The organism is Variovorax sp. VaC1 (assembly GCF_043658315.1).
Classification (GTDB): domain Bacteria; phylum Pseudomonadota; class Gammaproteobacteria; order Burkholderiales; family Burkholderiaceae_C; genus Variovorax.
In genome coordinates this window covers 553,100-666,402 of the sequence record NZ_JBIGLT010000001.1, presented here as the reverse complement: position 1 = coordinate 666,402, position 113,303 = coordinate 553,100, and the positions used below count along the sequence as shown (strand labels likewise).

Below are 113,303 nucleotides of genomic sequence, written 5' to 3'. Positions count from 1 at the left end.
GTGCTGCGCCTGGGCCGCTCGTACCTGGAGTCGGCCCGCCTGCCGCGCGTGGTGCAGCCCTTTCTGCAGCGCGTGGCGGCCGGCACCAACGAGATCGCCTACCTGAGCGTGATGGACGGCGACGAGGTGATCTACATCGCGCGCAACGGCCCCAACCGCAGCATGAGCACCGGCTACGTGCTGGGCGCGCGCGTGCCGGCGCAGGTGACGGCCTCGGGCATGCTGATGCTGGCCCTGCGCAGCGACGCGGAGCTGAACGAATGGCTGGCGACGCGGCAGCTCACCGTGTTCACCTCGCACACCATCGCCAGCATGGAGCGCATGAAGCTCGAACTGGCACGCATCCGCGCACAGGGCTGGGCGCTGTCGGAGCAGCAGCTCGACCTGAACTCGCGCGGCATCGCGGTGCCGCTGCGCGACCGGCACGGCACGCTGGTGGGCGCGCTGAACATCACGATGCCGATGGGGCACGAAAGCTCGGAAGACGCGGTGGCGCGCGTGCTGCCGGTGCTGCGCGAGACGGCGCAGGCGATGCGCAACCTGATCTGACTCCGCATGGCGCGCGCCTGCGCACTCGCAGGCCGAAAGGAGCGCTCACTGGGCGGCGGCGGCCCCCATCCTGCGTTGGATCTCCGAAAACTCGGCTGCCGTGTTCTCCAGGAAGCTGGCCGGCATGATGCCGTAGCGGCCAATCGCCGCCTCGACTTGGGCAAGGCCCACGGTTTCGGCGGCCTCGTAGGCGCAAAGCCCGCGCTCGATACGCTCGGCCTTGTCGGAAAAGTCCTTGAACTGCAGGCCGCCGCCCACGCCCAGGTAAGAGAAAGCGATCTTGGGCCGCATGGCCAACCACTTCACCGCCGGCCAGTCGAAAGCCTCCACCGCCGCCTCGACGGAAGGCGAGACGATCACCGCCTGCTCCCAGAGAAAGAAAGCCTCGAACAAGGCTCTGCGCGCCGCCTTCGGAAAGTCGGACGCCTCGGCGCGCGACCGATGACAGTCGTTCAGCCCGGCCAGCAGAGGGGCCGGAACCAACGCCTCGGCCATCGGCGTGTGGCCATAGAGCTTTGTGAAGTGGTACATGCAGTACGCCTCGGCGCAGACCTCCCTGTTGATTCTTCTGAAGGCATCCGCAAACACCTGGAGCGATGCGCGCTTTTCTTGCCGTCGTCCGGCATGCCCCATGTACTGCAGCGACAGGATTCGCCCCGCCTTCATGCCCCGCGCGAAATAGCCGCTGGCCCACAGCGCGCCGTGCGCCGCGATCAGTGGAAAGACATTGCGCCGGCCTGAATCTTCGTACAGGTGGAAGTACACCGCAGCCCTTTGCGGCAAGTCCGCGAGGCCTCCGGCCAACGCATGCCCGAGGGCTTTGATTCTTCGATGCTCGGCAATCAGGAACGAATCAGGGAAATTCACGGGCTGCTTCTCCTCGGCTCGGGGGTGTTGGCTTTCGGCTTCGCATACTGACAGCATTCCGACAGCATCCGCCGGGCAGGATGCGCGCTTTCAATCCAAAAGCGCTGGAGACAAAGCCCCATGTCCGACCTCTTTTCGAACGACGCCCGCCTGAACCGCCGCCACTGGCTGCAAGCCGGCGGCGCCCTCTCCCTGGGCGGCCTGCTGCCTTCCATCGCTTCGGCGCAAGACACGTGGCCGAGCAAATCGATCCGCTTCGTCGTGCCCTTCGCCCCCGGCGGCAGCTCCGAAATCGTTGCGCGCTCGACGGCCGCCGAACTCTCGCGCACCTTGGGCCAGAGCGTGTTCGTCGACAACAAGCCGGGCGCGGCCGGCAACATCGCGATGAGCGAGGTGGCGCGCAGCACCGACCAGCACACGATCGTCCTCGGCCACATCGGCACGCTGGCGGTCAACCCGTACATCTTTGCCAAGCTGCCCTACGACGCCAACAAGGACTTCAAGCCCGTGAGCCTGCTGGCCAAGGTGCCCAGCCTGTACGTGGTGCACCCGGACGTGCCGGCGAAAAACCTCAAGGAGTTCATCGCCTACGCCAAGTCGAAGCCGGGCAAGCTGAGCTACGGCTCCGCCGGCAACGGCAGCGCCGGCCACCTGGCCTTCGAGTACCTGAAGATGACGGCCGACGTGTTCATGCTGCACGTGCCCTACCGCGGCACCGGCCCGATGGTGACCGACCTGCTCTCGGGCCGGCTCGACGCCTCGGCCATCGGCGCGGCGGCGATCATTCCCTTCATCAAGGCCGGCAAGGTGCGCTGCATCGCCACCGGCTCGACCAAGCGGCTGCCGCAGTTGCCCGACGTGCCGACGGTGGCCGAGCAAGGCTTCCCCGGCTTCGAGATGACGCAGTGGTACGGCATGCTGGCGCCGGCCAATTTCGCGCCGGCCAACCTGGCCAAGCTCTCGGCCGAGACGATGAAGGCGGTGAAGTCGCCCGACTCGATGCAGCGGCTGACGGGCGACGCGGCCGAGGCCGTCGGCAGCACGCCCGAGCAGTTCGCGCAGTTCATCGCGGCCGAGCAGGCGCGCTGGCAGAAAGTCATCGCAAGGGCAAACATCAAGCCAGATTGAGCGTTTCACGCTCTAGCATCGCGCCATGCGCATCCTGCTGGCCGAAGACGAACACACCCTGGGCACCTGGCTCTGCAAGGCGCTGGAGCATGCGGGCATCCAGGTCGAGTGGGTGGACGACGGCCGGCTGGCCGACCGGGCATTGCAGCAGCGCGACCACGATGCGCTGGTGCTCGACCTGGGACTGCCCGGGCTCGATGGCCACACGGTGCTGCAGCGCCTGCGCGAGCGCGACCAGCGGCTGCCGGCGCTGATCCTCACGGCGCGCGATTCGGTGAACGAGCGCGTCGCCTCGCTCAACGCGGGTGCCGACGACTTCCTGGCCAAGCCCTTCGCGCTGGCCGAACTCGAAGCGCGCCTGCATGCGCTGGTGCGCCGCGCGCGGGGCATCGAGCATCCGCGCCTGGCGTGCGGCCCGCTGGTGTACGACGGCGCGCGCCGGCACTTCACGCTGAACGGCGAAGCGCTCGCCCTGTCGCCGCGCGAGCTGGCGGTGCTGCGCGTGCTGGTGCAGCGCAGTGGCGAGCCGCTGTCGAAGCAGCAGATCCTGGAGCGGGTGTTTTCCGACGACGAAGAAGCGCACCCCGAAGCGGTCGAGGTTTTCGTCTACCGGTTGCGCAAGCGGCTGGACGGCAGCGGCGTGCGCATCGTCACGCTGCGCGGCCTGGGCTATGTGCTGGAAGCCGACTGAGTGAGCGTCTTGCCACGCCTGCGTGAACGGTTGCGGCGCGCAAGCCTGTGGCAGCGGCTCGCGCTGCTGCTGTTCCCCGCACTGCTGGTGGTGACGGGCCTGGAGCTGTGGATGACACGGCACAACGCGCTGGCGGCCGCCAACGCGGCCTACGACCGCTCGCTGCTGGGCGCGCTCAAGTCCATCGACGCCAACATCTCGACCGCCTCGGGCGGTCTCTCGGTCGAGCTGCCGTACACGATGTTCGAGTTCTTCGAGCTGACGGCCAGCGGGCAGGTGTTCTTTCGGGTCGCGACCTCCGACGGGCTGGTCGAGCTGGGCAGCGCCGACCTGCCCGCGCCGCCCACCGCCCTGGCGATGGGTGTGCCGACCTTCTACGACGCCACCTACTTCGGCGAGGCCGTGCGGCTGGCCGCCTACCGGCGCGACCTCGACCGCGCACCGGCCGGCAGCACCGGGCGCAGCGTGCTGATCCAGGTGGGCGAGAGCACGCGCTCGCGGCAGGAGTTCAGCGCGCGCTTCGTGCGCAGCGCGGCCCTGCGCGACGGGCTGGTGCTGGCAATGCTGCTGTGCGGTACGGCGATTGCGCTGGCGGCGGCGCTGCGGCCGTTGTCGCGGCTGGCGCGCGAAGTGCAGGCGCGCACGCCCGACGACCTGACGCGCATCGCCGAGGCCGACCTGCCGGCCGAGGTGCGGCCGCTGGTGGCGGCGGTCAACCAGCAGATGTCGCGCACGCAAGACCTGGTGACGCAGCAGCGCCAGTTTCTGGACGACGCCTCGCACCAACTGCGCACGCACCTGACCACGCTGCAGATGCAGGCCGACTACGCCCGGCGCGAGCAAGACCCGGCGCAGGTGCAGCTCGCGCTCGACGCGCTGGGCACCGAGATCGGCCGCGCCACGCGCAGCGCGCAACAGCTGCTGGCGCTCGGCCGCAGCGACACGGTATCGGTCGAGCCTGCCGAGACCGATCTCGCGGCGCTGCTGCGCGAAGTGGCGGTCGACCTGCTGCCGCTGGCGCGTGCCAAGCGCATCGACCTGGGCATTCACTCGCCCGCGCCGGAGTTTCTGGCGGTGGCAGACCGCAGCCTGATGCGCGAGGCCCTGAGCAACCTCGTGACGAACGCCATCGCGTACACGCCGGCCGAAGGCACGATCACACTCTTCGCCGCGGGCGATGCGGCCGGCTGGAGCCTCAACGTCGAAGACGACGGGCCCGGCCTTAGCGAAGAAGAACGCGCCGCGCTCGGCCAGCGCTTCCGGCGCGGCGCGCGTGCGGGCAAGGGCGGCTTCGGGCTCGGGCTTGCGATTGCGCGCTCCATCGCGCAGCGGCACCGAGGCGAGTTGCGGCTCGAGCCGCGCGGGACGGGCACGGGCCTGCATGCGATCATCTGGTGGCCTCGCCCTGCCGCTGCCTGAGCGGCACGACGCATCGACGACCATGCCGACCTTCATTGCCCGCCGCCATGCCCTTCGCGCGCTGTCCGCGCTGCTGATGCCGTGGCCCGGCCTGCGCGCGATGGCTGCGGACGATCCCTCGCAAGGCGCCGCCGAATGCGTGATTCCGGCCAAGGCCGGCGGTGGCTTCGCCCTGACCTGCGCACTGGCGCGCGATGCGCTGCAGGCCGTGCGACCCGGACGCCCACCGCTGGCGTTGCGCTACCTGCCGGGCGGCATCGGCGCCGTGGCCTTCGACCGCATCGCCACCGGGCGCCTCGGCGGGCCGGGCACGCTGGTGGCGTTTTCGAGCGGCTCGCTGCTCAACATGGCACAGGGCCGCTTCGGTCCGCATCCGCCATCGGCCGTGCGCTGGATCGCCACGCTGGGCACCGACTACGGCGTGATCGCGGTGCACCGCGACTCGCCCTACAGGCGCCTGCAGGATCTGGTCGCCGCGCTGCGGCAGGAGCCGTCGCGCATCGCTTTCGGCGCAGGCGGCACCGTCGGCAGCCAGGACTGGGTGAAGGCCGCGCTGCTGGTGCGCGCTGCGGGGCAAGACCACAAGGCCATGCGCTTCGTGTCCTTCGAGGGCGGCGGCGATGCGCTGAGCGCGATGCAGGGCAAGCACGTCGACGCGTTCCCCGGCGATGCGGCCGAAGCGCTGCAGGCCATCGAAGGCGGTGCGGCCGTGCGCCTGCTGGCCGTGCTGTCGGACACGCGGCTGGGCGGCGCGCTCACCGGTGTGCCGACCGCGCGCGAGCAAGGCGTGGAGCTGGTGTGGCCGACCGTGCGCGGCCTCTACCTGAGCGCCGACGTGCCCGAGGCCGCCGTGCGCGCATGGACCAACGCCCTGCGCGAGGCAAGCACCGCACCCGGCTACGCCGCGCTGCGAGAGCGCCACGGGCTCTACCCCTTCGACCTGACCGGCCCCGCGCTCGACGACTACGTGCAGGCGCAGATCAAGCGCTACCGCCAGCTTGCGGACGAACTGGGCCTTCGGCGCTGGCCCCCCTGAACGGAACGCAGGCAAGATCGCGGGCATGACCGAAGACGCCATCACCGACCACTTCATCGACCTTCTGCCCGGCGGCCACTTCGAGGTGGCCGACGACAACACCTTCTTCTTTCACAACGCGGACAACAAGTTTCCCTTTGCCACCCTCGTGACGAAGGACAGCGAGTTCGACAGCGCGTCGAAGCTGGACCGCCCCGGCGTGTTCCGCCTGAACATCGGCGTGGGCAAGGAGACCTTTCACGCGCTGTTCGGCGAGCAGGAGCAGACCGACATCGACTTCACCGCGCTCGACCGGCTGATGCCGCATCCGGTGTACGGAAAGATGTACTGGGTCTGCGTGATCAACCCGAGCGACAAGACCTTCGAGACGATCAAGCCGTTGATCGCGCAAGCCCGCAGCCTCGCGGTTGCGAGGGACAGGAACAAATAGCCCGGCGGCTGTTCCCCGGCTCGCTAGCTCGATGCGCGGGACAGCGTCGCCAGCTTCTTCTTCGCGCTTTGCAGCAGGCCGATCTTCTCGACAGGCAACTGGGCCTTCGTATCCCCGAGCTTGAGGATTTCGAGCGCCGAGGGCTTCGGCATGAGCGGGTCGCGCTGCGTAAGGCCATTGAATCGGGCGTTCGAGATGACGTGCACCTTCAGGTGCCGGTGGATGTTCTTCGACAGCTTCTTGCAGGCGGTCGCCATGGTGGCTTCGTCGGGCATCAACTGGCCGTGCACGACGAGCAGCTCCAGCGTGCCGTCCTTGTCCTCCGCCAGGATGAAGGCGCGCAAGACCGAATCCTTGAACTTGGCGCGCAGCATCGCGCGAACCGGCTCGGCGGCGGCGAACGACTTCAGCGCGATGCTGCGCAGCTCGTCGTGAAAGAGGAAGGCGCGGTCGATCGAGACGGTATCGGCCTCGTCCCCCTTCGGCTTCTGCCGCTTCAGGATGCCGCTGCCGACCAGATGCTCCAGGGTGCGCGCCACGTCGTCGGGGGCGAGCTTGGTTCGCTGGGCCAGCTCGCTGGAAGAAAACTGTTGATCGGGCGCCGCGTAGGCGACCATCAGGAGCTTTTGCACCTCGGGGGCGAAGAGGAAATCTGCGGTGCTCATTGATTCGGTTCTTTGCAAGGGGCCCGCATTATCGGGACACATCGCCCCGCCTGCATCGAAGCCACGAGAGTGGCCGACGAACCTCGGCCCCTCAACCCGCCTTCAGGAACACATCGTGGTCCGGCGCGAAGTTCGCATGCAGCGGCAGCATCGCCCCGCCTAGCGCACAAGCCTGCGCCCCCACCCTGCCCCCGTGCAGATGCGGGCGCCACAGCCCCTCCCAATTGCACTGCGCGAGCGCTGCACGCGTCTGCTCCAGCAGGGCTTGGAGCAATGCGCGCGACATCGAACCGTCCATCACCACGTCGGCCAGATCGAGCACCGCGGTGCTGCTGACGATGGCATGCGCCAGTGCCAGCGATGCGGAGCCGAGCCAGGCCTGGGTCGCTGCGGCAAACGGTGGTTGCAACGCACGGTCGTCATAGGCGGCCGTCGGGTCGAGTCCTTCGTGCTGCAGGCGCTGCTCCAGCTCCCACAGCGAGGCTTCGGCCATCACCTGCGGCGGCAGTGCGCCATCGGCCCGCGCCGATTGCATCGGCAACGAAGCCAACGCCCCGGCGTTGCTGTGCGCCCCCGTGTGCAGATGCGAGTTGATGACCAGCCCGCCGCCCACGAAGGTGTCGACGAAGATGTACAGGAAGCTCTTGAGGTCGTGCCCGCGCCCGCCGACCAGTTCGGCCGCGCAGGCCGCCACCGTGTCGCGCGCAAAGCTCACCGGCACTTCGGTGCGCGCCCGCACTTCGGCCAGCAGGTCCATCTGGTTCCATTCGTCCGACTGCGCCTTGGAAAGGCCCAGCGTACGGTGCCAGCCACCGAGCAGGAACGGCGCGGCCAGGCCCACGCCGACGTTGCGCGCGGCCAGCCGGCCGAGCCCGTCGCGCAGCCGGTGGATGTGCTGGGCAATGGACGGCAGCAACGCGGCCGCATCGGGAAAGTCGTAATTCACTGCGTGGCGCTCGCGCACCTGCGCGGTGAAGTCGATCAGCAGCCACTCGGCACCGCGCCGCCCCACCTTGATGCCGATGGCGAAGGCGCCGTCGGGGTTGAGCGCGAGCGGCACCGAGGGCTGCCCGATGCGGCCGCGCACGCGGCTCTGCTTGACGATGAGCTGGTCTTCCTCGAGCCGCGCGGTGATGAGCCCGATGGTCTGCGCGCTCAGCCCGGTGAGCCGTGCGAGGTCGGCCTTGGGCAGGCTCGTGTGAACGCGCAGTGCCTGCAGCACCACGCGCTCGTTGAACTGGCGCATGCCGACCTGGTTGGAGCCGCGCGGACGCAGCAGGTCGGGCGGGGGCGCCGTGGCTTCTGCATCAGGCATGCGCCTCCGCGGGCAACTGGTCGGCGGTCATGGCGCCGGTCATCACGGCCACGGTGTCGCTCATGCTGATCTTCTTCGGGTTGAGCACGGCCGCGCGCTTGCCCAGGCGTGCCACGTGGATGCGGTCGGCCACCTCGAACACGTGCGGCATGTTGTGGCTGATGAGCACCACGGGCAGGCCGCGATCGCGCACGCGGCGGATCAACTCCAGCACCATGTTGCCCTCTTTCACGCCGAGCGCGGCGGTGGGCTCGTCCATGATGACGACGTGCCGCGCAAAGGCCGCGCTGCGCGCCACCGCCACGCACTGGCGCTGGCCGCCAGAGAGCGTTTCGACCGCCTGCGTCATCGACTGGATGCCGACCTTCAGGTCGGACATGCGCGCCATGCTTTCCTGCAGCATCTTCTTCTTGTCGAGCATGCGCAGCACGTTGCCCAGGAAGCCGGGGCGGCGCAGCTCGCGGCCGAGAAAGAGGTTCTCGTAGATGGTCATGGCAGGTGCCACGGCGAGGTCTTGATAGACCGTCTCGATGCCCGCGCGGCGCGCATCGAGCGGGTTGCGAAAGTGCACTGGCGCGCCGTCGAGCAGGATCTCGCCTTGGTCGGGCACGACCGCACCCGACAGCGCCTTGATGAGCGACGACTTGCCCGCGCCGTTGTCGCCGATCACCGCGAGGATTTCTCCTTCGCGCAATTCGAAGTCAACGCCGTCGAGCGCGGTGACCTGGCCGTAGCGCTTCACCAGGCCCTTGGCCTGCATCACGATCTTGGGGTTGGTAGCTGCGTTCATCAGCGAGCCCCCTTGCGCGAGAGTTGATCGGCGGCCACCGCAAGAATCACGAGCACGCCCGTCACCAGCACCTGGTAGATCGACGACACGCCCATCAGCGTGAGCCCGTTGCGAAACACGCCAACGATGAGCACGCCGATCAGCGAGCCCAACACGATGCCGCGCCCACCAAAGAGGCTGGTGCCGCCGAGCACCACCGCCGTGATGGCGTCGAGGTTCTCGGTCTGGCCCGCATTCGGATCGCCCACGCCGGTGCGCGCCACCGACAGCAGCGAGGCGATGCCGTACAGCACGCCCGCCGCCACGTACACGCCGAGCAGCACGCGCTGCGTCGGGATGCCGACCAGCCGCGTGGCTTCGGCGTTGTTGCCCACGGCATAGATGTGGCGCCCCGCGCCCGTCTCGCGCAGCACGAACCACGCGAGGCCGTAGAGCACCACCATGAGCACCGAGCCCCATGCCACTTCGGCACCGCCGATGGCGAAGGTGGTGCCCAGCCCCGTGAGGCCGGTGGGCAGGTCGGTGATGGTCTGCGACGACGAGTACAGCTGCGTGATCGCGAAGGCGATGTTCAGCGTGCCCAGCGTCACGATGAAAGGCGGCAGCTTGATGCGCGTGACCAGCAGGCCGTTGACGAGGCCGAACAGCGTGGTCACGCCGATGCCGCAGAGGATGGCGACCGGCACCGGCATGCCCAGTTCAGTGGCGAACTTGGTCATGATGATCCCGCCCAGCGCCATCACCATGCCGCACGACAGGTCGATGCCGGCCGTGAGGATGATGAGCGTCTGGCCGATGGCGATCACGCCGACCACCATCACCTGCTGCAGGATCAGCGAGAAGTTCTCGCCCGTGAGAAAACGGTCGGACTGCGTCGCAAAGAAAATGCACGCGCCGAGCAGGGCCAGCCACGGCCCCAGAGCGCCCCACGGAATGTGGTGCGTTGCGGATTTCGCCATCGATGTGCCTCCCTGGGGCTATTTGTTTACTTCTTGCCCCAGCACAGTTCGGCGCCGGTCTTGGTGTCCTTGCTGTCGACACCCGCCACGCTCTTGCCGGCGATCAGCGTCACGCCGGTGTCGACATAGCCGGTGGCCTTCTTGCCAGTCTTGGCGAACTCGACGCCTGCCGCCACGCCCATGGCGGCCATCTTCAGCGGGTACTGCTGCGAGGTCGCGGCGATGATGCCGGCGTTGGTGTCCTTGATGCCCTGGCAGCCGCCGTCGACCGAGACGATCATCACGCCCTTCTCCTTGCCGGCGCGCTTGAGCGCGTTGTAGGCACCGGCCGCGGCGGGCTCGTTGATGGTGTAGACGAGGTTCACGTCGGGTGCCTTCTGCAGGCAGTTTTCCATCACGGTCTGCGCCTTGGCCTGGTCGCCGAAGCTGTCGGCCATGCAGACGATCTCGGGCGCCTTCGACAGCTCGTTCGACTTGGCGTCATTGGCCGCGAGGCCGAAGCCCTTCATGAAGCCGTTGTGGCGTTGCGCGCCCACCGGGTGGCCCGGCAGCAGGTCGAGCGCGACGATCTTCGGCGTCTTGCCGGCCATCGCGGCCTTGGCGTATTCGCCGATCAGCACGCCGGCGGTGTAGTTGTTGGTGGCGAAGAGCGCGTCGGTCGCGTCCGGCGGATCGGCCGGGCTGTCGAGCGCGATCACCATGATGCCCTTGTCGCGCGCCTTCTTGATGGCGGGCACGATGGCCTTGGCATCGCTGGGCGTGATGAGGATGGTCTTGGCGCCGGCCGCGATCATGTTCTCCATCGCGGTGATCTGGCCCGCGTTGTCGCCGTCGGCCTTGCCCGCGCCCGACAGCAGCTTGGCGCCGAGCTTCTTCGCTTCTTCCTGCGCGCCCTCTTTCATCTTCACGAAGAAGGGATTGGTCTCGGTCTTGGTGACCAGCCCGATGACGGGCTGGTCGGCCGCGAAGGCGGCGGATGCGGCCAGGGACATGGCCGCCATGGCCAGGATGGAGCGGGAGCTGAACATGGTTTGTCTCCGTTGGCAGGCGGCCATGCGCCTGCGGTCTGTTGAACCGGACGCGCGCCTTGCAAAGGAAAAAGAAGGCGGGGCATCCGAACGCAGGAGGACTATCGTTCAGTGAGGCGACTAAATCAAGCGGCTTTAGTTATCGAAAACCCGGAGGTCGCGCGGGCCGCATTGCCGGTGCAAATTGCCTTTCGGCTCAACGCGAGAAGTGCTGATCGACGACGTTGCCGGGTGCCTTGTGCAGCAAGAGCCCGTGTGAAAAACAGGCGGCGCATCACATCGGTTGCATGGGCCATCTCGATGGCATCAGAACAAAGTTCGCCCTTCATTACCCGATGCAAGACAACCGATGTACATGGGCCTCACACCGGCGCTTAACCTTTTCGAAACAGTCTTGCGCATTGTCCGAATCCCGACAAAATGGTCTGACCAATTCGGTAACTGCAATTTGCAACGAGAGGAACGGCGGGTGATCGGTGAGCTGACCGGAATACTGAAAAGCCAGCCCGAAATAGCACTCTTCCTCGTGCTTGCCATTGGCTATGCCATCGGCCAGATCCGCTTCGGCCCGATCCAGCTCGGCGGCATCTGCGGCACGCTGATCGCGGCGCTCGTCGTCGGCCAGTTGGGCATCACGCTCGACGACAGCGTGAAGAACGTGTTCTTCATGCTCTTCATCTTCGCGCTCGGTTATGCGGGCGGCCCGCAGTTCTTTGCCAACCTCGATGCCAAGGGCTTGCGGCTCGGGTTGTTGTGCCTCGTTGAAGTCGTCGTGGTGCTCGCGCTGGTGCTGGGCGCCACGCTCTTGCTGTCTCTCGACCAGGGCACGGCCGCGGGTTTGATGGCCGGCGCCGCGACCGAATCGGCGGTGGTGGGCACGGCGACCGATGCCATCTCCAAGCTGGCCCTGCCGCTGGCGGACATCCAGCAGTTGCAGGCCAACGTGGTCACGGCTTATTCGATCACCTACGTGTTCGGCCTGATCGCGATCGTGGTCGCCACGAGCCAGATTTTTCCGCTGCTGCTGCGCGTCGACCTGCGTGCCGAAGCCGACAAGCTCTGGAAGACGATGGGCGGTGGCGGCGACGACCCCGACGCGGCCAGTGCCACGCCCGAGATGGTCGGCCGCGTGTTCAAGGTCACGGTGGGCCGGGGCCGCACGGTCGGCGAACTGACCGCCATCTTCGGCGGGCAGGCGCACATCGAGCGCGTGGTGCGGCGCGGCCAGAGCCTTGCGGTCGAGCCCACGCTGCGGCTGCAGGCCTTCGACCAGGTGCTGGCCATCGGGCGCCGCGCCGCGCTGGTCAACGTGGCCGAGCTGCTGGGCCGCGAGTTCGCGGACACCACGGCCTTCGATGCGGTCGTGGAGACCACCGAGGTCGTGGTCAACCAGCGCGAATGGTTCGGCCGCGAGTTGCGCGCGCTCGATGCGGCCCTGCCCGCAACGGTGCAGATCGTCGGCCTGGCGCGCGACGGCCACGTCATGCCGCTGCTGCACGACGTGAAGCTGCAGCGCGGCGACGTGCTCAAGCTCTACGCGCCCGTGGCCGACATGCACAAGGCGCTGCCGCTGGTGGGGGATCGCGTGATCGTCTCCACGCGCAGCAACATCAGCTTTGCGGCCATGGGCATCCTGCTCGGCGTGTTCATCGGCGGCTTCAGCGTCAAGCTCGGCGGCATTCCGTTCTCGCTCGGCACCGGTGGCGGCGCGCTGCTCACCGGGCTGGCCTTCGGCTGGTACCAGTCGAAGAACCCGCACCGCCTGAGCGTGCCGCCCGATGCGCTCGCGCTCATGAAAGACCTGGGCCTTGCCACCTTCATCGCCTGCGTGGGCCTGGCCTCGGGGCCGCAGGCGCTGACGCTCATCAAGAAGTTCGGCGTTGCGCTGCCGCTGGTCGGCGTGGCCATCGCGGTGGTGCCGGCGACCATTTCGCTCTTCGTCGGCCACCGGCTGCTCAAGCTCGAAGCGCCCGTGCTGCTCGGCGCTATCGCGGGCCAGCAATGCAGCACGCCCGCGCTCAGTGCCGTACAGAACGCATCGGGCAATGCCACGCCGCTGCTGGGCTACACGATCACCTATGCGATCTCGAACGTGGTGCTGCCGCTGATGGGCCCATTGATCGTGGCCCTGGCAGGGTTGGTGCATGCGGCGAAGTGAGGTATTGGCATTGACTCCTTCCCCTTCCGGGGGAAGGCTGGGATGGGGGCAAGCGGCGCTTGTGCAACACGGCTGCGCCCGCTCGATGGCCGTCGTGCCCTCACCCCAACCCTTCCCCGAAAGGGGCGCGAAAAACACAGGAACCTGAAAGGACTTGACCCATGGAATGGCTGCACGAACTCTTCAAGAAGTCGCCGGAGATGGCGCTCTTTCTCTCGCTGGCGGTCGGCTACTGGATCGGCAAGATCAAGTTCGGCAAGTTCCAGCTCGGCGGCGTGGCGGGCTCGCTGCTGGTGGCGGTGATCGTGAGCCAGGTGGGCGTGCAGATCGACGGCGGCGTGAAGGCGGTGCTGTTCGCGCTGTTCATCTACGCGGTGGGTTTCGAGAGCGGGCCGCAGTTCTTCAGCTCGCTCGGCAGGCAGTCGGTCAAGGAGATCATCCTGGCCGCGGTGATGGCGGCCACGGGTCTTGCGACGGTGGTGATCATGGCCAAGCTGTTCGGCCTCGACAAAGGCCTGGCCGCAGGCGTGGCGGCCGGCGGACTCACGCAGTCGGCCATCATCGGCACGGCCAGCGATGCCATCGGCAAGCTCGGGCTCGCGGCGGCCGAGACGGCGCGGCTGCAGAGCAACGTGGCCATCGGCTATGCGGTGACCTACGTGTTCGGCTCCTTCGGCGCCATCATCGTGTGCGTCAACATCCTGCCCAAGCTGATGGGCCGCACCATCCGCGACGACGCCATCGCGGCCGAGACGGCCATGCAGGCCGGCGTGAGGGTGCTGGGCCCTGACCAGGAGGAAGCGGCGCCCTCGCTGGTCGGCCGCATCTACGAACTGACGACCGACCCGAAGCGCACGGTGGCCGACATCGAGAACGCGAACCCGGCGACCACCATCACCATCGAGCGCGTGAAGCGCGCCGGCAAGTTCATCGAAGTCAGCCCCGAGCTGATGCTGCACCAGGGCGACATCGTGCTCGCGGTCGGCCGGCGCGATGCGGTGGTGGGCAGTGCCCCGCTGCTGGGCAAGGAGGTCTACGCGGTCGACGGCATGGAACTCACCCTGCAAAAGCGCGAGATCGTGCTGACCAACAAGGAGTTCGACCACAAGACCGTGGACGAGATCCGCAAGGCCACCGCCGGCGGCGTGCGCCACGGCATCTTCGTGACGGAACTGAGCCGCATGGGCAAGGTGCTGCCGATGCGGCCCGACACCGTGGTGCAGACCGGCGACCTGGTGTCGATCTTCGGTGCCGAGCAGGATGTGAAGCGCGCGGCCGCCATCGTCGGCGACGTGATCGTGCCGAGCGCCAAGACCGACTTCGTGTACCTCGGCGCGGGCCTCGTGGTGGGGCTGCTGGTCGGCCTGCTGAGCGTGAAGGTCGGCAACATCCCACTGACGCTGGGTGCCGGTGGCGGCGCGCTGCTGTCGGGCCTGCTCTTCGGCTGGTACCGCGCCAAGCGCCAGACCTTCGGCGCGCTGCCGCCGAGCGCGGTGCAGTTGCTGAAAGACCTGGGCCTTGCGGGCTTCGTGGTGGTGGTGGGCCTGTCTTCAGGCCTGCAGGCGGTCGAGACGATCAAGCAGCTGGGCCTGACCATCTTCGGCGTGGGCGTGGTCGTGACCATCGTGCCGATGCTGCTGACCATGCTGTTCGGCCGCTACGTGCTTCGCTACAGCAACACGGCCATCTTCGCGGGTGCGTTGAGTGGCTCGCGCAGCGCCAACCCGGCCTTCGGCGAAGTGCTCGACAAGGCGGAGAACACCACGCCCACCGTGCCCTTCGCCATCACCTATGCGCTGGCGAACGTGTTCCTTACCCTGCTCGGCCCGCTGATCGTCGCGCTCGTCTGAGCGCGGCACATCGCGCACGGTGCGTGGTGCGCTGCGGCGCCCTTCTTCTTTTTTGTTCTTTCTTGTTTTCTCTCAACCAGGAGCTTTGCAATGGACTTCAGCGACGTGAAAAAACTCGGTGGCCTGAGCCCCTTCGAACTGAAGGATGCCCTGATCCAGGTCGCCAAGCAGAGCGACCGCCTCATGCTGAATGCGGGGCGCGGCAACCCGAACTTTCTGGCGACCACGCCGCGCCACGGCTTCTTCCAGTTCGGCCTGTTCGCGATGACCGAGAGCGAGCGTTCGTACATCTACATGGAAGGCGTGGGCGGCTTTCCGCAGCGCGAAGGCATCGAGTCGCGCTTCGAGATCTTTGCCAAGGCCCATGCGGGCGAGCCGGGCACGCGCTTCATCGAGGCCGCGGTTTCGTATGTGCGCGACCAGCTCGGCCTGTCGGCCGGCGACTTCATCTACGAGATGTGCGAGGCCATCCTCGGCTGCAACTACCCGGTGCCCGACCGCATGCTGCGCCTGTCCGAGATCATCGTGGGCCAGTACATCCACAAGGAGATGATCGGCACGCACCCCTTCGTAGGCAAGTTCGACATGTACGCGGTCGAGGGCGGCACCGCCGCCATGACCTACCTGTTCAACAGCCTGCGCGAAAACCATCTGCTGCAGCCCGGCGACACCATCGCGCTGGGCATGCCGATCTTCACGCCGTACATCGAGATTCCGCACCTCAACGACTACCAGCTGATCGAGGCGCTGATCGACGCACCGCCCGAGAACAACTGGCAGTTCACCAAGAAGGAGCTGCAGAAGCTGCTCGACCCGAAGGTCAAGGCCTTCTTCCTGTGCAACCCGAGCAATCCGCCCTCGGTGAAGATCAGCGACGAGGTGCTGGGCTACATCGCCGACATCGTGAAGCAGCGGCCCGACCTCATCATCCTCACCGATGACGTGTACGGCACCTTTGCCGACAACTTCCGCTCGCTGTTCGCGATCTGCCCGCACAACACCATCCTGGTGTATTCGTTCTCCAAGTACTTCGGCGCCACCGGCTGGCGCATGGGCGTGGTGGCCACGCACCAGGACAACATCCTCGACCGCCAGATCGCGGCGCTGTCCGAGGCCAAGCGCAAGGAACTGGATGCGCGCTACAGCTCCATCACCACCGAGCCGCGCAAGCTGAAGTTCATCGACCGGCTGGTGGCCGACAGCCGCACCGTGGCGCTCAACCACACGGCCGGGCTCTCGACGCCGGTGCAGGCGCAGATGGTGATGTTCTCGCTGTTCTGCCTGATGGACGAACCGGACGCGTACAAGAAGTCGATGAAGCACATCGTGCTGCGCCGCAAGGAGGCGCTGTACCGCGAACTGGGCCTGCCGCTGGAGGTCGACCCGAACTCGGTGAGCTACTACCACCTGCTCGACCTGCAGGACATCGCCACGCAGATGCACGGCGAACGCTTTGGCAAATGGATCGTGACCAAGCTGCAACCGAACGAGGCGCTGTTCCGCATCGCCGAAGAAACCAGCATCGTGCTGCTGCCCGGCCGCGGCTTCGGCGGCAAGCATGCGTCGGGGCGCGTGTCGCTGGCCAACCTCAACGAATACGACTACGCGAACATCGGGCGGTCGCTGCGCAAGCTGGCGTCGGAGTACTTCGAGTTGTTCGAGAAAGAAAACGGAGGGAGCAAGAGCGCCAAGGCAGCAAAGGCTGGCAAGGGCAGCACGGCAAGAAGCAAGAAAAAGTAGTGCCACGATGCGCCCGCGCCACACGGGCGTTTTCTAAAGGATTACCCGACGTTTTCAAAAGCTTACGTTTCTAATTTCCCGCTTACGATTTGTAGGCCAACAGCCCTTGTTCATCGAGGGCTGCGGCATCTACCAACAAGAGGGAATTTAGTAATGAAATGGTTTTCAATGGCAGCCGGTACGGCTGTCCTGGTCGGTGGTCTGGCCGCGTGCGGCGGCGGTGGTGGCGGAGGCGGTGGAGGCGGCTTCCCTCTTCTCGCCCCCGCCCCCGCGACCCCCGTTGCACTGGCCGTCAACGTGCTCGTGAACGGGAACACGGCCACCGCGGACAGCAACGGCCGCTATGCGGTCAAGCCCGGTGACACGATCACCGTCACCCCCGCCTCGGGCACGGTGGACTGGACGAGCAGCTCGGCACCGTCCGGCGCGATCAGCCTGCGCAATCCGGCGATCTCCAACACCAAGTGGTCGGCGCAGATTTCGAGCAGCACCACCGCCACCAGCGTCTTCACCGTCAGCGCCAAGCCCACGGACCCCAATACCCTCAGCAAGGACACCGTGTTCAACGTGTCCGGCGGCGATGCACGCAACGGCAGCTTCAAGGTCTTCGCAGCCAACGGCACGAAGCAGACGCTGGCGCTCAACTTCGACACCATGTCGTACGTCATGACCGACGAGACCGGCGCCACGTCGTCGGACGGGATCGAGGTCGACAAGTCCGAAGCCGGCACCTACCTGTTCAGGAGCCAGCGCAACGAAGCCGGCAAGGCCATCAACACCCGGTTCCGCATCAATGGCGACACCGTGGTCGGCGCGTTCCAGTTCCGTGTTGCCAAGGTGCCGGGCAGCTACGCGACCCAGCCGTTCGTGGCGCCTCGCGCGCTGGTGACCGACCAGAACGAGATCGACGGCATCTACAACCGGCTGGGCGTGAACCTGCAGGCGACTTCGCGCGCCTCCAACATCCGCCAGGCCCTGATCGGCTTGCACGGCAAGGTGTTCCAGCTGTGCAACGACGCGACCAAGGCGATCGCGGACTGCCTCCCACCGGCCGCGCCGATCAATTACACCGTGTCGCCTGGCGCCACGCCCGGTGTGTGGAACATCGTCAATACGGCAGACCCGACAGACACGGGCGCCTTCTCGATCGCGCGCATCGGCGGCCAGAACGTCTACCTCTCGGCGGGCACCAACCCCCAGCTGCCGAACGACGACGTGTTCCGCATCGGCCTCCCCGAGACCGCGACATGGCCCGTGACGACGTCCAGCGGCGGCGACACCGATGGCACCTGGGGCTCGGCGAACTACGATGCGACGACCTATCAGGCCATCCTCGCTCGGCCGGACACCACGTTCCGCGCGTTCGGTGCGATCCTCGGCTCGGCACGCACCAACATCAACGGCATGAAGAAGTTCACCGACACCACGCCGGCCAACTTCGTTGCCATTCAGAACGGCGTGCTGACCGTCGTGGTCGGCGAGACCGGCGGCGCTTCCACCGGCTACATGCAGATCGGTCTGCACTGACCTGACAGTGCCCCCGGCAGTGACGGAACAGACGGACGTTCCGTCACTGCCTCCGGCGCGTCAGCCTGGCTTGTGGGCCGCGCGCTCCACCCGATCCAGCGCCACCACGCGCCACGCGCACAGGCTGCCCACCACCGCGAGCAGCGCAGCCGCCGCGAACATCGTCCGGTAGCCGAAGGCCTGCGCCACCGCGCCTCCGAGCAACACACCGAGCACGCCTCCGAAGCCATAGCCGATGACGGTGAACAGCGCCTGCCCCCGCCCGCGCAACTGCCCCGGAAAGCGGCGCGACACCACGGCGATGCAGGTCGTGTGATGCGCCGCAAAGCTCAGCGCGTGAAGCCACTGCGCCACGATCAACGCCACGACAAAGCCGCCCAGCCCCGCCGTCAGGCCGAGCCGCGCGACGGCGGCGACGCCGCACAGCAGCATCCAGCGCGGCATCGGCAGCAGGCCGATCAGGCGGCCCTGCAGGAAGAACCAGACGATCTCCGCCACCACCGACAGCGCCCACAGCAGGCCGATGGTGCTCTTGCTGTAGCCGATCGAATCGAGGTAGAGCGAGAAGAAGGCGTACACCGAGAAGTGCGACATCACCTGGAAGAACAGCGCCGCGAAGAACCACCGCACCGCGGGGTTGCGCAGCACCGGCCCGATGGGCACCTTGACGGCGTCGTGCGCGGCAGGCGGCTCGCGCAGGTCGGGCAGCTTCATCGTCGCGACGAGCACGATGGCCAGCGTGCCCGCGGCCCAGGCCGGAAAGTGCTTCATGCCGAAGCGCTCGAACCATTCACCCGCGACGAACACCGTGAGCAGGAACCCGGCCGAGCCGCACAGCCGGATGCGGCCGTAGCGCCCCCAATCGCCGGCCACCAGCTGCGCCATGGCCGCCTCGGTGAGCGACATCATCGAGCTGGTGTGGGTGAACATCACGAGCAGCACCAGCGCGAGCCACCACGCGCCGCCGTGCCACCAGAGGCCGAAGGAGCTGGCCAGCGCCACCCCCGCGCTGAAGCGCAGCAGCTTGACGCGTTGCCCGGTGTGGTCGCTCAGCGCGCCCCAGGCATAAGGCGCGAACACCCGCGTGATCGACTGGACCGAGGCCAGCAGGCTGATGGTGAAGATCGGCAGCCCCAGGTCCTTGAGCCAGAGCGGCAGGTAGGGGTTGAAGAAACCGATGTGCGCGAAATAGCTGGCCGACAGGCCAGCGAATGCCAGCAGATGGCCGCGCCCGGCGGCCACGGACGCCGGCGCGGACACTAGAGGAAGGACGCTTGCGGCGACGTGGCGTCGGTCTTCTCGCCCGGGGTCTGCGACACGTCGCCGCACTGCGCGCGATTGCGCAGCACGTGCTCGATGACGACCAGCGCCAGCATGGCCTCGGCGATGGGCGTGGCGCGGATGCCGACGCAGGGGTCGTGGCGGCCCTTGGTGACGACCTCGACCGGGTTGTTGTGGATGTCGATGGACTGGCGCGGGCTGATGATCGAGCTGGTGGGCTTGATCGCGATGCTCGCCTCGAGGTCTTGCCCCGAGCTGATGCCGCCAAGGATGCCGCCGGCGTTGTTGGAGAGGAAGCCGGTCGGCGTGATCGAGTCGCCGTGCGTGGTGCCGCGCTGCGTGACGCTGTCCCAGCCGGCGCCGATCTCGACCGCCTTCACCGCATTGATGCCCATCAGTGCGTAGGCGATTTCTGCGTCGAGCTTGTCGTACAGCGGCTCGCCCAGGCCGATGGGCACGTTGGTGGCCGTGACCCGGATGCGCGCGCCGCACGAATCGCCGGCCTTGCGCAGGCGGTCCATGTAGGCCTCGAGCTCGCTCACGTCGGCGACGGGGGCGAAGAAGGGGTTGTTGGGCACGTGGTCCCAGCTCTCGAAGGGAATGGTGATCTCGCCGATCTGCGTCATGCAGCCGCGAAACACCATGCCGTACTTCTCGGCCAGCCATTTCTTGGCGACCGCGCCGGCGGCCACGGTGGGCGCCGTCAGGCGGGCCGACGAGCGCCCGCCGCCGCGCGGATCGCGAATGCCGAATTTCTTCCAGTAGGTGAAGTCGGCGTGGCCGGGGCGGAACTGCTGGGCGATCTGCCCGTAGTCCTTGCTGCGCTGGTCGGTGTTCTGGATCAGCAGCGCGATCGGGGTGCCGGTGGTCATGCCCTCGTACACGCCGGACAGGATCTGCACCGCGTCGGCTTCGTTACGCTGGGTGACGTGGCGGCTGGTGCCTGGGCGCCGCCGGTCCAGGTCGCCCTGGATGTCGGCCTCGCTCAAAGCCATGCCGGGGGGGCAGCCGTCGATGACGCAGCCGATGGCCGGGCCATGCGACTCGCCGAAATTGGTGACCGCGAAGAGTGTTCCGAAGGTGTTGCCGCTCATGGCGGGGATTATCCCTACAAAGCGGCGGCCACTCAGTCCGTCGTGTTTTCCATGCGCCGGGTGAGCGTGCCCAGCTGCAGCTCGATGGCGAACAGCCGCTCGTTCAGCACGGCCGTCTGCAGCCGGATCGCCTCGACGATGGCCTTGGTCTGCGGGTCGGTGGTGTTCTCGGACAGTTCCGCCAGGTCGTGCAGCTTCTTGCGCAGTTCGTTGCTCATGAGGGGCTCCGGTGATCCATCGCGTCGTGGAGCCCCAGTATGGGGTTTCGTCAACGCTCGGGCAATGCGGTGGCACCCGGTGCCGGGTGCCACCGCATTGCCCGCTGGCCCCGACGCCGCGCAAGCGCACCGCCACCAGCCCGCCCACGAAGAGCAGCACCGCCGCGCAGATGCCGGCCGTCAGGCGCAGGCCGTGCATCAGGGCATCGCGGGCCGTGTCGAGCAGTTCCGCGCCCGCGCCGCCGGCAAGCTGCCCCGCCAAGGCGACCGCGCCTCCGAGCGTGCTGCGCGCCGCCTCCACCTCGGCCGGGCCTGCCAGCCCCGCCGGCACCGCGTCGGCCATGGTGCTGCGGTAGATGGCGGCGCCGATGCTGCCGAGGATCGCGATGCCCAGCGCCCCGCCGAACTCGGAGCTGGTCTCGGAGATCGCCGAGGCCACGCCCGCGCGCTCCGGCGGCGCGCTGCCGACCACGAGGTCTGTGGCCAGCGTGAACACCGGTGCCAGGCCGAGAGATGAAATCACCGCGCTGGTGACCATCCAGGCCAGCCCGTCGTGCGCGGGAAGCACGATCAGCATGCCGAAGCCCAGTGCCGCCACCGCCAGCCCGCCGCCCATCACGAAGGCCGGGCGCATGCGCCGCGCCAGTGCAGGCACGACCATCGAGCCGACGATGAAGCCCCCCGCGCTGGGCATGCTCCACAGGCCGGCATGCAGCGGCGACAGGCCGAGCACCAGCTGCAGGTACTGCGCGTTGTAGAGAAAGATGCCGAACATCACGAAGCAGGCCAGCATGTAGGCCCCGAGCGAAACGCTGAAGGCCGGCAGGCTGAACAGGCGCAGGTCGATCATCGGGTTGGCCAGCCGCCGCTGCCGGCGCGCGAACACCCAGCCGAGCGCGGCGCCCACGGCAATGGACAGCAGCGACACCGCATCGGGCCCATGCTCCGCCGTCTGCTTGATGCCGTAGATCACGGCCAGCACCGCGCCCAGCGACAGCACCACGCTGAGCAGGTCGAGCCGCGCCGCGTCGGGGTCGCGGTACTCGGGCAGCAGCATCGGGCCGAGCACCAGCAGCAGCACCATCACCGGCACGCCGATCAGGAACACCGAGCCCCACGGAAAGAACTGCAGCAGCACGCCGCCGATCACCGGGCCGATGACCGCGCCCGCCGAAAAGCTGGAGATCCACACGCCGATGGCCACGGTGCGTTGCGCCGGGTCGAGGAACATGTTGCGGATCAGCGAAAGCGTGGACGGCGCCAGCGTCGCCCCCGCCACGCCGAGCAGCGCGCGGGTGGCGATGAGCATGTTGGCGCTGGTCGAAAACGCCGCCAGCACCGAGGCCACGCCGAAGGCCGCCGCGCCGATCAGCAGCAGGCGCCGCCGGCCGATGCGGTCGCCCAGCGTGCCCATGGTGACCAGCAGGCCGGCCACGAAGAAGCCGTAGATGTCGACGATCCACAGCAATTGCGAGGCGGTGGGCTTGAGTTCTTCGCTGATGGACGGAATCGCCAGGTTCAGCACCGTGAGGTCCATCGAATAGAGCATGCACGGCAGCGCGATGACGGCCAGGCCGGTCCACTCGCGTGCCGAGGCACGGACGGGGGGCGATGCGGTGGTGTCGGCGACGCTCATCGACCTCCCTCGTTGCCCTGGCCGCCCGGGCTGCAGGCGATCGACTTGACCGGCCGCAGCTCGATGCTGCTGAAGCGCGCGGAGGGAATGCCGGCCGCGAGCTGCAGCGCTTCTTCTTCGCTGTCGGCCTCGACCAGGTAGAAGCCGCCGAGCTGCTCGCTGGTTTCGGCGAAGGGGCCGTCGGTGACCGACAGCGTGTTGCGGCGCATGCGCACGGTGGCCGCAGTGCCGGCGGGCTGCAGGGCCTCTGAAACGACCAGCTTGCCGCGGGCGTGCAGCTGGGCGTCGTAGTCGATGTGTTCGTTGATGTACATGTCCATTTCTTGCGGCGAGAGATGCCTCGTCTGGTCTTCGGTTCCGTAGATCAAGCAAAGGTATCGCATGCGGTATTCCCTTCTGTATTTCCAATGATTTCAATGGGCCGGACCTCGATGGCGCCGTAGCGCGCCATCGGAATGCGGCCCGCGATCTGGATCGCAGCGTTCAGGTCGCGCGCCTCGATCAGGATGAAGCCGCCGAGCTGTTCGCGCGCTTCCGCGTACGGGCCGTCGACATGCGAGCGCTTGCCGTTGCGCACCTGCACGACCTTGGCGGACGCCACCGATTCCAGCGCCTCGGCGGCGATGAAGTGCCCGCTCGTTTCAAGCTCGCGGTCGTAGGCCATGGACTCTTCGTTCAGCGCCCGGAGCTCGTCAGGCGGCATCGTGCGGATCACCGCTTCGTCGCAGTGAACGAGGCAGAGGTATTTCATGCGGAATCTCCTTGCGGATGGAATGTGGACACCACTGGTCGATTGGCGCTGGCCGAAATCGACAACCCGATGCGACGGGTTCAGCTATTTTTTTCAGCCGGCAAAGAGGCCAGTTGCCGCTCGAGGAATTGCCGCTCGGGCAGCTGGCGAGCCAGCGACAGGGCTCGCTCGTAGGCGGCACGCGCATCGTCGGTGCGGCCGAGCCGCCGGCACAGTTCGGCGCGCGCGCCGTGCGCCAGGTGGTAGCTGGCGAGTTCGCCGCGTGCGAGCAGCGCATCGATCAATGCCAGCCCGGCGGCCGGGCCGTCGCGCATGGCGACGGCGGCGGCACGGTTGAGTTCGGCCACGGGCGAGGGATCGAGCCGCAGCAGCACGTCGTAGAGCCCGACGATCTGCGGCCAGTCGGTGGCGTCGGGGCTGCCGGCTTCGGCATGCACGGCGGCAATGGCGGCCTGCAGCGTGTAGGGGCCGAAGCGGCGGGACAGCAGCGCGCGCTCGACCAGCACCGCGCCCTCCTCGATCTGGCCGCGGTGCCAGAGGCTGCGGTCTTGCGCGTCGAGCAGCACGATGTCGCCTTGCGGCGAAGTGCGCGCGGCACGGCGCGCGTCGTGCAGCAGCATCAACGCCAGCAGGCCCAGCGCCTCGGGGTCGGGCAGCAGGTCGACCAGCAGGCGGCCCAGCCGGATCGCTTCGGCCGACAGGTCGGCGCGCGTGAGGCTGTCACCCGACGAGGCCGCGTAGCCCTCGTTGAACACGAGGTAGACCACGCGCAACACCGCATCGAGCCGCTCGGGCAACTCGGCCAGCGCGGGCACCTGGTACGGAATGCGGGCGTCGCGGATGCGGGCCTTGGCGCGCACGATGCGCTGCGCGACGGTGGGCGCCGGCACGAGGAAGGCGCGCGCGATCTCCTCGGTGGCCAGGCCGCAGACCTCGCGCAGCGTGAGCGCGACTTGCGCATCGGGCGCGAGTACCGGGTGGCAGCAGGTGAACACCAGACGCAGGCGGTCGTCTTCCAGGTCTTCGATGTCGTCGTCCCAGGCGGGTGCGGGGTCGGCCAGCGCGGCGGCGTGCTCGGCCGCGTCGTCCCAGACGGTGAAGCGCGCCTGCCGGCGGATGCCGTCGATGGACTTGAAGCGCCCGGCCGACACCAGCCAGGCGCGCGGGTTCGCGGGCACGCCATCGCGCGGCCATTGCTCCAGCGCTGTGCGAAAGGCGTCGTGCAGCGCTTCTTCGGCCAGGTCGAAATCGCCAAGCAGCCGCACCAGCGTGGCGAAGATGCGGCGCGACTCGGTGCGGTAGATCGCATCGACGGTGTCGGCGACCGAGGGGGTCATGCGCCTCCGTTGCCTTGGCTCTGGTCTTGGCTGAGCCAGCCTTCGAGCTTGACGAGGGCGCCGGTCCAGCCGTGCCTGTGCGCGTCGCGTGCGGCCGCGTCGAAGAACTGTTCGTGCATCAGCACCAGTTCGCAGCCTTCGGCGTCGGGCTCGATCCGCACCGTCACGCGGGATTGGCGCTCCGGCGTGCTGCGCCAGGCCCAGCTGAAGACCAGCTTGCGGTGGGGCACAAGCTCCAGGTAGGTGCCGCTGACATCGTGTGTCTCGCCATCGGCCGCGTGCATGGTCACGCGAAAGCGGCCGCCGACGCGCAGATCGACCTCGGCCAGCGGCACGGCGATGATTTCATCGGGGCCGAACCAGCGCTTCAGCGCTTGCGGGTCGGTCCACGCGCGCCAGACTTTGTCGGGCGAGACGCGGTAGTGCCGGCGGAGGGTGAGCGAGGGGCGCTCTTTCCCGGTTCCTGGGTGGGCAGGGTTTGCCATTCGGTCTCCTCCTGGTGATAGAGAAAGCGCGCCAGTGCATCGAGCCGGTCGGTCCAGAACTTCTCGTAGCGCGACAGCCATGCGGCGGCCTCTTGCATGGGCTGCGGCGAGAGCGCGCAACGCACGACGCGGCCCTCTTTCGTGCGGGCGATGAGGCCCGCGCCTTCGAGCACGCGCAGATGCTTCATGAAGCCGGTGAGCGACATGCCGTGCGGCTCGGCCAGTTCGGTCACGCTGAGGCTGCGCTCGCCCAGCGTTTCGAGCACCGCGCGGCGCGTGGGGTCGGAGAGCGCTGCGAAGACGGCGTCGAGGGTGGCTGTGTCGGATGGGGCTTCCGCCGCTGGGTGAACCATGCGGTTGAGTATCTGGACGGGGGATGGGGGCGTCAAGTTGTCATTCCCCTCCGGTTCTGGAGCGCTCGATACGCGGTCAACCCCACTGTGCTGGCGCAGGAACGCTTTATGCGTGCTGCAACGCAGCACACAACCACGAGCAGAAAAGGAGTTGCCCCATGCTGGACCGTACCGCCACACAGTTCTCCCATGTGAAGCCCGGTGACACTGAATTCGTCTCAGGCGGCCTGCGCGATTTCTTCCTCTACCGCGACCTCGGGATTGCGGAAGCCACCAACGGCAAGGTCATCGCTCACCTGGTCAAGGCCAACATGGCACCGGAAACGGGCACCGGCTGGCACCGTCACGAGGCAGACTTCCAGATCGTGATCATGGTCAAGGGCTGGGCGCGCTTCATGTACGAAGACAAGGAAACGCTGGTCGAGGCCGGCGACGTGGTGCACCAGCGGCCGGGCATCCGGCACTTCCTGTTCGACTACTCGCCCGACATGGAATACCTGGAAATCGTCTCGCCGGCGGACTTCAAGAGCATCGACGTCGAGCCGGTGTGCGAGATTCCGCCGCCGACACCGTGGAAGTAGTGCAGCTGTTCGACGCACATGCCCGCGCCTTCGGACAGATAGAAATCTGTCTTCCACCTGACCTGTAAGGTAAAGATGGCGCGCTGTCTCGCCAGCCAAACACCGGGCATTCGAGAACTTTAAATAAGAGCGATTCGCAGTCAGAATTTCCGCCGGTGGTGCTTTTGTTTGCACCACATTGCCGGGCGCCGTCGCCCGCGCCCCTTCCGGAAAGCCTCTCGAATGACCCGCCTCTCTCGCCCGATGCGCCGCCGCACGCCCGTTGCCCTGGCCCTCGTCGGACTCTTCTCCTCCATCCCCGTCGCATCATTTGCACAACAGGCTGCCCAGCCCACGCCGCCCAGCGCCGCATCGGCCCCCTCGCCCGCCGCGGGCACCTCGGTGCCGGGCACCCTGCGCGAGGTGCAGGTCCAGGGCGCGCAAGACAAGACCGGCTTCGGAGCCAACCCGTCTTCGCTCAACCGCCTGCCGGCCGACCTGCGCGATGCGCCGCAATCCGTCACGGTCATCAACCAGGCGGTGATGCAGTCGCAGGGCGCGACCTCGCTGGCGAGTGCGCTGCGCAACGTGCCTGGCCTCACGATCGGCGGCGCCGAAGGCGGCCAGATCGGCACCAACATCAACCTCAACGGTTTTTCAGCGCGCACCGACATCTTTCTCGACGGTGCACGCGATCGCGCCCAGTACTACCGCGACACCTTCGCGCTCGAATCGGTCGAGGTGCTCATGGGCCCGTCGTCGATGCTGTTCGGCCGGGGCTCCACCGGCGGCGTGATCAACCAGGTCACCAAGAAGCCGTCGCTCACGCCCGCGGGCGAGATCTCGGTGTCGGCCAGCACGACGGGCCTGGTGCGCTCGACCGTCGACATCAACCGGCCGCTGTCCGACACCTCGGCCTTCCGCATCTCGGCGATGGGCCAGCAAGGCGACGCGAGCACGCGCGACCAGACCAAGCTTCAGGACTTCGGCCTCGACGCCTCGGTCAAGTTCGGCATCAACACGCCGACGCAGGTCACGCTCTCGGCGCTCGTGCAGCACAACCGCGACATGCCCGACTACGGCGTGGCGCCGCTCAACGGCCATCCGGTGAAGGTCGGTCGCGACACGGCCTACGGCTTCAACGACGACCGCACGATCTCCGACATCCAGGCCTACAGCGCCGTGGTGCTGCACAAGCTCACGCCCAACACCTCGATCCGCAACCAGACCCAGTACAACGACGTCACCACCGATGCGCGCGAGACCGCGCCGCAAAGCATCGGCACGCTGTCGGCCAAGGGCGTGTTCACGCCCTTCTCCACCGGCACCACCGCCGTGCCGGCCGCCGCCTTCACCACGCTGCCGCTCCAGGGCCTGTGGGTGCGCCAGCAAAGCCATGACCGCACGATTCACGACAAGTCGCTCTACAACCTGACCGAACTCAACACCAAGTTCGAGACGGGTTCGATCAAGCACACGCTGCTGGTGGGCTTCGAGCTGGGCCACGACACCTACAGCAACCAGGCCTACTACCGCAACGGCACCTGCGGCGGCGTGGCGCTGAACCCGGTGGGCGGCACCAGCGGCTATGCGGCCTGCACGCCGCTGCTCTCGCCATTCCAGAGCAACACGCCGATCACGGCGCCATCGCTGCCCGGCAACCTGGCCACCGCCAGCGCCAATACGGTGGCGGGCTACTTCAACGACACACTGGAGCTGACCCCGCAGTGGAAGCTGGTCGGCGGCCTGCGGCAAGACCACTACAGCGCGAGCGTCCAGAACACCATCACGAGCGCGACCACGCTCGCGAGCGAAAGCCAGACGGTCAACTTCACCAGCGTGCGCGCCGGCGCCATCTGGCAGCCGACACCCGAGCAGTCGTACTACGTGTCGTACAGCACCTCGTTCAACCCGTCGCTCGAACAGCTGGTGGCCACCACCGGCAGCACGCTGCCACTGCCCCCGCAGAAGAACAAGGCCTACGAGTTCGGTGGCAAATGGGACCTGAACGACGGCAACCTCTCGCTGACGGCCGCCGCGTTCCAGATCACGCAGACCAACGCGCGCTCGCAGAACAGCGACGGCACCTACAGCGCCACCGGCACGGTGCGCGTGAACGGCGCGCGCGCCGGCGTGGCGGGCCGCGTGACCGACAAGCTGCAGCTGTTCGGCGCCTACACGCACCTGGACGCCACCATCATCGAAGGTATCGCGCCCGGCACGCTCGGCAAGGTGCCCGCCAACACGCCGAGGGACGCGGCCAGCCTGTGGGCCACCTACGCCATCACGCCCGAGTGGGAAATCGGCGGCGGCACCACCTACAGCGCGAAGCGTTTCGCCAACAACACCGACCTGGTCCAGGTCGGCGGCTATGCGCGCCTGGACGCGATGGTGGCTTACCATCAGCCCAAGTACGACATCCGCCTGAACGTGTTCAACCTGGCCAACCGCCGCTACTACGACGCGCTGATTCCATCGGATGGCGGCCGCGCGGTGCCGGGTTCGGGCCGCGCCGCCACGGTGTCGTTCACCTACCACCTCTGAGCCCGCGGGCTGGAAGATCGATTCGCCATGCTGGTGTGCATTCCCGGTGTCCTGGATCGCGAGGCGCTCGCGGCCGTGCGTGCACGGCTCGATGCGGCCGGCGACGCGTGGGTCGATGGCCGCGTCACCGCGGGCCACCAGGGCGCGCCGGTCAAGTTCAACCAGCAGATCGACGAAGGCTCGACGGTGGCGCACGAATGCCAGGCCATCGTGGCCAGCGCGCTCGAACGCCACCCGACCTTCATCAGCGCAGCGCTGCCCAACCTGCTGTACCCGCCGATGTTCAACCGCTACAGCGAAGGCATGCGCTTCGGCCTGCACGTGGACGGCGGCGTGCGCATCGACCCTCGCACCGGCCGCAAGCTGCGCACCGACCTGTCGGCCACGCTCTTCCTCTCGGACGCCGACAGCTACGACGGCGGCGAACTGCAGATGGAAGACACGCACGGCATGCAGACCGTGAAGCTCGCAGCCGGCGACATGGTGCTCTACCCCGCCACCAGCGTGCATCAGGTCACGCCCATCACGCGCGGCGTGCGCGTGGCCTGCTTCTTCTGGGTGCAAAGCCTGGTGCGCGATGCCGGCGACCGCGCGCTGCTGTTCGACATGGACAACGCGATCCAGCGGCTCAACCAGAGCGGCGCCGACGAGTCGGCACGCCGTACGCTGGTGGGCACGTACCACAACCTGCTCCGCAAGTGGAGCGACACCTGACAAGGTGTGAATAAACCTGCTGCGCGCGCCGATCTCGCACCTGCGCTCCTCACCGTACAAAGTACGGCTCCGGTCCTCGATGCAAGCTCGGCGCGCTCGCTGCGGTTCCTTCCCACCTTGTGCGCTGGATAAACTCTCTCCGCTCGAAAAATCGATAACAACCGAGGAGAGAGAACTTGCGTATTCATACTGCCCGCGTCACAGCCGGCTTGCTGCTCGCGTGCGCCGCTTTCGTGGCCCAAACCAGCCACGCGGCATCGCCGTCCGACAGCACTTCAACCCCTGCAACAGCCACTTCCGCCGCCAACGCGCTGGAAGCCGAACAAGAGGCTGCCACCAAGGCTGCGAAGGCTGTTCAGAAAATCGGTCCCGCCGAAATCGCCCTGCGCGACCAGGCCCACCTGCATCTGCCGGCCGGCTACGTCTGGGTGCCCACACCCGCCGCCGCGCAGCTCATGCGCAGCATGGGCAACCGCACCGACGACACCTTCATGGGCGTGATCTTCCCCGCCGACGACGCCGACTGGATGGCCGTGGTGAAGTTCGTCAAAGAGGGCTACATCAAGGACGACGACGCAAAAGACTGGAACGCCGACGACCTGCTCAAGAGCCTGAAGGAAGGCACCGAGGCCGCCAACGAAGAGCGCGCCAAGCGCGGCATTCCGGGCATCGAGGTCACGGGCTGGGCGCAGAAGCCGCAGTACGAGTCCGGGACGCACCGCCTCGTGTGGTCGGCCCTGTCCAAGCGCAAGGGCGGCACCGACGACAACCAGGGCGTCAACTACAACACCTACGCGCTGGGCCGTGATGGCTACCTGAGCCTGAACCTCATCACCAACGCGAAGGACCTCGACAAGTTCAAGCCCGACGCCGCCAAGCTGCTCGCCGCATTGCAGTACGACGACGGAAAGCGCTACGCGGACTTCAACTCGTCCACCGACAAGGTCGCGGCCTACGGCCTGGCCGCGCTGGTGGCCGGCGTGGCCGTGAAGAAGCTGGGCCTGTTCGCACTGGTGCTGGCCTTCTTCGCCAAGTTCGCGAAGCTCGCTGTCGTGGCGGTCGGCGCGGCGCTCTGGGGCATTGCCAAGGTGTTCAAGAAGAAAGAGCCTGCGGTTGCCGCAACGGCACCCGCAAACAACGACACCCTCAACAGCACCACCATCAACAACGCAGGCACCGGCGGCATCAACGAGCCACCGAAGCCGCCAACGACCTGAGCCGCGTCAGCGGCCGGTGAAGCGTGGCGCGCGTTTGGCAACGAACGCCGCCACGCCTTCACGGGCATCCGCGCTGCCCGCACGTTCGGCGAGCAGCTTCTGCTCCATCGCGAAGTGCGCTTCGATCGGCCGGCCCGGCGCGCCAGCGCATAGCGCCTTGATGCCCGCGAACGATGCGCTTGCACCGCTGGCCAGCCGAACCACCAACGCTTCAGCCGCCGCCGCAAGCTCGGCATCGGGATGAACGGCATCGACGATGCCCCATTCAAGGCAGCGCCGGCTGTCGACGGCGTCGCTCAGCATCAGCAGTTGTTGCGCCCGCACCGGCCCGGCACGCCGCGCGAGAAAGTACGAAGCCCCTGCATCGGGCGACAGGCCGATGGCCGCGTAGCCGGTGCGCAGCTTCATCGACTCGGCAGCCAACACGAAGTCGCCGCACAGCGCGAGGCCCACACCGGCACCGCCCGCCGGTCCATTCACGGCCACGACCAACGGCGCGGGGTTCGACGCGAGCCGCAACAGCGCGGGGTGCAGTCCGTCCAGGATCTCGTTCACAAGCTCGGGCAGCTTCTCGCCGGCGGCCACGAACTCTTCGATGTCGCCGCCGGCACAGAACACGCGGCCTTCGCCGGTCAACAGGATGGCGCGGGGCTTCTGTGCCAGCACCTCGTCAACCGCCTGCACCAGTGCTCGCGCGCTCGGCGATGACAGTGCGTTCGCGCGCTCGGGGCGCTTCAGCACGATGCGGCCGATGTCGCTCTGCACATCCCAGGCGATGCCTTCGCTGAAGTTCATCTTGATTGCTCCGTTGTGGGTTTCGTTTTTCTGGCTTGCCTGTTCGAGGATCTTGTTCGGGGCGCGTGCGGATGACACCGGGTACCCCCCTCCGCGAATGTCCCCCGCTTCGCTCCTCCTTTATTTCGCTGCGGGGAGCACCCGGTGCCATTCGCACGAGGGCACGCTGCTGGTGTGCTGCCGATCAACGACTGCTCTGACAACGCTCACGCTGGCGGTGTGCTCCCCGCAGCGAAACAAAGGAGGAGGGGCGATAGCCCGAAGGCCGGGGGACATTCGCGGAGGGGAGTACGCCGTCGGCGCGGGCGCCGCTCTGAACAACCCCGCAGAACCACACCCTAGATACCAGTCAACCCACCCGTGCACATCAACGTCTGCCCACTCACATAGTCCGACTCGGGCGTGCACAACAGGTACACCGCCCCAGCCGCTTCTTCGGGTGTGCCGCCGCGCCCCAAGGGAATCGACTGCTCCATCATCGCCAGCAACCCGGGGTTGATGCCGACCTTGATCTCGCGCCCCTCGATGTTCGCTGTCGACGCTTCAGCCGTGCTCGCGGTCAGCCGCGTCTGGATGAAGCCGAAGGCCACGCAGTTGACCGTGACGTTCAGGCGCCCCCACTCCTTGGCCAGCGTCTGCGTCATGCCGACGATGCCGGCCTTTGCCGCCGAATAGTTGGTCTGGCCCGCGTTGCCGAACAACCCCGCCACCGACGAGATGTTGACCACCTTGCGCACCACGCGCTGGCCCGCTTCGGTCTCTGCCTTCGACAGCGCACGGATCACCGGCTGCGCCGCGCGCAGGATGCGAAACGGTGCCGTCAGGTGCACGTCGATCATGGCGTACCACTGCTCATCGGTCATCTTCTGCACCACGCTGTCCCAGGTGTAGCCGGCGTTGTTGACGATGATGTCGAGGCCCTTGAATTCGTTCACCGCCGTGCCGACGAATCGCTCCGCGAAGTCCGGCGCCGCCACGCTGCCGACGCAGGCCACAGCCTGGCCGCCGGCGGCGCGGATGGCCTGCACGGTTTCTTCGGCCGGTGCGGCATCGAGGTCGTTGACGACGACGCGCGCACCTTCCGATGCGAGCTTGAGTGCGATCGAGCGACCGATGCCACGGCCCGATCCGGTGATGAGTGCGACCTTGCCGCCAAGTTTGGCTGTCATGTGTTCTTGCCTCTTTCTTTCTCTTGTCTTTTCTTGAATGGATCAGCGCAGCGCCACCAGCGCCTCGCCGGCGATGCGGACCTGGCCGTACTGGTTGGCGCTTTGCACTTCGACGCGCACGCAGCGCTCGCCGTCGTGCTGCAGCTTCTCGACCACGCGGCCGGTGCATTGCACCGCATGGCCCAGATGGGTGATGCCCTGGAAGCGCACGTCGAAGCGGCGCAGTTGCGACTGCGGCGCCCATTGCGTGAGCAGCCGGCCGAGCCAGGCCATGCCCAGCATGCCCTGCGCGAACACGTCGGGCATGCCGGCCTTGCGCGCGAAGTCGGTGTCGATGTGGATGGGGTTGTGGTCGCCCGAGGCGCCCGCGAACAACGCGAGCGTGGTGCGGTTGACCGGCGGCAGTTGCAGCACGGGCAGTTCGTCGCCGATCTGGACGGTGTCGTAGGTGATGGCGTTCATGGCGTGGGTGTTCCCTTGGTCAGTGCCGGCAGACGATCACCGTGCGCAATTCGGCCACGAGTTCGTCGCGCTGGTTGGTGGCGCGCGAGGTCTTCACGACGAATTCGAGTGCGCCGTTCTTCTTGTCGTAGATGTCGCTGACGGTGGAGCGCACCGTCACCGTGTCGCCCACGCAGGCGGGGCGGTGGTAGCTGAAGCTCTGCTCGCCGTGCAGCAGCTTCGACAGCGGGATCTGCAGGTCGGCAAGCAATTGGTCCGAGGCGCCGGAGTCCAGCTCGGCCGCGAACAGGAAGGTGGGCGGCGCGGGCAGATCGGGGTAGCCTGCATCGCGCGCGGCAGCGGCATCGGTGTAGACCGGATCGGTCTCGCCGATGGCCTTGGCGAAGAACTGCAGCCGGCTGCGTTCGATGGGAAGCACGGAGGCCGGCAACTCGTGGCCGATCCATTTCTTGTCGATCATGATGGGCTTCGGCCTCAGACGCGTTCGTACAGCGTGACCACGCAGGCGCCGCCCAACCCGAGGTTGTGTTGCAGCGCCATGCGTGCGCCCTCGACCTGCCGCTTGTCTGCGGTGCCGCGCAGTTGCTGAACCAGCTCCGTGCACTGGGCAAGGCCAGTGGCGCCGAGCGGATGCCCCTTCGACAACAAACCGCCCGAAGGGTTGGTGACCACCTTGCCGCCGTAGGTGTTGTCGCCGTCGACCACGAACTTCTCCGCGCCGCCCACCGGGCACAGGCCCAGCGCCTCGTAGCTGATGAGTTCGTTGTGCGCAAAGCAGTCGTGCAGTTCGACCACGTCGATGTCTTGCGGACCCACACCCGCCGCGTCGTACACCTTCTGCGCGGCTTCCTGCGCCATGCTGAAGCCGACCACTTCGCGCATGTCGCGGCTCTCGAAGGTGATGGCGCGGTCGGTGGTCATGGCCTGGGCCTTGATGCGCACGCTGCGGTCCAGGCCATGGCGCTCGGCAAAGCGGGCCGAGCAGATGATGGCGGCGGCCGCGCCGCAAGTGGGCGGGCAGGCCATCAGCCGCGTCATCACGCCGGGCCACATCACAGGCGCGGCCATCACCTCGTCCTCGGTGACGACAGTGCGGAACAGCGCCACCGGGTTGTTCGACGCATGGCGGCTGGCCTTGGCGCGGATCTTCGCGAAGGTAGACATCTGCGTGCCGTACTGCTGCATGTGGGCCAAGCCTGCGCCACCGAAGTAGCGCAGCGCGAGCGGCACCTGCTCGTTGCCGACCAGCTCATCGGTGATCGACTCAAAATGGTCGAACGGACTCGGCCTGTCATTGAACACGGCGCCCAGCGCGCCGGGGCTCATGTGCTCGAAGCCGAGCGCGAGCACGCAATCGGCCGCGCCGCTGGCCACGGCCTGCCGCGCAAGGAAGAGCGCGGTCGAGCCGGTCGAGCAGTTGTTGTTGACGTTGACGACCGGAATGCCGGTCATGCCCACCTCGTACAGCGCGCGCTGGCCAGCGGTGGAGTCGCCGTACACGTAGCCCACGTAGGCCTGCTGTATCAGTTCATAGCCGATGCCGGCGTCCTTCAGCGCGGCGTTGGTGGCGTGCGCGGCCATCTGCGGGTACGGCTGGTTGGCACCGGGCTTGGTGAAGGGGATCATGCCGACCCCGACAACATGGACGTCTTGGCTCATGGAGGACTCCTGGAAGTTGAACGGATGCAAAAAGAAGAAAAGGCTCAGGCCACGCCGCGCTGGCGCCCTTGCCAGAAGGGTTCGCGCAGCTTGGTCTTCAACACCTTGCCGGCGCCCGACAGCGGCAGCGCATCGAGCACCGCCACGCTGCGTGGGCATTTGTAGTTGGCGATCAATGTCCTGCAATGGGCAATGAGTTCTTCGGGCCGGATGCCCTGCCCCGGCTTGAGCACCAGCGCGGCGTGCACGGCCTCGCCCCACTCCTCGCTCGGAATGCCGATCACCGCGCAGGCGGCCACGGCCGGGTGCTGGGTGATGGCGTTCTCGACCTCGGCCGAATAGATGTTCTCGCCGCCGCTGATGATCATGTCCTTCAGCCGGTCGACCACGAAGATGTAGCCGTCGTCGTCCATGTAGGCGCCGTCGCCGGTGTGCATCCAGCCGTTGCGCACGGCGGCGGCCGTCTGCTCGGGCTTGTTCCAGTAGCCCTGCATCACGTTGGGGCCGCGCACGGCCACTTCGCCCACGGTGCCGCGCGGTACCTCGGCGCCGTCGGCATCGACGATGTGCACCTCCATGCAATAGCTCGCGCGGCCGGCCGAGCGCAGCTTGCCGAGCTTGCGGCCCTCGGCCGTGTGGTTGCGCGCCGGGTTGATGGTGGCCAGCGGCGACAGCTCGGTCATGCCGTAGGCCTGCACGAAGTCCACGCCCGGAAAGGCGTTCATCGCGCGGTTCAGCACCGCCTCCGAGATGGGCGATGCGCCGTAGGTGATGCACTTCAGGCTGCTCAGGTCGCGTGGCTCCCGCATCGCGGGGTGGTCGACCAGCATCTGGATCATGGTGGGCACCAGCAGCACGTGGGTCACGCGGTCGTTCTCGATGGCGTTCAGCACGGCTTCGGGGCTGAATGCCGGCACGATCGAATGGGTGTTGCCCTCGAACCAGTGCGGCGCCGCCAGCCCCATGTCGGCCAGGTGGAACATGGGCGCGGCATGCAGGTAGCCGCCGTCGGGTGGCGCCAGGTGCTCGGCATGCAGCGCCAGCCCCGAGCTGCACATGTTGGTGTGGCTCAGCATCACCCCCTTGGGAAAGCCGGTGGTGCCGCCCGTGTAGAAGATGCCGGCCAGGTCTTCGTCGCGGCGCACGACGTCGGGCACCGGCGAGGCCGTGTCGATCAGGCGCTCGTAGCCGTGCATGCCGGCCGGCAGCGCGCCGTCGCCGCAATAGATCACTTCGCGCAGGCTCGTCGCCTGCGCGCGCATCTGCTCGACCATGCCCCGGAAGGTCTCGTCGACCAGCAGGATGGTCGAGCCCGAGTCTTCCAGCGAATAGAGAATTTCGGCGGCCGACCAGCGGATGTTGCAAGGGTTCAACACGCCGCCGCCCCAGGGCACGGCCATCTGGTACTCCAGGTAGCGGTCGGAGTTGAGCGACAGCATCGCCACGCGGTCGCCCGCCTGCATGCCGAGCTGCTGGAGCGCGCCCGCCAGGCGCGCGACCCGGTCGGCATATTCGCGAAAGCTGCGGGTGCGGCCGGCAAAGCGCACGGCCACCTTGTCGGGGTGTTGCTGCACGCTGCGGTGCAGCGCCTGGGTCATGTACATGGTTTGTCTCCGTCTCTCTTTTTTCTGTAGCCGAATGGTAGGAATCAGCTTCCGGCCCGGCGATTGCGCTTCGCTTCGTTCGCATTGCAGAAAACGTCAATCGACACGGTGGCATCCTTGAGGTCTGATCGCTGCGCCATGCTGCAACCGCCCACCACCATTCCGATCGCCTTCGTGCAGGGCATGCTCTCGGGCATTCGCGCCCGGGGCGATGCCGCGCCCATCGACGTCGATGCCGCGCTGGAAGACGCCGGCATCGCACCGGCGCTGCTCGAAGAAATGGGATCGCGTGTCACTGCCGAGCAGTACGTCGCCCTGTTCGCGCTGCTGATGGACCGGCTGGACGACGAAGCCTTGTGCTTTCTCACGCGCCGGCTGCGCCGCGGCAGCTTCGCGCTGATGACGCGCGCCACGCTGGGCGCGCCCACCTTCGAGGTCGCGCTGCGCCGCGTGGCCCACACCTTCAGCCTGCTGCAGGACGACCTGACGCTGGTGCTGCTGCAGGAAGGCCCGCTGGCTGGTTTCGGCCTCCGGCTCAACGACCCGGCCGTCACCCACCAGAACTTTTTGCACGAGCTGATGCTGCGCGTGTACTGGCGGTTGTCCGCCTGGCTGCACGGCGGCCGGCTGGCGGCACGGCGTTTCGATTTCGGCTTCGCGCTGCCGCACTACGCCGACGGATACGCCAAGGTGTTCCCCGGGCCGCTGCAGTTCGGCCAGCCCTGTTCGGCCGTGTGGTTCGACGCCAGCGCGCTCGCCATGCCGATGCAGCGCGACACGCAGGCGATCAACACCTTCCTGGCCGCGGCGCCGGCCAATGTGATCCTGCCCCGGCTGGCGGAGCAGGCGGTCAGCGCGCGCGTGCGCGCGGTGCTGCAGCAGAACCGGCCCGCCTGGGCCGACCTGGCAACGACCGCGAAGGGCCTGAACATGTCGGTCAGCACCCTGCAGCGCCACCTGGCGACGGAGGGCACCTCGTTCCAGTCGCTGAAAGACCAGCTGCGGCGCGACCTGGCCATCGTGCGGCTCAACACCAGCACCGTGCCGCTCGCGACGCTGGCCGACGAACTGGGTTTTGCCGACAGCGCGGCCTTCCAGCGCGCCTTCAAGACCTGGACCGGCGGCGCACCGGGTTCGTACCGACGGGGTTCGTCGCGGGGCCCTTCGACGGAGTGAGTTTTCGGAAACTTCCGAAAACTCTGGCCATCCAGCGCGACAATCCGGCGCATGGCCACCTCCTCCGACCTTCCTTCCCTCAACCGCCAGTTCGTCGCGCACTTCGGCGAGATGGGCAGCAAATGGGGCATCAACCGCACCGTCGGGCAGATCTACGCGCTGATCTTCCTGTCGGAGCGTGCGCTCAATGCCGATGAAATCGCCGAGCTGCTGGAGTTCTCGCGCTCGAACGTGAGCATGGGCTTGAAAGAGCTGCAGGCGTGGCGCCTGGTGCACCTGCGGCACCACCCCGGCGACCGCCGCGAGTATTTCGAAGCGCCTTCGGACGTGTGGGAAATTTTCCGCGTGCTGGCCGAGGAGCGCCGCCGCCGCGAGATCGAGCCCACGCTGTCGATGCTGCGCAACGCGCTGCTCGAATCGCCCACGAGCGATGCCGAGCGCCATGCGCAGGAACGCATGCGCGAAATGCACGACCTGATCGACCGGCTGATGAAATGGTTCGACGACGTGCAGCGGCTCGCGCCCGAAACCGTCATGAAGCTGATGGGAATGGGCGCAACGGTGACGCGGGTGCTGACGCTCAAGGACCGCCTGAGCGGCGGTGGCTCGAAGAAGAAAACGCCCGCGGCCGACTGACGAAGCCGGGCCGTGGGCTGCTGCGGCCCTGAGGCTCTCTGAGCCCCACAGGCCTCATTGGCCTTGCGGGCCTGCCTTAAAGCCGCTCCTGCCCTTCGGACGGCTCAGGCATGCCGAGCTTTTCCTTGCGGATGGCGTCGTCGTCCATGAGTTCGTACCACATGGCATTGAGTACGGCGAAGGCAGCTGCCAGCGGCAGGCCGAGGATCCAGGCGAAGTACCACATGTTTTTTTCCTCCGTTCAGTAGGCGTGGCCGCTGTCGTCGCGGATGGCCTTTTCATCGACCTTGCCCCACAGCACGTGATAGACCCAGGTCGTGTAGGCCACGATCAGGGGAATGAAGAAGGCCGTGACCACCAGCATGATGAACAGCGTGAGGTGGCTCGACGACGAATCCCACACCGTGAGGCTCGCGCGCGGATCGATCGACGACGGCAGGATGAACGGGAACATCGACGCGCCCACGCTCAGGATGATCCCGGCGATGCCCAGCGCCGCTGTCAGCAGCGCCAGCACGGGCCGGCGCAGCACCAGCCCGAGCAGCGCACCCAGCGCACCGACGAAGCCGGCAATGGGCGCCGCGAGTGTCCAGGGGTGCGAGGCGTAGTTGGCCGTCCACGCGCCCGCATGCAACTCGACGGTCTTCAGCAGCGGGTTCGATGGCCCGACCGTATCGACCACGCTGCTGATGCGGTAGCCGCCGATGCTGGTGGCGAGCAGCACGCCCGCCAGCGCATACAGCGCAATCGTGAGTACCGATGCGACGATGCCGTAGCTGCGCGCACGCTCGGCCACCGGCCCGGCCGTCTTGAGCAGGAGCCACGCGGCGCCGTGCATCACCAGCATGGCCACCGACACCAGCCCGCACAAAATCGCGAACGGGTTCAGCAGGCCGAAGAAGCCGCCGTCGTAGAAGATGTGCATGTCGGTGCCGAAGCGAAACGGCACGCCCTGCAGCACGTTGCCCACGGCCACGCCGCAGATCAGCGCGGGCACGAAGCCGCTGAAGAACAGCACCCAGTCCCAGCGTGCGCGCCATTGCGGCGACTCGCGCTTGCTGCGGAACTTGAAGGCCACGGGCCGAAGGATCAGCGCCGTGAGAATCACGAACATCGCCAGGTAGAAGCCCGAGAACGACACCGCATACAGCTGCGGCCACGCCGCGAAGATCGCGCCGCCGCCCAGGATCAGCCACACCTGGTTGCCTTCCCACACGGGGCCCACGCTGTTGATGACGACGCGCCGCTCGACGTCGTTGCGCGCCGCGAACGGCAGCAGCATGCCGCTGCCCAGGTCGAAGCCGTCGGTCACGGCGAAGCCCACCAGCAGCACGCCGATCAGCAGCCACCAGATGAAGCGCAGGGTGTCGTAGTCGAGGAGTGTGTGGAGGATCATGCGGCGCTCCCGGAAGAAGACGAGGAAGGAATGGCCGCGTGGGCCGGTGGAACGTGCGAGCGCGCGTCGCCTTCGTGGGGCGCGTGCTCGGCTTCAGGGCCCTTGCGGATGGCCTTGAGCATCAGCTTCATCTCGATGATGAGCAGCGTGGTGTAGATCGCGACAAAGCCCGCGATGGTCAGCAGCAGCGTCTTCACGCCGAGGTTCGACACCGCCACCGCCGTCGGCAGCACGCCTTCGATCACCCACGGCTGGCGACCGAACTCCGCCACCAGCCAGCCGGACTCGATGGCAATCCACGGTAGCGGGATCGCGAACACCGCGACCTTGAGCAGCCACCGGTAGCGGTCGAGCATGCGGCGCGCCGAGAGCACGAAGAAGGTGCCGGTCAGCAGGATCAGCAGCATGCCGATGCCGACCATCACGCGGAACAGCCAGAACAGCGGCGCCACCTGCGGCACGGTGTCCCATGCGGCCTTGCTGATCTGTTCGTCGGTGGCGGTGCGCGGGTCGTCCACGTAGCGCTTGAGCAGCAGCGCGTAGCCCATGTTGATGCCGTTGTCCTCGAAGTCGCCGCGCACGCCCTGCGTCACCTTGCTGGGGCCACCGGCCTCGCGGATCTTCTGCAGCGCGTCGTAGGCCTTCAGGCCCTCGCGGATGCGGGCTTCGGCGCGCTTCACGAGTTCGTCGATGCCGGGCATCACGGTGTTGAGCGAACGCGTGCCGATCAGGCCCATCACGGCGGGAATGTGGATCGCGTAGTGCGTCTCGCGCGCCTCCTGGTCGGGGAAGCCGACCACGGTGAAGGCTGCGGGCGCGGGCTGCGTTTCCCACATGGCTTCGATGGCGGCCAGCTTCATCTTCTGGTGTTCGCCCGAGAGATAACCGCTTTCGTCGCCGAGCACGGCGACCGACAGCGCGGCGGCCAGGCCGAACGAGGCGGCCACGGTCATCGAGCGCTTGGCCAGCGCGATGTGGCGGCCCTTGAGGAGATACCACGCCGACACGCCGAGCACGAACACGGCCGCACACACATAGCCGGCCGACACGGTGTGCACGAACTTGGCTTGCGCCACCGGGTTGGTCAGCACCGCGGCGAAGTCGGTCACTTCCATGCGCATGGTCTGCGGATTGAAGGCCGCGCCCACGGGGTTCTGCATCCAGCCGTTGGCGATCAGGATCCACAGCGCCGAGAAGTTGGAGCCGATGGCCACGGCCCACGTGGCCGTGAGGTGGCCCACCTTCGAGAGCTTGTCCCAGCCGAAGAAGAACAGGCCCACGAAGGTCGCTTCCATGAAGAAGGCCATGAGCCCCTCGATGGCCAGCGGCGCGCCGAAGATGTCGCCGACGTAGTGGCTGTAGTAGCTCCAGTTCATGCCGAACTGGAACTCCATCACGATGCCGGTGGCGACGCCCATCGCGAAGTTGATGCCGAAGAGCACGCCCCAGAATTTCGTCATGTCGCGCCAGATCACCCGGCCGGTCATGACGTAGACCGTCTCCATGATGGCAAGGATGATCGAGAGCCCGAGCGTGAGCGGCACGAACAGGAAGTGATACAGCGCCGTGACGGCAAACTGCAGGCGCGATAGCGCGACGATGTCGAGGTCCATGGGGGGTCTTCCTTTATGTTCCCTGTTCTGTTTTCTGATCCGGATTCAATCGGGGCGCAGGCTGCGCAACGCAGCGTCGAAGGCTTCGCTGCCCCGGTGCAGCTCGCAGGCGATGCGGCCCTGCGCCATGCACACCAGGCGGTCGGCAAGCGCGGCTTCGCGGCGCAGGTGCGTGGCGATCAGCAAGGTGCGCGGGCCGGCCTGTTCGGCCAGGCGGTGCAGCACGTCGTGGGCCGTGGTGGCGTCGAGCGCCTCGGTCGGTTCGTCGAGCAGCCACAGCGGCACCGGGCGCAAGAGCAAGCGGGCCAGCGCGAGCCGGCGTGACTGGCCGCCGGACAGGCCAAGGCCGCCCTCGCCCAGGCGCGTGTCGAGGCCGGTGGAGAGTGCGCGAACGTCGCGCTCGAGCCCTGCCGCCTGCAGCACGGCCCACAGCTTTTCGTCGGAGGCATGCGGGTCGGCGAGCCGCAGGTTGTCGCGCAGGCTGTCCTGGAAGAGTTCGGTGCGCTGCGTCAGCAGGCATGACGACTGCGCTTGCACGGTACCGGCGCTGGGAGTGATTTCGCCGGCGATGGTTGCGAGCAGCGTGGACTTGCCCGTGCCGCTGGCGCCGATCAACGCGACGCGCTCGCCGGCATGGAGGGTCAGCGAGATGCTGCTCAGGGTCTGGGTGTGGCTGCCGGGGTGCGAAACGCCGACATCGTGCAAACGCAGTGCGACTTGCGAATCGCTGGTTGCGACATCCGCTGCTTCGCCGTCTTCCGAAGCCATGCGCGGCGCGAGGCGGCGGACCGCCAGCCACGTGCGGCCTGCGTCGAGTGCACCGCGGCGCAGTGCGGCGAAGGGCTCGGTGGCGGTGAGCGCAATCAGCAAGGCCAATGCCGCAGCCGGTGCACCGATCAGGCCTTCGCTCACCAATGCACCGACAGCCAGCAGTACGCCCACCAAGGTCAAGGTGCCCGCGCTGCCGTAGGCAAAACCGGCGTTGGCTTCGAGCCGGTTCAAGGCCAGGTCGGCCTTGGCGAGATGCATGTCGGCGTTCATCAGCGCATCGCGCTGTGCATCGATGCGGCCTGTCATCACGAGGTCGGTTTGCCCGGCCACGAGATCGACGGCGCGTGCACGCAGTGCCTCGATGGCATGGGCGCGCTGCACGGCGGGCCGCCGCGCACGCCTTGCAATGACGGCCGCCATGCCCCAGCCGACGACCACCAGCCAGAACGCGAGCGACAGCCCCATGCCTACATGCATGAAACCGAGCACGACGCCCGCAAGCAATGCGGCGCCCAATGCAGCCGCTGCGGGCACGAGCAGGCGCAGATAGAGCGACTCGAGCGCGTCGATGTCGGACGTGAGGCGGAACAGCAGTTGCGCCGGGCGCATCAGCAGTTCGCGCGCGGCCTCGGCCTTGGCCCAGCCACGGAAGAGGCGCACACGCAGTGCGGCGAGCACCGAGAAGGTCGCGTCGTGCGTCACCAGCCGCTCGCCATAGCGCGATGCCGTGCGGCCGAGCGCCAGCAGTCGGATGCCCGCAGAGGGCATGAACACGTCGAAGGTGAAGGCCGTGGCCGCGTGCAGGCCGGCCAGGGCGGTCGCGGTGATGAACCAGCCCGAGAGGCCCAGCAACGCCATGCCCGCGAGCACGGTGACTGCTGCGAGCAAACCGCCAAGCAGCAGCGCGCGTGGCTGTGCGGCGAAGAAAGGACGCAGCACCAGGCGAAGATCGCGCCAACGTGTGGAAGGCTGATTGCTCATGCGGCCTTCTCCAGCGTTTCTGCGCCGAGGTTCACCACGCGGTCCATGCGGGCGGCGAGCACCGGGTCGTGCGTCGCGACGACGAGGGTCTTGCCTTGCGCAAGGCTCATCAATGCATCGGCGACGCGGCTCGCTGTTTCGGTGTCCAGGTGCGCTGTGGGCTCATCGACCAGCAGCAGATCGGCGTGCGGATGCACCGCGATGCGCGCCAATGCAAGCCGCGCCGCTTCACCGCCCGAGAGGCCATGGCCGCCCTCGCCCAGCGCCACGCCGGGATGCGCCTGCGCCACCTCGTCGAGCGAGGCGAAGCGCATCGCGGCGGCGACTTGCGGCGTGTCGATGCCCGTGCGTCCCAGGGTGACGTTGGTTTCGACCGAGCCGGCGAAGACGTGGGGAGCTTGCCCCATCCAGGCCATCCGCTGGCGCAACGCGGCCACGGTGTGATCGGTGAGCGGCACACCGCCGATCGAGATGTCGCCACGGCTCGCGGGCACGAGGCCGGCCAGCAGCGACAGCAACACCGTCTTGCCCGCACCGCTGGGGCCGGTCAGCGCGACATGCTCGCCGGGGGCGATGCGCAGCTCGTAGCCATCGAAGACTTCCGACGGCTCGCCCGGCCATGAAAAATGCAGGCCCTGGACGGCGATGGCGGGTGCGGAACCGGCACTGGCCGAACCCGTGGCGGCGCGCGTCAGCGAGGCGTTGGCGCCGGGCAAGCGCAACGCCTCGCGCTGCAGCCGGTCGAGTGCCTGCAACGCGGCTTCTCCCGCCGCGCGGTCGTGCCAGACGGCCGAGAGTTCGCGCAGCGGCTCGAAGAAAGCCGGTGCGAGCAACAGGACGAACAGCCCTTCGCCCAGGCTCAGTTGCCGACCCCATGCACCGAAGCCGAGCGAGCCCAGCAGATGGAAGCCGACATACACCGCCACCATCGCGACGCCGAGCGCCGAGAAAAGCTCCAGCACGGCCGACGAGAGGAAGGCAATGCGCAGCACGGCCATCGTCCGTCTGCGCAGCGACTGCGCGGCCTCGCCCAGACGCTGCGCCGTGTCGTCCACCGCGTGGAGCGATCGCAAGGTGGCCAGGCCGCGCAGGCGGTCGAGCAGGAAGGCGTTCATGCCGCCCATCTCGACCATCTGCGCCTCGCTTGCCGCCTTGGCGCGCCAGCCCACGATGGCCATGAAGATCGGAATGAGCGGCGCCGCGAACAGCAGCACCAGTGCGGCCACCCATGAGAAGGCGGCGACCGCGCAGAGGATGAAGAGGGGCACGACCATCACGCGCCAACGCGCGGGCTGGTAGCGCACGAGGTACGGCACCAGCGCCTCGGCCTGCTCGGCGAGCACGCTGGCCGCCTGGCCCGAAGGGGCGCGGGCCCGGTCCATTGGCGATCCACCGGCCAGCGCGGCGGCGGTTTGCGCGCGCAGGGCCGTGAGCTGCGTCCTGGCACGGGCGAAGGTGTGGCGGGCGCCCCAGGCCTCGCAGCCTGCCCGCAGCAGTCCGAGCAGCAATATCCCGCAAGCCGGCCACGCGACAGCCGCCATGCCCTGCCCCGCGGCAAGCCCCTGGACCGCCATCGCCAGCAACGCCGCCTGCGGCAGCCACAGCAGCGCGGCCGCACCCTGCACCACGCTGCCGATGTCTGTCGACGCGATGGCCCGCATTGGCGATCGGGGTGCTGGGTGCTTGGTCATTCCTTGGTTTCGTGTATTTTCAGTATTTACTGAAATTTCCACAATCATACCGAAGACGGAGGCAGCTGACGAGCCCGGAGACTGCACGCTCCGGGCCGTCAGCGCAACCCGTTCAGGAAGATTCGGCCAAGGCGCCTGCGCTGGCGCCGGGCACTTTTAATGAGAAACGACTATTCCGCTGACCAGCAGCGCAGCGAACAGCGTGAAGACCGCGCGCCACGACGCCGGACGCACTTCGACCCACCGGTGCAGCAATGTGGCGGCCGCCACCGAGAGCCCGAAGGTCGCCACCAGCCCGATCGCATCGAACCATGCGCCGTGCGGCCCGGCATTCGCGACCAGCGCATTCATCGCGAGCAGCACCGGAAAGTGGATCAGGAACAGCGAATACGACATGCGCCCCAGCCGCTGCAAAGGCACCGCCACCGCCGGCCAGTGCACCGGCGAAAGCCAGCGCCGGCGCTGTGCGACGGCGATGAGCAACGCCGTTACCAGCGCAATGGCGATGCGGCTGCGCCAGTCGATGGCCAGCGCGCCCGCCCCCACCAGCGCCAGCAATGCGACGGCGCTCTGCCACGTGCTGAAGCGCGTCGCGCGCCCGATCCAGAACACCAGCATGCCCAGGCCATAGGTGCCGAAGAAATAGAAGGCCGTGTCGTCCAGCCCCGCATTGCGATTGAACAGCGCGAGCGAAGCCACGGCCAACCCAAACACCAGCGCTACGGGCAACCAGCGTGCCCGCGCATTCATCGGTGCCGAACCCGGCGAACGCTGCAGCATCGCGGGCAGGCCCACCAGCGTCAGCGCCAGTGCGAAGAGCTGGAAGTCGATGGCCACGTACCAGACACCCGTCGACAACGATTCGTAGCCCAGCAGATCCTGCAGCAGCAGCCCGTGCGCGATCAGTTGCCCCATGGTGGGCGACGCGGGCACCACTTCCTCATCGAGCCACGGCCGCACCAGCGCCGCGACCAGCACGCACACCGTAAGCGCTGCCAGGTACGGCATCACCAGCCGGCCGTAGCGCTGCAGGATGCGCGCGACGGGGCGGTCGCAGCGCAGCCGGCCATCCGGCGCAAGGCTCGCAGCCGCAAGAAAGCCGGCGATCACGAGGAACACCTGCACCGCCAGGCGCCCTTCGTTCGCCAGCCATGCAAAGAAATCGGGCGCGAGCGCGTACGCGCCGGCCGGCATCGGGCCGTAGCGCGACAGGTGATGGCCGACGATGACCGCGCAGGCGATGCCCTTGGCCGCGTCGAGCAGCGGCATGCGCCCCAGCGAAGTGGAAGACAACGACCTGCTGGCAGGCTGCAGGTCGCCCGCAAGCGTGGTCAAAGCGCCAGCCGTTGCCTTGCTTCCTGGTATTCGCGCTTGAGCTTCTCGATGAAGGCCGCGGCGCTGGCCACTTCGGTCACGGCACCGATGCCCTGGCCCGAGCCCCAGATGTCTTTCCAGGCCTTGGCCTTGCTGCCTTCGCCGCCGCCGAAGTTCATGGTCTTGACGTCGCCTTCGGGCAGGTTGGCCGGGTCCATGCCGGCCTTGACGATGCTCGGCGCGAGGTAGTTGCCATGCACGCCGGTGAAGAGGCTCGAATAGACGATGTCGTCCGAGGTGCCGTCGACGATGGCCTGCTTGTAGTCGTCGCTCGCGCGTGCTTCTTCGGTCGCGATGAAGGCGGTGCCGATGTAGGCGAAGTCGGCGCCCATGGCCTGTGCCGCGAGCACCGCGCCACCGGTGGCGATGGAGCCCGACAGCGCGATCGGGCCGTCGAACCACTGGCGAATCTCTTGCACCAGCGCGAACGGGCTCTTCACACCCGCATGGCCGCCGGCACCGGCCGCCACGGCGATGATGCCGTCGGCGCCCTTCTCGATCGCCTTCTGCGCGAATTTGTTGTTGATGATGTCGTGCAGCGTCACGCCGCCGTAGCTGTGCACCGCGTCGTTGACGTCGGTGCGCGCACCCAGCGAGGTGATGACGATCGGCACCTTGTACTTGACGACCATTTCCATGTCGTGCTCGAGGCGGTCATTGCTCTTGTGCACGATCTGGTTGATGGCGAAGGGCGCGGCGGGCTTGTCGGGGTTGGCCTTGTTGTAGGCGGCCAGCTCTTCGGTGATCTCGATCAGCCACTCTTCGAGCTGCGCCGCGGGGCGCGCGTTGAGTGCCGGCATCGAACCGACCACACCCGCCTTGCATTGCGCAATCACGAGCTTGGGGTTGCTGATGATGAACAGCGGCGAGCCGATGATCGGCAGCGGCATGTTCGCGAGGACGGGGGGCAGCTTGGACATGTTGTCTCCGGAAATGGGTTTCGGTTTTATAAGAGAGCAAGGCCCCTGCCGCCCGTCAGATGGGCGACAGGGAGGCGGCTCAGAACGCGTCGAGCGCCAGGGCCGTGACGCTCTCGGCGCCATCGACGATGCTGTCGCGGATGCCCGGCACCTTGTTCAGGATGTGCTCGGCATAGAAGCGCGCGGTGGCGATCTTGGCCAGCATGAAGTCGGTGTCGAAGCTGCGCGAAGCCAGGTCCTGCGCAATGATCAGCGAGCGCGCCAGCTGCCAGCCGGCCACGAGGTTGCCCGCGAGCATCAGGTACGGCACACTGCCCGAGAACACGGCGTTCGGCGATGCCTTGGTCTGGCCCGCGACGAAATCGACCACTTCGACAAAAGCTTCGCGCGCGGCCTTCAGGCGCTTGAGTACCGCAGCAGCAGCCGGGTGATCGCTCTTGGCCAGTTCGGCTTCGGTCTTCTCGATCTGCGCGGCGATGGCCTTGGCGGTCTGGCCGCCGTCGCGCGCGGTCTTGCGGCCCACGAGGTCGTTGGCCTGGATCGCGGTGGTGCCTTCGTAGATCGTGAGGATCTTCGCGTCGCGGTAGTACTGCGCCGCACCCGTCTCTTCAATGAAGCCCATGCCGCCGTGCACCTGCACGCCGAGCGAGGTCACTTCGAGGCTCATCTCGGTGCTGTAGCCCTTGACCAGCGGCACCATGAATTCGTAGAAGGCCTGGTTCTGCTTGCGCGCGTCGGCATCGGGGTGATGGTGCGCGGCGTCGTAGGCCGCAGCGGCCACCGAAGCCATCGCGCGGCAACCTTCGGTGTAGGCGCGCATCGTCATCAGCATGCGCTTGACGTCGGGGTGGTGAATGATGGGTGCGCTGGCGTTGATCGAGCCATCGACCGGGCGGCTCTGCACGCGCTCCTTTGCATAGGCGACGGCGTGCTGGTACGAGCGCTCGGCAATCGCGATGCCCTGCATGCCCACGGCGTAGCGAGCCGAGTTCATCATGATGAACATGTACTCGAGGCCGCGGTTCTCCTGGCCCACGAGGTAGCCGACGGCACCGCCGTTGTCGCCGTACTGGAGCACGGCGGTCGGCGAGGCCTTGATGCCCATCTTGTGCTCGATGCTCACGCAGTGCACGTCGTTGCGCTCGCCCAGCGAGCCATCCTTGCCCACCATGAACTTCGGCACCACGAACAGGCTGATGCCCTTCACGCCTTCGGGCGCGCCGGTCACGCGGGCCAGCACGAGGTGCACGATGTTCTCGGCCATGTCGTGCTCACCGTAGGTGATGAAGATCTTGGTGCCGAACACCTTGTACGTGCCATCGGGCTGCGGCTCGGCGCGGCTGCGCACCATGGCCAGGTCGCTGCCGGCCTGCGGCTCGGTGAGGTTCATCGTGCCGGTCCACTGGCCGCTCACGAGCTTTTCAAGGTACGTGGCCTTCAGCTCGTCGGAGCCGGCGGTGAGCAGCGCCTCGATGGCGCCATCGCTCAGCAGCGGGCACAGCGCGAAGCTCATGTTGGCCGAGTTGAGCATTTCACCGCAGGCCGCGCCGATGGTCTTGGGCAGGCCCTGGCCGCCGAAGTCGGTCGGATGCTGCAGGCCTTGCCAGCCGCCCGACACGTACTGGGCGAAGGCGTCCTTGAAGCCCGGCGTGGTGGTGACGGCGCCGCCCTTGAACGACGAGGGATTGCGGTCGCCTTCGATGTTCAGCGGGGCGATCACGTCCTGGTTGAAACGCGCGCACTCCTCGAGAACGGCCTGCGCGGTTTCGAGGCCGGCGTCTTCGAAGCCGGGCAGCTTGGCGATCTCGCCGATGTTGGCCAGGTGTTCGATGTCGAACAACATGTCCTTGAGGGGTGCGGTGTAGCTCATGGTCTTGTCTCCAGATACAGCAGATGTAGAAAGGGCATCGCGAACGATGCCCTCTGGCTCATTGCGTCGATACGGTCAGAGCGCCTTGACCAGCTCGGGCACAGCCACGAACAGGTCGGCCACGAGGCCATAGTCGGCCACCGAGAAGATCGGCGCCTCTTCGTCCTTGTTGATCGCCACGATCACCTTGGAGTCCTTCATGCCAGCCAAGTGCTGGATCGCGCCCGAGATGCCCGCTGCGATGTACAGCTGCGGCGCGACGATCTTGCCGGTCTGGCCCACTTGCCAGTCGTTGGGGGCGTAGCCTGCATCGACGGCTGCGCGGCTGGCGCCCAGGCCTGCGTTGAGCTTGTCGGCCAGCGGCGCCATCACTTCGGTGAACTTCTCGGCGCTGCCGAGAGCCCGGCCACCGGAGACGATGATCTTGGCCGCCGTCAGTTCGGGGCGCTCGCTCTTGGTGACTTCACGGCCCACGAAGCTGCTCTTGCCGCTGTCTGCCACGCCTTCAGCGGTTTCGATCGCTGCGCTGCCACCGGTGGCAGCTGCGGCGTCGAAGCCGGTCGTGCGAACCGTGATGACCTTGGTGGCATCGCTGCTCTGCACCGTGGCAATCGCGTTGCCGGCGTAGATCGGGCGCTCGAAGGTGTCGGGGCTGTCGACCTTGGTGATGTCGCTGATCTGGGCCACATCGAGCTTGGCAGCCACGCGCGGTGCGACGTTCTTGCCGTTGGCGGTCGAGGGGAACAGGATGTGGCTGTAGTTGCCGGCAATCGCCAGCACCTGGGCTGCGACGTTCTCGGCGAGGTTTTCCGCGAGGGATGCGCTGTCTGCGGCGATCACCTTGGAGACGCCTGCGATCTGCGCGGCGGCCTTGGCAGCCTCTGCGGCGTTGGCACCGGCCACGAGCACGTGGACGTCGCCACCGCAAGCCAGCGCTGCGGTCACGGTGTTGAGGGTGGCCGGCTTGATGCTGGCGTGGTCGTGTTCGGCAATAACAAGTGCGGTCATGTTCAGATCACCTTCGCTTCATTCTTCAGTTTGTCCACCAGCGTCGCCACATCAGGCACCTTGATGCCGGCGCCACGCTTCGGGGGCTCGCTGACCTTCAGGGTCTTCAGGCGCGGCTTCACGTCCACGCCCAGGTCTTCGGGCTTGAAGGTGTCCAGTTGCTTCTTCTTGGCCTTCATGATGTTGGGCAAGGTGACGTAGCGCGGCTCGTTCAGGCGCAGGTCGGTCGTGATGACGGCCGGCAGCGTGAGGGAGACGGTTTCCAGGCCGCCGTCGACTTCGCGGGTCACGGTGGCCTTGTCGCCTGCGACTTCGACCTTGGAGGCGAAGGTGGCTTGCGGAAGATCAGCCAGCGCGGCCAGCATCTGGCCGGTCTGGTTCGCGTCGTCGTCGATGGCTTGCTTGCCCAGGATGATCAGCTGGGGCTGCTCCTTGTCCACCAGCGCCTTGAGCAGCTTGGCCACAGCCAGCGGCTGCAGCTCTTCGGTGGTTTCAACGAGGATGCCGCGGTCGGCACCGATGGCCATGGCCGTGCGCAGGGTTTCCTGGCACTTGGCATCGCCGCACGACACGGCGATCACTTCGGTGACCACGCCCTTTTCTTTCAGGCGAACCGCTTCTTCCACTGCGATCTCGTCGAAGGGGTTCATGCTCATCTTGACGTTGGCAATGTCCACCCCGGTGCCGTCGCTCTTCACGCGCACCTTCACGTTGTAATCGACGACCCGTTTGACAGGCACAAGAACCTTCATTGACTTGACTCCATTGGATTGCAAAAAGGGGGCTTCGAGGGCAACCGGTCATTCTAGGACGCGACCTTTGCAGCCTCTCCATTCTTCTTGTTGGCATTCGCGCGCCAATAAAAAAGAACGATCGTGCTTTTCCACGATTATAAGACAGCGTCGGGCGCTGGCGCGACTCCCGGCGGCAAAGATTCCACGCGCAACACGCGCTGCGGATAGGGAATGTCAATGCCCGCACCCCGCAGCCCGTCGAGGATGGCGACGTTGATGGCCGAGCGCAGGTTGTCCTTGCCCTTCTCGGGGTCTGCCACCCAGAAGTTGAGGGTGAACTCCAGCCCATCGGGCGCGAAATTGAGCAGGTAGGCCACCGGCACCGGCTCGGTCATGACACGCGGCTGCGCCTTGGCCGCCTCGCACAGGATGGACTGCACCTGCGCCACGTCGCTCTCGTAGCCGACCACGATGCTGGTCGTGATGTTGAACTTGCGGTCGGCCAGCGACAGGTTTTCCACCCGGCTGGTAATGAGCGATTCGTTCGGCACGATGGCCTCGCGCCCGTTGCCCGCGCGAATGAGCGTGTAGCGCGTCTTGATGTCCGTGATGCGGCCTTCGAAGGTGTCGACCTTCACGTTGTCGCCGATGCGGATCGAGCGTTCGAGCAGGATCACGAAGCCGCTCACATAGTTGGCCGCCAGCTTCTGCAGCCCGAAGCCCAGGCCCACGCCGAGCGCACCGCCGAGCACCGACAGCGCCGTCAGGTCCACGCCCACCGCCGACAGCGCGAACAGCAAGCCGACCAGCAGCAGGAACGCACGCACCGCATTCGAGGCGACCTTGCGCATCGAAAGATCGGTGACGGCCTCGCGCAGGATGCGCTTTTCGATGGTGCTGGAGATCCACAGCGCAATCACCATCACCAGCCCGGCCGACAACACGCCCTGGAAGATCGTCTGCAGGCTCACGCGTGTCTTGCCGAAGGCCAGCGTGATCTCGTCGAGTTCGGCCAGCACCGGCGGCAGCAGCCCGACGATCCACAGCACCGCCGCGATCCAGGCCAGCCACGAGATCGTGCGCTCGATCAGCCGCACGAGGTTCGACGCGGGAAACACCGCGCGCAACACCCGCGCAAACAGCCGGATGACCACCAGCGACAAGAACACCGACACCGCGATGCGCAGCACCAGCACGGGCTGCAGTTCGATCACCGCGCGCCGCGCCAGGTCGGTCAGCACCAGCGACAGCAGCGGGAACAGCAGGCCGTCGAAGGTGCGCTCGCCGAACCAGATCGAATCCTTGGGCTGGTCGCGTCCGAACCATTTGCAGACGGCCCAGGCCAGCGCCACGCAGGCCACGACGGCGGCAAGTTCGATGGCAAGGCCGCGCGCATCGACCTGGCTCAATCGTTGTGTGAAGTCGTTGAAGTTCATCGATTGGGAAAACATGGCGCCGAACGACGCCGGCTGCGTTACAGGTCCGCGAGCACGCGGATATGGGCTTCGACGCTGCGCGCCAGGGCATCGAGGTTGTAGCCGCCTTCGAGCATCGACACGATGCGCCCGCGCGCATGGCGCCTGGCCACGTCGTGCACGCGGCCGGTGATCCAGGCAAAGTCGTTCTCGTTCAGGCCGAGCTGGCCCAGGTCGTCCTCGCGATGGGCGTCGAAACCGGCGCTGATGAAGACCATCTGCGGCTTGAATTCCTCGAGCCGAGGCATCCAGACCGCCTCGATCATCTCCCGCACGTCCATGCCCTTGGTGTAGGCCGGAATCGGAAGATTCAGCATGTTCGACGCCGGATGCTCCGTGCCGCTGTACGGATAGAACGGATGCTGGAAGAAGCCGACCATCAGCACGCGCGGGTCGTTCGACAGGATGTTCTCGGTGCCGTTGCCGTGGTGCACGTCGAAATCGACGATGGCCACGCGGTCGAAGCCATGCACGTCGATGGCGTGCCGCGCCGCGATGGCCACGTTGTTGAAGAAGCAGAAACCCATCGCCTGCTCGCGGCAGGCATGGTGGCCCGGCGGGCGCACCGAGCAGAACGCGTTTTCGATGTCGCCGGCAATCACGGCATCGGTCGCGGCAATCGCGGCGCCGGCGGCGCGGCGCGCGGCCAGCAATGTGAAGCGGGTCAGAACGGTATCGGGGTCGACCTGTGCATGGTCGGGGCCGCCGGCGGGCTCGTCGGCCACCAGACGCTGATGCAGCTCTTCGAGGTGCTCGACGTGCGCCGTGCTGTGCGCCCGGGTGATCTGCTGCAGGGTGGCAAGCGGCACGTCGCGGTGATCGAGCGCATCGCCCACGCCGGTGAGCAACAGGCGGTCTTCGATGGCATCCAGTCGACCGGGGCATTCGGGATGCCCGTTGCCCATGTCGTGCTTCCAGAAGTCGCGGTGTGTGAAGTAGCCTGTCTTGCCCATGTCTCTGTCGCCATGTCTAGACCTCACGCGGCATGGGGCCGCAAGGTCTTACGGTATCGTTTGCATATGGATACAAATATGGACGTTGCTGCGAAGCTAGCCACTTTGCTGAGTCAGCTTAACACGGTGATCGTGGGCAAAGAGGCGCAGGTGCGCGACTGTGTAGCCTGCCTGTTGGCGGGTGGACACCTGCTGATCGAGGACGTTCCGGGGGTCGGCAAGACCACCCTCGCCCATGCGCTGTCGCACACCTTCGGTTTACATTTTTCGCGCGTGCAGTTCACGGCCGACCTGATGCCCGGCGACCTGTCGGGCGTGGCAATCTACGATCGCGGGCAGCAGGCCTTCGTGTTCCACCCCGGACCGATCTTTGCCCAGGTGCTGCTGGCCGACGAAATCAACCGCGCCAGCCCCAAGACCCAGAGCGCACTGCTCGAGGCGATGGAAGAAAAGCAGGTCACCATCGAAGGCGAGACGCGCCCGCTGCCCACGCCCTTCTTCGTGATCGCCACGCAGAACCCGCAAGACCAGCTCGGCACCTTCGCGCTGCCCGAATCCCAGCTCGACCGCTTCCTGATGCGGATCTCGCTCGGCTACCCCGACCGTGCCGCCGAGCGCCAGTTGCTCGCCGGCGTCGACCGCCGCGAAATGCTGGCCAGCCTGCCCGCCCTGCTGACCGCCGGCGAGCTGACCGCCATCCAGCAGCGCGTGCAGCAGGTGCACGCGGCCGAACCGCTGCTCAACTATGTGCAGGACCTGATCGCGGCCACGCGCTCGGGCCGCTGGTTCCTGCAGGGCCTGTCGCCGCGCGCCGGCATTGCCGTGCTGCGCGCCGCCAAGGCGCAGGCGCTGCTGGCCAACCGCAACTACGTCGCGCCCGACGACGTGCAGGCCGTGCTGCCGCAGACGATCGCGCACCGCCTCACGCCCGTGGGCGACGCGGGCCGTGGCGCCGTCGAGCAGGTGCGCGCGATGATCGCGGCCGTGCCCTTGCCGTGAGCCCCCGACCGGCCGCTCCGAAGAGGGCTCGCACAGCCGTGATGAACACGAAGACGAAGGCATTCCGATGAGCGCTGTCGGCGCCCTCCGCTCACGCATCGACGGCTGGTTCCTGTCGCGGCGCCCGCCCTCGGACACGCTGGAACTGACCCAGCGCAACGTCTACATCGTGCCCACGCGCGCCGGCTGGACGCTGGCCGCCACCCTGCTCGTGCTGCTGGTCGCGTCGATCAACTACCAGCTCAACCTGGGCTACCTGCTGACCTTCCTGCTGGCCGGCAGCGTGGCCGTCGGCATGCACGTGTGCCACGGCACGCTGCGCGGCCTGGCCATGCACATGGTGCCGCCAGACGCGCACTACGCGGGCGCGGCGGCCGTCTTCCGGGTGGTGCTGCACAACGCGCGTCGCAGCGTGCGTTACGGCATCGGCATGGCCGTGCGCGGCAGCGGCCAATGGGCCTGGACCGACGTGCCGGCCGAAGGCACGTCCACCGTCGAGATCGCGTTCCAGCCCGAGCGGCGCGGCCTGCATCCCGTGCCGCCGCTGACGGCCGAGACGCGCTTTCCGCTCGGCACCTTCCGTGTCTGGACGGTGTGGCGGCCCGCCGCGCAGATGCTGGTCTACCCCGCGCCCGAGGCACACCCGCCACCGTTGCCGCCGGGCGAGCCGCTGTCCGGGCCGGCCGCGCTGTCCGCCGCGCAGCGCGCGCACGGGGCCGGTGAATACGACGGCGTGCGCGTCTACCGGCGCGGCGATCCGCTGAAGCTCGTGGTCTGGAAGAAAGCCGCGCGGGCGCAGGCAGCCGGGTCGGAAGACCTCGTCAGCCGCGACACGCAACAGACGCAACGCGAAGAGCTGTGGCTCGACGCGCAGGCCACCGGGCTGGCCGATGGCGAGGCGCGCATTTCACGCCTCTGCGCCTGGGTGCTGATGGCCGACCGGCTGGGCGTGGACTACGGCGTCCGGGTTCAGGGGCGCGTCGTGAAGCCTTCGCAAGGCGAGGCCCACCGGCGGGCCTGCCTGGAGGCGCTGGCGCTATGTTGAAGAAGCTCCTGCAGCAGCTCTCGGCCCTCCCCCGGGATGCCAGGGACACGCTCTTTCTGCTGGCTGTCATCGCGCTGATCGTCCTGCCCCAGGCAGACAACATTCCGTGGTGGTGCACGGCCATCACCGCCATGGTCCTGCTCTGGCGCGGCAGCCTCGCGGTGCAGGCGCGCCCGCTGCCCAGCAGATGGTGGCGGGTCGCCCTGCTCGCGCTGACGCTGGCGGCCACCTACGCCACCCACCGCACGCTGCTGGGCCGCGATGCGGGCGTGACGCTCGTCGTCATCCTGCTGGCCCTCAAGACGCTGGAGCTGCGCGCCAGAAGAGACGCCTTCGTCATCTTCTTCCTGGGCTTCTTCGCGATGCTCACGAACTTCTTCTATTCGCAGTCGCTGCTGACCGCCTTCACGATGCTGCTGGCGCTGCTCGGCCTGCTCACCGCGCTGGTCAATGCGCACATGCCCGTCGGCCGCCCGCCGCTGATGCAGGCCGCGCGCACCGCCGGCTGGATGGCCCTGGCCGGCGCGCCGATCATGCTGGCGCTGTTCCTGCTGTTCCCGCGCTTCGCGCCGCTCTGGGGCACTCCCAGCGACGCCATGGCCGGGCGCACCGGGCTGTCGAACACCATGCGCGTCGGCACCATCGCCGAACTCGCGCTCGACGACAGCATTGCCGCGCGCATCAAGTTCGAGGGCAACCGCGCGCCGCCACAGAGCCAGCTCTACTTTCGCGGCCCGGTGCTGGCGCAGTTCGACGGCCGCGAGTGGACGGCCCTGCCATCGTGGCTGCGCGGCGGGCAATGGTCCGCCAACCTGCGCGTGAGCGGCGAGCCCGTGCGCTACGAGGTCACGCTCGAGGCCAACAACCGGCCCTGGCTGCTGACGCTCGATGCGGCGCAGCGCGCGCCCGAAGCCTCGGGCCTTGAAGTCACCGGCACGCCCGACCTGCAATGGCTCGCGAACCGGCCGATCAACGACCTGCTCCGCTACAAGGCCGAGAGCTACACGCAGTTCCAGAGCGGCCCGATCAAGCGCACGGGCGGCCAGTTGCAGGCCTACCTGTCGCTGCCGCCCGGCACCAACCCGCGCACCGCCGCGCTGGCGGCCGAGATGCGCGCCGACCCGGCACTGCACGAAGCCACCACGCAGGCCTTCGTGCAGGCGGCCCTGAAGCGCCTGCGCACCGGCGGCTACACCTACACGCTCGACCCCGGCGTCTACGGCAACGACACGGCCGACGAATTCTGGTTCGACCGCAAGGAAGGCTTCTGCGAGCACATCGCCTCGGCCTTCGTGGTGCTCATGCGCAACCTGCAGATCCCGGCGCGCATCGTGACCGGCTACCAGGGCGGCGAACTCAACAGCGTCGACAACTACTGGGTCGTGCGCCAGAGCGACGCGCATGCCTGGGCCGAAGTCTGGCAAGAAGGCACGGGCTGGGTGCGCGTGGACCCGACCGCCTCGGTGGCACCAGGCCGCATCGGGCAGATGCAGCGGCTGGTGCAGCAGCCGGGCCTGTTCGCCGGTGCCATCGGCGCCATGAGCCCCACGCTCGCGCAGAACATCCGCGCCGCATGGGAGGCCGTGAACAACGGCTGGAACCAGTGGGTGCTCAACTACACGCAGAGCCGGCAGCTCAACCTGCTGAAGAACATCGGCATCGAGGCCCCCAGCCTCGAAGACCTGGCCTATGTGCTGCTGTACCTGCTGATCGGCGCGAGCATTGCCGGTGCGGCCTGGACGCTGTGGGAGCGCAGCCGGCACGACCCGTGGCTGCGCCTGCTGGGCCAGGCCCGCACGCGCCTGGCCAAGGCCGGCCTGCGGCTGCCCGAAACGACCCCGCCCCGCCAGATGGCGCAGGCGGCCGACGCCCGCTTCGGCCCCGCCGCCCAGGCCGTGCGCGACTGGCTGCTCAAGCTCGAAGCCCAGCGCTATGCCAAGGCCACGCCAGAGACGCTCTCGACCCTGCGCCGCGAGTTCCGCCGCCTCAGCTGGCCCGCCGCGAACCCGCGCGGCTGAAACCACATGTGTCCCTTGGGAAGGGCCGCGCGCACGGGCGGCACAATCGGCCTCATGCGATTTTTTCTCCCCACGCCATCCCGCACCGTTGCGGCAGTTGCCCTTCTCGCCGCCTGCTGCGCATGGTCGACAGCGGCTGTAGCCCAGAAGTCTTCCAATGGCCGCGTGGCGAGCAACGCCGTGCGCGGCACCATCCCCTACGCCACGCGCGACGACGCGATGCGATTCGCCGACGAGGTGGCCGAGCGCCGCGGCCTCGACCGCGACTGGGTGCGTGCCACCATCGGTAACGCGCGCTTTCTGCCCAACGTACCGCGCCTCATGCTGCCGGGCCCGGTCGGCACGGTGAAGAACTGGCAGACCTACCGCAGCCGCTTCATCGACCCGGTGCGCATCGCGGCCGGCGTGCGCTTCTGGCGCGCCAATGCCGACACGCTGGCGCGCGCCGAGCAGGTGTACGGCGTGCCGGCGGAGATCATCGTCGGCATCATCGGCGTGGAAACCATCTACGGCCGCAACATGGGCAACTTCCGCGTGATCGACGCGCTGGCCACGCTCTCCTTCGACTTCCCGCAAGGCCACCCGCGCGCCGCCGAACGCGAAGCCTTCTTTCGCGGCGAGCTCGAAAGCTTCCTGAGCACCGAGAGCCGCACGGCCGACGACCCGCTCACGCCGCTGGGCAGTTACGCCGGCGCCATGGGCATGCCGCAGTTCATGCCCAGCAGCATCGCCAAGTACGCGGTCGACTTCGACGGCGACGGCCGCATCGACCTCGTCAACAACCCGGCCGACGTGATCGGCTCGGTTGCCAACTACTTCAAGGCCTTCGGCTGGAAACCGGGCATGCCCGCGATCTACCCGGTGCACTTCGACGAAGCGCGGCTTCAGAAGGGGTTGCTGCTGGCGCCCGACATCCTGCCGACCTTCAGCATCGACAGCTTCGTGGCGGCGGGCGCGGTGCCCGAGGGCGACGGCATTCGGCACAAGGGCCTGCTCGCGCTCATCGAACTGCAGAACGGCGCCGATGCGCCGCCGACCTACGTGGCCGGCACGCGCAACTTCTACGTCATCACGCGCTACAACTGGAGCAGCTACTACGCGATGTCGGTCCTGGACCTCGGACAAGAGGTCAAGGCGGCAATGGAGCAGTAAGCGCCATGACGCCCGAAGCGCTGCACGCGAACTGGACCGAGGCCTGGCGCGCGCTCGGCGTTGCATCTCCCAGCGACGCACTGTGCACCGCGCTGCAACAGCGCTACAGCGAGCCGCAGCGCCACTACCACACGATGCAGCACCTGGGCGAATGCCTCGCATGGTTCGAGCGCGAGAAGGCGAATGCCGAGCACCTTGGCGAAGTGGCGCTCGCGCTCTGGTTCCACGACGCCATCTACGACGTGCATGCGCACGACAACGAAGCGCGCAGCGCCGACTGGGCCCGCCAAGCTTTGATCGAGGCAGGCGCAACCGAAGCAGCCGCCGAACGCGTGCACGCCCTCGTCATGGCCACGCGCCACGACGCGGTGCCCGAAGGCCGCGATGCGGAACTGCTGATCGACATCGACCTGTCGATCCTCGGCGCCGAGCGCACGCGCTTCGACGAGTACGAGCGCCAGGTGCATGCCGAGTACGCCTTCGTGCCCGAAGACGTGCGCCTGCCGCGCCGCCGCGCGATCCTTCAGCGCTTTCTGGACCGCAAGGCCATCTACGCCACGCCGCGCATGCATGCGCAGCTCGAAGCGCAGGCGCGCCTCAACCTGCAGCGCTCGATCACGGGCTGACGACGCTCAGGCGGGCACCAGCCGCCACCACTCGGAGCGCGGCGACTCGCCATTGCGCTCTTCTTCGACGATGCCGAACAGCAGGCCGCCGCTCGACGCGCTCAGCTTCGACAACTGCAGCAGGCGCTGCGGATCGCGGCACAGCATGAAGCTCGCATCGCCCTGCCATTCAAGGCAGCGGCCGACCTCCGCCAGCATCAGCGCGGGCTGACTCTGCATGAAGGTGAACGGCATCGGCAGGCCCGCGTCGAGCTGCGCCAGCCCTGCATGCGTGGCGCCCCAGGCACCGCGCAGGCTGGCCACGCGCAGGCGCGCGTCGTTGGGCAATGCGACTTCGCCCGCTGCATCGAGGCAGCAGCGCGCGCCGTACATCGCAAGCTCGGTCCACAGGCCGACACGGCGCGGGCGACGGCCGATGCGATTCGCCAGGGCATCGCGCCAGTCGGCGGGCGGCGGGTGCGCGACGAAATGCGCGGCGGTGCGCCAGACGGTTGCGGTGCCAGTGGTCATGCGCGCTCGCAATCCCTGAGCACCAACGAGGTGTGCCCGCCGCCGAAGCCGACCACATTCAGCAGGATGTTGCGCAGCACCTGTGGCGGTTGTTCGCCCAGCGTGATGTTCAGTGCTTCGTCCAGCGGATAGTCGATCGCCGGCCAGACGCCGCCTTCGATACAACCCACCAGCAAGGCCAGTTCGGCCGCCCCCGCCGCACCCAGTGTGTGCCCGATCGCCGACTTGAGCGACACCAACGGCGGCAGCGGATCGAACACCTGCCGCAGCGCCTCCACCTCGATGGCATCGTTGACGGGGCTGCCAGCAGCCTGCACCTTGATGAGGTCGATGTCTTCGGGCCGCAGTCCGCTTTGCGCCAGCGCGCCGCGGCACATCGCAAGCACCGCGCTGGCCTCGGTGCCCGAGGGGTTGCGCCCATCGACCACATTGGCACCGCCTGCGAGCTGCCAGCGCGCCAGCTCCGCGCGCAAGCGCAAGGCGGCCACGGCCTCGCCGAGCACCAGCCCCTGGCGCGCTGCGCCGAAAGGCTGCGTGCTGTCGGGTGCCAGCAGTTGCATCGCACCGAAGCCGGCGACGGTGAAGCGGTTGCCCAGCTCGGCACCGATCACCAGTGCTTCATCGGAATCGCCACCGCGAATGAGATCGCACGCGGCCAGCACAGCGTTGAGTGCCGATGTACAAGCCGTCGAAACAGTGAACACCGGCCCCTGCCAATCGAGCGCGCCGGCAACGACCTCGGCAAAGTCCTGCAGGTCGCCGCCGAGCCGCAGGTCTTGCACCGCTTGCTCCATGAAACCGATATCGAGCGACGACGAAGCGACGAACAGCGGCGCGGTGCGGTCGCCCCACTCACCGGTCTGCGCGACCACGCTGCGAACGGTGTCGCACAGCCGCTGCTTCCAGTCGCCCTCCTGCGACGGCAAGGTATAGACCGGCCAGTGAACATCGTCGGTTACGGCGACCAGCGTCGGCGGCACACCACCACGCCGCAATGCAGCCAGCACGTCCTGCATGTCGCGACCCAGCACACAGGCCAGGCCCACGCCAGCCAGGTAGACGCCGCTCATGCCTTGCCCGCTTGCGCCAGGTGTTCCGCCAGATGCGCGATGGAGGTCATGGCCCGGCGCGTTTCCTTGCTGTCGGGCATGCGCACGCCGAAGCGCTGCTGGATCGCCATCGACACCTGCAGGGCATCGAGCGAGTCGAGATCGAGCCGCGCCTCGGGCCCGAACAGCGGCTCGTCGTCGCCCAGGCCGCCGGGCGGCGCGTCTTTTTCAACGGAATCGAGCACCAGCGCTTTCAGGCTGGCGATGAACTCGGCGGAAACGGTGCTCATGACGAAGTACGCCTGCGAAACAGAAAAACAGCCACGATGAACATCAGCGCCGCGAACACGACCAACCGGCCGATCTGCGGCAGCGCGTCAGCCACACCGCCGCCACGCAGCAACACGGTAAGCAGCGCCTCGAGCCCCCAGTTCATCGGCGAGACCTCGACCAGCCGCTGCATGAAGCCCGGCATGACGAACTTCGGCACCATGATGCCGCCCGCCGCCGCCATCAGCACATTGACCATCGGCCCGATGGTCGCGGCTTGCGCATGGCTGCGAACTGCGCACGCCAGCACCAGCGACAGGCTCACTGCCGCCAGGCTCACGGCCGCGAGCGACAGCAGCAGCGCGCCCCAATGGATGCCCGCAAGCGACAGCGCATCGCCGCCGATCAGCGGCATGAACCAGATGCCCGCCGCCAGCATCAGCACCGCCTGCAGCGCGTTCACGCCCAGGTACGGCAGCGCCTTCGAGGCCAGCAGCATGAAGCGCGACACGCCCAGGCTCTGCAGCCGGCCCAACGCGCCCGAGCTGCGCTCCTGCACGAACAGGCTGGAGAGCGAGGCCACCACGAAGAACATGCCGAACACCAGCCATGCCGGCACGTTCTGCTGCACCGAGGTCGGCCGCGGGCCGGTGGTGGAAAAGCGCTCGGCACGCACCATCGCCTGGATGGATGCATCGGGTGCGGGGCTGGCGGTGCCGGGCACCGCCAATGCGAGCCGCGCCTTGAGTTCGCCGGATGCGCCGACAAGCTCTGCGCGCAGTGCGTTGAACAGGTTGGCGTCGATGCCTGGCTCGGTCAGCAACTGGATGCGCGCCTCGGTCGAGAGCGCGGCCGATTCCAGCTCTTGCGACAGGCCCGACTCCATCACGATCACGTACTTGAGCGAACCGTTGCGCAGCCGCGCCTGCCAGTCGGTGCCCAACGGCTGTGGCGCGCCATGGTTGCGCTGCCAGAGCTGCTGCAGCCACTTGGCGGGCGTGGCGGTGTCGCGCATGTCGACGGCGTAGCTCAGTTCGGCGAGCGGCGGGCGGTAGATGTCCTTGAGGGTGAGCGACATCAGCACGATGAAGACCATCGGCATCAGGAACAGCGCGGCCAGTCCGTGCATGTCGCGCACGAGGGCGAGCAGTTCTTTCTTGATGAGCGCGAAGAGCATGTGTAGAAGTCAGTCGCGCAGCGAGCGGTGGGTGAGCGCCATGAAGAGTTGCTCCAGGTCATGGCGGCCGAACTCGGCGTGCCGCACGGCGATGCCTTCGGCTTCGAGCGTGGCCAGCACCGGGCCGGGGCCGGTGCCTTCGTTCAGATGAATGCGCCAGTGCACGCCACCCTGCTCGACCGTGCCGAAGCGCGAGAGCATTTCCACGCTGAGCCCATCGGCGGCCAGCGTGAGCAGCATCGCGCTCTTCGACAGCAGTTCGTCGAGCGAGCCTTCGCGCAGCACGCGGCCATGGTCGAGGATGGCCACGCGGTCGGCGATGGCTTCGATTTCTTCCATGTAGTGCGAGGCGTAGATCACGGCCGCGCCCGCCTGCGCGAGGCTCTTGATCGCATCGAGGATGAACGCGCGCGACTGTGGATCGACACCCACGGTGGGTTCGTCGAACAGCATCAGCTCGGGTTCGGGCAGCAAGGCGATGGCGAGGTTGAGCCTGCGCTTGAGGCCGCCGGACAAGCGCTCGGCGCGCACGTTCGCGAACTGCTCCAGTTGTGCGAAGTGCGTGCAGGTCTCGATTCGTGCCTTCTTACGGCTGCCTGAAAGACCGCCGGCGGCGGCAAAGCACGCGAGGTTTTCGGCGACCGTGAGCATTGGATAGAAAGCCTGGTCCTGCGGCGCAACAGCGATGCGTGTGGGCGTCTTTGCGCGCACCTGCTGCAAAGGTTGGCCGTCGATGCGGATCTCGCCGGACTGCACCGCGAGCGCGCCCGACAGGTGCGAGATCAGCGTGGTCTTGCCTGCGCCGTTCGGCCCGAGCAAGCCGAGCACGCAGCCTCTGGGCACCGCGAGCGACACGTCGGCCAGCGCGGGGGCGTCGGCGTGGGGGTAACGGTAGCTGAGCTTGTGGAATTCAAGCATCGGGCTGTTGTGGGCTGTGTTGCACGCTGTTTGTATTCGAGGCGCTCTTGTTCGGGACGCTCTTTTTCGGGGTGCGTGCGAATGACATCGGGTACTCCCCTCCGCGAATGTCCCCCGCCTTCGGCTCCTCCTTTATTTCGCTGCGGGGAGCACCCGATGCCATTCGCACATGAGCGCTGCCGTTGTGCTGGCCGATCAATAGCCGCTTTGGAGAACGCTCACGTCGATGGGGTGCCTTGCGTAGCGAAACAAAGGAGGAGGCCAAAGGCCGGGGGACATTCGCGGAGCAAGGTACCCCGTCGGCGTGAGCGCGCCCTGAATTGCGCTCCATCAACACAGCACGACGACTAGAGAAACAGGCGTTCATCTCAAGCAACAGCAGCCTTGAGATCACGGAAGAAGCTCTCTTCCTGCTGCGCCTGCTCGCGCAGCTTCGCAGCCAACGCGGCAGGGTCGACCGCTTCACGTCCCTTCACCATCCGCGCCGCCTTCAGCGCGAAGGCACGCCAGCCATCGCCGATGGCGGTGAGCCGGTCGGACATCTGCAGCAGTTGCGGCTTGTCGAGCAGTTGCGCGGCCTCTTGCAGGAAGCCCGCGTAGATGAAGCGAAAGCCCGCGCCACCGGTGCCGATCTCTTCCTGCATGCGGACCAGGTGGCCGATGAAGTCGACGCTGCGCGGATCGGTGGCCGACAGCCGCTGCATGCGGTTGGCCAGCGTGCGCATGCCGCGCACACCGACGATGGGAATGGGCGCGAGCATGTTGCGCACCGTCTTGCGGATGGCCTTGGTCACCGAGGCCGCATCGACCACCTTGCGTTCGATGGCCTGCGGGTAATACATGAGGCCCTTCGGCGCGAGCACGCCCTTGGCGAAGCGCGCGCGCGACAGGTCGCTGCCCGGGCAACGCACGGGCTCTTCGAACACGGGGTCGCTGATCAGGTAGTCGTCGCCGTCTTTTCCGTACACCAGCAGGTTGTGCGCATTGAAGTGGAAGCGCATGTTCGGCGGAAAGTACGGCAGCCAATAAACCGAGGTCTGCAGGCCGACGATCTTCCCGCTTGCCAACAACGCATCGAGGCGCTGCTGCCCGGCTTCGGGGGTGCGGAAGGTCTCGAAGCTGAAGCGCGCGGCCATCGGCGCCAGCAGGCCCTTGATGATGGCCTTGGGCGGCATGCGGTACGAAATGAGCGGCAGGCCCGACAGCTTGATGAACGGCAGGTACGCGAACGACAACGCCGACGACAGGCCCAGCGCCATGCTCTCGGTCATCGGCGCGCCGTGGTGGCGCATCAGGCTGGAGATGACGCCGCTCTCGCAGTGCGCCGCCTGTTGGTGTTGGAAGTTCACGGCAGGCCTTGCAAGGTGGAAACGGGCAGGCCCAAGGCTTCGCCATAGCGCGCCAGTTGGGCTTGCGACAACGCGGAGAAATGGCGCGGCTGCAGGTGGCGGCGCACGCGCCATTGCCAGAAGCCGCTGGTCTGCGACAGCAGCGCCACGTCCATGCGGCGCTCGTACATCCAGTATTCGAGCGGCGAGGCGATGCCGGCCTTCACGCGCTGCTTCGCGGCCTGGGCCTGCTCGACCAGCACATCGACCGCGTGGCTGGTGACGATCTCTTCTGCTTCCCAGCCACGCGAGGTGGTGGTGACGACGCGGCCCTGCGCGTCGCGCGCGTACATCAGCTTGGAATGGCCGTCGAGGGTTGCGTTGCCTTCTTGCGGAACCGCGTCGATGTCCATGTCAGGCCTCCCGCCGGGCCGCCCGAAGGGAGGCCTGCGCCCCCTTGGGGCGCAGCGATACGCGAAGCGATGAGCGTGGGGGTTTCATACGGCCTCCATGTAGATGAAACCGCTGGAGAAGCGGCCGCTTTCGGGCACGAACATCAGCAGCTTCTGGCCCGGCCGGATGCGGCCCGAGCGGAACAGCTCGTCGAGCATGATGTACGGCGACGCCGAACCCGTATTGCCCTTGCTCGCGAGGTTGCTGAACCAGCGCTCGCGCGGAATGTGCAGCCCCAGCGATTCGAGGCACTGGCTCACCGGCTCGACAAAATAGTGTGATGAGAGATGCGGCAGGAACCAGTCGATGTCCTGCGACTTCAGCCCGCGCCGTTCGATCACGGCCGCGAGCGGTTCGCCCAGCGTGGCGCGCACGATGTTTTCGTTGAGCAGGCGCACGTCCTGCTTGACGGCGAAGGTCGATTCGCGCTGCCAGTCCGAAGGCGGGAAGCGCGCCCAGCCGTCGAGGCCGCCTGCGGCATTCTTCTCGGCACCCGCGTACATGCACACCGGCAGTTCGTGCGCGGCCGATGACAGGTCGATCCATTCGACGCGCAGCGACAGCGGCCCGCGCGGCTCGCGCTCCAGCAGCACGGCGCCAGCGCCGTCGGACAGCATCCAGCGCAGGAAGTCTTTCTCGAAGGCCAGTTCGGGGCGCGCTTCAAGTGCTTCGAGCTTGTGTTCGAGTTCGGCTTCGAAGTTGGCGCCACGCATCACGGCGGAAGCCAGCTCGGAACCCGTGGCCACCGCGCGCCGCGCATCGCCCGCGCGCACCGACAGCCACGCGTGCTTGAGCGCGGCGGTGCCGGCCAGGCAGATGCCCGCGCAGGCCACCACTTCGAGCCGGGGCCAGCCGAGTTCGCCATGCACCATCACCGCATGGTTGGGCATGAGCTGGTCGGGCAGCGAGGTGCCGGTGGCCAGGCAATCGACCGGGCCGATGTCGTCGCCCAGCGCGCGGATCGCCGATGCGGTGAGCTGCGCGTTGGTCATGGCCAGCTGGCCGGTGGCGCGGTCGATGGCGTAGTGGCGCGACTGGATGCCGTTGCTGCGAAGAATCAGCCGCCGCGCACGCGAGGCCTTGCCGCCGATGCGGCCGAGGACGTCTTCGATTTCTTCGTTGCTGACCGGGGCAAAGGGCAGAAAGGCAGCGGTGCGGGTCAGGAAGACATCAGTCGTCATAGAGGTGGGAGCGGTCCGTGGCGGAGCCCGACGGGCACTCGAATTGGGCCGTCATTTTAGTCAGCCACCCTCTGAGAAAAGGTCGCAGAAGCGCCTGCAAACTCAGACTGACCGGGACTACCGTCACGATCAGTGCCAGCAGGAAGAGCACGTACAGCAGCAGCAGCGGCTTGCGTGGCCACGCACCGGGGCCGCCGGCCGCCATGATCAGCTTTCCCCACAGGTAGAAGCTGCGGGTGCCGGCCTTCTCGCTGATGAGCAGGCGTGCATTGGCCTGCACCGCGCCCAGGCCCGCCAGCAGCGGCTGCGTGCCGCGCTCCAGGTCGTTGTGCAGTGCATCACGCAGCGCACGCCCGAAACGGACGGTACTGGCGATTTGTCCGGTACTGAGCCCGGCGTCGGGCATGCCCCAGAAGCCGCGCTTGCGGCCCCAGATCAGCCATGCGGGCGTGGTGAAGAAGGTGGCGAGCGTGGGGCCGGGGTCGGTCAGCACCACGTTGTCGATCAGCCGTGCCCCCACGTCGTCGAGCATGCCCTTGAGTTTTTCGTGCGCCAGCAGCCACATGTTGCGGCAGGCGATGACCGTCACTACGGGTTTGCCCTTGAGCAGACGCGCCGCCACGGGTTGCTTGAGAAAAGCTGTGATGGGCTGCGACGGCGCCAGAAACCACACCTGGTACGGCAGGATGACGAGGTCGAAGTCTTCCTCGCCCGTGAGCGACAGCGGCGCCAGCGGTGGCGGCTTCATGTGGGCCGTTTCCGGAAAGGCATCGAAGAAGCGCAGGAAGGGCCAGGGAAACGGGAACGCATCCAGCGGCCGCAGCACCTCTTCATGCACCTGGATCGACGGGTCGGCACGCAGCGGTGCCACGATCTGCTCTGCCACGCTGCCGAGCTGGCCTGACTGCGAGTAGTGGAGAACCAGCACACGCTTGGGTGTGCGTGGGGCGCCGTCGGCGGGGTCTGAAGGGCTGGAAAAGCTTGAGGTCACGTGCGATGGCGTTTCGAGGGCCGTCGAATGTAAGCGAAGCTCCTCTTCAGCGCATCTGCCATTGGTCATGGCGTCGCAACAATCAGACGGTCGACACCCGCTGGCCGGGACACGAAACGCTACATTCGACGGCCAGCCCTTACACCCATGCCCACTTCACCCGCTTCCGTCGAACAACTGATCGAGCTGGCGATACGCCTCGTGAACGCAGGCGATGCGTCGCGTGCGCGACAGCTGTGCGAACACGCGAAGGCCACGCACCCGCCCCACCCCGCCGTGCTTCAGTTGCTGGCACGCCTTCAGATGGAAGCCGGCGACCTTGCACAGGCCCAGGCGTCCATCACCGAAAGCCTCGCGCTGCGGCCGGACCACGGCCCTTCGCTGCTGATGGCCGGCGACATGGCGCGTGCCAGCGGCGACATTCCGCTGGCGCTGCAGCATCACGAACGCGCCGTGGCCTTGCTGCCCGGACGCGAGCAGGCGCTGCACGCACTCGGCACGACGCTCAGGGCCGCAGGCCGATGGCCCGACGCCGCACACGCGCTGCGGCGCGCCACCGCGCTGGCGCCTGCGCGTGGCGCGGCCTGGTTCGAGCTGGCGCTGGTGCTGCAGGACCTGCGCGACTTCGACGGTGCGGCCGATGCGCTGCGGCAGGTGCTGCGCGTCTCGCCGCCACGGGCCGAAGTGGAAGTCAATCTGGGCATCGTGCTGCAGGAGACGGGCCGGATGGACGAAGCGATGCAGGCCTATGGCCGTGCCTATCGCTTGCACGAGAGCACCTTCGGGCGCATTGCGCACGCGCTTTCGACGGCGCCCACCGGACGCCTGTGGCTCAACCTGGACGAGCTGCGCGCGGCGCTGCGAAGCACGCCCGCCTGAGCGCAGCTTCCTGAGTTTCAGCCCGCGCCGCGCTTGCTGCGGAACGACTTCCGGTAGACGCCCGGCCCGGCCATGATCTTGTCGGCCAGTTGCTCGTAGCCCTGCACCTGTGCCGTGCTCATGGGCTCGCAAGACAGGTCCAGCGGCTCGCGTGGCACCGGATAGCACTGCGCGACCGGCGTGCCCCGTGGCAGCACGCCGTTGAATGCGGGATCGGTCCAGACCGCGGGAAAGTTGATGCCGACCTCGTTGAATCGATCCGCATCGACCAGCCCCGTGACCAGCCTGAACGGCAGATCGTCGCGGTTGATCGGGTGAACGGCCATGAGCGACCAGCCCTCGTCGATCTCCACCGTCCAGAAGCTGTTGAACTTGATGGCCGAGCGCGCGCCATGCGCAAGTGGCGAACCGGCGATCTGCTCGGGCACGTGAAAGCTCAGTGGTGCACGTGGATGGCCAGGCACCGACAGCGCGGGCAAGGGCCAGTCCCAGCTGAAGCGCCCAGCCCCGACGGTCACATCGCATGGCAGCAGGACCATGAAGCCGTGCGTCATCGCATCGACGAACGGCGGGCATTGCTTGACGGTGCGGATGCTGCGCTGGTGCACCGGCGAAGGCACCCTGGGCGCCATCCGGCGCAGCCAGTCGGGCAGCGCGGCCTTGGCCGGCACCGGGCGCGGCAGCAGGTCGAACAGCGCGGGGTCGCAGCGGAATTGGATGTTCATGAGGCGGCGGAAGAAAGCCAGAGAGTCCGCGCCATTGTCTTTGCTCCTTCCCCCTTTGGGGGAAGGTTGGGATGGGGGCAAGCGGCGTTGACCGGGCTGACGGCGATAGCACCGAGAGCAATTGATGCGCCGCCGTGCCCCCACCCCTGCCCTCCCCCGGAGGGGGAGGGAGAAAGAAAGGCCTGAGCCTTGTCTACTTACCTGACGCGGCCTTCCTTCCAGGCGGTCAGCAGCTTGTCGTAAGCCACGGTCTCGCCCTTCGGCTTCTCGTTCGCCAGCTTCTTCCACGGGGCCTGCTCGCTGCTCAGCCACTTGTTCGGATCGCCCTTCGCATTGAGCTTGGGCGCGCAGTTGGCCATGCCCGCGCGTTGCAGGCGGCCCATCACGTCGTCCATCTCGTTGGCCAGGTTGTCCATGGCGGCCTGCGGCGTCTTCTCGCCCGTCACGGCCACGGCCACGTTCTTCCACCAGAGCTGCGCGAGCTTGGGGTAGTCGGGCACGTTGTTGCCGGTCGGCGTCCAAGCCACGCGCGCGGGGCTGCGATAGAACTCGATCAGGCCGCCGTACTTGGCTGCGTTCTTCGTGAAGTAGTCCGAGCGGATGTCGCTGTCGCGAATGAAGGTCAGGCCGACGATCGACTTCTTCAGCGACGTCGTCTTCGAGGTCACGAACTGCGCGTAGAGCCATGCCGCGGCCGCGCGGTCAGGGTCGTTGGACTTCAGGAAAGTCCACGAGCCCACGTCCTGGTAGCCGTTCTGCATGCCGTCCTTCCAGTACGGGCCATGCGGGCCGGGGGCCATGCGCCACTTCGGCGTGCCGTCGGCGTTCACCACCGGCAGGCCCTGCTTGATCATGTCGGCCGTGAACGCGGTGTACCAGAACACCTGCTGCGCGATCTGCCCTTGCGCGGGCACCGGGCCCGATTCGCCGAAGGTCATGCCCATGGCTTCCTTGGGCGCGTACTTCTTCATCCAGTCGATGTACTTGGTGAGCGCATAGACCGAAGCCGGCGAGTTGGTCGCACCGCCGCGCGACACGGCCGCGCCCACGGGCGTGCACTTGTCGTCGGCCACGCGGATGCCCCATTCGTCGATCGGCAGGCCATTGGGAATGCCCTTGTCGGCGGCACCGGCCATCGACAGCCATGCATCGGTGAAGCGCCAGCCCAGCGACGGGTCTTTCTTGCCGTAGTCCATGTGGCCATAGATCGGCTTGCCGTCGATGGTCTTGACGTCTTCGCTGAAGAAGGCGGCGATGTCTTCGTAGGCCGACCAGTTGATCGGCACGCCCAGGTCGTAGCCGTACTTGGCCTTGAACTTGTCCTGCAGGTCCTTGCGCGCGAACAGGTCGGCGCGGAACCAGTACAGGTTGGCGAACTGCTGGTCGGGCAGCTGGTACATCTTCTTGTCGGGCGCCGTGGTGAAGCTGGTGCCGATGAAGTCCTTCAGGTCGAGGCCCGGGTTGGTGTAGTCCTTCCACGCGCCCGTCATCTGGTCGGTCAGCGCCAATGCGGTGCCGTAGCGGTAGTGCGTGCCGATGTGGTCGGAGTCGTTGATCCAGCCGTCGTAAATCGACTTGCCCGACTGCATCGAGGTCTGCAGCTTCTCGACCACGTCACCCTCCTGGATGATGTCGTGCTTGACCTTGATGCCGGTGATTTCCTCGAAGGCCTTGGCCAGCGTCTTCGATTCGTACTCGTGCACGGTCAGCGTTTCCGACACGACCGCGATCTCCTTCACCCCCTTGCCCTGCAGCTTCTTGGCCGCTTCCATGAACCACTTCATTTCTTCCATCTGCTTGTCTTTCGACAAGGTCGATGGCTGGAATTCGGTGTCGATCCATTTCTTGGCTTCGGCCTCGCCAGCCCAAGCGCCGTGCGTGGCGAACATCGCCGCCGCCATTGCCAGTGCCGTGTAGCGCATCTTCATGACTGTGTCTCCTCGGTTGGTGCTCCCCGTTGTGTCCTGTCGCGGCTCCGGGGATGCGGAGAGCCGGACGTTTGTCGAAAACCCGTGCGGCTCAGCCCTTGCGCATCACCAAGGCAAGGACGGCCATCGAAATCACGAAGCTGATCCAGATCGAAGGCTCGGCCTCCAGGCTCATCCACTCCTGGAACTTGCCGGCCAGCCCGATGAAGGCCAGGTTGATGTAGGCGGCGGCCAGCAGGCCGATGAAGAGGCGGTCGCCGCGCGTGGTTTCGATCGGCAGCCAGCCGCGCCGCATCGTGGTGGGCGACTTGATCTCCCACACCGTCATGCCGACCAGCATGAGCGCGATGCAGCTGAAGAACACGGCCACCGGGGTGGTCCAGACCATCCAGTTGAACATGCGGTGCTCCTTGACTTAAACGCGGCCCATCGCGAAACCCTTCGCGATGTAGTGACGGACAAACCAGATGACGATGGCACCCGGCACGATGGTCAGCACGCCGGCCGCGGCCAGCGTGGCCCAGTCCATGCCCGAGGCGCTGACGGTGCGCGTCATGGTCGCCACGATCGGCTTGGCGTTCACGCTCGTGAGCGTGCGCGCCAGCAGCAGCTCGACCCAGCTGAACATGAAGCAGAAGAACGCTGCCACGCCCACGCCGGCCTTGATGAGCGGCAGGAAGATGGTGACGAAGAAGCGCGGAAACGAGTAGCCGTCGATGTACGCCGTCTCGTCGATCTCGCGCGGGATGCCGCTCATGAAGCCTTCGAGAATCCACACCGCGAGCGGCACGTTGAACAGCAGGTGCGCCAGTGCCACGCCCAGGTGCGTGTCCATGAGGCCCACGGTGGTGTACAGCTGGAAGAACGGCAGCAAGAACACCGCGGGCGGCGTCATGCGGTTGGTGAGCAACCAGAAGAACACGTGCTTGTCGCCCAGGAACGAGTAGCGCGAGAACGCATAGGCCGCGGGCAGCGCCACGGTGAGCGAGATCACCGTGTTGATCGCCACGTAGATCAGGCTGTTGATGTAGCCCGAGTACCACGACTCGTCGGTGAAGATGCGCGCGTAGTTGGCCCAGGTCAGGTGCTGCGGGAAGAACGAGAAATGCGAAAGGATTTCCTCGTTCGTCTTGAAGCTCATGTTGATCATCCAGTAGATGGGCAACAGCGCGAACAGGATGTACAGCACCAGGAAGATGCTGCGCTTGTGGAATCTTTTCTCGTTCATTGTTCCTTCTCCACCTCTTGCGTCCCTACCCGCTGCATCCAGTTGTAGAGCACGAAGCACAGCAGCAGGATGATGAGGAAGTAGATCAGCGAGAACGCAGCCGCCGGCCCCAGGTCGAACTGCCCGACGGCCTTCTGCGTGAGGTACTGGCTCAGGAAGGTGGTGGCATTGCCCGGACCGCCGCCCGTCAGCACGAAGGGCTCGGTGTAGATCATGAAGCTGTCCATGAAGCGCAGCAGCACCGCGATCATCAGCACGCCGCGCATCTTGGGCAGCTGGATGTAGCGGAACACCGCGAACTTGCTCGCGCCGTCGATGCGCGCGGCCTGGTAGTAGGCGTCGGGTATCGAGCGCAGGCCCGCATAGCAGAGCAGCGCCACCAGCGGCGTCCAGTGCCACACGTCCATCACCAGCACCGTGAGCCAGGCGTCGGCGGCGTTGCCGGTGTAGTTGTATTCGATGCCCAGGGTCTGCAGCGCATGCCCCAGCAGCCCGATGTCGGCCCGGCCGTAGATCTGCCAGATGGTGCCGACCACGTTCCATGGAATCAGCAGCGACAGCGCCACCACCACCAGCACCGCCGATGACTTCCAGCCCTTGGCCGGCATCGACAGCGCCAGCGCGATGCCCAGCGGAATCTCGACCAGCAGCACCGAGAACGAGAAGCCGAGCTGCCGCAGCAGCGCCTCGTGCAGTTCGTCGTCGCGCATCACCGCGGCGAACCATTCGGTGCCCACGAACACGCGGCGGTCGGGCGAGATGATGTCCTGCACCGAGTAGTTGACCACCGTCATCAGCGGCACGATGGCCGAGAAGGCGACGCAGATCAGCACGGGCAGCACCAGCCACCAGGCTTTTTGGTTGATGGGTTTGTTGGTTGCGTTCATGGTGTTGCTCCTTCCCCCGCTGGGGGAAGGTTGGGATGGGGGCAGGCAGAGCGCGCGATGGATGCGCCGCTTGCCCCCACCCCGGCCCTCCCCCGGGAGGGGTGGGAGAAAGACGAATGCGCCGTGCTGGCCGTGAACACGAGCTTCATGCCACCAGTTCCTCGTTGAAGTAGTAGCAGGTGTGCGTGTCCAGCACGCGCAGCCACACGGTATCGCCCACCGCGGGCGGCCGCTCGTCCGAATGCAGCCGCACCTTGATGACGCTGCCGTCGGCTTCGGCGCTCAGCATCGCGTGCGTGCCGACGTCCTGCACCTGCTTGACCACCGCCGGCACGGCACCGGCGGCGCCGGCGTTCGACAGGCGCAGGTACTCGGGGCGAATGCCGATCTTCAGCGGGCCTTGCGGCAGGTCGCGCGTCGGCACCAGCGGCGTGCCCGCCACTTCGAGCGCGCCGTTCATGCTGTTGGCCGACAGGAAGTTCATGCCCGGCGAACCGATGAAATGGCCGACGAAGGTATGGGCCGGCCGTTCGAACAGCGCTTCGGCGCTGCCCACCTGCACGGCCTTGCCGCGCGTCATGACCACCACTTCTTCGGCGAAGGTGAGCGCCTCGACCTGGTCGTGCGTGACGTAGATCAGCGTGAGCTTCAGCTCGCGATGGATCTGCTTGAGCTTGCGGCGCAGCTGCCACTTCAGGTGCGGGTCGATCACCGTGAGCGGCTCGTCGAACAGCACGGCCGACACGTCGCTGCGCACCAGCCCGCGCCCGAGCGAGATCTTCTGCTTGGCATCGGCCGCGAGCCCGGCCGCACGCTGGTTGAGCTGGCCGCTCATGTCGAGCATTTCGGCGATCTCGCCCACGCGCTTCTTGATCTGGTCTTCGGGCACCTTGCGGTTGCGCAGCGGAAACGCAAGGTTCTCGGCCACGGTCATGGTGTCGTAGATCACCGGGAACTGGAACACCTGCGCGATGTTGCGTTCTTGCGGCGTGGCGCGCGTCATGTCGCGGCCGTCGAACTTCACCGTGCCCTGCGAAGGCACCAGCAGGCCCGAGATGATGTTGAGCATGGTCGTCTTGCCGCAGCCCGAAGGGCCGAGCAAGGCATAGGCGCCCCCGTCGCGAAAGCTCATCTGCAGCGGCAGCAGCGCGTAGTCGCTGTCCTGCGTGGGGTTGGGGCGGTAGGCGTGGGCCAGGTCCAGGTCGATGCGTGCCATGACTAGTCTCCTTTGCGCCATGCCGGCGCGCGCGCCAGCCTCTCGCTGGCATCGAACACATAGGCCTGCGATGCGCTGAAGTACAGCGTGATCGCGGCGCCCAGCTCGAAGCGATGCACACCGGTGAGCTGGGCCACCAACTCGCCCACCGCCGTTTCGACGTGCACGAAGGTGTCGGAGCCCGAGATCTCGGCCAGCTCCACCTTGCCGGGCAAGGCGATGTCGCCCTCCCCCGCGCCGACGTTGAGCGCACTCGCGCGCAAGCCGACGGTGACAGCACCCGACACACCCTCGGGCAAGCCCAGCGGCAGCGCCGGCCCACCGGCCAGTTGCACCTGGCCGGCCGCGGCGGTGGCGGCCAGCAGGTTCATCGGCGGATCGCTGAAGGCGCGCGCCACGCGCAGCGACTGCGGCGCATGGAACACCTCGGCGGTCGGGCCGTACTGCAGCAGTTCGCCCGCGTCCATGACGGCCGTGTAGCCGCCGAGCAGCAGCGCTTCGCCAGGCTCGGTGGTGGCGTAAATGACCGTCGAGTCGCCCGAGGCAAAGAGCTGCGTGAGTTCTTCGCGCAGGCCCTCGCGCAGCTTGTAGTCGAGGTTGACCAGCGGCTCGTCGAGCAGCATCAGCGGCGCGTTCTTGGCAAGCGCGCGCGCCAGCGCCACGCGCTGCTGCTGCCCGCCCGACAGCTCGGCCGGCAGGCGCTCGAGGAACATGCCGATGTGCAGCTTGTCGGCCAGGGCCCGCACGCGGGCGTCGATGTTCGTTTCGCCGCGCAGCTTGAGCGGCGAGGCGATGTTGTCGAAGACCTTGAGGGAGGGGTAGTTGATGAACTGCTGGTAGACCATCGCCACGTTGCGCTCGCGCACCGGCATGCCGGTCACGTCTTGCCCGTCGACCAGCACCTTGCCGGTGGTCGGCGCGTCGAGCCCCGCCATCAGGCGCATCAGGCTGGTCTTGCCGGCCTGCGTGGCGCCCAGCAGCACCGTGACGGCCCCGCTGCGGGGCGCGATGCTCTGCTCGTAGAGCCATGTCTGCGCGCCGACCTTCTTGGTGACACGCTCCAGCGTCAGTTGCATGAGCCTCCCTCGCTTCTTTTCTTGATCAGGTGTTCTTTGCGTGAGCCTGCAGCCAGATCGCCACCTGCTCACGTTCCTGGGGCGTGTAGTGCAGCCCCAGCTTCGACCGGCGCCAGAGCACGTCTTGCGCGCTCACGGCCCATTCGTGGTCTTGCAGAAAGCGCAGTTCGCGCTCGTGCAGGCCCGGCGCCACTTCGGCGCCCATGTCGGCCATCGATTGCGCATCGCCGAGCAGCTGCGCCACGCGGGCGCCGTAGCCACGCGCCAGCCGGCGTGCCAGCCTGGCGGCGAGCCAGGTGTACTTTTCGCGCACGGCGGCCACGAAGCGCTCGAAATCGTCGTCGGGCCTTTTTGCGGCGCCGATCCAGGCCGACAGGTCGCCACCCGCGAGAAAGGCGCCGTCGGTCCAGGCCGGGCGCTGCGCGGACGACTGGCCCAGCATCTTGCCGACCTCGTCGGCCGCGTCTTCGGCCAGCTTGCGGAAGGTGGTGATCTTGCCGCCCCACACCGACAGCAGCGGCGCGGCGGTGGTGTTCGACTCCAGCATGTAGTCGCGCGTGACGGCAGAGGGGTCGCCCGATGCGTCGTCCAGCAGCGGGCGCACACCCGAGTAGGTCCAGACCACGTCGGCCGGCACGATGGGCTTTTCGAAGTAGCGGCTGGCCTGGGTGCAGAGGTAGTCGATCTCTTCCTGCGCGATGCGCGCGGCGCCGGGGTCGTCGCCGGTGAGTTCGATGTCGGTGGTGCCGATCAGCGTGAACTCGTCCTGGTAGGGGATGGCGAAGATGATCCGCTTGTCGGGGTTCTGGAAGATGTAGGCGTGGTCGTGCTCGAACAGGCGCGGCACCACGATGTGGCTGCCCTTCACGAGCCGCAGGCTCTTGGTGGCCAGCGCCTCGCCCTTGGCCGACTGCGCCACGCCGCGCAGGAACGATTCGGCCCACGGCCCCGCGGCATTGACCACGGCGCGGGCGCGCACGGTGCGGCGCTGGCCATCGGGGCCCTCGAGCGTGGCGACCCAGCCGTCGCTGCCGCGCTGCGCATGGATGCAGCGGGTGCGGGTAAGGATCTCGGCCCCGCGCGATTGGGCATCGAGCGCGTTGAGCACTACCAGCCGCGCGTCGTCGACCCAGCCGTCCGAGTAGATGAAGCCGCGCTTGTACTGGTTCTTGAGCGGTGCGCCGGCCGCGTGCTGGCGCAGGTCGACGCTGCGCGAACCGGGCAACACCTCGCGCCTGGCCAGGTGGTCGTACATGAACAGGCCGATGCGGATCATCCAGGCCGGGCGCATCGACGGGTCGTGCGGCATGACAAAGCGCAGCGGCCACATGATGTGCGGCGCGCTCTTGAGCAGCACTTCGCGCTCTTGGAGCGCCTTGCGCACCAGCGAAAACTCGTAGTACTCGAGGTAGCGCAGCCCGCCGTGAATCAGCTTGGTGGAAGAAGACGAGGTGTGCGAGGCAAGATCGTCCTTCTCGCACAGCACCACGCGCCAGCCGCGGCCCGCGAGGTCGCGTGCGATGCCGCAGCCGTTGATGCCGCCGCCGACGATCAGGACGTCGCAGTCGGAGGCCTGGCCGGGTGCTTGGGTGGTGAAATCGCTCACGGAAATAAGGTCCGCAGAAGGGTCCGCAGGAATGTGACTTTCGTCACCGACGTCGGTCATTGTATTTTCGAGTTTTTTCATTTAGGTTCCTTTGAGCGCGATTTTCCTCCGAGTTTTCCCTTAGTTGATTCGTTTTCTTTCGTTTTACAGTGACACGCGCTGTACCCTTGCCCGCAGTCTTCCTGCCTTCCACGACGCCCCTGTGAACTCCAATCCGCGCCAGATCAACCTCCTGGACACCGTGCGTACGCGCGGGTCCGTCACCGTCGAACAGCTTGCCGACATGCTCGGCGTGACGCTGCAGACCGTGCGCCGCGACGTGCAGCGGCTGGCCGACGAAGGGCTGCTCACGCGTTTCCACGGCGGCGTGCGCGTGCCCAGCTCGACCACCGAGAACATCGGCTACCAGCAGCGCGAAACCCTGCACGCCGAAGGCAAGGCGCGCATTGCCCGCCGCGTGGCCGAGCTGGTGCCCAACGACTGCTCGCTGATCCTGAACATCGGCACCACCACCGAGGCCGTCGCCAAGGCACTGCTGCGCCACACGGGCCTGCGCGTGATCACCAACAACCTGAACGTGGCCACCATCCTGAGCGGCAACAGCGGGTGCGAGGTGATCGTGGCGGGCGGCTCGGTGCGCCCGCGCGACCGCGCCATCGTGGGCGAGGCCACCATCGACTTCATCCGCCAGTTCAAGGTCGACATCGCGCTGATCGGCGTCTCGAGCATCGAGGCCGACGGCTCGCTGCGCGACTTCGACCTGCGCGAGGTGAAGGTGGCGCAGACCATCATCGCGCAGGCGCGCGAGGTATGGCTCGCGGCGGACGCCAGCAAGTTCAACCGGCCCGCGATGATCCAGCTGGGCACGCTGTCGCAGATCGACCGCCTGTTCACCGACGCGGAGCCGCCGGCGCCTTTTGCCCAGCTGCTGCAGGACGCGCAGGTGCGGCTCGAGATCGCACGCGACAACTGAAGACAAGCCGACCCGCAAGAAAGAACGACGACCGAATGACGACCTACCTGCTCGCCCTCGACCAGGGCACCTCCAGCTCGCGCAGCATCGTGTTCGACCGCGAAGGCCACATCGTCGCCATCGCGCAGAAGGAGCTCACGCAGATCTATCCGCAGCCGGGCTGGGTCGAGCACGACCCGATGGAAATCTGGCGCAGCCAACTCGCCACGGCACGCGAAGTGCTGGTCAAGGCCAAGCTCAAGCCGAGCGACATCCACGCCATCGGCATCACCAACCAGCGCGAGACCACCGTGCTGTGGAACCGCGCCACCGGCCAGCCGGTGCACCACGCCATCGTCTGGCAAGACCGGCGCGCCGAGCCGTTGTGCGCGCAGCTGCGCGACGAAGGCATGAGCGACACCATCCGCGAGAAGACCGGGCTGGTGATCGACGCGTACTTCTCCGGCACCAAGCTGCGCTGGCTGCTCGACAACGTGCCCGGCGCACGCGCGCAGGCCGAACGCGGCGAACTGGCCTTCGGCACGGTCGACAGCTGGCTCATGTGGCAGCTCACGGGCGGCAAGGCGCACGTGACCGACGTGAGCAATGCCTCGCGCACCATGCTCTTCAACGTGCACACCAACGAATGGGATGCCGACCTGCTCGCGGCGCTGAAGATCCCTGCCGCGCTGCTGCCGAAGGTGCAGCCATCGAGCTCGCACTTCGCCGACACCGACGCCGCACTGCTCGGCCGTGCGCTGCCCATCGGTGGCGTGGCGGGCGACCAGCAGAGCGCCCTCTTCGGCCAGGCCTGCTTCGAGGCCGGCATGGCCAAGAACACCTATGGCACCGGCTGCTTCCTGCTGATGCACACCGGCAGCGCCTTCCAGCCCTCGCAGAACGGCCTGCTCGTGACCAGCGCCGCGCAGACCGACACCACGCCCCAGTACGCGATGGAAGGCAGCGTGTTCGTCGGCGGCGCCGTGGTGCAGTGGCTGCGCGACGGCCTGAAGGCCATCAAGGGCAGCGCCGAAGTGCAGTCGCTGGCCGAGAGCGTGCCCGACGCAGGCGGCGTGATGATGGTGCCGGCCTTCACCGGCCTGGGCGCGCCCTACTGGGATGCAGATGCGCGCGGCACCATCACCGGCCTGACGCGCGGCACCACCGTCGCGCACATCGCGCGCGCCGCGCTCGAAAGCATCGCCTACCAGAGCGCTGCGTTGCTGCAGGCCATGAGCCGCGACGCGGTGGCAGCCGGCGGAAAGCCGGTGGCCGAGCTGCGCGTGGATGGCGGCGCAAGCGTCAACGACCTGCTGATGCAGTTCCAGGCCGACCTGCTGGGCATTCCCGTGGTGCGGCCCGAGGTGATCGAAACCACCGCGCTCGGCGCCGCTTACCTGGCGGGTCTGTCGACCGGCGTGTACAGCGACGCGCGCCAGCTGTCGAAGCTGTGGAAGATCGAACGGCGCTTCATGCCCACCATGGGCCGCGCGCAGGCCGAGGAATCGATGGCGCGCTGGGAGCGCGCGGTGCGGCAGGCCACCGCCGCCTGAAGCGGCTGCCACAGCCCTTTCTCCAAAGCCCTCCAAAGTCCCCCAAAGACCTCGCGGACATCGGGACACTGGGGGTTGCGGCGCATGCGGCGGGGCAGAATCCGCCCGCCCCTCCGATCTGCAGCGCCGCCCTTTTGACAACCCCACCCTCCGAAGCGACCGCTCCCCGGAGCGCTTCCCGCACCCACGGACTGCTCGCCTGCGGCGTGGTTGGCGCCACCTTGCTGGCACTGATCGCCATGGGCCACGATGGCCGCCGCACCGCCCAGCTCGCGGTGCTCGCCCTGCCCCTGGTGCTGTGGCTCGCATGGCCCTTGCGCAGCGCGCGCATGCGCCGCGTGCGCACGGTGGCCGTCTGGCTCTGGGCGATGGGCTTCGCGCTCGACGGCGTGGTGCGCGCCTACCTGCTCGACACCTACCAGGCCGCGCCCGATGGTGCGATGGTGCTGGGCGCGGCCGCCAACACCAACGCACGCGAGAGCGGCGAATACCTGCAGATGCACTGGCGCTCCGCCGTCATCTGGTCGGGTGCGCTCCTCATCGCCGGTGCGCTGGTGGGCGTGTTCGCGCGGCGCGGTGCCGTGGCCGATGCGGCAGCAGCTCCCGCGCGTACTCGCCTGCCGTTCTGGACGCGGTCTATCGTGCTCGTGCTTCTGCTGGTTGCCTGCGTGGCGTATGCAAGCAAACCGTGGCGCCGGTTGCATCCGGCCATCTTCTGGGCCCAGTGGTCGCACTCGGTGCAGACCTTGCGCGGCGCCTGGGCCAACCAGCAGGAAGTGCGCGACCGGTCGCTGGCGCAGGCCAGGGCCGTGGCGCCCGTTTTCACCAAGGCCGGGCCGTCCACGGTCGTGCTCGTCATCACCGACAGCATCAACCGCGACAACATGGCGCTGTACGGCTACGGCCGCCCGACCACGCCGCGCCTGCTGGCGCACAAGGCGCAGGCCGGCGAGCAGATGGCGGTGCTGCAGAACGCATGGTCGGTCGACGCGAGCACCCTGCCCGCGCTGCGCAACATGTTCCATTTCGGCCTGCCCCAGGGCGAGAACAACGAGAACCCGCCGCACCTGCTGGCCTTGGCGCGCGCGGCGGGCTACAAGGTCTGGTGGATCAGCAACCACGACGACCTGGCCATCGAGCAGCAGCACGCGCGCTTTGCCAACGTGGTGGACATGGTCAACCGCACACCCGGCCGGGCGAGTGCATCGCTCGACGGCGAGATCCTCGATTGCGTGCAGGAGGCGCTCGAAGACGCGAGCACCGACCGCAAGCTGATCGTGGTCCACCTCATGGGCGCACACCCCCACTACAGCCTGCGCTTTCCGGAGAACGCCAACCCGTTCGACGACCACGTCGATGCGGTGGAAACCGGTCTGGTGAACAACGGCCGCCCCGCCTGGGTGCGCCGCTTCCGCCAGGAATACGACGCGGCGCTGCTGTATCACGACTTCGTGGTGTCGGAGCTTCTGCAGCAGACCCGCAGCACCGGCAAGCCCGGCGACTACCGCGCGTGGATGTACCTGTCGGACCACGGCCAGGAGGTCGGGCACGGCAGCGACCGCGCGGGCCACAGCCCCTCGACCGCTTCGGGCTACCGCATTCCGGCGGTGATCTGGCGCAACACCGAGGCGCTGCCGGCCGGCGCCGCAACGCAGCAGCCCTTTCGCGCGGACTGGACCGGCTGGACCTTGATGGACCTGTTGCACATCCAGTGGAGCGGGCAGAGGCCCGAGCGCGATGTGCTGGCGGAAGGCTACCGCTGGGAGGCGCCGAAGATTCCGGTGGCCGTGGAGTCGTTTTCGCGCTAGCGCGCTTGCGCCCGACGAACTGCGGCTGAACAGGACATGCGCCGCGTGCGCATGTTCGTCCTTGCCGTTCAGGCTTCTTCCGCGTCGCGTGCTCCCCGCTTGACAGTTTGCGGTGGCTGGCCGAAGGCACGAATGAACGCGCGACGCATGCGCTCCCGATCTGCAAAGCCCGTCTCGCGGGCAATCAGTTCGATCGGATGATTCCCCTCTTCCATCATCAGGCGAGCCGCCTCAAGCCGAAGATTTTCGACCGCCTTCGCTGGCGTATGGCCTGTCTCCGCATGAAACAGCCGGCTGAATTGCCGCGGGCTGATGTTCGCCACATAGGCGAGTTCCTCGATCGACAGGACACTCTTCAGGTTCTGCCGCGCATGCGTCAGCGCACGCTGGATCCGGTCGGACTTCGGGGCCACCTCGAGCAGACTCGAGAACTGGGATTGCCCTCCGGCACGCCGGTGGTACATCACGAGTGATCGGGCAACCTGTCGAGCGATCTGTACGCCGCAGTCGTCTTCGAGCATGGCAAGCGCAAGGTCCAGTCCGGCGGTCATGCCCGCAGAGGTCCACACGTTCCCGTCAGCGATGTAGATGCGGTCCTCTTCGACCTTGACGGCGGGGTAGCGCTGCGCCATCTCGCGCGCGACGACCCAGTGCGTCGTCACTCGCCGCCCGTCGAGAACACCCGCCTCCGCCAAGGCAAAGGCCCCCGTGCAGATGGATGCGATGCGACGCACCTTCTTTGCGGCGTTGCCCAGAAACGCAAGAACGCCGGGAGGAACAACGTCGGGGACGGGTGGTCCCGCGACGATGAAAGTGTCGAATGCAAAGCTGCCGAGTGCCTTGGTCTCCATCGAAAAGCCAAGGGAGTTGACGACCGGTCCGCCGTGTTCAGACAGCAGTTGCACGTTGTAGACGGGCTTCTTTCCGGCGTAGTTGGCGAACTCGAACACGGTCATCGCCGTGAGACTCATGATCTGGAAGCCGGGGTTGACGATGAAGCCGATCTTGAGCATGGCGCTCTCCGTGGTGGAAATCTCTGGATGGCATGAAAGGTGGCAACTATGACGTTGCCGCCACGCGCAGCGATCCTACATTCGTTCCATCCCGAGCGTATTGCTCGCCATTCGACAAGACACCGGACCCCACATTCGCAGCCCACACCCAAACAGCCAAGCCCTTCATCGGCATTCAACGACCTGACCGGTGCGGAACATCGCAGCGATCAGTTTTTGTCAGACGGTTGTTGTCATCCCGGCCAAGTCGCATGCGCGCAAGCCACCGGGGTGATGGCATCACACATCAGGTTCCACATGAAAGTTCTGTTCATCATCTCCGGCTCCGAAACTGCTTTCTGGCTGTCGGAAGTCACGCACCCCTACTGGCACCTAATCGAGCGGGGCATCGAAATCGACTTCGCCAGCCCCAACGGCGGCAAGGTTGTCTATGACGCCTACAGCGACCCTTACTTCGCGAATTCGCTCGAGGCCGAGGATCTGGTCAGCAAGGGCTATCTCTCCGACAAGGCATTGGTCGCCAAGCTCGACACGACACTGAAGCTGTCCGATGTGGACCTAGCCGCATACGACGCCGTTCACGTTGCCGGTGGACGCGGTGCGACTTTCGACCTGTATCCCAACGCCGATGTGGGCAATGCGCTCGAGCATTTCTGGGCCAAGGACAAGATCGTGGGTGCGATCTGCCACGGCGCCATCGCCTTGGGCAACATTCCGGAGCGAATTCGCGGCAAGCGCACCACGGGCTACACGCTCGAGGCCGACCTGGGTCTGCAGAAGATGTTCGGCCCCGAATTTCTCATCCCGCACTATCCGCAAACGGTACTGGAAGAGACGGGTTCGCTCTACTCCCGTCTTGGCAACAACGACCCGTATGTCGTCAAGGACGGAAAGCTGGTGACAGGCCAAAACCAGCAATCCGCCTCCGAGTACGCGATCGTGCTGCTCGCCGCAATCACCGGCAGCAGCCCGGTCTCGGTGGCCTGACCCATCCTCGGAGAGGCGCGCGCTGTTCGCGCCTCACACCCATCAACCGAAAGGCGGGCCACTGCCCGGCCGCTTCCTTCATCGAAAGTCGCAACCATGCTGTACTTCGTCGAGATCGACGTCAAGATTCCCGATGCGATCGATCCATCTCGCCTTGCCGAACTGCAGGCCCGCGAGAAGATCGCGTCCGCCGAATACCAACTCGCAGGTGAATGGCTGCACCTTTGGCGGATCGCAGGAAAGTTCGGCAGCGTCTCCGTGTTCAACGTCCCTGATCACGATCGGCTGCATGAAGTCCTGTCGTCGCTTCCCCTGTTCCCGTTCATGACGGTTCGGGTTCTGCCGCTTGCGCGGCATCCTGGGGCGCTCGCCTCAAGTCCCGGCTGATGCGACATGAAGATCCATGACGCGCCAAGCTTTCCCAACCCCTTTCGGGTTCGGGTGGTTCTTGCAGAGAAAGCGCTTGCTTCTCAAGTCGAGTTCGTGAAAGTCGACTTGCCGGCGGCGGAGCACAAGCAAGCCGCGTTTCTGGCCATGAACCCGACCGGCACGGTCCCCGTGCTCGAGCTCGACGACGGCACCTTCATTTCCGAATGCACGGCCATCACGGAGTACCTGGACAACCTCGACGGTGAGCCGACGTTGACGGGACGCACCGCGCGACAGAAGGCCATGATTCACATGATGCAAAAGCGTGCCGAGTCGGAACTCATCGATGCGGTTGGGATTTACTTTCACCACGCCACGACAGGACTGGGAGACCGTGTGCTGCCCTACAAGAGCCCCGAGTGGGCGGCGCGAACCGAATGGGGTCGCATGCATCGAGACAAGGCACTTCAGGGCATGCGGTACTTCGACAAGGTCCTGCAAAGCCAACCGTACGTGGCTGGCGACGCCTTTTCGATGGCCGACATCACGGTGCTGGGCGGGCTGATGTTTGCCGGCTACGAAAACATCATCCCGGTGCCGGAGGAATACACGGCGTTGCTCGCCTGGAAAAACAGGATGTACGAACGCCCGAGCGTGAAGAATCCAGCCTGAGCATCGAGGCGCAGAACCCGTCTAGCGAAACGCTTAGGCTGGTTGCGCGCCGCTCTTTTCAGTGCGCAGGCACCAGGAAGTCCTGGCTGATGCGCCCGCCCAGTTCATTCACGCGGTCGAGGAACTGCGTGAGGTAAGCGTGCAAGCCAGTGGCCAGGATCTCGTCGACACGCGCGTATTGCAGGTCGGCCAACAGCTTGCCGGCGCGGCGCTGCGTTTCGGCGCTCTGCTCGTTCTGAACCTTCGCGAGGTTGTTGACCACCTCGACCAGGCTGGCATGCAGCGAACGCGGCATGTCGGCGCGAAGAATCAGCAGCTCGGCCACGCGCTCGGGCTTGATCACGTCGCGGTACACCTTGCGGTAGACCTCGAAGGCCGAGACGCTGCGCAGGATCGCGCTCCAGTGATAGAAGTCGTACTCTTGGTCTTCCTCGGTGGCGGCGCCGAAGAACTCGCTGTTGAGAGCGTGGAACTTCACGTCGACCAGCCGCGCCGTGTTGTCGGCACGTTCGAGAAAAGTGCCCAGGCGCGAGAAGTAGAAGGCCTCGTCCTGCAGCATCGTGCCGAGCGTCACGCCGCGCGAGAGGTGCGAGCGGAACTTGACCCATTCGAAGAACTGCCCGGGGTCGCGTTCGAAGTCGCCTGCGCGCAGCATGCGGTTGACTTCGAGCCAGGTGGTGTTCTGCGTTTCCCACGCCTCGGTGGTGAGCGCGCCGCGCACGGCACGCGCGTTCTCGCGCGCGGCCTTGAGGCAGGAGACGATCGACGAGGCATTGCTCTCGTCCTTGACCATGAACTCCATCACCTCGTTGGGCGTGATCTGCTCGTACTTCTGGTTGTACCAAGGCAGCAGTTCGCTGATGGACAACACGCCTTGCCAGCCGTACTTGGCGACTTCGGCGGACTGCGGCAGCAGCGAGGTCTGGTAGTTGACGTCGAGCATGCGCGCGGTGTTCTCGGCGCGCTCGGTGTAGCGGGACATCCAGTAGAGGTGGTCGGCGGTGCGTGAAAGCATCGTTTGTTCTCCTAATTCCTTGCCTGCACTCAGACCGATGACGATTGGCTTTGCGACTGCGCTTGCGCAGGGGCCTTGGGCTTGCGGTCGGCTTCGAGGATCCAGGTGTCCTTGGTGCCACCGCCCTGCGACGAGTTGACCACCAGCGAACCTTCTTTCAGCGCCACGCGCGTGAGGCCGCCGGGCACCATCTGCACCTCGCTGCCCGAGAGCACGAAGGGGCGCAGGTCGATGTGGCGCGGCGCGATGCCGGCGTCGACGAAGGTGGGCGAGGTCGACAGGCTCAGCGTGGGTTGCGCGATGTAGCCGTCGGGCTTGGCGATCACGGCCTTCTTGAAGTCTTCGATCTCGGCCTGCGTGGCGGCCGGGCCGATGAGCATGCCGTAGCCGCCGGCGCCGTGCACTTCCTTGACGACCAGGTCCTTCATGTTGTCGAGCGTGTACTGCAACTCGTCCTTGTTGCGGCACATGTAGGTGGGCACGTTCTTCAGGATCGGCTTTTCGCCGAGGTAGAACTCGACCATCTTCGGCACGTAGGGGTAGATCGACTTGTCGTCGGCCACGCCGGTGCCCACCGCATTGCAGATCACGACGTTGCCTTCGCGGTAGGCGCGCATGAGGCCGGCGCAACCAAGCGTGGACGTGGGGCGGAACACCTCGGGGTCGAGGAAATCGTCGTCGACGCGGCGATAGATCACGTCGACGCGCTTCGGCCCGCGCGTGGTGCGCATGTAGACGAAGTTGTCCTTCACGAACAGGTCTTGCCCTTCGACCAGCTCCACGCCCATCTGCTGCGCTAGGAACGCGTGCTCGAAGTAGGCGCTGTTGTACATGCCGGGCGTGAGCACCACCACCGTGGGCTCGGCCGTGGCGGCCGGCGCGCTGGCACGCAATGTTTCGAGCAGCAGGTCGGGGTAGTGCGCCACGGGCGCGATGCGGTTCTGGTTGAACAGCTCGGGAAAGAGCCGCATCATCATCTTGCGGTTTTCGAGCATGTAGCTCACGCCGCTGGGCACGCGCAGGTTGTCTTCGAGCACGTAGTACTCGCCGTTGCCGTCGGCATCGGGGGCACGCACGATGTCGATGCCCGAGATGTTGGAGTAGACGTTGTGCGGCACCGTGACGCCCATCATTTCGGGGCGGAACTGCGCGTTGTTCAGGATCTGCTCAGCCGGGATGATGCCGGCCTTGATGATTTCCTGGTCGTGGTAGACGTCATGCAGGAAGCGGTTGAGCGCCGTGACGCGCTGCACCAGCCCCTTTTCCATGCTGTCCCACTCGTGGGCGGGAATGATGCGGGGCAGCAGGTCGAACGGGATGAGCCGCTCGGTGCCGGAGCCGTCTTCATCCTTGGCGCCGTACACCGCGAAGGTGATGCCGACCCGGCGGAAAATCATTTCCGCCTCTTCGCGCCGCGAACGCATCACCTCACCGGGTTGCTTCGCGAGCCATTGGTCGTAGCGCTTGTAGTGCTGTCGGATTGCAGCCCCTGCGTAGGGCAACTGCTCATACATCTCATCGAATTTGTGCATGGAACGACCAATCTCCTTGAGCCATAGCTTAGCAAGTTCAGGGCCAGTGAAACCCCTAATCTGCTGGCTGGAGACGGGCCGCGAGACTTTTCTTGCTATGGCTCGGAGCCTTCGTCCGGCACCCGCTTCTTGCGGGGCGACAGGAATTCCTTGATGCGTTCGCCGCTTTCGTCGCTGTAAAGACTGGCGACGAAGGATTCGCGCTCGGCCTCGAGCTGTTCGCGCCGGCTGCGGCCGCGTGCGGAGTGCACAAGCTGCTTGATGCGCGCCTGCACCTCGAACGGCCCGCGCGCCAACCGCTGGGCCCATTCGAGCGCCGTGGCGCCGGCGGTGCCATGCGGCACGACCTTGTTGACCACGCCCCAGCCATGAAGCCGGTCGGCGGTAAACGGCGCGCCATCGAGCAGCATTTCAAGCGCGGCCTGCGGCGGCAGCGAGCGCGCGAGCGAATCGGTGGCACCGCCATCGGGTGTCAGCCCGACGTTGACATAGGACATCGCGAACTTCGCATCCTCTGCCGCGACGATCAGGTCGCAGGCCAGGCACAGCGAGAAACCACCGCCCATGGCCGCGCCCTCGACCGCGGCAATGACCGGCTGGGGCGCTTCCTCGATGGCCATGATCCATTCGTGCAGAGCCTCGATGTGGCCGTGCTGCTCGGCCGGCGGCAGCTTGCGCTGGCGAGCCAGCCGCCGCAGGTCGCCACCGCCGCTGAAATGCTCGCCCTCCCCGCACAGCACGATCGCGCGCACGGTGCGAAAGCCCGAGGTGGCCCGTATCGCCTTGGCGGCCGCGCGGTAGACCGATGGATTGATCGCGTTGCGCGCGGCGGGGTTGCTGAGCGTCAGGATCAGCACCGGGCCTTCGCGGTGCATCTTGAGCCGGGCGCCGGGGGCGGATGCCGCGCTGGCGCTGGTGATGGCGGGAACGGCGGCCGTCATGGCGTCCGCCTGGAAAGCCACCGCTGCCGCTGGCCGTTGTCGTTGCGCATCGTGTCCCCTGAATGTTGTGTATGCGTTGGATCGCTCCAACGGATCGGACTCCTCATTGCCAGACTCGGCAACCAATGTATCGCCGTTCTTTTGAGAATTTATTCACATTTCAAAGGTTTGTCGGCGGTCCTTCTCACCGGCGGATGCCGTTTCAGGGCAGGGCGTGTTGCCAGTAGCGCGCACTGCGCTCGCGCTCGCAATCCACGTCGCCGGCGCGGGTGCTACGCCAGAGGGCGGCGCCGCACCTGACGCTGTCGACGACCCGTGTTCCGCGCGCCTCGTAGCGCGCAACGACCTCTGCCGCCGGATGCCCAAAACGGTTGCGGTAGCCCGCCTGCACCAGCGCGATGCGTGGCTGCACGGCGTCGAGCAGCAATTCGCTCGACGAAGACTTGCTGCCGTGGTGAGGCACCAGCAGCACGTCAGCCGCAAGCGCCGCATTCCGCTGCACCAGCACGCGCTCCTGGTCGCGTTCGATGTCGCCAACCAGCAGTGCGGTCGCACGGCCATTGCCGATGCGCAAGACGCATGAAATCGCATTCGACTTGACGCCAGCCCGGTAGTCGGAAACCAGTGGATGCAGCACCTCGAAATGCACGCCGTCCCAGGTCCATTGCTGGCCGGCCTCGCACACCGCACCGGGGCGCAACGAGCGCAGCGGGTGCGTGGGCTCGATGGAACTCAACAGCGCGGCCTGCGGCTGCATCGCCAGCACGGCGGCAGCACCGCCGGTGTGGTCTGCATCGCGGTGGCTCAGCAGCAGCATATCGAGCCGCTCGCCCTGGGCGCGCAGGAGCGGCACCAGCACGCGATGGCCGGCATCGCTTTCGAGGCTGTAGCGCGGCCCGGCGTCGTAGAGCAGGCTGTGCGTGGCGGTGCGCACCAGCACCGCATTGCCCTGCCCGATGTCCGCCGCCAGCAATTCGAACTCGCCGGCTGCGGGCCGCGGTGCCTGCCACAGCAGCACCGGCAACAGGAGCGGCAGGCCCAAGGTGCGCAGCGACCAAGGCAATGGCATGGCGAGCAGCACGCCACCCGCCACGCCGCACGCGGCCATCCATCCGGGCGGCGCGGCCATCGACAGCGTGGCATGGGGCAGGCCGGCACCCCATTGCAGCAGCACCGCCAGCGCATGCACGGCCCAGGCCGCAAGATCCCACAGGGGCGCCACGGCCACGCCGAGCATGGCCAACGGCGTCACCACCAGCGTGACCCACGGAATCGCGATCGCATTGGCGGGCAGCCCCACCAGCGACACCTGCTGGAACAGCAGCAGGCTCAGCGGCGTGATCGCAAGCGTGATGACCCATTGCTCGCGCAACAGCTGCCACACCTGTGCCCGAATGCCCCGTTTCACCGCGCCCGGCGCGGCGAGGTCGGTCGCAAACAGCACGCCCACGGCCACGAAACTGAGCCAGAAGCCGGCCTGCATCAAGGCCCACGGATCGAGCGCCACCACCACCGCGGCCGTCAGCAGCCACACATGCGGCCAGGGCCAGCGCCGCCCTGCCAGGCGCAGCAGCGCGACGGTCGCCAGCATCCAGACCGTGCGCTGCGACGGCACGCCCCAGCCACTGAACAGCGCGTAGAACGTGGCCAGCAGCACGCCGCCGGCCAGCGCGGCCTGCTGCGCCGGCAGCCACAGCATCAACCGGCTGCTGCGGCGCCAGAGCAGGCCGACGATGTGCGCGGCGAGCCAGGCAAACATCGTCACGTGCAGCCCCGAGATCGACATCAGGTGCGCCACGCCGGTCGCGCGAAAGACATCCCAGCCGGCGCGGTCGATCGCACCCTGGTCGCCGGTGACCAGCGCTGCGATCACGCCGGCCTGGCCACGATCGGGCACGCGCTCGAACACCGCATCGCGCACGGCCTCCCGCGCCCGTTCGATGGGGTGCAGCCATGTGATCCCCACGCGCACGGGTGCCGCATCGCGCGCGCCGCTTCGCACATAGCCGTTGGCTTGCACGCCCTGCTCCCACATCCACAGTTCGCTGTCGAAGCCATGAGGGTTGAGGTTGCCGTGCGGCGCCTTGAGCCGCACCGTCAGGCGCCATCGCTCGCCGGCGTGCGGCGCGCCCACGGTGCTGGTGGAAGGCGTCCGCTCTTCGGAAGAGCGACCCCACAGGCCGGTGTTCTCGGCATACCAGCCCAGGGCGATGCGCTCCGGCACGGCCGGCGGTGCATCGGCACTGGCGCCGGTGCCAGCCCAGCGCGCCGACTCGACCTCGAGCCGAAAGCGGGTTGCCGCCTCGCCACGCTGCGGCATCTCCGACACCACGCCGGTGACTTGCAGGTCGCGCCCTTCGAGCGCCGGGTCCAACGCGCCGCCCGCATGGATCGCGGCACGCCAACCGGCCTGCCCCGCACCGGCCATTGCGCCGCACACCAGCGCGACCGCCAGAAGCCCCTTGCCCGACCCGCGCCGCAGCACCGAAGAAGGCCGACATGACCATCCCATGACAACGACCGCGACAGGCAGCGATGCGGCATAGACCCACGCGTTCCAGAGCACCGCTTGCTGCAATTGCAGGGCCGCGCCCCACACCGAACCGCCCAGCATGGCGAAGGCCCACGACCCGGCCATGGCATGGCCGGACGCGCGCGACGGCGTCACCGAAGAACCTCGGAACACATGATGCAAACCCTCCCCGAACCCACGCTCAGTGGCGCGTTAATTGCTTGGCTTCTGGGCTAGTATGCGTCTCACCAGAGACATCTTTTCGATGCAATCTGCCAGTACTGCACACAAAAACGCATGTCCATTCACGCCGCACTCCACCACGTCACCCACTACAAATACGACCGCCTGGTGCAGTTGGGCCCGCAGGTCGTCAGGTTGCGGCCCGCGCCGCATTGCCGAAGCAATGTGATCTCGTACTCGCTGCGGGTCGAGCCCGCGGAGCACTTCGTCAACTGGATGCAGGACCCGTTCGCCAACTACCAGGCGCGGCTCGTGTTTCCCGAGAAAACGCGTGAATTCAAGGTCACCGTCGACCTCGTGGTCGAGATGGCGGTCTACAACCCCTTCGACTTCTTCCTCGAACCGCAGGCCGAGAACTTCCCGTTCAAGTACACGGCCTCGCAAACCGAAGAGCTTGCGCCCTACCTCGTCACTGAAACGCCCACGCCGCTGCTGGCCGCCTACCTCGACAAGATCGACCGCAAGACGCAGCGCACCATCGACTTCCTGGTCGGGCTCAACCAGCAGGTCCAGAAAGACGTCAACTACCTGATCCGCATGGAGCCCGGTGTGCAGACGCCGGAAGAAACGCTCACCAACGGCAGCGGCTCGTGCCGCGACTCGGGCTGGCTGCTGGTGCAGTTGCTGCGCCATTGCGGGCTGGCGGCGCGCTTCGTCTCGGGCTACCTGATCCAGCTCACGCCTGACGTGAAGTCGCTCGACGGCCCGAGCGGCACCACGGTCGACTTCACCGACCTGCACGCCTGGTGCGAAGTGTTCCTGCCGGGCGCCGGCTGGATCGGCCTGGACGCCACCTCGGGCCTGATGGCCGGCGAAGGCCACATCCCGCTCGCCTGCACGCCCACGCCGTCGAGCGCCGCGCCCATCGAGGGCGGCGTCGACGAATCCGAGGTCGAGTTCGGCCACGAGATGACGGTCACGCGCATCTACGAATCGCCGCGCGTCACCAAGCCCTACACCGAAGAGCAGTGGTCCGAAGTGCTGGCGCTGGGCGACGTGGTCGATGCGCGCCTGAAGGCCGGCGACGTGCGCCTGACCATGGGCGGCGAGCCGACCTACGTGGCCACCAGCGACCGCGATGCGCCCGAATGGAACACCGACGCCCTCGGCCCCACGAAGCGCGGCTACGCCACCGAGCTGGTTCACAAGCTGCGTGCCGAGTACGGCAACGGCGGCTTCCTGCATTTCGGCCAGGGCAAGTGGTACCCGGGCGAGCAACTGCCGCGCTGGGCGCTGTCGATCTTCTGGCGTGCCGACGGCCAGGCGCTGTGGCACGACCCTTCGCTGTTCGCCGACGAGCGCTTTCCCACGCACTACACGAGCGAAGACGCGCGCCGCTTCACCACCGTGCTGGCCCACAAGCTCGGCCTGACCGAGCGCTACATCCAGCCCGGCTACGAAGACGTCTACTACTACCTCTGGCGCGAACGCCGCCTGCCGGTGAACGTCGACCCCTTCGAATCGAAGCTCGACGACGAACTCGAACGCGTGCGCCTGCGCCGCGTGTTCACGCAGAAGCTCGACGCGGTGATCGGCTACATGCTGCCCATCGAGCCCGGCAACGCCAACAGCGACGCTCCCGCGCTCGCCGGCCCGGCCTGGAAGACCGGCCCCTGGTTCCTGCGCGACGACCGCCTCTACCTGATCCCGGGCGACTCGCCCATGGGCTATCGCCTGCCGCTCGACTCGCAACCGTGGGCCAGCAAGGGCGACTACCCCTACCTGATCGAGCGCGACCCGACCGCCCCGCGCGGCGCGTTGCCAAGTTCGGCCGACTACCGTGCGCGCTACAGCACGGGCACGGCCGGTGCGGCTGGCGCAGGCCTGGGCGACGTGCCCTACACCTTCGGCACACCGCCCGTGGTGCCCGCGTCGCTGCGCATGCAGCGCCCCGGCGATGCGGCGAGCGGCGATGCAGCGGCGGCAGCAGCTGCCGATAGCACCACCACCCGCCAACCCCTTCGCGGCGAATCGGCCCACTGGGTCACGCGCACCGCGCTGTGCGTCGAAGTGCGCGATCCGCGTCGCGCCAATGGCCCTTCGGCCGAGAAAAAGGGCAGCGCCTCGGGCGTGCTCTATGTCTTCATGCCGCCGCTCGCGCGCCTGGAGGACTACCTCGACCTCGTTGCCGCCGTCGAAGCCACCGCGCAAGAGCTGGGCGTGAAGATCGTGATGGAAGGCTATCCGCCGCCACGCGATCCGCGCCTGAAGATGCTGGCCGTCACGCCCGACCCGGGCGTGATCGAAGTCAACATCCATCCGGCCCACAACTGGAAGGAACTGGTCGCCCATACCGAGTTCCTCTACAACGCCGCGTTCGAAACCCGCCTGTCGGCCGAGAAGTTCATGACCGACGGCCGCCACACCGGCACCGGCGGCGGCAACCACTTCGTGATGGGCGGCGCCACGCCGGCCGACAGCCCCTTCCTGCGCCGGCCCGAGCTGCTTGCGAGCCTCTTGCTGTATTGGCACAACCACCCGTCGCTGAGCTACCTGTTCTCGGGCATGTTCATCGGCCCGACCAGCCAGGCGCCGCGCGTGGACGAGGCGCGCAACGACCAGGTCTACGAGCTCGAAATTGCCCTGAAAGAGATCGCGAAGAACCGCGAGATCTACGGCCAGAACATGCCCGCATGGCTGGTCGACCGCACGCTGCGCAACATCCTGATCGACGTGTCGGGCAACACGCACCGCAGCGAGTTCTGCATCGATAAGCTCTATTCACCCGATTCGAGCACCGGCCGCCTTGGCCTGCTGGAATTGCGCGCATTCGAAATGCCGCCGCATGCGCGCATGAGCATCGCGCAGCAGCTGCTGATCCGCGCGCTGGTCGCCCGTTTCTGGGACGAGCCCTACAAGGCGCCCGTCACCCGCTGGGGTACCGAGCTGCACGACCGCTTTTTGCTGCCGACCTTCGTCAAGATGGACTTCGACGACGTCATCAGCGAAATGCGCCAGGCCGGCTTCGCGTTCGACCCCGACTGGTTCGCGCCGCACTTCGAGTTCCGCTTCCCGCTGGTCGGCCAGATGCAGGCCATGGGCGTGGAGCTGTCGCTGCGCAACGCGCTCGAACCCTGGCACGTGATGGGCGAGGAAGGCTCGGCCGGCGGCACGGTGCGCTATGTCGATTCGTCGCTCGAGCGCATCGAGGTGCGCGTGACCGGCCTGAACGAAAGCCGCCACGTCGTCACCGTCAACGGCAAGGTGCTGCCGCTGCAGCCCACCGGCGTGACCGGCGAGTTCGTCGCGGGCGTGCGCTACAAGGCGTGGAACCCGCCGTCGGCACTGCACCCCAGCATCGGCGCGCATGCACCGCTGACCTTCGACCTCGTCGACACCTGGATGAAGCGCTCGCTGGGCGGCTGCCAGTACTTCGTGGCCCACCCGGGCGGGCGCAACTACGACACCTTCCCGGTCAATGCCTACGAGGCCGAGAGCCGCCGCCATTCGCGCTTCACGCGCATGGGCCACACGCCCGGGCTGGTGCGCACGCCGCCGGCCACGATCGAGCTGCCGGGCAGCCGCGAATTCCCGTTCACGCTGGATCTGCGGCGCTGAGGGTGCCCTTAGCACATTGCCCGATCGGCCATGCCGTGACGGCAGTGTGACAATCCACCCCCTGTGGAACCTTTGAACGAATCCCTGTTCGACGCCCAGGCACTGGAGTTTCCAGCGGCCCTGGCGTCGGCGCTCGCACCGGCCGCCCTGCCCGGACATTTCGACGAACTGCGTGGACAAGCCACGGCGGCCGCCCCGGTGCGGCCCGTTTCGGGTGGCGCGCCGACGCCACCGCCAGCGCCGCTGCTGTACGACACGGCGGTAGAGCGCCCGGCGCCGCCGGCGCCATCGCAGTCCCAATCCCAATCCCAATCCCAATCGTCCTCGCAGCAGGCCCAGTCGCAGACGCAAGCCCCGTCCCCCTCCAGCGAGCAGCCCCCGCTCACGCCCGCCTGGAACGCCTTCTTCGAACAGCTCGGCCCGGGCGGCTTCAACGACCTGCCCCGGCGCGCGGTCAGCCTCGAGCGGCAGATCCGCGACAACGGCGTCACCTACAACGTCTACGCCGACGCCAACGGCCCGCAGCGGCCGTGGTCGCTCGACCTGTTCCCGCTGATCGTCTCGCCCGAAAGCTGGAGCCAGATCGAAGCCGGCGTGCTGCAACGCGTGCGCGTGCTCGACCGCGTGATGGCCGACGTCTACGGCCCGCAGCAACTGCTGGCCGAAGGCCTGTTGCCGCCGGCGCTGGTGCGCGGCCACCCCGGCTACCTGCGCGCGCTGCACGGCGTGAAGCCGCCGGGCGACACCTGGCTGCACATCACGGCCTTCGACCTGGCGCGCGGCCCCGACGGCAACTGGTGGGTGGTGTCGCAGCGCACCCAGGCGCCTTCGGGCCTGGGCTACCTGCTCGAAAACCGCCTGGCCATCACGCGCCAGTTTCCGCAAGCCTTCGAGGCCCTGCAGGTGCAGCGCCTCGCGGCCACCTACAGCGCCATGATGGACGGCCTGCAGCGCATGTGCCCGGCCGGCGTGCCGCCGCACATCGCGCTGCTCACGCCCGGCCCGTACAACGAAACCTACTTCGAGCACGCCTACCTCGCGCGCTACCTGGGCGTGACGCTGGTCGAGGGCAGCGACCTCACGGTGCGCGACCAGCGGCTCTACCTCAAGACGCTGCAGGGCCTGCGCCCGGTGCACGGCCTCATCAAGCGGCTCGACGACCAGTTCCTCGATCCGCTGGAGCTGCGCCCCGATTCCACGCTCGGTGTGCCCGGCCTGCTGCAGGCCATTCGCGCCGGCAATGTGCTGGTGGCCAACATGCCCGGCTCGGCGTTCCTCGAATCGCCGGCGCTGCTCGGCTTTCTGCCGGGCCTGGCGCGCCGCCTGATCGGCGAAAAGCTCAAGCTGCCCGCGCTGCCCACCTGGTGGTGCGGCGAACGCGCCGCGCTCGAAGCCGTGCTGCCGCAACTCGGCGACTGCGCCATCAAGCCCACCTACCCCGGCTTCGAGGGCCGCGCCAGTTTCGATGCGGTGCTCGGCAGCCAGCTCGGCCGGCGCGAGCTCGACGAATGGGCCGGCCGCATCGTGCGCGAAGGCGATGTCCATACCGTGCAGGGCTACCTGCCGCTGTCGCAGATGCCGACCTGGGCCAACGACATGGGCCCCGGCCACATCGCGCCACGCGCGGTGCTGCTGCGCGTGTTCGCGGTGAGCGACGGCGCGCAGTCGTGGCGCGTGCTGCCCGGCGGGCTGGCGCGACTCGCGGGGCCCGATGCGCAGATCGCGTCGATGCAGCGCGGCGGCAGCAGCGCTGACGTGTGGGTGCAGACCCATGGCGAGGTCGACCGCACCACGCTGCTGCAGCCGCACGCCACGCCGGCCTCGCTGGCGCGGCACCGCGCGCCTGTCACCAGCCGCGCGGCCGAGAACATGTTCTGGCTCGGCCGCTACACCGAGCGCGCCGAAAACGCGGTGCGGCTGGCGCGGCTCACGCTCAACCTGCTGGGCGGCGAAGACCAGTCGTCGCGCCCGCTGCTCGAATGGCTGCACCGCATAGCGCTGCGCAACGCGCTGGTGCCGGCCGGCGTGCCGAGCGCGCCGCAATCGCGCCGCGTGTTCGAGCGCGCGCTCGTGGCCGAGCTCGGCGACGCCGACAAGGGCGGCAGCGTCGGCTACAGCCTGCGCTGCATCCGGCAGGCGGCGGCGGCGGTGCGCGAACGACTCTCGCAAGACAACTGGAACCAGATCGTGCGTGCCGAGACCGACTTCCTGCGGCGCGCCGCCGAGCAGGCCGGCGAAGGCAGCTTTGCCACCAGCGCCGCGCTGCGCGCCCTCGAATCCGCCAGCACCGCGCTGGCCGCCATGACCGGCGCGCAAACCGACCGCATGACGCGCGACGACGCCTGGCGGCTGCTGTCGATCGGCCGCCACATCGAGCGCCTGGGCTTCCTGTCGAACGCCCTCGAAGCCGGCTTCGACAACGGCGCCGTGCACGAGGTCAGCGGCTTCGAGGCCATGGTGGCGCTGTTCGACAGCACCATCACCTTCCACGCGCGCTACCAGCAGCGCCGCGACGTCGCCACGCTGGTCGACCTGCTGGTGCTCGACGCCGAGAACCCGCGCTCGCTCGCATGGGTCACGCAAACATTGCGCGGCCGCATCGCGCGGCTGGCCGGCAGCGCGCCCGGCAAGCTGACCGCGCTGTCGTACGAGCTGCCCGACCCGGCCACCTGGACGCTCGAACACCTGTGCGCCGCCGGCCCCGACGCGAACTACCCCGCGCTCGTGCAGCTGCTCGCCAACTGCGAGACGGCGGCCTATCACGTGTCCGACGCCATCGGCACGCGGTACTTCACGCTCACCTCCGAATCGCTGCGCTCCGTCGGCGCGTGACCGGGCCCTTTCCCATGCATCGCGCACTCCGTGCCGCTTCGCACTTCCCCTCGCCAGGGACAACGCCCGCGGGCCGGCAAGGCCGGCTTCGCGGCGCTCCCCGATAACTCCAAGGAGACTTTCCATCATGCACATCAACCGTCGCTTCGCACTCACTGCCGCTGGTCTCCTCGCGGCGCTCGCCATTGCCGCCTGCAGCAAGCAGGAACCCGCCGCGCCTGCCGCCGCTTCCGCGCCGCCGCCCCCACCCGCCGCGGCGCGCGTGCTGGTGGTTGGCACCGACGCCGCCTACACGCCCTTCGAATCGCAGAATGAAAAGGGCGATGTCGTGGGCTTCGACATCGACGTGGTCAAGGCCGTGGCGGCCAAGGCCGGCATCGAGGTCAAGTTCGTCAACACGCCATGGGAAGGCATCTTCAACTCGCTCGACCAGGGCGACCGCGACCTGCTCGTGTCGGCCATCACCATCACCGACGAGCGCCGCCAGACCATGGACTTCTCGCAGCCCTACTTCGATGCCCGGCAACTGATCGCGGTCAAGGCCGACTCGCCGGTCGTGAAGTTCGAGGACATCAAGTCGCTGAAGATCGGCGTGCAGAACGGCACCACCGGCGACGAAGTCGTGGGCAAGCTGCTGGGCAAGTCGAGCACCGCCATCAAGCGCTTCGAGTCCACGCCGCTCGCGCTCAAGGAACTGGAAGCCGGCGGCGTGCAGGCCGTGGTGGCTGACAACGGCGTGGTCGTGCACTACCTGGCCAACAACGCGGCGGGCGGCTTCAAGACGGTGAGCGACGCGGGCTTCCCGGTCGAGCACTACGGCATCGCAGTCAAGAAGGGCAACGCCGAGCTGCTCGCCAAGATCAACAAGGGCCTGGACGAAGTCAAGGCCGACGGCACCTACGCCAAGATCTACGCCTCGTACTTCGGCGCCGAGTCGAAGTAAAAAGAAGCCCCCGATCTACCGGCCTGCGCGATGCTGCTTCACGTCACCCACGAAACCCGCTACGAGTACGCGCCGCCGGTCGAGACGGCGCAGCACCTGGCGCACCTGAAGCCGCTGGCCACCGACTCGCAGCGGCTGGTGAGCCACAAGCTCGCGATCGATCCGCCGCCCGCACAGCGCAGCGAGCTGCCCGACCTGTACGGCAACACGCGCGCCTTCTTCGCGCTCGAGGCCACGCACGACCGGCTGGTGGTCACGGCCGAAAGCGTGGTCGAAACCTCGACGCCGGTGCTGTCGCCGGCCATCGCGCGCGAGCTGCCCTGGGAGGCCGTGCGCGAGCGCTTCCGCTTTCGCAAGGACGCCACCTTCGATGCGGCCTCCGAGTTCGTCTTTCCTTCGCCCTACGTGCCGCGCCACGACGACTTCAACGCGTACGCGCGCGCCAGCTTCGTGCCCGGGCGCCCCACCTTCGACGTGGCGATGGACCTCACCAAGCGCATGTACCGCGACTTCGCCTACGACGCCGACAGCACCGAGATCAACACGCCCGCGGTCGAAGCGCTGGCGCAGCGCAAGGGCGTGTGCCAGGACTTCGCCCACATCATGATCGCGTGCTTTCGCACCATGGGCCTGCCCGCGCGCTACGTGAGCGGCTACCTGCTCACGCAGCCACCGCCCGGCCAGCCTCGGCTGGTGGGCGCCGATGCGTCGCACGCCTGGGTGTCGGTGTACCTGCCGGGCGAAGATGAAGGCGCCGAGGGCACGGCCAGTGCCGGCGGATGGGCCGACTTCGACCCCACCAACGGCCGCCAGCCAGGCGAAGACTACGTCACACTGGCCATCGGCCGCGACTACTCCGACGTCTCGCCGATGCGCGGCGTACTCCATGGCGGCGCACGCCACACGCTGAGGGTCGGCGTGACCGTGCAGCCAGTGGGGGAAGTGATCGAGGCGCAGCCCCAAACCGGAACACAATCGCAATCCCAAGACAAGGAAACTCCATGAGCGTTTACGACAAACTTTCCAGCCTCGGCATCACCCTGCCGCCCGTCTCCGCCCCCGCGGCCGCCTACGTTCCCTTCGCACGCACCGGCAACCTCGTGTTCCTGTCGGGCCACATCGCCAAGAAAGACGGCAAGGTCTGGACCGGCCAGCTCGGCGCCAACATCGGCACCGAAGAAGGCAAGCAGGCTGCACGCGCCATCGCCATCGACCTGCTCGGCACGCTGCACGCGGCCGTGGGCGACCTCAACAAGGTCACGCGCATCGTCAAGGTCATGAGCCTGGTCAACTCGGTCGGCACCTTCACCGAACAGCATCTGGTGACCAACGGCGCCAGCGAGCTTTTCGCCGAAGTCTTCGGCCCCGAAAAGGGCGCGCATGCACGCAGCGCCTTCGGCGTGGCGCAGATCCCGATGGGCGCCTGTGTCGAGATCGAGCTGATCGCCGAAATCGGCTGATCGCTTCTTTCGCACATTCCCGCTTCGAGGCCTGACGGCGATGGCCGTCAGGCCTCTTTGCATTGCATCGCACTGCGCTGGACCGCATCGCCCCATGCCATTGACACCCACCGGCCTGATCGAGCAAGCCATGCAGGACCCGGTCAACGCCGCACTGCTTTCGCGCCTGCCCAAGCTCGGGCTTCGCCAGGGCTTCCTGACCGCCGGTTGCCTCTTCCAGGCGACATGGAATCGCCTGTCGGGCAAGCCGCCCGGCTGGGGCGTGAAGGACTACGACGTCTTCTACTTCGACGACACCGACCTGTCATGGGACGCCGAAGACCTCGTGATCCAGCGCGTGCAGAAAGCGGTGGCCGATCTCGGCGTGAGCGTGGAGGTCAAGAACCAGGCGCGCGTTCACCTCTGGTACGAGCAGCGCTTCAAGTCGCCCTACCCTCGGCTCGGCTCCGCGCGCGACGGAATCGACCGCTACCTGATCGCCTGCACGCGCGTCGGTATCGACCTGGCCGACAAGACGCTCTATGCGCCCGATGGGCTCGACGACCTTGCGGCGGGCATCCTGCGCATGAATCCGCTGCTTCCGATGCGCGAGCTGTTTCTCAAGAAGGCGGGCGACTATCGGGCCCGATGGCCGTGGCTGCAGATCGTGCAGCCCAGGCAATGACCGCTCTTCAGCTTTCTTGACTCGCGACACGCATGACGAAATAGTGCCGAAGTCGACGAAGTGATGGCCCCACGAATCATTTCTTCGCCTCCCTCTGGAGACTCAAGAAGATGAGACTGTTCCTGTCGCTTTGCGCACTCGTGCTTGCCATGCTGGCCGCAGGCTCTGCCGGCGCGACGTCATGCGCCGGCAACAGCTCATTCCTTGAATCGGTGAAGTGGTATCGCGACCACGGCCGCCAGGGCCGGATCGTTCGGGCACGAGTGGTACCGACCGACACTGACGCATCGCTTCCCGCTCCAGACCCCTACCTTTTCAAGTTCGAGATCCTTGAATTTTTCACTGCCGGGAAGCGCGACGAAATCGGCACAAGACTCCAAGGCGGAGGCTGGGTCGTCGGATACCTGCTCAACCTGCCGCCCACGGGTCACACCGCCCTGCTCCCCAAAGGCTCCGAGTGGATCCTCCAGGTATGGGGCGAGGGACCATCGATGCGAAGCGACATGTGCAGCTCTATCCTGGAAGTTCGAGGCGACACGGTGCACGGGCTGATCCAGAACCCGGCAGGCACCCCGCCAGGATGGCGAAGCCGCGCGCTGGCGGAAGCCGACAACAAGGACGCATCGCAATCGATGCCGCTGGCCGACTTTCGCCGCGCGCTCGACAAGCTGAATGGAAGCCGAAAGACGCGCTGATCGTCGGGAAGGAACGCTGCACCCAGCGCGCAGAACCCGTTACTTGCGCTTCCAGCTCGACACGGTGATGAACACGCCGGTTTCCTTCGCATCGCGCAGGCGGACGCTGTAGCGCCCGGCGCCGTCGGTGCCGTTGAACACGATTTCGCGGCCGCCCTCTTCCACGCTCGCGCCCTTCGCCAGTTCGCGATAGGCATCGACCAACGTGCCAAGGTCGGCGTAGCTGCGCAGCGTCACTTCGGCATCTGGCAGCCGCGGCTCGTTGCGCTGCGACTGTTCGTACGCCGTGCGCATCGGCTTGCCGGCAAGGCCTTTGGGCAACACGATCTTGCCGGCGCTGGCCGTGCTGTTCACTTCGGCCGTCTGCACCAGCAAAGGCCGCAGCGAAGCCGGAAAGCCCGCCGGCAATTGCTCGACGCGCCAGCCCGGCACGTCCGGCTGGCCGGCGATGTATTCGACGCTCGCGATCTTCTGCGCGTCGGCCGCCTTCGCCGGGTCGTCGCTGTCGGCCATGGCCGCCAGGAACGCCGGCAGCGTCTTGCCCCACACCACCAGCGGCTCTGCATCCGCCTGCTTTGCACCGGCGGGCTGGAAGATCGACAGCACCGTCTGCGGCGCGGGCTTGCACACCTTCGGCTTGTCGCCGGTCGGTGGCACGTTGCAATGGCCGTTGACCAGCCCCAGCGCCACCAGCCGGCCTTCGGCGTCGAGCAGCATCGCGGCGCGCTCTTCGCCGTGATCGCCACCATTCACGGAAGCGATCACCTTGCGCCCATCGGGCCAGACGGTGCGCGTGATGTCGTGCCTGGAGCGCATGCCTTCGAGCACCTGCTGCGCAATCAACGTATCGGCCTCGGTGTAGCTGCCGCGCGCATAGCCGACCATGGCGATGACGGCGCTGCGAATGCGTGGCTGCTCGCTCAGACGCAGCGGCGGCGCGGGCAATTCGGTCGTGACGGGTCCACCCGACGATGCCACGGGTGCAGCGCCCTGCGCATGGGCGCAGACGGCGCCTGCGGCACCGGCGAGCAGCAACAGCGAAGCGATGGTTTTGGGGATCAGTGCATTCATTCAGAAATCTCGACTTCGATGTTGGTGATGGCCGGCATGTCCCGGTCGTGCTTCACGTTGACGGAAAAGGCCACGCCCTTGCGCGTGCCGGCGACGTAGCCGCTGCGCGCGTCCAGCGCCGACTCCATCTCTTCGAGCGGCGGCGACAACTGCTTGTAGAAGGCCAGCACTTTTTCCATGCTGTCCGTGGTTTGCAGGCGCAGCACGCGCCGTGCCTTCGCGTCGCTCAGCGCGTCCTGCGCGGTGCGGTAGATCAGCGACTTCGGGTACAGCGGCACCACAGCCGAAAAACCCTTCGGTCGCTCGACGGCGCGTGCGCTGGTGTGCGCGGCATCCATCGTGGCGTACTCGGTCTTCGCGATCTTCTCGCCTTCGCCGGACTGCAGTTCCTCGGGCACCTCGCGGCTCCATGCGACCAGTGGCTGTGCCTTGGCGCGGTCGAAGCCCGGACGCAGAAAGATCGACAGCACCGCATGCTGGTCGTCCAGGCAACCAGCGGACGACGAGCCCGCACCGCACTGGCGATGCACCAGCGCCGCGGCCAGCACATCGCCGCTGCGGCCGTCGATCAGCACGGCGGCGCGCTCGCTGCCGCCATAGGGCCGGCGGTACGACGACAGCAGTTGCAGCCCGTCCGGCAGCGCTTGCTGCTTGCGATCGCGGCGCGACGACAGCCCCGAGATCAGCTGCTCGGCCAGCAGGCCTTCAGGCCAGTAGTACGAGCCCGATGCCATGCCGGCAAAGCGGGTCAGCGCAAGATCGAGGGCGGGAGCGTGGGTGTCTTCCTGCACGCGATCGGTGTTCAGCGTCAGGACAGCATCGGCAGCGAAGGCAGGGGCTGCTGCCGTGCCGATGATGGAAGAAAGAAGAAGAGCCAGGAAGGAGGGAGAAGCGGAGCGAGGTCGAGAAAGAGGCATGCAGAAAATGAGATGAACGATGCGCCTTGCCCGAGCGGTGCCGGGCGAGTGCGGGCCTGGATTCTAGAAGGCGTCGCGCACGAAAAACGAGGCGCGACGCGCCCGCCTCACCCGCTTCTTTCGTCGCCTTTTCTAACCGACCGCATAGCGGTAGATCAGGAACGCCCCCGAGCACAAAACCGCCACGCCCACCACCCTGAGAAACTGCTCGCGCGACAACCGGAGCGTGATGCGCCGCCCGACGGCCGTACCGACCAGCATGGCCGGAAACAGCAGCACCGCCAGCCAGAGCATCGAAGCCTGCGCATACACGCCGGCCAGCAAAAACAGGATCGCCCGCGTGAGCGTGCTGAGCCCGATCAGCGTCGACTGCGTGACGCGAATCCGTTCCTTCGCGGTGATGCGGCCCGACAGATAGATCGCATAGATGAAGCCGCCGCTGCCGAACATCGCCGAGAAGATGCCGCCGACGAAACCGAACGGCAGCGCCGCGCGCGGCGACAGCTGCGACACCGGCTTGATGCCGCTGAGCGAGTACAGCGCATAGGCCACCGCGAAGATGCCGAGCGCCAGCAGCATCAGCTGCGGCCGCCCGAGCAGCAGCAAGGCCGCGCCCAAGAGGCTGCCCACCGCCATCACCGGCACCAGCCGCCGCAGCTCGGCCACATCGGCCGAGCGCGCATCGCGGCTCACGTTGGTCACCGCCGCGAAAAAATCGAGCAGCGCCAGCAAGGGCACCACGCTCGCCACCGGAATGAAGTTGGCCAGCACCGGCCCGGCGATCAGCGCCGTGCCGAACCCTGCAATGCCGAAGATGACGTAGGCCGCGACGACACCCGTGCAGACGATGGCGAACTGAAGCAGCGTGACGGGCAAGGCATTGGCGATGGCATCCATGCCTCTGAATCTAGGCACTTCGCCCGCTTCGCGCCAATGCCGAATGCGGCGTGCATCGATCTCGAAATCAGCTGAATCCGGGCTGCACCGCCTGCATGCCGGCGCGCAGCGACGCCACCAGGTCTTGCGCCAGCTTCGTGCCTTCGGTTCGCCACAGCACCAGCACCGTGGTGTGGCTGTCGCCATCGTCATCGAGCGCGAGCAGCTGCACACCCTCGGGTGCCATTCGCCCCATCGACGCCGGCACGATCGCAATGCCGAACCCGGCCTGCACCAGCGCCAGCTGCGACCACTTGCGCGATCGCACCTGCGCGCCCGTCGGGTGATAGCCATGCGCGCGGCACAGCTCGGCCACGCGATGGCTCAGCCCGCCGCGTTCCAGATGCGGCGTGGCGACGAAAGGCTCGTCGCGCAGTTCGGCGATGCCCACGCTTTTCCTCTGCGCCAACGCATGCGCGGCGGATACCGCCACGACCAGTGGCTCCGAAAAGATCGGCGCGTGCTGCACGCCGGGGTAGCGCCGCAGCAAGGGCTCGCGCGCCAAGCCGACGTCGGCGATGCCCTGCTCGATGTCCAGCGCCTGATGCTCCGAGGCGCGCTGCGACACCTCGATGGAGACGCCCGGACAGCGATGGGCATGGTCTTTCAGGCACGCCAGCAGCGCATCCGTCAGCGGCACCGAACTCGAATGCAGGAGCTGCACCGTGCCCTCGATGCCTCTTTGCGCATGGCGTGCGCTGACGGCGGCATCGTCGAGCGCGGCAAGAATGCGGCGTGCATCGCCATACAGCGAGCGGCCGGCCGGCGTCATCTCCAGGTGCCGCGTGTCGCGCGCCAGCAGCGGCACCTGCAGGTGCGACTCCATTTCCTTGACCTGCCGGCTCAGGGCCGACTGCGCGATGAACAGGCGCTCGGCCGCCAGGCTGAAACTGCCCGCGTCGACGATGTCCACGAAGTAGCGAAGCTGTTTGTGAGTGAGCATGAAAAGAAGGCGATGCGAGCGCGCGGGAACGCCAGCTTAGTCCGTCTCGCCCGCGCCGCCACGCTCGCACCGCGTCATACCGCGGCCGCCGCAATCTCCAGTTGCGTCAATCGCCGCGCCATGCGCCCGACAAAATTCTGCGTCACATGCGGCAGCACCCGCTGCGACGGCACCACGATGCCCACCTGCAGCTGGTCAAGCGCGGGCAGCTCGAAGGGCCGCCAGATCAACTCGCCGCGCTTCAGGTCTTCGATGAAGGCGATCTTGGAGAAGCACGAGATGCCCTTGCCCGCCCTGATGAGCCGCTTGAGCATGGGCGTCGAATTGCAGGTGGCGGCCGGCTCCATGTCGTCCCAGAACGCGGCGAACTCGGGCGACAGCGCGGCGCTGATGACGGGGTGCGAGCTGGAGCGCAGGAAAGGGTAGCGCGCGCATTCCTTCAGCGACACGCTGGCATGGTTCGCCAGCGGATGGCCGGGCGGCATCACCACGCCGATCGGCAGGTTCGCCAGCGCCACGGCGGCCACGCCGCCCGGCAGGCGGCTCACGAAGGTCATGCCTACGTCGACTTGCCCCGACATCACCATCTGCGCCACATCCATCGGCTGCACGGCGGTGATGGTGTACGTGACGGCCGGGAACACCTGCAGAAAGTCTTCCACCGCCGAAGGCAGCATGTCTTCGAAGAAGGAGTCCATGGCCGCGACCTTCACGTGGCCGGTGCGCTCGCCCTTGAGCGCATCCAGCTCGGTGCGCATCACCTGGTACTGGTGCAGCGTTTCCTGCGCGTGCTTGAGCAGCCGCTCGCCGGCCGCATTGAGCCGCAGGCCATTGGGCATGCGGTCGAACAGCTCCACGCCCAGCTCGTCTTCAAGCTTGTGGATCTGCCGGTTGACGGCGCTTGCTGCCACGTAGAGCCGCTCGGAGGCCTTGCGCACCGAGCCGCAACTGGCGACCTCGATGAAGTACTTGAGGATGCTGGCGTGCATCAGCCGGCCCTCCCCTCTGGTGCCTGCCGATCAACCGGCTCAACCGGCCATTTGTGGCATTGCAGCAATCGCCGGGTGGTCGCATGCCACACGCTTCGCATCCGCGCCGCCGGGCGAGCCGAGCCCGCTGACGCCGGCCGAGAAGAACTCCCGGTTGATGGCCGCGAAGTGTTCCATTTCGGGCGGCAGCCGAAGGTCTTCGTAGATGGCCTGCGTGGGGCAGGCGGACACGCAAACGCCGCAGTCGATGCATTCATCCGGGTGAATGTACAGAGTGCGCTCGCCTTCGTAGATGCAATCGACCGGACAGCACTTGACGCAGGCGCCGTCCTTGATGTCGATGCAGGCGCCGGTGATGACGTAAGCCATGGCATGAAGGGCGGGCGCCTAGCGGCCCAGCCATTGCGGCTTGCGCTTCTGCTGGAACGCCAGCACGCCTTCGTTCGCGTCTTCGGACTGCAGCGCGGCCACCAGTGCCGGCAGCCGCATGCGGTGCGCGTCGGCCGGCGACAGCGTGCCGGTGCGGCGCACCACCTGCTTGATGGCCTTGAGCGACAGCGGCGCGCAGGCCAGCATCTGCTGCACCCAGCGGTGCACGGCGGTGTCGAGTTCGGCGCGCGGCACCACTTCGTTGACAAGGCCCATCTCGAGCGCGCGCCGCGCCTTCACGCGCTGGCCGGTGAGCATCATGCCCATGGCCTGGCGGTAGGGAATCTGGCGCTGCAGCAGCAGCATGCCGCCGTCCAGCGGCAGGCGGCCGACCAGCGGTTCGGGCAGGCCAAAGCTGGCTTCTTCGCAGGCCACGACGATGTCGCAGCCGAGCACCATCTCGAAGCCGCCGCCGAGTGCCAGCCCGTTGACGCGGGCGATCACCGGCACGTCGAGCGTCTCGCGCAGCGCGATGCCGCCAAAGCCGCCGGTACGCGCTGCAGCCCAGTACTCGACGCCCTTGAGGTTCGAGGTGTTCTTCAGGTCTGCGCCCGCGCAGAACGAGCGCTCGCCCGCACCGGTGAGCACCACCGCGCGAATGTCGTCGCGCGATTCGATGTCGCTCCAGATGCGCTGCAGCTCGGCCTCGGTCGGCAGGTCCACCGCATTGAGCACTTCGGGCCGGTCGATGGTGACCGTGGCGACATGGTCGATGACTTCGTAGAGAACATTCATGCGTCGGCCTCCTCGATCAGCGCGCGGGCCTCGGCCAGTACCTCTTCGGTGTGCTGCCCCAGCTTGGGCGGCTCGCGACGCAGGCCTGCCTTGGCGCCCGACATCTGGATCGGGCTGGCGATGAACTTCAGCGGCCGGCTCGACGACGAGCCGCCTTCGAGAATCATCGCGTTGTGCAGCGTCTGCGGATCGACCAGCGCCTCGCGCATGTCGCGCACGGGGGCCGAGAGCAGGTCTTGCTCTTCGAGCCTGGCGAGCCAGTGGTCGCGCGTGTTGCTTGCAAAGCGCTCGCGGAAGATCGCGTGCAGTTCGGCCTTGTTCGTGAACTGTGCGGCCATGCTTGCAAAGCGCACATCGAGCGACAGATCATCGATGCCCAGCGCCGCGCAGATGTCGCGCAACGGATTCGCCTTGAACGCGCCCACCAGCACCAGCGGCCCGGTCTGCGTGTCGAACACGCCCGACAGCGGCATCGCGGCCCAGTTCACTTCGGAGTCTTCCATCATCACCATGGCCGCCTCCTGCATCTGCATCGCGAGCATGGAGTTGTAGAGCGACACGGCAATCTTCTGGCCTTCGCCCGTGCGCTCGCGCTGCAGCAGCGCCAGCAGGATGCCCTGCACCATGTGCATGCCGGCGGTGTAGTCGGCCAGCGCGGTCGGATAGATCGACACCGGCACCGAAGCGTCGGCGCGGCGCGCCATCACGCCCGTGAGCGCCTGCGCCAGCACGTCCTGCCCGCCCTTGTGCGCATACGGGCCGGTCTCGCCGAAGCCCGTGCCCACCGCGTAGATGATGCGCGGGTTCAGGCGCTTGCAGTCTTCATAGCCCAGGCCCAACCGCTCCATCACACCGGCGCGGAAGTTGTTGGTGACCACGTCGGCACCGGCGATGAGTGCCTTCACCAGTTCCATCTGCGCTTCGTCGCGCAGGTCGATTTCGACGCTGCGCTTGTTGCGGTTCAGGCTGCAGAAGATCGGGTTGTCGTTGCCCGCCACCGGCGCGAAGGTCGAACGGCTCAGGTCGCCCGCGCCCTTGCGTTCGATCTTGATGACGTCGGCGCCATGGTCGGCCAGCATCTGCGTGCAGACCGGGCCCATCATGACCTGCGTGAAGTCGATCACGCGGATGCCGTCGAGTGGCAATGCGTTGGCGGCGCTGCTCATGCGGCCTCCTTCGCGAACGAACGGGCGATGGCGGGTACGTCGGCATTCGGCCCCTTCTGGTCGCCGGGGTCTGCCCCCTGCGCGCGCAGTGTCTTCTGCAGCCTGGCCACATCGACATCGCGCACCGACACACCCGCGTTCAGCGCGAGCGCGGCAGCCGTGCCGGTGGCCTCGCCCATCGCCATGCAGGGCGGGATCTCGCGAGAAATCTTCTGTGCGGCCGAAGTGGCCGAATAGTGGCGGCCGGCCACCAGCAGGTTCTCGACGCTGCGCGGCAGCAGCGTGCGGTACGGGTAGTAGTAGTCGCGCCCGCGCGCCACGCTGTCGTCGAAGCGGGTGCGCTGGGCCACGTCTTCCTTGGTCATCACGTAGGCGCCTTCGAGCAGGCGCGTCTGGCGGATGCCGGTCTGCGGCGCCATGTCGATCAGCGTGCACTTCGAGAAGCCCGGCAATTTGACGCGCACGAAATCGATCACCTTGTGGATGGTGGCGCGGCCCTGCACTTCGGCGCGCGTGAGGTCGCTCACCTTCAGGCCATCGAGCCCCGGCATGTGCGGGCAGTTGCACCACACCACGCCGGGCAGCGGCGTCTTGAGCCACCACGCGTCCCAGGCGCCGCCGAGCATGTGCTTGATCTCGCGGTCCAGCGCCTGCCAGGCCACGGGCTCTTCGCGCTCGAAGCGCTCGGCTTCTTCGGTGTCCACGCTGCCGAGACGGAACACGGTCGTCACGATGTAGCTGCCACTGATGTGCGGCGCACCGGCCGAGGCAGCCACGTCGAGGTCGCCGGTGGTGTCGATCACCACCTTGCCCAGGATGGCTTCGCGCCCGCCCTTGGTTTCGCACACCACGCCCTTGACCTTGCCGTCTTCCACCAGCGTGCGCGAGAACCACGAATGCAGGCGCAACTCGATGCCGGCCTGCTGCACCATCTCGAGCGAGGTGCGCTTCCACGCATCGGGGTCGAACGCGGCGGCGAAGCAGATGGGGTGCGGCTTCTCCTTGCTGTGAAAGTCGTAGGTGCCCCAGCGCTTCCAGCGGCGTACCGAGTCGGGCAGCGTGCCCCAGTCCTGCTGGCGCGGGTACTCGGCCAGGCCCAGCGCCGACATACGCTCGATCATTTCCAGGCAGATGCCGCGCACCGAAATCTCTTGCTGGTGGCTGTCCCACATGTCGTCCAGCACCAGCACCATGCCGCCCGAGGCCAGGCCGCCCAGGTGGTTGTAGCGCTCCAGCAGCGTCACGCTCGCGCCGTTGCGCGCGGCGGCCAGGGCAGCAGCCTGCCCCGCGGGGCCGCCACCGACCACCACCACGTCCGATTCGGCTGCCACGCGCACGTCGTGCGCGGGCTCCTGCATCCAGTCGCCAATACGGCTCATAGAACTCTCCTGTTGATTTGTTGGGATGTGTGTTTGAAGTGCGTCCGGTGCATCACGGCGCGGCTTCCGGTTGCCAGCGGATGACCCAGCGTTCGACCAGCGTCACCAGCAGGAAGAACAGGCCCGAGAGCGTGGCGCTCATGACGATCGCGGCGTAGAGCAGCGGCGAATCGAAGTTGAAGGTGGCCTGCAGAATCATCGCGCCGATGCCCACCGTGGCTCCCACCCATTCGCCCACCACCGCACCGATCACGCACATCGACGCGGCAATGCGCAGGGCCGAGAACAGATACGGCAACGCGTTCAACAAGCGCAGGCGAAAGAAGATCTCGGTCTTGCTCGCCGACAGCACGCGCATCAGCTCCATCGCCTGCGGGTTGACCGACTCCAGCCCGCGCACCATGTTCACCAGCGTCGGAAAGAAGCAGACCAGCGCGGCGATGGTGATCTTCGGCTCCATGCCGTTGCCCATGATGAGCACCAGCACCGGCGCCTTGGCCACCAGCGGCACGGCATTGAACATCAGCACCACCGGAAAGAAGATGTCCTGCAGCGTCTTGTTGTGCACGAACACCGTGGCAATCGCGATGGCCGCGAGGTTGCCCAGCACGAAGCCGCCCGCGGCTTCCATCGCGGTAGGCAGCAGGTTGTCGAGCAGCACATCGCGCTTGGCATAGAGCGTCTCCAGCACGGCCCAGGGCGTGGGCGCGATGAAGGGCTTGACGTCGAACACGGCGATCACGGCCCACCACAGGAAGACCAGGCCGACGATGCCGAGCGCCGGCAATATGCGGCGGCGCCACAGGCGTCGCTGGCGCGCGGCGGCCCACGCGATGTATTCGGGGTCGGCCGGTGCGGCGAAGGCACCGGGCACGGCGGCGTCGAGGGAACGGGTATTCATGGCATCGGCCTCAGCAGGTTTCCAGCACACGGCGCAGATGGCTCGTGAGGCGAACGAACTCGGGGGTCTCGCGCATTTCCAGCGTGCGTTCGCGCGGCAGCTCCACGGGCACGATCTCGCGCACGCGGCCCGGGTTGGCGGCCAGCATCAGCACGCGCTGGCCCAGAAAGGCCGCCTCGTGGATGCTGTGGGTGACGAAGAGAATCGTCACGCCGGTCTCGCGCCACACGCGCAGGATCTCTTCGTTGAGCCGGTCGCGCGTGATCTCGTCGAGCGCACCGAAGGGCTCGTCCATCAGCAGGATCTTCGGGTCGCTGGCAAGCGCGCGGGCAATCGACACGCGCTGGCGCTGGCCGCCCGACATCTCGTGCGGGAAGGCATTCACCCGGTCTTTCAAGCCCACCAGTTCGAGCAGTTCCTGCGGCGAGCGGCGGCCCTTGCGGCTCGCACCACCGCCCACCTGCAGCGGCAGCTCCACGTTCTGCAAGGCCGTGCGCCAGGGCAGCAGCGCCGCATCCTGGAACACGAAGCCGATGTCGCGGTTCTTGCGTGCGGCCTGCGGCGTGGACGACAGCACCTCGATGCGGCCACGGCTGGGCTGCAGCAGGTCGGCCACCACGCGCAGGAAGGTCGACTTGCCGCAGCCCGAAGGGCCGAGCAGGGTCAGGAACTCGCCCTGCGCCACGTCGAGGTCGAGACTCTGGATCGCGGTGACGTCGCGGCGCTCGGTGAAGAAGCGCACGCCGATGTCGCGGCAGGCGATGGCGGGTGATGCGTTGAGAACGGCGGCCATCGCGTCAGGCCTTCACCGCGCGCGCGGCGGCCGTGGCCTTGAGCGCATCGAGCGAGATCACGTCCTCGACCTTGGGCGTGCGTGCGGTGAACTGGCCCAGCTCCGAGTACGTGCTGATCTGCTCCTGCCACACGGCCGGGTCCATCGCGCCCCAGCCCTGGGTCTGCGCGGCGCCGCCGAAGGAATAGTCGAGCATCGCGTCGACCGCGATGCGCTCGTCTTCGCGCTTGAGGTTGGGGTACTCCTTGACCAGCATGTCCACCGCCTGGTCGCGGTTGGCGCGCACGTGCTGCCAGCCCTTGGCCGTGGCGCGCAGGAAGGCTTCGATGACCTTGGGCTGCGTCTCCAGCGTCTTGGTCGAGGCGTAGTAGGGCAGCGCATAGAGCCGCACGCCGGCGTCCCACAGTGTCATCTCGACGCGGTCGGGGCCCAGCACCTTGATGGCCGTGGTGCTCGTGAGCCAGCCCGTGACCACGTCGACCTGCCCGGTGAGCAACGGCGTCATGTCGGCGCCGACCGAGACCACCTTGACGTCTTTCTCGGCGATCTTGTTCTTCGCGAGCAACGCGCGCAGCAGGATGCCGGCGGTCGATGGAATGCCCACGCGCCTGCCGATGAGGTCGGCCGGCTTGCGCACTGGGTTCTTGGCCAGCGAGAAGTAGGTGTACGGGTGCTTCTGCGCCCCCGCCGCGAAGCACTTGATCGGCAGGCCCTGCGACACCGCCAGCATGATCGACGGGCTCGAAGACACCTGCCCCACCTCGTAGCGCCCCGAGGCGATGATCGCCACGCCGTCGATGTTCGGGCCGCCCGGCTGGATCGCGAAGTCGATACCTTCCTGCTCGTAGAAGCCCATGCGCTTGGCAACCACCTCGCCGATCTGGTTGACCCCGACGATCCAGCCCAGCTGCATGTTGATGCGCGCCTTGCCTTGCGCAAAGGCATCGACGCCGAGCAGGCCTCCGGCGGAAAGTCCACCGGCGATGAGAGAGGTCTTGAGAAGACTTCGGCGACCGGGGTCCCGGAGATTGGCCATGGCGGATTCCTTTTCTTCGATGCGATGAGGTGGAGTCATTCGGCTTGTGTGCCGGCTCGCGATGCAGAGGCATCCGGGGCTGGCGAGGCGAATGCTAGAAGTGCGGGGCGAGCGCACCAAGCACCGTTTTTCGCAACGGGCGAACTAAAAAATAGTTCTCCTTGCGTGTCTCCCAATGACGCCGCGGTGCGCGTGGCGCGCAGGCGTGCACCAGCATCGGGAAAACGATAGGTCCCGGCTGGTGCGTGGAGATGAGATGTGGCTGCGCGCTGCTACGCGCGGTAATCAGCCGCCTGCTGGCGAGCGAAGGCCAGCCACGGCTTCGGCATCCCGCCGCGCCGAGGCACGCGTTGCCGCTGCCGTGCGCCGGCGGCGCAAACCCGGCGAGCCATGGCGCACGCGCTCCCGCATCACGCGCACCACGTGCACTTGCGCGGCAGGCTTCGTCACCAGCGCCTGCTGCATCTGATGGGCCTCGAAGCGGGCTTCTTTCTGCTTCAGGTAATGCATGAGCACATGCGAGACCATGTTGAGGCCGAAGGTGCCGAGCGCCGCCGGGATGATGTACAGCGCGATCGACAGCTCGGAAGAAAAGACGATGTCGTCCGCCAGCGAAGGCGTGGCCTGGGCCGCGATGGCAAGCGCGCGCAGCAGGAAGATGTCCACGCCCGCCAGCAGGATCAGCAGCAGGCCGAAGGCCAGCACGGAGGCCTTCGAGAACTCACGCCGCACGAACAGCGTGACGAAGATCGCGGCGGGCAGCACCAGCGAGCAGAGCACCAGCACCCAGAATCGCAGCTGCGTGAAGATCGTCGCGTCCGAGAGGATGTGCATAGGCAGAACGAACGTTGAATGACGGCCGCCGCACGAGTCAGCCCGGCCGATGGCGAATTGAGCCACGGCCGGCGCTGTGCAATTTGTCCGGGAAGTGAACCGCGGGTAAAGGCGCCGGACAGCAGCCGGTACCTTTGAAACACCGCGAAACGTGCGCCTACCGCGATGTCATGCGCGTGTCATTTTTTCAGCGCCACTTCGCCACGCCCTGCCCCGGCGAAGCCAGCCACAGCGTGCCGTTGGGCGAGACCCTGGCGTACAGAGCAAAGGGATAGGCCAGCCCCTGGTTCTGCGCCGTCCAGCCCGACGTACCGTTCGCGCTGGTGAGCACGCCCAGGCTGTCCGCCGCGTAGCCGCCCGCATGCACCGCGCTCGAACTGCCCATGTACACGCGCCCGCTGGTCGGGTGCACCGTCACCGTCCGGGCCCAGTTGCTGGCCTGCACACGGGTCCAGCTCTGGCCGTAGTCGGTCGACTGGTACAGGCCCTTGCCACTGCCCTTGACGGCGATCCAGACGTTGTTGTCCTTGCTGGCCAGGTCCATCGGGCCGCTGTAGGTCCATGCGTTGTGCAGCCAGTGCGTACCCTGCGCGCTGGTCTCCCAGCCGGCCGTCATGGCGGCGGGCAGCGCGAGCTGCTGCCATGTGTTGACCTGCCCGCCCTGCCACGAGCGGTACACGCCGCTGGCCGACAGCGCGAAGACGCCATTGGTTGCGGTGTAGTACACGCGGAAGCAATCCTTGTTGGGGCAGCTCAGCGCCACCGCCCACGAGTTGCCGTCGTCCTGGCTCAGGTAGATGTCGCCGTTGACGGCGGCATACACCCAGCGGTAGTTGACCGCGCTGTCGGGCGCCACCGTCAGCCCTTCGAGGCGCTTGATGGGGTCGGGCAACCCCTGCGTCATGCGCTGCCAGTTGGCGCCGCGGTCCGTGCTCTTGAGCAGGTACATCGGCTCGGCGCAGGGCGTGCCGCAGTTTTCGAGGTTGCCGCCCAGCTGTGCCCACACCACGTTGGCGCGGCTCGGGTCGGCCACCACGCTCAGGGTGTTGCCGCCCTTGCCGCTCCAGCCGCCGGTGTACTGCGCGGCGTTCAGGCTGGTCCAGCTGTTGCCGCCATCGTCCGAGCGCCACAGGCCGATGTCCATGTAGCCGGCGTAGACGAGGTTGGCGTCGGCAAGGCTTTGCTCGACGACCACCGGCACGACGTTGTCGATGCCCCGCGAGCGCCAGTTGGCGCCGACCGCCGTGGAGACGCCGTCGTTCCAGTTCTTTGCGCCATCGCTGCTGCTGTAGAGAAACTGGTTGTTGGTCCACAGCACGGTGTTCGGGCTCGCCGGGTTGTAGCCGATGGTTTGCCCCATGCCTTGGTAGCTGTAGCCCATGCCCCAGACCTCGTCGCTCTGCGACCATCCGCCGCTCACGCTCAGCGTGCGTTTCGTCCAGGTGGCGCCGGCATTGGCGCTCTCCCACAAAAAGCTGCCGTAGGTCTGCGGCGGACGCAACGCCTGGTTGTCCAGGTCGATGATGCGCACGTG

General features: G+C 67.1%; 102 protein-coding genes and 1 pseudogene (2 of these 103 running past the window's edge). 35 read left to right on the top strand and 68 right to left on the bottom strand.

The window, feature by feature from the left end; genetic code table 11:
* Positions 1-549, top strand: the 3' portion of a protein-coding gene (locus ACGLHS_RS03260; RefSeq protein ID WP_093237182.1) for an IclR family transcriptional regulator C-terminal domain-containing protein. Its footprint begins 237 nt before the window's first position; only the last 549 of its 786 coding nucleotides appear in the window; its start codon lies off the left edge, out of view; the stop codon is at positions 547-549.
* 45 nt (positions 550-594) lie between these two features.
* Here ACGLHS_RS03260 and ACGLHS_RS03255 read toward each other — a convergent pair whose 3' ends face one another.
* Positions 595-1,473, bottom strand: coding sequence for a hypothetical protein (locus ACGLHS_RS03255; protein WP_394476784.1), 879 nt, complete (start codon positions 1,471-1,473; stop codon positions 595-597).
* Positions 1,474-1,536: 63 nt separating this feature from the next.
* On the opposite strand from ACGLHS_RS03255, the gene ACGLHS_RS03250 reads away from it, so the two are divergent.
* From ACGLHS_RS03250 to ACGLHS_RS03230, 5 genes are read left to right on the top strand one after another with little or no spacing between them, the layout of a single operon-like run.
* Complete coding sequence (locus ACGLHS_RS03250) at positions 1,537-2,544, top strand: tripartite tricarboxylate transporter substrate binding protein (protein WP_093237181.1); 1,008 nt, start codon at positions 1,537-1,539, stop codon at positions 2,542-2,544.
* Between the two features lie 25 nt (positions 2,545-2,569).
* A complete protein-coding gene (locus ACGLHS_RS03245; RefSeq protein ID WP_394476782.1) occupies positions 2,570-3,235 on the top strand; it encodes a response regulator in 666 nt (221 codons plus the stop codon).
* A complete protein-coding gene (locus ACGLHS_RS03240; RefSeq protein WP_394476780.1) occupies positions 3,236-4,654 on the top strand; it encodes a sensor histidine kinase in 1,419 nt (472 codons plus the stop codon).
* Between the two features lie 22 nt (positions 4,655-4,676).
* Entirely contained in the window at positions 4,677-5,690 is a 1,014-nt protein-coding gene (locus ACGLHS_RS03235) for a Bug family tripartite tricarboxylate transporter substrate binding protein (RefSeq protein WP_394476778.1), read from the top strand.
* Between the two features lie 25 nt (positions 5,691-5,715).
* Positions 5,716-6,120, top strand: a complete 405-nt coding sequence (locus ACGLHS_RS03230) for a DUF6194 family protein (RefSeq protein WP_394476776.1) — start codon at positions 5,716-5,718, stop codon at positions 6,118-6,120.
* 23 nt (positions 6,121-6,143) lie between these two features.
* Here the strand turns inward: ACGLHS_RS03230 and ACGLHS_RS03225 are convergent, their stop codons facing one another.
* From ACGLHS_RS03225 to ACGLHS_RS03205, 5 genes are all read right to left on the bottom strand, one after another.
* Positions 6,144-6,785, bottom strand: coding sequence for a hypothetical protein (locus ACGLHS_RS03225; RefSeq protein ID WP_394476775.1), 642 nt, complete (start codon positions 6,783-6,785; stop codon positions 6,144-6,146).
* Between the two features lie 91 nt (positions 6,786-6,876).
* The gene (locus ACGLHS_RS03220; protein WP_394476773.1) at positions 6,877-8,100 is read right to left on the bottom strand and encodes an ROK family protein; all 1,224 of its coding nucleotides are present in this window, start codon (positions 8,098-8,100) and stop codon (positions 6,877-6,879) included.
* Positions 8,093-8,890 (bottom strand): ATP-binding cassette domain-containing protein, encoded by a 798-nt coding sequence (locus ACGLHS_RS03215; protein ID WP_394476771.1) that lies wholly within the window; start codon positions 8,888-8,890, stop codon positions 8,093-8,095. Before ACGLHS_RS03215 ends, ACGLHS_RS03220 begins: the two co-directional genes overlap by 8 nt.
* Positions 8,890-9,849, bottom strand: coding sequence for an ABC transporter permease (locus tag ACGLHS_RS03210; RefSeq protein WP_394476768.1), 960 nt, complete (start codon positions 9,847-9,849; stop codon positions 8,890-8,892). The genes ACGLHS_RS03215 and ACGLHS_RS03210 overlap by 1 nt, the downstream gene beginning before the upstream one ends.
* A gap of 26 nt (positions 9,850-9,875) precedes the next feature.
* Positions 9,876-10,877: a sugar ABC transporter substrate-binding protein gene (locus ACGLHS_RS03205; RefSeq protein ID WP_394476766.1), complete on the bottom strand. Its 1,002-nt coding sequence runs from the start codon at positions 10,875-10,877 to the stop codon at positions 9,876-9,878.
* A gap of 469 nt (positions 10,878-11,346) precedes the next feature.
* Between ACGLHS_RS03205 and aspT (ACGLHS_RS03200) the strand changes: the two genes are divergently transcribed.
* The 4 genes from aspT (ACGLHS_RS03200) to ACGLHS_RS03185 all read left to right on the top strand — a co-directional run bounded on the left by aspT (ACGLHS_RS03200) (position 11,347) and on the right by ACGLHS_RS03185 (position 18,152).
* Positions 11,347-13,035 carry an aspartate-alanine antiporter gene (aspT, locus tag ACGLHS_RS03200; RefSeq protein ID WP_394476764.1) on the top strand — a complete coding sequence of 563 codons (1,689 nt, stop codon included), beginning with the start codon at positions 11,347-11,349 and terminating at the stop codon, positions 13,033-13,035.
* Between the two features lie 161 nt (positions 13,036-13,196).
* On the top strand, positions 13,197-14,885 hold the full coding sequence (aspT, locus tag ACGLHS_RS03195) for an aspartate-alanine antiporter (RefSeq protein WP_394476762.1): 1,689 nt from the start codon (positions 13,197-13,199) through the stop codon (positions 14,883-14,885).
* Positions 14,886-14,975: 90 nt separating this feature from the next.
* Complete coding sequence (locus ACGLHS_RS03190; RefSeq protein WP_093237171.1) at positions 14,976-16,625, top strand: bifunctional aspartate transaminase/aspartate 4-decarboxylase; 1,650 nt, start codon at positions 14,976-14,978, stop codon at positions 16,623-16,625.
* A gap of 168 nt (positions 16,626-16,793) precedes the next feature.
* Positions 16,794-18,152, top strand: coding sequence for a hypothetical protein (locus ACGLHS_RS03185; protein ID WP_394476760.1), 1,359 nt, complete (start codon positions 16,794-16,796; stop codon positions 18,150-18,152).
* Positions 18,153-18,212: 60 nt separating this feature from the next.
* On the opposite strand, the gene ACGLHS_RS03180 is transcribed toward ACGLHS_RS03185, so the two are convergent.
* The 8 genes and pseudogenes from ACGLHS_RS03180 to ACGLHS_RS03145 form a co-directional block, all read right to left on the bottom strand.
* On the bottom strand, positions 18,213-19,412 hold the full coding sequence (locus ACGLHS_RS03180; protein ID WP_394476758.1) for an MFS transporter: 1,200 nt from the start codon (positions 19,410-19,412) through the stop codon (positions 18,213-18,215).
* Positions 19,412-20,527, bottom strand: a complete 1,116-nt coding sequence (aroC, locus tag ACGLHS_RS03175; protein WP_394478159.1) for a chorismate synthase — start codon at positions 20,525-20,527, stop codon at positions 19,412-19,414. Before aroC ends, ACGLHS_RS03180 begins: the two co-directional genes overlap by 1 nt.
* Before the next feature lie 336 nt (positions 20,528-20,863).
* Positions 20,864-22,381: pseudogene (locus tag ACGLHS_RS03170) on the bottom strand (MFS transporter); the annotation flags it as partial.
* The gene (locus ACGLHS_RS03165) at positions 22,378-22,764 is read right to left on the bottom strand and encodes a YciI family protein (protein ID WP_394476756.1); all 387 of its coding nucleotides are present in this window, start codon (positions 22,762-22,764) and stop codon (positions 22,378-22,380) included. The pseudogene ACGLHS_RS03170 and the gene ACGLHS_RS03165, both read right to left, overlap by 4 nt.
* A complete protein-coding gene (locus ACGLHS_RS03160; RefSeq protein ID WP_394476754.1) occupies positions 22,746-23,132 on the bottom strand; it encodes a YciI family protein in 387 nt (128 codons plus the stop codon). The genes ACGLHS_RS03165 and ACGLHS_RS03160 overlap by 19 nt, the downstream gene beginning before the upstream one ends.
* Before the next feature lie 80 nt (positions 23,133-23,212).
* Positions 23,213-24,469, bottom strand: coding sequence for an RNA polymerase sigma factor (locus tag ACGLHS_RS03155; RefSeq protein ID WP_394476752.1), 1,257 nt, complete (start codon positions 24,467-24,469; stop codon positions 23,213-23,215).
* Positions 24,466-24,954, bottom strand: a complete 489-nt coding sequence (locus ACGLHS_RS03150; RefSeq protein WP_394476750.1) for an SRPBCC domain-containing protein — start codon at positions 24,952-24,954, stop codon at positions 24,466-24,468. The genes ACGLHS_RS03155 and ACGLHS_RS03150 overlap by 4 nt, the downstream gene beginning before the upstream one ends.
* Complete coding sequence (locus tag ACGLHS_RS03145; protein WP_394476748.1) at positions 24,837-25,307, bottom strand: ArsR/SmtB family transcription factor; 471 nt, start codon at positions 25,305-25,307, stop codon at positions 24,837-24,839. The genes ACGLHS_RS03150 and ACGLHS_RS03145 overlap by 118 nt, the downstream gene beginning before the upstream one ends.
* Positions 25,308-25,465: 158 nt before the next feature.
* Here ACGLHS_RS03145 and ACGLHS_RS03140 point away from each other — a divergent pair, with 158 nt between their 5' ends.
* From ACGLHS_RS03140 to ACGLHS_RS03125, 4 genes are all read left to right on the top strand, one after another.
* On the top strand, positions 25,466-25,888 hold the full coding sequence (locus tag ACGLHS_RS03140) for a cupin domain-containing protein (protein WP_081267020.1): 423 nt from the start codon (positions 25,466-25,468) through the stop codon (positions 25,886-25,888).
* Between the two features lie 222 nt (positions 25,889-26,110).
* Entirely contained in the window at positions 26,111-28,411 is a 2,301-nt protein-coding gene (locus ACGLHS_RS03135; RefSeq protein WP_394476744.1) for a TonB-dependent receptor, read from the top strand.
* A 27-nt stretch (positions 28,412-28,438) separates the two neighbouring features.
* Positions 28,439-29,125, top strand: a complete 687-nt coding sequence (locus tag ACGLHS_RS03130) for a Fe2+-dependent dioxygenase (protein ID WP_093237158.1) — start codon at positions 28,439-28,441, stop codon at positions 29,123-29,125.
* Between the two features lie 176 nt (positions 29,126-29,301).
* Positions 29,302-30,342: a DUF2167 domain-containing protein gene (locus ACGLHS_RS03125; protein WP_394476742.1), complete on the top strand. Its 1,041-nt coding sequence runs from the start codon at positions 29,302-29,304 to the stop codon at positions 30,340-30,342.
* Between the two features lie 6 nt (positions 30,343-30,348).
* Here ACGLHS_RS03125 and ACGLHS_RS03120 read toward each other — a convergent pair whose 3' ends face one another.
* The 6 genes from ACGLHS_RS03120 to ACGLHS_RS03095 all read right to left on the bottom strand — a co-directional run bounded on the left by ACGLHS_RS03120 (position 30,349) and on the right by ACGLHS_RS03095 (position 36,031).
* Positions 30,349-31,137 carry an enoyl-CoA hydratase/isomerase family protein gene (locus tag ACGLHS_RS03120; protein ID WP_394476739.1) on the bottom strand — a complete coding sequence of 263 codons (789 nt, stop codon included), beginning with the start codon at positions 31,135-31,137 and terminating at the stop codon, positions 30,349-30,351.
* 338 nt (positions 31,138-31,475) lie between these two features.
* Complete coding sequence (locus ACGLHS_RS03115) at positions 31,476-32,306, bottom strand: SDR family NAD(P)-dependent oxidoreductase (protein WP_093237155.1); 831 nt, start codon at positions 32,304-32,306, stop codon at positions 31,476-31,478.
* Positions 32,307-32,348: 42 nt separating this feature from the next.
* Positions 32,349-32,768, bottom strand: a complete 420-nt coding sequence (locus tag ACGLHS_RS03110) for a MaoC family dehydratase (protein ID WP_394476737.1) — start codon at positions 32,766-32,768, stop codon at positions 32,349-32,351.
* Between the two features lie 19 nt (positions 32,769-32,787).
* Positions 32,788-33,228 (bottom strand): MaoC family dehydratase N-terminal domain-containing protein, encoded by a 441-nt coding sequence (locus ACGLHS_RS03105; protein WP_394476735.1) that lies wholly within the window; start codon positions 33,226-33,228, stop codon positions 32,788-32,790.
* Between the two features lie 14 nt (positions 33,229-33,242).
* Positions 33,243-34,427: a lipid-transfer protein gene (locus ACGLHS_RS03100; RefSeq protein WP_394476733.1), complete on the bottom strand. Its 1,185-nt coding sequence runs from the start codon at positions 34,425-34,427 to the stop codon at positions 33,243-33,245.
* A 44-nt stretch (positions 34,428-34,471) separates the two neighbouring features.
* Complete coding sequence (locus ACGLHS_RS03095; protein ID WP_394476731.1) at positions 34,472-36,031, bottom strand: long-chain-fatty-acid--CoA ligase; 1,560 nt, start codon at positions 36,029-36,031, stop codon at positions 34,472-34,474.
* A 138-nt stretch (positions 36,032-36,169) separates the two neighbouring features.
* Here ACGLHS_RS03095 and ACGLHS_RS03090 point away from each other — a divergent pair, with 138 nt between their 5' ends.
* Positions 36,170-37,207, top strand: a complete 1,038-nt coding sequence (locus ACGLHS_RS03090) for an AraC family transcriptional regulator (RefSeq protein WP_093237151.1) — start codon at positions 36,170-36,172, stop codon at positions 37,205-37,207.
* A 51-nt stretch (positions 37,208-37,258) separates the two neighbouring features.
* Positions 37,259-37,843, top strand: coding sequence for a GbsR/MarR family transcriptional regulator (locus ACGLHS_RS03085; RefSeq protein WP_394476729.1), 585 nt, complete (start codon positions 37,259-37,261; stop codon positions 37,841-37,843).
* Between the two features lie 76 nt (positions 37,844-37,919).
* Here ACGLHS_RS03085 and cydX read toward each other — a convergent pair whose 3' ends face one another.
* From cydX to ACGLHS_RS03025, 12 genes are all read right to left on the bottom strand, one after another.
* Positions 37,920-38,069: a cytochrome bd-I oxidase subunit CydX gene (cydX, locus tag ACGLHS_RS03080; protein WP_093237149.1), complete on the bottom strand. Its 150-nt coding sequence runs from the start codon at positions 38,067-38,069 to the stop codon at positions 37,920-37,922.
* Between the two features lie 15 nt (positions 38,070-38,084).
* Positions 38,085-39,239 carry a cytochrome d ubiquinol oxidase subunit II gene (cydB, locus tag ACGLHS_RS03075; protein WP_394476726.1) on the bottom strand — a complete coding sequence of 385 codons (1,155 nt, stop codon included), beginning with the start codon at positions 39,237-39,239 and terminating at the stop codon, positions 38,085-38,087.
* Positions 39,236-40,852 (bottom strand): cytochrome ubiquinol oxidase subunit I, encoded by a 1,617-nt coding sequence (locus ACGLHS_RS03070; protein WP_394476724.1) that lies wholly within the window; start codon positions 40,850-40,852, stop codon positions 39,236-39,238. Before ACGLHS_RS03070 ends, cydB begins: the two co-directional genes overlap by 4 nt.
* Before the next feature lie 45 nt (positions 40,853-40,897).
* The gene (gene cydC / locus ACGLHS_RS03065) at positions 40,898-42,604 is read right to left on the bottom strand and encodes a thiol reductant ABC exporter subunit CydC (RefSeq protein ID WP_394476722.1); all 1,707 of its coding nucleotides are present in this window, start codon (positions 42,602-42,604) and stop codon (positions 40,898-40,900) included.
* The gene (cydD, locus tag ACGLHS_RS03060) at positions 42,601-44,295 is read right to left on the bottom strand and encodes a thiol reductant ABC exporter subunit CydD (protein WP_394476720.1); all 1,695 of its coding nucleotides are present in this window, start codon (positions 44,293-44,295) and stop codon (positions 42,601-42,603) included. The genes cydC and cydD overlap by 4 nt, the downstream gene beginning before the upstream one ends.
* 156 nt (positions 44,296-44,451) lie before the next feature.
* A complete protein-coding gene (locus ACGLHS_RS03055; protein WP_394478157.1) occupies positions 44,452-45,564 on the bottom strand; it encodes an acyltransferase family protein in 1,113 nt (370 codons plus the stop codon).
* A 62-nt stretch (positions 45,565-45,626) separates the two neighbouring features.
* Positions 45,627-46,589, bottom strand: coding sequence for an NAD(P)H-dependent flavin oxidoreductase (locus ACGLHS_RS03050; protein WP_394476717.1), 963 nt, complete (start codon positions 46,587-46,589; stop codon positions 45,627-45,629).
* A 79-nt stretch (positions 46,590-46,668) separates the two neighbouring features.
* Positions 46,669-48,459 (bottom strand): acyl-CoA dehydrogenase, encoded by a 1,791-nt coding sequence (locus tag ACGLHS_RS03045; protein ID WP_394476715.1) that lies wholly within the window; start codon positions 48,457-48,459, stop codon positions 46,669-46,671.
* A gap of 75 nt (positions 48,460-48,534) precedes the next feature.
* Complete coding sequence (locus ACGLHS_RS03040; RefSeq protein WP_394476713.1) at positions 48,535-49,467, bottom strand: electron transfer flavoprotein subunit alpha/FixB family protein; 933 nt, start codon at positions 49,465-49,467, stop codon at positions 48,535-48,537.
* Positions 49,468-49,469: 2 nt separating this feature from the next.
* Positions 49,470-50,219, bottom strand: a complete 750-nt coding sequence (locus tag ACGLHS_RS03035; RefSeq protein ID WP_093237141.1) for an electron transfer flavoprotein subunit beta/FixA family protein — start codon at positions 50,217-50,219, stop codon at positions 49,470-49,472.
* A 137-nt stretch (positions 50,220-50,356) separates the two neighbouring features.
* Positions 50,357-51,637, bottom strand: a complete 1,281-nt coding sequence (locus ACGLHS_RS03030) for a mechanosensitive ion channel family protein (protein ID WP_394476711.1) — start codon at positions 51,635-51,637, stop codon at positions 50,357-50,359.
* A 38-nt stretch (positions 51,638-51,675) separates the two neighbouring features.
* Positions 51,676-52,629: a histone deacetylase family protein gene (locus ACGLHS_RS03025; RefSeq protein WP_394476709.1), complete on the bottom strand. Its 954-nt coding sequence runs from the start codon at positions 52,627-52,629 to the stop codon at positions 51,676-51,678.
* A gap of 78 nt (positions 52,630-52,707) precedes the next feature.
* On the opposite strand from ACGLHS_RS03025, the gene ACGLHS_RS03020 reads away from it, so the two are divergent.
* From ACGLHS_RS03020 to ACGLHS_RS03000, 5 genes are all read left to right on the top strand, one after another.
* Positions 52,708-53,628, top strand: a complete 921-nt coding sequence (locus ACGLHS_RS03020; RefSeq protein WP_394476707.1) for an AAA family ATPase — start codon at positions 52,708-52,710, stop codon at positions 53,626-53,628.
* 67 nt (positions 53,629-53,695) lie between these two features.
* Positions 53,696-54,673, top strand: coding sequence for a DUF58 domain-containing protein (locus ACGLHS_RS03015; RefSeq protein WP_394476705.1), 978 nt, complete (start codon positions 53,696-53,698; stop codon positions 54,671-54,673).
* Positions 54,667-56,691: a transglutaminaseTgpA domain-containing protein gene (locus ACGLHS_RS03010; RefSeq protein WP_394476703.1), complete on the top strand. Its 2,025-nt coding sequence runs from the start codon at positions 54,667-54,669 to the stop codon at positions 56,689-56,691. Before ACGLHS_RS03015 ends, ACGLHS_RS03010 begins: the two co-directional genes overlap by 7 nt.
* A 54-nt stretch (positions 56,692-56,745) precedes the next feature.
* Positions 56,746-57,843, top strand: a complete 1,098-nt coding sequence (gene mltB, locus ACGLHS_RS03005; RefSeq protein ID WP_394476701.1) for a lytic murein transglycosylase B — start codon at positions 56,746-56,748, stop codon at positions 57,841-57,843.
* Positions 57,844-57,848: 5 nt separating this feature from the next.
* Positions 57,849-58,469, top strand: coding sequence for an N-methyl-D-aspartate receptor NMDAR2C subunit (locus ACGLHS_RS03000; RefSeq protein WP_394476699.1), 621 nt, complete (start codon positions 57,849-57,851; stop codon positions 58,467-58,469).
* Between the two features lie 6 nt (positions 58,470-58,475).
* Here ACGLHS_RS03000 and ACGLHS_RS02995 read toward each other — a convergent pair whose 3' ends face one another.
* From ACGLHS_RS02995 to ACGLHS_RS02955, 9 genes are all read right to left on the bottom strand, one after another.
* Positions 58,476-58,979, bottom strand: a complete 504-nt coding sequence (locus tag ACGLHS_RS02995; protein WP_394476697.1) for a hypothetical protein — start codon at positions 58,977-58,979, stop codon at positions 58,476-58,478.
* The gene (locus ACGLHS_RS02990; RefSeq protein ID WP_394476695.1) at positions 58,976-60,049 is read right to left on the bottom strand and encodes a beta-ketoacyl synthase N-terminal-like domain-containing protein; all 1,074 of its coding nucleotides are present in this window, start codon (positions 60,047-60,049) and stop codon (positions 58,976-58,978) included. Before ACGLHS_RS02990 ends, ACGLHS_RS02995 begins: the two co-directional genes overlap by 4 nt.
* Positions 60,046-60,318 carry an acyl carrier protein gene (locus tag ACGLHS_RS02985; protein WP_394476693.1) on the bottom strand — a complete coding sequence of 91 codons (273 nt, stop codon included), beginning with the start codon at positions 60,316-60,318 and terminating at the stop codon, positions 60,046-60,048. The genes ACGLHS_RS02990 and ACGLHS_RS02985 overlap by 4 nt, the downstream gene beginning before the upstream one ends.
* Complete coding sequence (locus tag ACGLHS_RS02980) at positions 60,315-61,475, bottom strand: ABC transporter permease (RefSeq protein WP_394476691.1); 1,161 nt, start codon at positions 61,473-61,475, stop codon at positions 60,315-60,317. The genes ACGLHS_RS02985 and ACGLHS_RS02980 overlap by 4 nt, the downstream gene beginning before the upstream one ends.
* Positions 61,476-61,484: 9 nt before the next feature.
* On the bottom strand, positions 61,485-62,393 hold the full coding sequence (locus tag ACGLHS_RS02975) for an ABC transporter ATP-binding protein (protein WP_394476689.1): 909 nt from the start codon (positions 62,391-62,393) through the stop codon (positions 61,485-61,487).
* 368 nt (positions 62,394-62,761) lie between these two features.
* Positions 62,762-63,742, bottom strand: coding sequence for a BtrH N-terminal domain-containing protein (locus ACGLHS_RS02970; protein WP_394476687.1), 981 nt, complete (start codon positions 63,740-63,742; stop codon positions 62,762-62,764).
* On the bottom strand, positions 63,739-64,134 hold the full coding sequence (locus ACGLHS_RS02965) for a hypothetical protein (RefSeq protein WP_394476685.1): 396 nt from the start codon (positions 64,132-64,134) through the stop codon (positions 63,739-63,741). Before ACGLHS_RS02965 ends, ACGLHS_RS02970 begins: the two co-directional genes overlap by 4 nt.
* An 84-nt stretch (positions 64,135-64,218) precedes the next feature.
* Positions 64,219-65,355: a beta-ketoacyl-ACP synthase III gene (locus ACGLHS_RS02960; RefSeq protein ID WP_394476683.1), complete on the bottom strand. Its 1,137-nt coding sequence runs from the start codon at positions 65,353-65,355 to the stop codon at positions 64,219-64,221.
* Positions 65,345-66,415 carry a dialkylrecorsinol condensing enzyme gene (locus ACGLHS_RS02955; RefSeq protein ID WP_394476681.1) on the bottom strand — a complete coding sequence of 357 codons (1,071 nt, stop codon included), beginning with the start codon at positions 66,413-66,415 and terminating at the stop codon, positions 65,345-65,347. Before ACGLHS_RS02955 ends, ACGLHS_RS02960 begins: the two co-directional genes overlap by 11 nt.
* Positions 66,416-66,493: 78 nt before the next feature.
* On the opposite strand from ACGLHS_RS02955, the gene ACGLHS_RS02950 reads away from it, so the two are divergent.
* Positions 66,494-67,225, top strand: coding sequence for a tetratricopeptide repeat protein (locus tag ACGLHS_RS02950; protein ID WP_394476679.1), 732 nt, complete (start codon positions 66,494-66,496; stop codon positions 67,223-67,225).
* Between the two features lie 17 nt (positions 67,226-67,242).
* On the opposite strand, the gene ACGLHS_RS02945 is transcribed toward ACGLHS_RS02950, so the two are convergent.
* From ACGLHS_RS02945 to glpD, 8 genes are all read right to left on the bottom strand, one after another.
* The gene (locus ACGLHS_RS02945; protein WP_394476676.1) at positions 67,243-67,950 is read right to left on the bottom strand and encodes a hypothetical protein; all 708 of its coding nucleotides are present in this window, start codon (positions 67,948-67,950) and stop codon (positions 67,243-67,245) included.
* Positions 67,951-68,147: 197 nt separating this feature from the next.
* Positions 68,148-69,878, bottom strand: coding sequence for an ABC transporter substrate-binding protein (locus tag ACGLHS_RS02940; protein WP_093237124.1), 1,731 nt, complete (start codon positions 69,876-69,878; stop codon positions 68,148-68,150).
* A gap of 91 nt (positions 69,879-69,969) precedes the next feature.
* A complete protein-coding gene (locus ACGLHS_RS02935; RefSeq protein WP_093237123.1) occupies positions 69,970-70,278 on the bottom strand; it encodes a DUF2160 domain-containing protein in 309 nt (102 codons plus the stop codon).
* A 15-nt stretch (positions 70,279-70,293) separates the two neighbouring features.
* Complete coding sequence (locus ACGLHS_RS02930) at positions 70,294-71,106, bottom strand: carbohydrate ABC transporter permease (protein ID WP_093237122.1); 813 nt, start codon at positions 71,104-71,106, stop codon at positions 70,294-70,296.
* Positions 71,103-71,993 carry a carbohydrate ABC transporter permease gene (locus ACGLHS_RS02925; RefSeq protein ID WP_394476673.1) on the bottom strand — a complete coding sequence of 297 codons (891 nt, stop codon included), beginning with the start codon at positions 71,991-71,993 and terminating at the stop codon, positions 71,103-71,105. The genes ACGLHS_RS02930 and ACGLHS_RS02925 overlap by 4 nt, the downstream gene beginning before the upstream one ends.
* Positions 71,994-72,138: 145 nt before the next feature.
* Entirely contained in the window at positions 72,139-73,209 is a 1,071-nt protein-coding gene (locus ACGLHS_RS02920) for an ABC transporter ATP-binding protein (RefSeq protein ID WP_093237120.1), read from the bottom strand.
* A gap of 2 nt (positions 73,210-73,211) precedes the next feature.
* Positions 73,212-74,285 carry an ABC transporter ATP-binding protein gene (locus tag ACGLHS_RS02915; protein WP_394476670.1) on the bottom strand — a complete coding sequence of 358 codons (1,074 nt, stop codon included), beginning with the start codon at positions 74,283-74,285 and terminating at the stop codon, positions 73,212-73,214.
* Positions 74,286-74,310: 25 nt separating this feature from the next.
* On the bottom strand, positions 74,311-75,972 hold the full coding sequence (gene glpD / locus ACGLHS_RS02910; protein ID WP_394476668.1) for a glycerol-3-phosphate dehydrogenase: 1,662 nt from the start codon (positions 75,970-75,972) through the stop codon (positions 74,311-74,313).
* Positions 75,973-76,093: 121 nt separating this feature from the next.
* On the opposite strand from glpD, the gene ACGLHS_RS02905 reads away from it, so the two are divergent.
* The 3 genes from ACGLHS_RS02905 (at position 76,094) to ACGLHS_RS02895 (ending at position 80,204) form a co-directional block, all read left to right on the top strand.
* Positions 76,094-76,864, top strand: a complete 771-nt coding sequence (locus tag ACGLHS_RS02905; RefSeq protein ID WP_093237117.1) for a DeoR/GlpR family DNA-binding transcription regulator — start codon at positions 76,094-76,096, stop codon at positions 76,862-76,864.
* 35 nt (positions 76,865-76,899) lie between these two features.
* Entirely contained in the window at positions 76,900-78,396 is a 1,497-nt protein-coding gene (gene glpK / locus ACGLHS_RS02900; protein ID WP_394476665.1) for a glycerol kinase GlpK, read from the top strand.
* A 239-nt stretch (positions 78,397-78,635) separates the two neighbouring features.
* The gene (locus ACGLHS_RS02895; protein WP_394478155.1) at positions 78,636-80,204 is read left to right on the top strand and encodes a phosphoethanolamine transferase; all 1,569 of its coding nucleotides are present in this window, start codon (positions 78,636-78,638) and stop codon (positions 80,202-80,204) included.
* A gap of 68 nt (positions 80,205-80,272) precedes the next feature.
* On the opposite strand, the gene ACGLHS_RS02890 is transcribed toward ACGLHS_RS02895, so the two are convergent.
* Positions 80,273-81,217 (bottom strand): GlxA family transcriptional regulator, encoded by a 945-nt coding sequence (locus ACGLHS_RS02890; RefSeq protein ID WP_394476663.1) that lies wholly within the window; start codon positions 81,215-81,217, stop codon positions 80,273-80,275.
* Between the two features lie 297 nt (positions 81,218-81,514).
* On the opposite strand from ACGLHS_RS02890, the gene ACGLHS_RS02885 reads away from it, so the two are divergent.
* The 3 genes from ACGLHS_RS02885 to ACGLHS_RS02875 all read left to right on the top strand — a co-directional run bounded on the left by ACGLHS_RS02885 (position 81,515) and on the right by ACGLHS_RS02875 (position 83,245).
* Positions 81,515-82,204: a type 1 glutamine amidotransferase domain-containing protein gene (locus ACGLHS_RS02885; RefSeq protein WP_394476661.1), complete on the top strand. Its 690-nt coding sequence runs from the start codon at positions 81,515-81,517 to the stop codon at positions 82,202-82,204.
* A gap of 96 nt (positions 82,205-82,300) precedes the next feature.
* Positions 82,301-82,591 carry a muconolactone Delta-isomerase gene (locus tag ACGLHS_RS02880; RefSeq protein WP_394476659.1) on the top strand — a complete coding sequence of 97 codons (291 nt, stop codon included), beginning with the start codon at positions 82,301-82,303 and terminating at the stop codon, positions 82,589-82,591.
* Positions 82,592-82,597: 6 nt separating this feature from the next.
* Positions 82,598-83,245 (top strand): glutathione S-transferase family protein, encoded by a 648-nt coding sequence (locus ACGLHS_RS02875; protein WP_394476657.1) that lies wholly within the window; start codon positions 82,598-82,600, stop codon positions 83,243-83,245.
* 58 nt (positions 83,246-83,303) lie between these two features.
* On the opposite strand, the gene ACGLHS_RS02870 is transcribed toward ACGLHS_RS02875, so the two are convergent.
* The 4 genes from ACGLHS_RS02870 to ACGLHS_RS02855 all read right to left on the bottom strand — a co-directional run bounded on the left by ACGLHS_RS02870 (position 83,304) and on the right by ACGLHS_RS02855 (position 89,371).
* Positions 83,304-84,260, bottom strand: coding sequence for an alpha-E domain-containing protein (locus tag ACGLHS_RS02870; protein WP_093237115.1), 957 nt, complete (start codon positions 84,258-84,260; stop codon positions 83,304-83,306).
* 29 nt (positions 84,261-84,289) lie between these two features.
* Positions 84,290-85,792, bottom strand: coding sequence for a circularly permuted type 2 ATP-grasp protein (locus tag ACGLHS_RS02865; protein WP_394476655.1), 1,503 nt, complete (start codon positions 85,790-85,792; stop codon positions 84,290-84,292).
* 95 nt (positions 85,793-85,887) lie between these two features.
* Positions 85,888-86,733 carry an oxepin-CoA hydrolase, alternative type gene (locus ACGLHS_RS02860; RefSeq protein ID WP_394476653.1) on the bottom strand — a complete coding sequence of 282 codons (846 nt, stop codon included), beginning with the start codon at positions 86,731-86,733 and terminating at the stop codon, positions 85,888-85,890.
* Positions 86,734-86,935: 202 nt separating this feature from the next.
* Positions 86,936-89,371, bottom strand: a complete 2,436-nt coding sequence (locus ACGLHS_RS02855) for a DNA internalization-related competence protein ComEC/Rec2 (protein WP_394478153.1) — start codon at positions 89,369-89,371, stop codon at positions 86,936-86,938.
* 171 nt (positions 89,372-89,542) lie between these two features.
* On the opposite strand from ACGLHS_RS02855, the gene ACGLHS_RS02850 reads away from it, so the two are divergent.
* The 7 genes from ACGLHS_RS02850 to ACGLHS_RS02820 all read left to right on the top strand — a co-directional run bounded on the left by ACGLHS_RS02850 (position 89,543) and on the right by ACGLHS_RS02820 (position 99,640).
* A complete protein-coding gene (locus tag ACGLHS_RS02850) occupies positions 89,543-93,046 on the top strand; it encodes a DUF2126 domain-containing protein (RefSeq protein WP_394476651.1) in 3,504 nt (1,167 codons plus the stop codon).
* A 63-nt stretch (positions 93,047-93,109) separates the two neighbouring features.
* Positions 93,110-95,878 carry a circularly permuted type 2 ATP-grasp protein gene (locus tag ACGLHS_RS02845; RefSeq protein WP_394476649.1) on the top strand — a complete coding sequence of 923 codons (2,769 nt, stop codon included), beginning with the start codon at positions 93,110-93,112 and terminating at the stop codon, positions 95,876-95,878.
* A gap of 127 nt (positions 95,879-96,005) precedes the next feature.
* On the top strand, positions 96,006-96,821 hold the full coding sequence (locus tag ACGLHS_RS02840; protein WP_394476647.1) for a basic amino acid ABC transporter substrate-binding protein: 816 nt from the start codon (positions 96,006-96,008) through the stop codon (positions 96,819-96,821).
* Positions 96,822-96,851: 30 nt separating this feature from the next.
* Positions 96,852-97,826: a transglutaminase N-terminal domain-containing protein gene (locus tag ACGLHS_RS02835; protein WP_394476645.1), complete on the top strand. Its 975-nt coding sequence runs from the start codon at positions 96,852-96,854 to the stop codon at positions 97,824-97,826.
* The gene (locus tag ACGLHS_RS02830; protein WP_093237108.1) at positions 97,823-98,281 is read left to right on the top strand and encodes a RidA family protein; all 459 of its coding nucleotides are present in this window, start codon (positions 97,823-97,825) and stop codon (positions 98,279-98,281) included. Before ACGLHS_RS02835 ends, ACGLHS_RS02830 begins: the two co-directional genes overlap by 4 nt.
* Before the next feature lie 94 nt (positions 98,282-98,375).
* Complete coding sequence (locus ACGLHS_RS02825; protein ID WP_394476642.1) at positions 98,376-98,945, top strand: nucleotidyltransferase family protein; 570 nt, start codon at positions 98,376-98,378, stop codon at positions 98,943-98,945.
* A 110-nt stretch (positions 98,946-99,055) separates the two neighbouring features.
* On the top strand, positions 99,056-99,640 hold the full coding sequence (locus ACGLHS_RS02820; protein WP_394476640.1) for a hypothetical protein: 585 nt from the start codon (positions 99,056-99,058) through the stop codon (positions 99,638-99,640).
* 39 nt (positions 99,641-99,679) lie between these two features.
* Here ACGLHS_RS02820 and ACGLHS_RS02815 read toward each other — a convergent pair whose 3' ends face one another.
* The 14 genes from ACGLHS_RS02815 to ACGLHS_RS02750 all read right to left on the bottom strand — a co-directional run.
* Entirely contained in the window at positions 99,680-100,711 is a 1,032-nt protein-coding gene (locus ACGLHS_RS02815) for a hypothetical protein (RefSeq protein WP_394476638.1), read from the bottom strand.
* Positions 100,708-101,628, bottom strand: a complete 921-nt coding sequence (locus tag ACGLHS_RS02810) for a hypothetical protein (RefSeq protein ID WP_394476636.1) — start codon at positions 101,626-101,628, stop codon at positions 100,708-100,710. The genes ACGLHS_RS02815 and ACGLHS_RS02810 overlap by 4 nt, the downstream gene beginning before the upstream one ends.
* Before the next feature lie 132 nt (positions 101,629-101,760).
* Positions 101,761-102,525 (bottom strand): sulfite exporter TauE/SafE family protein, encoded by a 765-nt coding sequence (locus tag ACGLHS_RS02805; RefSeq protein WP_394476634.1) that lies wholly within the window; start codon positions 102,523-102,525, stop codon positions 101,761-101,763.
* 67 nt (positions 102,526-102,592) lie between these two features.
* On the bottom strand, positions 102,593-103,507 hold the full coding sequence (locus ACGLHS_RS02800) for a LysR family transcriptional regulator (protein WP_394476632.1): 915 nt from the start codon (positions 103,505-103,507) through the stop codon (positions 102,593-102,595).
* Between the two features lie 74 nt (positions 103,508-103,581).
* A complete protein-coding gene (locus tag ACGLHS_RS02795; RefSeq protein WP_093237103.1) occupies positions 103,582-104,496 on the bottom strand; it encodes a LysR family transcriptional regulator in 915 nt (304 codons plus the stop codon).
* A 39-nt stretch (positions 104,497-104,535) separates the two neighbouring features.
* Complete coding sequence (fdxA, locus tag ACGLHS_RS02790) at positions 104,536-104,865, bottom strand: ferredoxin (RefSeq protein ID WP_394476629.1); 330 nt, start codon at positions 104,863-104,865, stop codon at positions 104,536-104,538.
* An 18-nt stretch (positions 104,866-104,883) separates the two neighbouring features.
* Positions 104,884-105,660, bottom strand: coding sequence for an enoyl-CoA hydratase-related protein (locus ACGLHS_RS02785; protein WP_394476627.1), 777 nt, complete (start codon positions 105,658-105,660; stop codon positions 104,884-104,886).
* Entirely contained in the window at positions 105,657-106,826 is a 1,170-nt protein-coding gene (locus ACGLHS_RS02780) for a CaiB/BaiF CoA-transferase family protein (RefSeq protein ID WP_093237100.1), read from the bottom strand. The genes ACGLHS_RS02785 and ACGLHS_RS02780 overlap by 4 nt, the downstream gene beginning before the upstream one ends.
* Positions 106,823-108,205 carry an FAD-dependent oxidoreductase gene (locus tag ACGLHS_RS02775; RefSeq protein WP_394476624.1) on the bottom strand — a complete coding sequence of 461 codons (1,383 nt, stop codon included), beginning with the start codon at positions 108,203-108,205 and terminating at the stop codon, positions 106,823-106,825. Before ACGLHS_RS02775 ends, ACGLHS_RS02780 begins: the two co-directional genes overlap by 4 nt.
* 52 nt (positions 108,206-108,257) lie before the next feature.
* Positions 108,258-109,106, bottom strand: coding sequence for an ABC transporter permease (locus ACGLHS_RS02770; RefSeq protein ID WP_394476622.1), 849 nt, complete (start codon positions 109,104-109,106; stop codon positions 108,258-108,260).
* Positions 109,107-109,116: 10 nt separating this feature from the next.
* Positions 109,117-109,899, bottom strand: a complete 783-nt coding sequence (locus ACGLHS_RS02765) for an ABC transporter ATP-binding protein (RefSeq protein ID WP_093237097.1) — start codon at positions 109,897-109,899, stop codon at positions 109,117-109,119.
* Between the two features lie 4 nt (positions 109,900-109,903).
* Positions 109,904-110,935 carry an ABC transporter substrate-binding protein gene (locus tag ACGLHS_RS02760; RefSeq protein ID WP_394476618.1) on the bottom strand — a complete coding sequence of 344 codons (1,032 nt, stop codon included), beginning with the start codon at positions 110,933-110,935 and terminating at the stop codon, positions 109,904-109,906.
* 285 nt (positions 110,936-111,220) lie between these two features.
* Positions 111,221-111,769 carry a hypothetical protein gene (locus tag ACGLHS_RS02755; protein ID WP_394476616.1) on the bottom strand — a complete coding sequence of 183 codons (549 nt, stop codon included), beginning with the start codon at positions 111,767-111,769 and terminating at the stop codon, positions 111,221-111,223.
* Between the two features lie 187 nt (positions 111,770-111,956).
* On the bottom strand, positions 111,957-113,303 hold the 3' portion of the coding sequence (locus tag ACGLHS_RS02750; RefSeq protein WP_394476614.1) for a hypothetical protein. 858 nt of this gene lie beyond the right edge of the window; 1,347 of the gene's 2,205 nt are visible here — the last part of the coding sequence; the start codon falls outside the window, past its right edge — the gene reads right to left on this strand; its stop codon occupies positions 111,957-111,959.

Excerpts from the sequence above, each read along its gene's own strand:
- ACGLHS_RS02925 (WP_394476673.1), bottom strand. The coding sequence starts at position 71,993 with ATGAACGCAACCAACAAACCCATCAACCAAAAAGCCTGGTGGCTGGTG.
- ACGLHS_RS03185 (WP_394476760.1), top strand. The coding sequence starts at position 16,794 with ATGGCAGCCGGTACGGCTGTCCTGGTCGGTGGTCTGGCCGCGTGCGGC.
- mltB (WP_394476701.1), top strand. The coding sequence starts at position 56,746 with ATGCGATTTTTTCTCCCCACGCCATCCCGCACCGTTGCGGCAGTTGCC.
- ACGLHS_RS02940 (WP_093237124.1), bottom strand. The coding sequence starts at position 69,878 with ATGAAGATGCGCTACACGGCACTGGCAATGGCGGCGGCGATGTTCGCC.
- ACGLHS_RS03000 (WP_394476699.1), top strand. The coding sequence starts at position 57,849 with ATGACGCCCGAAGCGCTGCACGCGAACTGGACCGAGGCCTGGCGCGCG.
- ACGLHS_RS02825 (WP_394476642.1), top strand. The coding sequence starts at position 98,376 with ATGCCATTGACACCCACCGGCCTGATCGAGCAAGCCATGCAGGACCCG.
- ACGLHS_RS03115 (WP_093237155.1), bottom strand. The coding sequence starts at position 32,306 with ATGACAGCCAAACTTGGCGGCAAGGTCGCACTCATCACCGGATCGGGC.
- cydD (WP_394476720.1), bottom strand. The coding sequence starts at position 44,295 with ATGACCAAGCACCCAGCACCCCGATCGCCAATGCGGGCCATCGCGTCG.
- ACGLHS_RS02795 (WP_093237103.1), bottom strand. The coding sequence starts at position 104,496 with ATGCACGCCAGCATCCTCAAGTACTTCATCGAGGTCGCCAGTTGCGGC.
- ACGLHS_RS03225 (WP_394476775.1), bottom strand. The coding sequence starts at position 6,785 with ATGAGCACCGCAGATTTCCTCTTCGCCCCCGAGGTGCAAAAGCTCCTG.
- ACGLHS_RS02840 (WP_394476647.1), top strand. The coding sequence starts at position 96,006 with ATGCACATCAACCGTCGCTTCGCACTCACTGCCGCTGGTCTCCTCGCG.
- ACGLHS_RS03095 (WP_394476731.1), bottom strand. The coding sequence starts at position 36,031 with ATGTACATGACCCAGGCGCTGCACCGCAGCGTGCAGCAACACCCCGAC.
- ACGLHS_RS03045 (WP_394476715.1), bottom strand. The coding sequence starts at position 48,459 with ATGAGCTACACCGCACCCCTCAAGGACATGTTGTTCGACATCGAACAC.
- ACGLHS_RS03220 (WP_394476773.1), bottom strand. The coding sequence starts at position 8,100 with ATGCCTGATGCAGAAGCCACGGCGCCCCCGCCCGACCTGCTGCGTCCG.
- ACGLHS_RS02890 (WP_394476663.1), bottom strand. The coding sequence starts at position 81,217 with ATGCTCAAGATCGGCTTCATCGTCAACCCCGGCTTCCAGATCATGAGT.
- ACGLHS_RS02855 (WP_394478153.1), bottom strand. The coding sequence starts at position 89,371 with ATGGCCGGGTCGTGGGCCTTCGCCATGCTGGGCGGTTCGGTGTGGGGC.
- ACGLHS_RS03145 (WP_394476748.1), bottom strand. The coding sequence starts at position 25,307 with ATGGTTCACCCAGCGGCGGAAGCCCCATCCGACACAGCCACCCTCGAC.
- ACGLHS_RS02830 (WP_093237108.1), top strand. The coding sequence starts at position 97,823 with ATGAGCGTTTACGACAAACTTTCCAGCCTCGGCATCACCCTGCCGCCC.
- ACGLHS_RS02765 (WP_093237097.1), bottom strand. The coding sequence starts at position 109,899 with ATGGCCGCCGTTCTCAACGCATCACCCGCCATCGCCTGCCGCGACATC.
- ACGLHS_RS02895 (WP_394478155.1), top strand. The coding sequence starts at position 78,636 with ATGGGCCACGATGGCCGCCGCACCGCCCAGCTCGCGGTGCTCGCCCTG.
- ACGLHS_RS03090 (WP_093237151.1), top strand. The coding sequence starts at position 36,170 with ATGCTGCAACCGCCCACCACCATTCCGATCGCCTTCGTGCAGGGCATG.
- ACGLHS_RS02995 (WP_394476697.1), bottom strand. The coding sequence starts at position 58,979 with ATGACCACTGGCACCGCAACCGTCTGGCGCACCGCCGCGCATTTCGTC.
- ACGLHS_RS03055 (WP_394478157.1), bottom strand. The coding sequence starts at position 45,564 with ATGCCGCTGCTCGACGCGGCCAAGGGCATCGCCTGCGCGGTCATCGTC.
- ACGLHS_RS02805 (WP_394476634.1), bottom strand. The coding sequence starts at position 102,525 with ATGGATGCCATCGCCAATGCCTTGCCCGTCACGCTGCTTCAGTTCGCC.
- ACGLHS_RS03255 (WP_394476784.1), bottom strand. The coding sequence starts at position 1,473 with ATGCTGTCAGTATGCGAAGCCGAAAGCCAACACCCCCGAGCCGAGGAG.
- aspT (WP_394476762.1), top strand. The coding sequence starts at position 13,197 with ATGGAATGGCTGCACGAACTCTTCAAGAAGTCGCCGGAGATGGCGCTC.
- ACGLHS_RS02835 (WP_394476645.1), top strand. The coding sequence starts at position 96,852 with ATGCTGCTTCACGTCACCCACGAAACCCGCTACGAGTACGCGCCGCCG.
- ACGLHS_RS03160 (WP_394476754.1), bottom strand. The coding sequence starts at position 23,132 with ATGAAATACCTCTGCCTCGTTCACTGCGACGAAGCGGTGATCCGCACG.
- ACGLHS_RS02875 (WP_394476657.1), top strand. The coding sequence starts at position 82,598 with ATGAAGATCCATGACGCGCCAAGCTTTCCCAACCCCTTTCGGGTTCGG.
- ACGLHS_RS02980 (WP_394476691.1), bottom strand. The coding sequence starts at position 61,475 with ATGCTCTTCGCGCTCATCAAGAAAGAACTGCTCGCCCTCGTGCGCGAC.
- ACGLHS_RS03165 (WP_394476756.1), bottom strand. The coding sequence starts at position 22,764 with ATGCGATACCTTTGCTTGATCTACGGAACCGAAGACCAGACGAGGCAT.
- ACGLHS_RS02785 (WP_394476627.1), bottom strand. The coding sequence starts at position 105,660 with ATGAATGTTCTCTACGAAGTCATCGACCATGTCGCCACGGTCACCATC.
- ACGLHS_RS02965 (WP_394476685.1), bottom strand. The coding sequence starts at position 64,134 with ATGGACATCGACGCGGTTCCGCAAGAAGGCAACGCAACCCTCGACGGC.
- ACGLHS_RS02955 (WP_394476681.1), bottom strand. The coding sequence starts at position 66,415 with ATGACCAATGGCAGATGCGCTGAAGAGGAGCTTCGCTTACATTCGACG.
- ACGLHS_RS03105 (WP_394476735.1), bottom strand. The coding sequence starts at position 33,228 with ATGATCGACAAGAAATGGATCGGCCACGAGTTGCCGGCCTCCGTGCTT.
- ACGLHS_RS03015 (WP_394476705.1), top strand. The coding sequence starts at position 53,696 with ATGAGCGCTGTCGGCGCCCTCCGCTCACGCATCGACGGCTGGTTCCTG.
- ACGLHS_RS03040 (WP_394476713.1), bottom strand. The coding sequence starts at position 49,467 with ATGACCGCACTTGTTATTGCCGAACACGACCACGCCAGCATCAAGCCG.
- ACGLHS_RS02850 (WP_394476651.1), top strand. The coding sequence starts at position 89,543 with ATGTCCATTCACGCCGCACTCCACCACGTCACCCACTACAAATACGAC.
- aroC (WP_394478159.1), bottom strand. The coding sequence starts at position 20,527 with ATGAGCGGCAACACCTTCGGAACACTCTTCGCGGTCACCAATTTCGGC.
- ACGLHS_RS03235 (WP_394476778.1), top strand. The coding sequence starts at position 4,677 with ATGCCGACCTTCATTGCCCGCCGCCATGCCCTTCGCGCGCTGTCCGCG.
- ACGLHS_RS02985 (WP_394476693.1), bottom strand. The coding sequence starts at position 60,318 with ATGAGCACCGTTTCCGCCGAGTTCATCGCCAGCCTGAAAGCGCTGGTG.
- ACGLHS_RS03100 (WP_394476733.1), bottom strand. The coding sequence starts at position 34,427 with ATGAGCCAAGACGTCCATGTTGTCGGGGTCGGCATGATCCCCTTCACC.
- ACGLHS_RS02800 (WP_394476632.1), bottom strand. The coding sequence starts at position 103,507 with ATGCTCACTCACAAACAGCTTCGCTACTTCGTGGACATCGTCGACGCG.
- ACGLHS_RS03135 (WP_394476744.1), top strand. The coding sequence starts at position 26,111 with ATGACCCGCCTCTCTCGCCCGATGCGCCGCCGCACGCCCGTTGCCCTG.
- ACGLHS_RS02950 (WP_394476679.1), top strand. The coding sequence starts at position 66,494 with ATGCCCACTTCACCCGCTTCCGTCGAACAACTGATCGAGCTGGCGATA.
- cydB (WP_394476726.1), bottom strand. The coding sequence starts at position 39,239 with ATGATCCTCCACACACTCCTCGACTACGACACCCTGCGCTTCATCTGG.
- ACGLHS_RS02860 (WP_394476653.1), bottom strand. The coding sequence starts at position 86,733 with ATGACGGCCGCCGTTCCCGCCATCACCAGCGCCAGCGCGGCATCCGCC.
- ACGLHS_RS03035 (WP_093237141.1), bottom strand. The coding sequence starts at position 50,219 with ATGAAGGTTCTTGTGCCTGTCAAACGGGTCGTCGATTACAACGTGAAG.
- ACGLHS_RS02990 (WP_394476695.1), bottom strand. The coding sequence starts at position 60,049 with ATGAGCGGCGTCTACCTGGCTGGCGTGGGCCTGGCCTGTGTGCTGGGT.
- ACGLHS_RS02865 (WP_394476655.1), bottom strand. The coding sequence starts at position 85,792 with ATGCACAAATTCGATGAGATGTATGAGCAGTTGCCCTACGCAGGGGCT.
- cydX (WP_093237149.1), bottom strand. The coding sequence starts at position 38,069 with ATGTGGTACTTCGCCTGGATCCTCGGCCTGCCGCTGGCAGCTGCCTTC.
- ACGLHS_RS03010 (WP_394476703.1), top strand. The coding sequence starts at position 54,667 with ATGTTGAAGAAGCTCCTGCAGCAGCTCTCGGCCCTCCCCCGGGATGCC.
- ACGLHS_RS02935 (WP_093237123.1), bottom strand. The coding sequence starts at position 70,278 with ATGTTCAACTGGATGGTCTGGACCACCCCGGTGGCCGTGTTCTTCAGC.
- ACGLHS_RS03190 (WP_093237171.1), top strand. The coding sequence starts at position 14,976 with ATGGACTTCAGCGACGTGAAAAAACTCGGTGGCCTGAGCCCCTTCGAA.
- ACGLHS_RS02975 (WP_394476689.1), bottom strand. The coding sequence starts at position 62,393 with ATGCTTGAATTCCACAAGCTCAGCTACCGTTACCCCCACGCCGACGCC.
- ACGLHS_RS02815 (WP_394476638.1), bottom strand. The coding sequence starts at position 100,711 with ATGAATGCACTGATCCCCAAAACCATCGCTTCGCTGTTGCTGCTCGCC.
- ACGLHS_RS02920 (WP_093237120.1), bottom strand. The coding sequence starts at position 73,209 with ATGGCACGCATCGACCTGGACCTGGCCCACGCCTACCGCCCCAACCCC.
- ACGLHS_RS02770 (WP_394476622.1), bottom strand. The coding sequence starts at position 109,106 with ATGAATACCCGTTCCCTCGACGCCGCCGTGCCCGGTGCCTTCGCCGCA.
- ACGLHS_RS02810 (WP_394476636.1), bottom strand. The coding sequence starts at position 101,628 with ATGCCTCTTTCTCGACCTCGCTCCGCTTCTCCCTCCTTCCTGGCTCTT.
- ACGLHS_RS02945 (WP_394476676.1), bottom strand. The coding sequence starts at position 67,950 with ATGAACATCCAATTCCGCTGCGACCCCGCGCTGTTCGACCTGCTGCCG.
- ACGLHS_RS03130 (WP_093237158.1), top strand. The coding sequence starts at position 28,439 with ATGCTGGTGTGCATTCCCGGTGTCCTGGATCGCGAGGCGCTCGCGGCC.
- ACGLHS_RS02880 (WP_394476659.1), top strand. The coding sequence starts at position 82,301 with ATGCTGTACTTCGTCGAGATCGACGTCAAGATTCCCGATGCGATCGAT.
- ACGLHS_RS03050 (WP_394476717.1), bottom strand. The coding sequence starts at position 46,589 with ATGTCCAAGCTGCCCCCCGTCCTCGCGAACATGCCGCTGCCGATCATC.
- ACGLHS_RS02760 (WP_394476618.1), bottom strand. The coding sequence starts at position 110,935 with ATGGCCAATCTCCGGGACCCCGGTCGCCGAAGTCTTCTCAAGACCTCT.
- cydC (WP_394476722.1), bottom strand. The coding sequence starts at position 42,604 with ATGAGCAATCAGCCTTCCACACGTTGGCGCGATCTTCGCCTGGTGCTG.
- ACGLHS_RS02930 (WP_093237122.1), bottom strand. The coding sequence starts at position 71,106 with ATGAACGAGAAAAGATTCCACAAGCGCAGCATCTTCCTGGTGCTGTAC.
- ACGLHS_RS02820 (WP_394476640.1), top strand. The coding sequence starts at position 99,056 with ATGAGACTGTTCCTGTCGCTTTGCGCACTCGTGCTTGCCATGCTGGCC.
- ACGLHS_RS03020 (WP_394476707.1), top strand. The coding sequence starts at position 52,708 with ATGGACGTTGCTGCGAAGCTAGCCACTTTGCTGAGTCAGCTTAACACG.
- ACGLHS_RS03230 (WP_394476776.1), top strand. The coding sequence starts at position 5,716 with ATGACCGAAGACGCCATCACCGACCACTTCATCGACCTTCTGCCCGGC.
- ACGLHS_RS02960 (WP_394476683.1), bottom strand. The coding sequence starts at position 65,355 with ATGACGACTGATGTCTTCCTGACCCGCACCGCTGCCTTTCTGCCCTTT.
- ACGLHS_RS02915 (WP_394476670.1), bottom strand. The coding sequence starts at position 74,285 with ATGCAACTGACGCTGGAGCGTGTCACCAAGAAGGTCGGCGCGCAGACA.
- ACGLHS_RS03110 (WP_394476737.1), bottom strand. The coding sequence starts at position 32,768 with ATGAACGCCATCACCTACGACACCGTCCAGATCGGCGACGAACTGCCC.
- ACGLHS_RS03150 (WP_394476750.1), bottom strand. The coding sequence starts at position 24,954 with ATGGCAAACCCTGCCCACCCAGGAACCGGGAAAGAGCGCCCCTCGCTC.
- ACGLHS_RS03245 (WP_394476782.1), top strand. The coding sequence starts at position 2,570 with ATGCGCATCCTGCTGGCCGAAGACGAACACACCCTGGGCACCTGGCTC.
- ACGLHS_RS03205 (WP_394476766.1), bottom strand. The coding sequence starts at position 10,877 with ATGTTCAGCTCCCGCTCCATCCTGGCCATGGCGGCCATGTCCCTGGCC.
- ACGLHS_RS02870 (WP_093237115.1), bottom strand. The coding sequence starts at position 84,260 with ATGCTTTCACGCACCGCCGACCACCTCTACTGGATGTCCCGCTACACC.
- ACGLHS_RS03025 (WP_394476709.1), bottom strand. The coding sequence starts at position 52,629 with ATGGGCAAGACAGGCTACTTCACACACCGCGACTTCTGGAAGCACGAC.
- ACGLHS_RS02780 (WP_093237100.1), bottom strand. The coding sequence starts at position 106,826 with ATGAGCAGCGCCGCCAACGCATTGCCACTCGACGGCATCCGCGTGATC.
- ACGLHS_RS03140 (WP_081267020.1), top strand. The coding sequence starts at position 25,466 with ATGCTGGACCGTACCGCCACACAGTTCTCCCATGTGAAGCCCGGTGAC.
- glpD (WP_394476668.1), bottom strand. The coding sequence starts at position 75,972 with ATGAAAAAACTCGAAAATACAATGACCGACGTCGGTGACGAAAGTCAC.
- ACGLHS_RS03070 (WP_394476724.1), bottom strand. The coding sequence starts at position 40,852 with ATGGACCTCGACATCGTCGCGCTATCGCGCCTGCAGTTTGCCGTCACG.
- glpK (WP_394476665.1), top strand. The coding sequence starts at position 76,900 with ATGACGACCTACCTGCTCGCCCTCGACCAGGGCACCTCCAGCTCGCGC.
- ACGLHS_RS03250 (WP_093237181.1), top strand. The coding sequence starts at position 1,537 with ATGTCCGACCTCTTTTCGAACGACGCCCGCCTGAACCGCCGCCACTGG.
- ACGLHS_RS03120 (WP_394476739.1), bottom strand. The coding sequence starts at position 31,137 with ATGAACTTCAGCGAAGGCATCGCCTGGGATGTGCAGAGCGACATCGGC.
- ACGLHS_RS02755 (WP_394476616.1), bottom strand. The coding sequence starts at position 111,769 with ATGCACATCCTCTCGGACGCGACGATCTTCACGCAGCTGCGATTCTGG.
- ACGLHS_RS03215 (WP_394476771.1), bottom strand. The coding sequence starts at position 8,890 with ATGAACGCAGCTACCAACCCCAAGATCGTGATGCAGGCCAAGGGCCTG.
- ACGLHS_RS03030 (WP_394476711.1), bottom strand. The coding sequence starts at position 51,637 with ATGAACTTCAACGACTTCACACAACGATTGAGCCAGGTCGATGCGCGC.
- ACGLHS_RS02775 (WP_394476624.1), bottom strand. The coding sequence starts at position 108,205 with ATGAGCCGTATTGGCGACTGGATGCAGGAGCCCGCGCACGACGTGCGC.
- ACGLHS_RS03210 (WP_394476768.1), bottom strand. The coding sequence starts at position 9,849 with ATGGCGAAATCCGCAACGCACCACATTCCGTGGGGCGCTCTGGGGCCG.
- fdxA (WP_394476629.1), bottom strand. The coding sequence starts at position 104,865 with ATGGCTTACGTCATCACCGGCGCCTGCATCGACATCAAGGACGGCGCC.
- ACGLHS_RS02885 (WP_394476661.1), top strand. The coding sequence starts at position 81,515 with ATGAAAGTTCTGTTCATCATCTCCGGCTCCGAAACTGCTTTCTGGCTG.
- ACGLHS_RS03085 (WP_394476729.1), top strand. The coding sequence starts at position 37,259 with ATGGCCACCTCCTCCGACCTTCCTTCCCTCAACCGCCAGTTCGTCGCG.
- ACGLHS_RS03155 (WP_394476752.1), bottom strand. The coding sequence starts at position 24,469 with ATGACCCCCTCGGTCGCCGACACCGTCGATGCGATCTACCGCACCGAG.